Source organism: Gluconobacter sp. OJA, assembly GCF_039638325.1.
GTDB classification, from domain to species: domain Bacteria; phylum Pseudomonadota; class Alphaproteobacteria; order Acetobacterales; family Acetobacteraceae; genus Gluconobacter; species Gluconobacter cerinus.
On the sequence record NZ_JBDIWI010000001.1, the window covers coordinates 1 to 113,052 of the forward strand.

Annotated in this window: 113 protein-coding genes, 4 tRNA genes, 2 pseudogenes and 1 riboswitch (1 of these 120 only partly in view); of the genes and pseudogenes, 58 read left to right on the forward strand and 61 right to left on the reverse strand. The window is 55.8% G+C overall.

Annotation, left to right across the window (positions count from 1 at the left end):
- Positions 1-110: 110 nt before the first annotated feature.
- Genes ABDK75_RS00005 through ABDK75_RS00015 form a run of 3 tightly spaced genes read right to left on the reverse strand, consistent with a single transcriptional unit; the run spans position 111 to position 2,259 of the window.
- Positions 111-1,088 carry an NAD-dependent epimerase/dehydratase family protein gene (locus tag ABDK75_RS00005; RefSeq protein WP_346004629.1) on the reverse strand — a complete coding sequence of 326 codons (978 nt, stop codon included), beginning with the start codon at positions 1,086-1,088 and terminating at the stop codon, positions 111-113.
- Positions 1,089-1,091: 3 nt separating this feature from the next.
- Complete coding sequence (locus ABDK75_RS00010; protein WP_046900316.1) at positions 1,092-1,583, reverse strand: DUF192 domain-containing protein; 492 nt, start codon at positions 1,581-1,583, stop codon at positions 1,092-1,094.
- A gap of 19 nt (positions 1,584-1,602) precedes the next feature.
- Complete coding sequence (locus ABDK75_RS00015; protein ID WP_232309341.1) at positions 1,603-2,259, reverse strand: MBL fold metallo-hydrolase; 657 nt, start codon at positions 2,257-2,259, stop codon at positions 1,603-1,605.
- Between the two features lie 148 nt (positions 2,260-2,407).
- Here ABDK75_RS00015 and ABDK75_RS00020 point away from each other — a divergent pair, with 148 nt between their 5' ends.
- Both ABDK75_RS00020 and ABDK75_RS00025 read left to right on the forward strand, forming a co-directional pair.
- The gene (locus ABDK75_RS00020; protein ID WP_046900317.1) at positions 2,408-2,758 is read left to right on the forward strand and encodes a RidA family protein; all 351 of its coding nucleotides are present in this window, start codon (positions 2,408-2,410) and stop codon (positions 2,756-2,758) included.
- A gap of 171 nt (positions 2,759-2,929) precedes the next feature.
- Positions 2,930-3,655 carry a CHAP domain-containing protein gene (locus tag ABDK75_RS00025; protein WP_346004630.1) on the forward strand — a complete coding sequence of 242 codons (726 nt, stop codon included), beginning with the start codon at positions 2,930-2,932 and terminating at the stop codon, positions 3,653-3,655.
- 69 nt (positions 3,656-3,724) lie between these two features.
- Here ABDK75_RS00025 and ABDK75_RS00030 read toward each other — a convergent pair whose 3' ends face one another.
- From ABDK75_RS00030 to ABDK75_RS00060, 7 genes are all read right to left on the reverse strand, one after another.
- Positions 3,725-4,183, reverse strand: coding sequence for a 23S rRNA (pseudouridine(1915)-N(3))-methyltransferase RlmH (locus ABDK75_RS00030; protein WP_346004631.1), 459 nt, complete (start codon positions 4,181-4,183; stop codon positions 3,725-3,727).
- Positions 4,184-4,636, reverse strand: coding sequence for a ribosome silencing factor (rsfS, locus tag ABDK75_RS00035; RefSeq protein ID WP_203549192.1), 453 nt, complete (start codon positions 4,634-4,636; stop codon positions 4,184-4,186).
- Between the two features lie 95 nt (positions 4,637-4,731).
- A complete protein-coding gene (locus ABDK75_RS00040) occupies positions 4,732-5,319 on the reverse strand; it encodes a nicotinate-nucleotide adenylyltransferase (protein ID WP_244591078.1) in 588 nt (195 codons plus the stop codon).
- 32 nt (positions 5,320-5,351) lie between these two features.
- A complete protein-coding gene (locus ABDK75_RS00045) occupies positions 5,352-6,608 on the reverse strand; it encodes a glutamate-5-semialdehyde dehydrogenase (protein WP_339406879.1) in 1,257 nt (418 codons plus the stop codon).
- Positions 6,601-7,695: a redox-regulated ATPase YchF gene (gene ychF / locus ABDK75_RS00050; RefSeq protein WP_099211167.1), complete on the reverse strand. Its 1,095-nt coding sequence runs from the start codon at positions 7,693-7,695 to the stop codon at positions 6,601-6,603. The genes ABDK75_RS00045 and ychF overlap by 8 nt, the downstream gene beginning before the upstream one ends.
- A gap of 215 nt (positions 7,696-7,910) precedes the next feature.
- Positions 7,911-8,480: an aminoacyl-tRNA hydrolase gene (pth, locus tag ABDK75_RS00055; RefSeq protein ID WP_339406876.1), complete on the reverse strand. Its 570-nt coding sequence runs from the start codon at positions 8,478-8,480 to the stop codon at positions 7,911-7,913.
- A gap of 3 nt (positions 8,481-8,483) precedes the next feature.
- Positions 8,484-9,143 carry a 50S ribosomal protein L25/general stress protein Ctc gene (locus ABDK75_RS00060; RefSeq protein WP_099211173.1) on the reverse strand — a complete coding sequence of 220 codons (660 nt, stop codon included), beginning with the start codon at positions 9,141-9,143 and terminating at the stop codon, positions 8,484-8,486.
- A 209-nt stretch (positions 9,144-9,352) separates the two neighbouring features.
- Here ABDK75_RS00060 and ABDK75_RS00065 point away from each other — a divergent pair.
- Positions 9,353-10,677, forward strand: a pseudogene (locus tag ABDK75_RS00065) (MFS transporter).
- A gap of 21 nt (positions 10,678-10,698) precedes the next feature.
- On the opposite strand, the gene ABDK75_RS00070 reads toward ABDK75_RS00065, so the two are convergent.
- Positions 10,699-11,574, reverse strand: coding sequence for an SDR family oxidoreductase (locus ABDK75_RS00070; protein WP_339406866.1), 876 nt, complete (start codon positions 11,572-11,574; stop codon positions 10,699-10,701).
- 227 nt (positions 11,575-11,801) lie between these two features.
- On the opposite strand from ABDK75_RS00070, the gene ABDK75_RS00075 reads away from it, so the two are divergent.
- Positions 11,802-13,910 (forward strand): catalase, encoded by a 2,109-nt coding sequence (locus ABDK75_RS00075; RefSeq protein ID WP_346004633.1) that lies wholly within the window; start codon positions 11,802-11,804, stop codon positions 13,908-13,910.
- 40 nt (positions 13,911-13,950) lie between these two features.
- On the opposite strand, the gene ABDK75_RS00080 is transcribed toward ABDK75_RS00075, so the two are convergent.
- The 4 genes from ABDK75_RS00080 to rfaD are packed head-to-tail and all read right to left on the reverse strand — an operon-like array spanning position 13,951 to position 17,971.
- Positions 13,951-15,351: an amidohydrolase family protein gene (locus ABDK75_RS00080; RefSeq protein ID WP_346004634.1), complete on the reverse strand. Its 1,401-nt coding sequence runs from the start codon at positions 15,349-15,351 to the stop codon at positions 13,951-13,953.
- A 55-nt stretch (positions 15,352-15,406) separates the two neighbouring features.
- Entirely contained in the window at positions 15,407-16,180 is a 774-nt protein-coding gene (gene pgeF, locus ABDK75_RS00085; RefSeq protein ID WP_346004635.1) for a peptidoglycan editing factor PgeF, read from the reverse strand.
- On the reverse strand, positions 16,173-16,979 hold the full coding sequence (gene lgt / locus ABDK75_RS00090) for a prolipoprotein diacylglyceryl transferase (protein ID WP_346005808.1): 807 nt from the start codon (positions 16,977-16,979) through the stop codon (positions 16,173-16,175). Before lgt ends, pgeF begins: the two co-directional genes overlap by 8 nt.
- 11 nt (positions 16,980-16,990) lie before the next feature.
- Positions 16,991-17,971: an ADP-glyceromanno-heptose 6-epimerase gene (gene rfaD, locus ABDK75_RS00095; RefSeq protein WP_346004636.1), complete on the reverse strand. Its 981-nt coding sequence runs from the start codon at positions 17,969-17,971 to the stop codon at positions 16,991-16,993.
- 82 nt (positions 17,972-18,053) lie between these two features.
- Here rfaD and ABDK75_RS00100 point away from each other — a divergent pair, with 82 nt between their 5' ends.
- The 5 genes from ABDK75_RS00100 to ABDK75_RS00120 all read left to right on the forward strand — a co-directional run bounded on the left by ABDK75_RS00100 (position 18,054) and on the right by ABDK75_RS00120 (position 20,790).
- Complete coding sequence (locus tag ABDK75_RS00100) at positions 18,054-18,344, forward strand: accessory factor UbiK family protein (protein WP_099211189.1); 291 nt, start codon at positions 18,054-18,056, stop codon at positions 18,342-18,344.
- Positions 18,345-18,545: 201 nt separating this feature from the next.
- Positions 18,546-19,052: a YbjN domain-containing protein gene (locus ABDK75_RS00105; protein WP_086634776.1), complete on the forward strand. Its 507-nt coding sequence runs from the start codon at positions 18,546-18,548 to the stop codon at positions 19,050-19,052.
- Entirely contained in the window at positions 19,049-19,876 is an 828-nt protein-coding gene (gene proC / locus ABDK75_RS00110; RefSeq protein WP_167386114.1) for a pyrroline-5-carboxylate reductase, read from the forward strand. Before ABDK75_RS00105 ends, proC begins: the two co-directional genes overlap by 4 nt.
- An 80-nt stretch (positions 19,877-19,956) precedes the next feature.
- Positions 19,957-20,646: a hypothetical protein gene (locus ABDK75_RS00115; protein ID WP_046900333.1), complete on the forward strand. Its 690-nt coding sequence runs from the start codon at positions 19,957-19,959 to the stop codon at positions 20,644-20,646.
- A gap of 69 nt (positions 20,647-20,715) precedes the next feature.
- Positions 20,716-20,790: transfer RNA gene (locus ABDK75_RS00120), tRNA-Gln, on the forward strand.
- Positions 20,791-20,795: 5 nt separating this feature from the next.
- On the opposite strand, the gene ABDK75_RS00125 is transcribed toward ABDK75_RS00120, so the two are convergent.
- Positions 20,796-21,065 carry an HU family DNA-binding protein gene (locus ABDK75_RS00125; RefSeq protein ID WP_046900345.1) on the reverse strand — a complete coding sequence of 90 codons (270 nt, stop codon included), beginning with the start codon at positions 21,063-21,065 and terminating at the stop codon, positions 20,796-20,798.
- Positions 21,066-21,227: 162 nt separating this feature from the next.
- Here ABDK75_RS00125 and ABDK75_RS00130 point away from each other — a divergent pair, with 162 nt between their 5' ends.
- Positions 21,228-22,127, forward strand: a complete 900-nt coding sequence (locus ABDK75_RS00130; protein ID WP_346004637.1) for a rhamnan synthesis F family protein — start codon at positions 21,228-21,230, stop codon at positions 22,125-22,127.
- Here the strand turns inward: ABDK75_RS00130 and ABDK75_RS00135 are convergent.
- A complete protein-coding gene (locus ABDK75_RS00135) occupies positions 22,113-24,878 on the reverse strand; it encodes a glycosyltransferase (RefSeq protein WP_346004638.1) in 2,766 nt (921 codons plus the stop codon). The two genes, ABDK75_RS00130 and ABDK75_RS00135, sit on opposite strands and share 15 nt — an antisense overlap.
- A 108-nt stretch (positions 24,879-24,986) precedes the next feature.
- Positions 24,987-26,360 (reverse strand): calcium-binding protein, encoded by a 1,374-nt coding sequence (locus tag ABDK75_RS00140; protein ID WP_211508013.1) that lies wholly within the window; start codon positions 26,358-26,360, stop codon positions 24,987-24,989.
- A 1,120-nt stretch (positions 26,361-27,480) separates the two neighbouring features.
- On the opposite strand from ABDK75_RS00140, the gene ABDK75_RS00145 reads away from it, so the two are divergent.
- On the forward strand, positions 27,481-29,760 hold the full coding sequence (locus ABDK75_RS00145; RefSeq protein ID WP_346004639.1) for a glycosyltransferase: 2,280 nt from the start codon (positions 27,481-27,483) through the stop codon (positions 29,758-29,760).
- A gap of 101 nt (positions 29,761-29,861) precedes the next feature.
- Here the strand turns inward: ABDK75_RS00145 and ABDK75_RS00150 are convergent, their stop codons facing one another.
- Positions 29,862-31,253: an NAD-dependent succinate-semialdehyde dehydrogenase gene (locus ABDK75_RS00150; RefSeq protein WP_046900348.1), complete on the reverse strand. Its 1,392-nt coding sequence runs from the start codon at positions 31,251-31,253 to the stop codon at positions 29,862-29,864.
- Positions 31,254-31,344: 91 nt separating this feature from the next.
- The gene (locus ABDK75_RS00155) at positions 31,345-33,363 is read right to left on the reverse strand and encodes an NAD(+) synthase (RefSeq protein WP_346004640.1); all 2,019 of its coding nucleotides are present in this window, start codon (positions 33,361-33,363) and stop codon (positions 31,345-31,347) included.
- Between the two features lie 162 nt (positions 33,364-33,525).
- Here ABDK75_RS00155 and ABDK75_RS00160 point away from each other — a divergent pair, with 162 nt between their 5' ends.
- Complete coding sequence (locus ABDK75_RS00160) at positions 33,526-33,699, forward strand: DUF1328 domain-containing protein (protein ID WP_046900350.1); 174 nt, start codon at positions 33,526-33,528, stop codon at positions 33,697-33,699.
- Positions 33,700-33,705: 6 nt separating this feature from the next.
- On the opposite strand, the gene ABDK75_RS00165 is transcribed toward ABDK75_RS00160, so the two are convergent.
- From ABDK75_RS00165 to mlaD, 6 genes are read right to left on the reverse strand one after another with little or no spacing between them, the layout of a single operon-like run.
- Entirely contained in the window at positions 33,706-34,221 is a 516-nt protein-coding gene (locus tag ABDK75_RS00165) for a disulfide bond formation protein B (RefSeq protein ID WP_099211199.1), read from the reverse strand.
- The gene (locus ABDK75_RS00170) at positions 34,218-35,555 is read right to left on the reverse strand and encodes a trehalose-6-phosphate synthase (protein WP_346004641.1); all 1,338 of its coding nucleotides are present in this window, start codon (positions 35,553-35,555) and stop codon (positions 34,218-34,220) included. The genes ABDK75_RS00165 and ABDK75_RS00170 overlap by 4 nt, the downstream gene beginning before the upstream one ends.
- Positions 35,543-36,265: a trehalose-phosphatase gene (otsB, locus tag ABDK75_RS00175; RefSeq protein WP_346004642.1), complete on the reverse strand. Its 723-nt coding sequence runs from the start codon at positions 36,263-36,265 to the stop codon at positions 35,543-35,545. Before otsB ends, ABDK75_RS00170 begins: the two co-directional genes overlap by 13 nt.
- Before the next feature lie 50 nt (positions 36,266-36,315).
- Positions 36,316-36,990, reverse strand: coding sequence for a DUF2155 domain-containing protein (locus tag ABDK75_RS00180; protein ID WP_346004643.1), 675 nt, complete (start codon positions 36,988-36,990; stop codon positions 36,316-36,318).
- Positions 36,991-36,992: 2 nt separating this feature from the next.
- A complete protein-coding gene (locus ABDK75_RS00185; protein WP_346004644.1) occupies positions 36,993-37,214 on the reverse strand; it encodes a hypothetical protein in 222 nt (73 codons plus the stop codon).
- On the reverse strand, positions 37,211-37,744 hold the full coding sequence (gene mlaD, locus ABDK75_RS00190; protein WP_207204216.1) for an outer membrane lipid asymmetry maintenance protein MlaD: 534 nt from the start codon (positions 37,742-37,744) through the stop codon (positions 37,211-37,213). The genes ABDK75_RS00185 and mlaD overlap by 4 nt, the downstream gene beginning before the upstream one ends.
- A gap of 194 nt (positions 37,745-37,938) precedes the next feature.
- On the opposite strand from mlaD, the gene ABDK75_RS00195 reads away from it, so the two are divergent.
- The 8 genes from ABDK75_RS00195 to ABDK75_RS00230 all read left to right on the forward strand — a co-directional run bounded on the left by ABDK75_RS00195 (position 37,939) and on the right by ABDK75_RS00230 (position 44,531).
- A complete protein-coding gene (locus ABDK75_RS00195) occupies positions 37,939-39,453 on the forward strand; it encodes a vitamin B12-dependent ribonucleotide reductase (protein WP_346004645.1) in 1,515 nt (504 codons plus the stop codon).
- Positions 39,454-39,598: 145 nt separating this feature from the next.
- Positions 39,599-39,967, forward strand: coding sequence for an AtpZ/AtpI family protein (locus ABDK75_RS00200; RefSeq protein ID WP_086634744.1), 369 nt, complete (start codon positions 39,599-39,601; stop codon positions 39,965-39,967).
- Positions 39,945-40,694 carry a F0F1 ATP synthase subunit A gene (locus ABDK75_RS00205; protein WP_046900946.1) on the forward strand — a complete coding sequence of 250 codons (750 nt, stop codon included), beginning with the start codon at positions 39,945-39,947 and terminating at the stop codon, positions 40,692-40,694. Before ABDK75_RS00200 ends, ABDK75_RS00205 begins: the two co-directional genes overlap by 23 nt.
- 46 nt (positions 40,695-40,740) lie before the next feature.
- Positions 40,741-40,965: an ATP synthase subunit C family protein gene (locus ABDK75_RS00210; RefSeq protein ID WP_007284348.1), complete on the forward strand. Its 225-nt coding sequence runs from the start codon at positions 40,741-40,743 to the stop codon at positions 40,963-40,965.
- Between the two features lie 8 nt (positions 40,966-40,973).
- Positions 40,974-41,534, forward strand: a complete 561-nt coding sequence (locus tag ABDK75_RS00215) for an ATP synthase F0 subunit B' (RefSeq protein WP_046900359.1) — start codon at positions 40,974-40,976, stop codon at positions 41,532-41,534.
- Between the two features lie 10 nt (positions 41,535-41,544).
- Positions 41,545-42,045: a F0F1 ATP synthase subunit B gene (locus ABDK75_RS00220; RefSeq protein ID WP_346004646.1), complete on the forward strand. Its 501-nt coding sequence runs from the start codon at positions 41,545-41,547 to the stop codon at positions 42,043-42,045.
- A gap of 4 nt (positions 42,046-42,049) precedes the next feature.
- On the forward strand, positions 42,050-42,802 hold the full coding sequence (locus ABDK75_RS00225) for a glycosyltransferase family 2 protein (protein ID WP_346004647.1): 753 nt from the start codon (positions 42,050-42,052) through the stop codon (positions 42,800-42,802).
- 76 nt (positions 42,803-42,878) lie between these two features.
- A complete protein-coding gene (locus ABDK75_RS00230; RefSeq protein WP_346004648.1) occupies positions 42,879-44,531 on the forward strand; it encodes a glycosyltransferase family 39 protein in 1,653 nt (550 codons plus the stop codon).
- 17 nt (positions 44,532-44,548) lie between these two features.
- Here the strand turns inward: ABDK75_RS00230 and ABDK75_RS00235 are convergent.
- Positions 44,549-44,624: transfer RNA gene (locus tag ABDK75_RS00235), tRNA-Ala, on the reverse strand.
- Positions 44,625-44,674: 50 nt separating this feature from the next.
- On the opposite strand from ABDK75_RS00235, the gene ABDK75_RS00240 reads away from it, so the two are divergent.
- Positions 44,675-45,073 carry a YggT family protein gene (locus ABDK75_RS00240; protein ID WP_235271739.1) on the forward strand — a complete coding sequence of 133 codons (399 nt, stop codon included), beginning with the start codon at positions 44,675-44,677 and terminating at the stop codon, positions 45,071-45,073.
- A gap of 3 nt (positions 45,074-45,076) precedes the next feature.
- Here ABDK75_RS00240 and ABDK75_RS00245 read toward each other — a convergent pair whose 3' ends face one another.
- The 3 genes from ABDK75_RS00245 to ABDK75_RS00255 all read right to left on the reverse strand — a co-directional run bounded on the left by ABDK75_RS00245 (position 45,077) and on the right by ABDK75_RS00255 (position 48,175).
- A complete protein-coding gene (locus ABDK75_RS00245) occupies positions 45,077-45,289 on the reverse strand; it encodes a hypothetical protein (RefSeq protein WP_346004649.1) in 213 nt (70 codons plus the stop codon).
- 182 nt (positions 45,290-45,471) lie between these two features.
- Positions 45,472-46,935 carry a metalloprotease TldD gene (gene tldD / locus ABDK75_RS00250; RefSeq protein ID WP_346004650.1) on the reverse strand — a complete coding sequence of 488 codons (1,464 nt, stop codon included), beginning with the start codon at positions 46,933-46,935 and terminating at the stop codon, positions 45,472-45,474.
- A 76-nt stretch (positions 46,936-47,011) separates the two neighbouring features.
- Complete coding sequence (locus ABDK75_RS00255; protein ID WP_346004651.1) at positions 47,012-48,175, reverse strand: aminotransferase; 1,164 nt, start codon at positions 48,173-48,175, stop codon at positions 47,012-47,014.
- Positions 48,176-48,704: 529 nt separating this feature from the next.
- Between ABDK75_RS00255 and glnA the strand changes: the two genes are divergently transcribed.
- From glnA to ABDK75_RS00270, 3 genes are all read left to right on the forward strand, one after another.
- Positions 48,705-50,087 (forward strand): type I glutamate--ammonia ligase, encoded by a 1,383-nt coding sequence (glnA, locus tag ABDK75_RS00260; protein WP_046900948.1) that lies wholly within the window; start codon positions 48,705-48,707, stop codon positions 50,085-50,087.
- An 84-nt stretch (positions 50,088-50,171) separates the two neighbouring features.
- A complete protein-coding gene (locus tag ABDK75_RS00265) occupies positions 50,172-50,801 on the forward strand; it encodes a trimeric intracellular cation channel family protein (protein WP_064275503.1) in 630 nt (209 codons plus the stop codon).
- A 28-nt stretch (positions 50,802-50,829) separates the two neighbouring features.
- Positions 50,830-51,822, forward strand: a complete 993-nt coding sequence (locus ABDK75_RS00270) for a 3',5'-cyclic-nucleotide phosphodiesterase (RefSeq protein ID WP_346004653.1) — start codon at positions 50,830-50,832, stop codon at positions 51,820-51,822.
- A 21-nt stretch (positions 51,823-51,843) separates the two neighbouring features.
- On the opposite strand, the gene ABDK75_RS00275 is transcribed toward ABDK75_RS00270, so the two are convergent.
- Both ABDK75_RS00275 and ABDK75_RS00280 read right to left on the reverse strand, forming a co-directional pair.
- Entirely contained in the window at positions 51,844-52,056 is a 213-nt protein-coding gene (locus ABDK75_RS00275) for a heavy-metal-associated domain-containing protein (RefSeq protein ID WP_046900368.1), read from the reverse strand.
- An 84-nt stretch (positions 52,057-52,140) separates the two neighbouring features.
- Complete coding sequence (locus tag ABDK75_RS00280; protein WP_346004654.1) at positions 52,141-52,452, reverse strand: putative quinol monooxygenase; 312 nt, start codon at positions 52,450-52,452, stop codon at positions 52,141-52,143.
- A 158-nt stretch (positions 52,453-52,610) separates the two neighbouring features.
- Here ABDK75_RS00280 and ABDK75_RS00285 point away from each other — a divergent pair, with 158 nt between their 5' ends.
- Positions 52,611-53,081, forward strand: a complete 471-nt coding sequence (locus tag ABDK75_RS00285; RefSeq protein ID WP_346004655.1) for a YbaK/EbsC family protein — start codon at positions 52,611-52,613, stop codon at positions 53,079-53,081.
- 63 nt (positions 53,082-53,144) lie between these two features.
- Here the strand turns inward: ABDK75_RS00285 and gcvP are convergent, their stop codons facing one another.
- The 3 genes from gcvP to gcvT form a co-directional block, all read right to left on the reverse strand.
- The gene (gene gcvP, locus ABDK75_RS00290) at positions 53,145-55,982 is read right to left on the reverse strand and encodes an aminomethyl-transferring glycine dehydrogenase (RefSeq protein WP_346004656.1); all 2,838 of its coding nucleotides are present in this window, start codon (positions 55,980-55,982) and stop codon (positions 53,145-53,147) included.
- A gap of 76 nt (positions 55,983-56,058) precedes the next feature.
- A complete protein-coding gene (gcvH, locus tag ABDK75_RS00295; protein ID WP_048842819.1) occupies positions 56,059-56,418 on the reverse strand; it encodes a glycine cleavage system protein GcvH in 360 nt (119 codons plus the stop codon).
- Positions 56,419-56,435: 17 nt separating this feature from the next.
- Complete coding sequence (gcvT, locus tag ABDK75_RS00300) at positions 56,436-57,569, reverse strand: glycine cleavage system aminomethyltransferase GcvT (protein ID WP_346004657.1); 1,134 nt, start codon at positions 57,567-57,569, stop codon at positions 56,436-56,438.
- 139 nt (positions 57,570-57,708) lie between these two features.
- Positions 57,709-57,799: riboswitch (glycine riboswitch) on the reverse strand.
- 98 nt (positions 57,800-57,897) lie between these two features.
- Here gcvT and ABDK75_RS00305 point away from each other — a divergent pair.
- The 3 genes from ABDK75_RS00305 (at position 57,898) to ABDK75_RS00315 (ending at position 59,040) form a co-directional block, all read left to right on the forward strand.
- The gene (locus ABDK75_RS00305; protein ID WP_211495723.1) at positions 57,898-58,200 is read left to right on the forward strand and encodes a putative quinol monooxygenase; all 303 of its coding nucleotides are present in this window, start codon (positions 57,898-57,900) and stop codon (positions 58,198-58,200) included.
- Between the two features lies 1 nt (position 58,201).
- Positions 58,202-58,471 carry a DUF333 domain-containing protein gene (locus ABDK75_RS00310; protein ID WP_203548116.1) on the forward strand — a complete coding sequence of 90 codons (270 nt, stop codon included), beginning with the start codon at positions 58,202-58,204 and terminating at the stop codon, positions 58,469-58,471.
- Between the two features lie 230 nt (positions 58,472-58,701).
- A complete protein-coding gene (locus ABDK75_RS00315) occupies positions 58,702-59,040 on the forward strand; it encodes a MarR family winged helix-turn-helix transcriptional regulator (RefSeq protein WP_232309318.1) in 339 nt (112 codons plus the stop codon).
- A 35-nt stretch (positions 59,041-59,075) separates the two neighbouring features.
- Here the strand turns inward: ABDK75_RS00315 and speE are convergent, their stop codons facing one another.
- The 6 genes from speE to miaA form a co-directional block, all read right to left on the reverse strand.
- Positions 59,076-59,948, reverse strand: coding sequence for a polyamine aminopropyltransferase (speE, locus tag ABDK75_RS00320; RefSeq protein ID WP_046900377.1), 873 nt, complete (start codon positions 59,946-59,948; stop codon positions 59,076-59,078).
- A 72-nt stretch (positions 59,949-60,020) separates the two neighbouring features.
- The gene (speD, locus tag ABDK75_RS00325) at positions 60,021-60,500 is read right to left on the reverse strand and encodes an adenosylmethionine decarboxylase (protein ID WP_346004658.1); all 480 of its coding nucleotides are present in this window, start codon (positions 60,498-60,500) and stop codon (positions 60,021-60,023) included.
- Positions 60,501-60,971: 471 nt separating this feature from the next.
- Positions 60,972-61,991: a ketol-acid reductoisomerase gene (gene ilvC, locus ABDK75_RS00330; RefSeq protein ID WP_046900379.1), complete on the reverse strand. Its 1,020-nt coding sequence runs from the start codon at positions 61,989-61,991 to the stop codon at positions 60,972-60,974.
- Positions 61,991-62,518 (reverse strand): acetolactate synthase small subunit, encoded by a 528-nt coding sequence (gene ilvN / locus ABDK75_RS00335; RefSeq protein WP_064275493.1) that lies wholly within the window; start codon positions 62,516-62,518, stop codon positions 61,991-61,993. Before ilvN ends, ilvC begins: the two co-directional genes overlap by 1 nt.
- Positions 62,518-64,314, reverse strand: coding sequence for a biosynthetic-type acetolactate synthase large subunit (ilvB, locus tag ABDK75_RS00340; RefSeq protein WP_346004659.1), 1,797 nt, complete (start codon positions 64,312-64,314; stop codon positions 62,518-62,520). The genes ilvN and ilvB overlap by 1 nt, the downstream gene beginning before the upstream one ends.
- A gap of 9 nt (positions 64,315-64,323) precedes the next feature.
- Entirely contained in the window at positions 64,324-65,331 is a 1,008-nt protein-coding gene (gene miaA, locus ABDK75_RS00345; protein ID WP_346004660.1) for a tRNA (adenosine(37)-N6)-dimethylallyltransferase MiaA, read from the reverse strand.
- Between the two features lie 42 nt (positions 65,332-65,373).
- Here miaA and serB point away from each other — a divergent pair, with 42 nt between their 5' ends.
- Positions 65,374-66,267, forward strand: coding sequence for a phosphoserine phosphatase SerB (gene serB / locus ABDK75_RS00350; RefSeq protein ID WP_346004661.1), 894 nt, complete (start codon positions 65,374-65,376; stop codon positions 66,265-66,267).
- 29 nt (positions 66,268-66,296) lie between these two features.
- On the opposite strand, the gene ABDK75_RS00355 is transcribed toward serB, so the two are convergent.
- Together ABDK75_RS00355 and ABDK75_RS00360 are read right to left on the reverse strand one after the other, a co-directional pair.
- Positions 66,297-66,944, reverse strand: a complete 648-nt coding sequence (locus ABDK75_RS00355; RefSeq protein WP_346004662.1) for a hypothetical protein — start codon at positions 66,942-66,944, stop codon at positions 66,297-66,299.
- Between the two features lie 114 nt (positions 66,945-67,058).
- Positions 67,059-67,577: a DciA family protein gene (locus ABDK75_RS00360; RefSeq protein WP_346004663.1), complete on the reverse strand. Its 519-nt coding sequence runs from the start codon at positions 67,575-67,577 to the stop codon at positions 67,059-67,061.
- 10 nt (positions 67,578-67,587) lie between these two features.
- On the opposite strand from ABDK75_RS00360, the gene mutY reads away from it, so the two are divergent.
- The 5 genes and pseudogenes from mutY to ABDK75_RS00385 form a co-directional block, all read left to right on the forward strand.
- Complete coding sequence (mutY, locus tag ABDK75_RS00365; protein WP_346004664.1) at positions 67,588-68,649, forward strand: A/G-specific adenine glycosylase; 1,062 nt, start codon at positions 67,588-67,590, stop codon at positions 68,647-68,649.
- Complete coding sequence (locus ABDK75_RS00370; RefSeq protein ID WP_346004665.1) at positions 68,646-69,269, forward strand: hypothetical protein; 624 nt, start codon at positions 68,646-68,648, stop codon at positions 69,267-69,269. Before mutY ends, ABDK75_RS00370 begins: the two co-directional genes overlap by 4 nt.
- 110 nt (positions 69,270-69,379) lie before the next feature.
- Positions 69,380-70,561, forward strand: a complete 1,182-nt coding sequence (locus tag ABDK75_RS00375) for a Gfo/Idh/MocA family oxidoreductase (protein ID WP_346004666.1) — start codon at positions 69,380-69,382, stop codon at positions 70,559-70,561.
- A gap of 83 nt (positions 70,562-70,644) precedes the next feature.
- Complete coding sequence (locus tag ABDK75_RS00380; RefSeq protein ID WP_264648867.1) at positions 70,645-71,028, forward strand: hypothetical protein; 384 nt, start codon at positions 70,645-70,647, stop codon at positions 71,026-71,028.
- 28 nt (positions 71,029-71,056) lie between these two features.
- Positions 71,057-71,581 (forward strand): annotated as a pseudogene (locus tag ABDK75_RS00385) (thiamine pyrophosphate-binding protein); the annotation flags it as partial.
- Between the two features lie 296 nt (positions 71,582-71,877).
- On the opposite strand, the gene ABDK75_RS00390 reads toward ABDK75_RS00385, so the two are convergent.
- Positions 71,878-72,318 (reverse strand): hypothetical protein, encoded by a 441-nt coding sequence (locus ABDK75_RS00390; RefSeq protein WP_346004667.1) that lies wholly within the window; start codon positions 72,316-72,318, stop codon positions 71,878-71,880.
- A gap of 132 nt (positions 72,319-72,450) precedes the next feature.
- Positions 72,451-73,515, reverse strand: a complete 1,065-nt coding sequence (locus ABDK75_RS00395; protein ID WP_086634723.1) for a transporter — start codon at positions 73,513-73,515, stop codon at positions 72,451-72,453.
- A 195-nt stretch (positions 73,516-73,710) separates the two neighbouring features.
- Here ABDK75_RS00395 and ABDK75_RS00400 point away from each other — a divergent pair, with 195 nt between their 5' ends.
- The 3 genes from ABDK75_RS00400 to ABDK75_RS00410 all read left to right on the forward strand — a co-directional run bounded on the left by ABDK75_RS00400 (position 73,711) and on the right by ABDK75_RS00410 (position 75,923).
- Positions 73,711-74,064, forward strand: coding sequence for a hypothetical protein (locus ABDK75_RS00400; RefSeq protein ID WP_099211936.1), 354 nt, complete (start codon positions 73,711-73,713; stop codon positions 74,062-74,064).
- Positions 74,065-74,154: 90 nt separating this feature from the next.
- On the forward strand, positions 74,155-75,450 hold the full coding sequence (ahcY, locus tag ABDK75_RS00405; protein ID WP_086634722.1) for an adenosylhomocysteinase: 1,296 nt from the start codon (positions 74,155-74,157) through the stop codon (positions 75,448-75,450).
- A gap of 71 nt (positions 75,451-75,521) precedes the next feature.
- Positions 75,522-75,923, forward strand: a complete 402-nt coding sequence (locus ABDK75_RS00410) for a DUF3597 domain-containing protein (protein ID WP_346004668.1) — start codon at positions 75,522-75,524, stop codon at positions 75,921-75,923.
- A gap of 62 nt (positions 75,924-75,985) precedes the next feature.
- Here the strand turns inward: ABDK75_RS00410 and ABDK75_RS00415 are convergent, their stop codons facing one another.
- From ABDK75_RS00415 to sucB, 4 genes are all read right to left on the reverse strand, one after another.
- A complete protein-coding gene (locus ABDK75_RS00415; RefSeq protein ID WP_346004669.1) occupies positions 75,986-77,173 on the reverse strand; it encodes a phosphoanhydride phosphohydrolase in 1,188 nt (395 codons plus the stop codon).
- A complete protein-coding gene (locus ABDK75_RS00420; RefSeq protein WP_346004670.1) occupies positions 77,170-79,416 on the reverse strand; it encodes a TonB-dependent receptor domain-containing protein in 2,247 nt (748 codons plus the stop codon). The genes ABDK75_RS00415 and ABDK75_RS00420 overlap by 4 nt, the downstream gene beginning before the upstream one ends.
- Before the next feature lie 149 nt (positions 79,417-79,565).
- Positions 79,566-80,546 (reverse strand): L,D-transpeptidase, encoded by a 981-nt coding sequence (locus tag ABDK75_RS00425; protein WP_346004671.1) that lies wholly within the window; start codon positions 80,544-80,546, stop codon positions 79,566-79,568.
- Between the two features lie 110 nt (positions 80,547-80,656).
- Entirely contained in the window at positions 80,657-81,754 is a 1,098-nt protein-coding gene (sucB, locus tag ABDK75_RS00430; protein ID WP_346004672.1) for a dihydrolipoyllysine-residue succinyltransferase, read from the reverse strand.
- Positions 81,755-81,928: 174 nt separating this feature from the next.
- Here sucB and ABDK75_RS00435 point away from each other — a divergent pair, with 174 nt between their 5' ends.
- From ABDK75_RS00435 to rho, 3 genes are all read left to right on the forward strand, one after another.
- Positions 81,929-82,561: a gluconate 2-dehydrogenase subunit 3 family protein gene (locus ABDK75_RS00435; RefSeq protein ID WP_346004673.1), complete on the forward strand. Its 633-nt coding sequence runs from the start codon at positions 81,929-81,931 to the stop codon at positions 82,559-82,561.
- Positions 82,562-82,575: 14 nt separating this feature from the next.
- Positions 82,576-84,105: a GMC family oxidoreductase gene (locus ABDK75_RS00440; protein WP_346004674.1), complete on the forward strand. Its 1,530-nt coding sequence runs from the start codon at positions 82,576-82,578 to the stop codon at positions 84,103-84,105.
- 254 nt (positions 84,106-84,359) lie between these two features.
- Positions 84,360-85,661, forward strand: a complete 1,302-nt coding sequence (rho, locus tag ABDK75_RS00445) for a transcription termination factor Rho (RefSeq protein WP_046900397.1) — start codon at positions 84,360-84,362, stop codon at positions 85,659-85,661.
- A gap of 60 nt (positions 85,662-85,721) precedes the next feature.
- On the opposite strand, the gene ABDK75_RS00450 is transcribed toward rho, so the two are convergent.
- Entirely contained in the window at positions 85,722-86,207 is a 486-nt protein-coding gene (locus ABDK75_RS00450; protein ID WP_046900398.1) for a methylated-DNA--[protein]-cysteine S-methyltransferase, read from the reverse strand.
- A 423-nt stretch (positions 86,208-86,630) separates the two neighbouring features.
- Here ABDK75_RS00450 and ABDK75_RS00455 point away from each other — a divergent pair, with 423 nt between their 5' ends.
- From ABDK75_RS00455 to ABDK75_RS00495, 9 genes are all read left to right on the forward strand, one after another.
- Positions 86,631-88,895, forward strand: a complete 2,265-nt coding sequence (locus ABDK75_RS00455) for a PQQ-dependent dehydrogenase, methanol/ethanol family (RefSeq protein WP_099211272.1) — start codon at positions 86,631-86,633, stop codon at positions 88,893-88,895.
- Between the two features lie 34 nt (positions 88,896-88,929).
- Complete coding sequence (locus ABDK75_RS00460; RefSeq protein ID WP_046900400.1) at positions 88,930-90,366, forward strand: cytochrome c; 1,437 nt, start codon at positions 88,930-88,932, stop codon at positions 90,364-90,366.
- 113 nt (positions 90,367-90,479) lie between these two features.
- A complete protein-coding gene (gene mnmE, locus ABDK75_RS00465) occupies positions 90,480-91,775 on the forward strand; it encodes a tRNA uridine-5-carboxymethylaminomethyl(34) synthesis GTPase MnmE (RefSeq protein ID WP_346004675.1) in 1,296 nt (431 codons plus the stop codon).
- A 3-nt stretch (positions 91,776-91,778) separates the two neighbouring features.
- Positions 91,779-93,635: a tRNA uridine-5-carboxymethylaminomethyl(34) synthesis enzyme MnmG gene (gene mnmG / locus ABDK75_RS00470; RefSeq protein ID WP_346004676.1), complete on the forward strand. Its 1,857-nt coding sequence runs from the start codon at positions 91,779-91,781 to the stop codon at positions 93,633-93,635.
- Positions 93,632-94,213, forward strand: a complete 582-nt coding sequence (rsmG, locus tag ABDK75_RS00475) for a 16S rRNA (guanine(527)-N(7))-methyltransferase RsmG (protein ID WP_046900403.1) — start codon at positions 93,632-93,634, stop codon at positions 94,211-94,213. The genes mnmG and rsmG overlap by 4 nt, the downstream gene beginning before the upstream one ends.
- On the forward strand, positions 94,203-95,003 hold the full coding sequence (locus tag ABDK75_RS00480; protein WP_099211280.1) for a ParA family protein: 801 nt from the start codon (positions 94,203-94,205) through the stop codon (positions 95,001-95,003). Before rsmG ends, ABDK75_RS00480 begins: the two co-directional genes overlap by 11 nt.
- A 6-nt stretch (positions 95,004-95,009) precedes the next feature.
- Entirely contained in the window at positions 95,010-95,888 is an 879-nt protein-coding gene (locus ABDK75_RS00485) for a ParB/RepB/Spo0J family partition protein (protein ID WP_346004677.1), read from the forward strand.
- Positions 95,889-96,007: 119 nt separating this feature from the next.
- Positions 96,008-96,083: transfer RNA gene (locus tag ABDK75_RS00490), tRNA-Lys, on the forward strand.
- A 177-nt stretch (positions 96,084-96,260) separates the two neighbouring features.
- Entirely contained in the window at positions 96,261-96,428 is a 168-nt protein-coding gene (locus ABDK75_RS00495) for a hypothetical protein (protein WP_339406772.1), read from the forward strand.
- A 28-nt stretch (positions 96,429-96,456) separates the two neighbouring features.
- Here the strand turns inward: ABDK75_RS00495 and ABDK75_RS00500 are convergent, their stop codons facing one another.
- Positions 96,457-97,146: a histidine phosphatase family protein gene (locus ABDK75_RS00500; RefSeq protein ID WP_086634871.1), complete on the reverse strand. Its 690-nt coding sequence runs from the start codon at positions 97,144-97,146 to the stop codon at positions 96,457-96,459.
- Positions 97,143-99,191, reverse strand: a complete 2,049-nt coding sequence (locus tag ABDK75_RS00505; protein ID WP_346004678.1) for a hypothetical protein — start codon at positions 99,189-99,191, stop codon at positions 97,143-97,145. Before ABDK75_RS00505 ends, ABDK75_RS00500 begins: the two co-directional genes overlap by 4 nt.
- 188 nt (positions 99,192-99,379) lie before the next feature.
- Between ABDK75_RS00505 and rfbB the strand changes: the two genes are divergently transcribed.
- The 5 genes from rfbB (at position 99,380) to ABDK75_RS00530 (ending at position 103,983) form a co-directional block, all read left to right on the forward strand.
- On the forward strand, positions 99,380-100,435 hold the full coding sequence (gene rfbB / locus ABDK75_RS00510; protein ID WP_099211286.1) for a dTDP-glucose 4,6-dehydratase: 1,056 nt from the start codon (positions 99,380-99,382) through the stop codon (positions 100,433-100,435).
- A gap of 20 nt (positions 100,436-100,455) precedes the next feature.
- The gene (gene rfbA, locus ABDK75_RS00515) at positions 100,456-101,328 is read left to right on the forward strand and encodes a glucose-1-phosphate thymidylyltransferase RfbA (RefSeq protein ID WP_174694806.1); all 873 of its coding nucleotides are present in this window, start codon (positions 100,456-100,458) and stop codon (positions 101,326-101,328) included.
- Between the two features lie 105 nt (positions 101,329-101,433).
- Complete coding sequence (rfbC, locus tag ABDK75_RS00520) at positions 101,434-101,997, forward strand: dTDP-4-dehydrorhamnose 3,5-epimerase (protein WP_064275177.1); 564 nt, start codon at positions 101,434-101,436, stop codon at positions 101,995-101,997.
- 8 nt (positions 101,998-102,005) lie between these two features.
- A complete protein-coding gene (rfbD, locus tag ABDK75_RS00525; RefSeq protein WP_346004679.1) occupies positions 102,006-102,896 on the forward strand; it encodes a dTDP-4-dehydrorhamnose reductase in 891 nt (296 codons plus the stop codon).
- Positions 102,897-102,972: 76 nt separating this feature from the next.
- Positions 102,973-103,983: a glycosyltransferase family 2 protein gene (locus tag ABDK75_RS00530; RefSeq protein WP_339406764.1), complete on the forward strand. Its 1,011-nt coding sequence runs from the start codon at positions 102,973-102,975 to the stop codon at positions 103,981-103,983.
- Here the strand turns inward: ABDK75_RS00530 and ABDK75_RS00535 are convergent.
- The 6 genes from ABDK75_RS00535 to ABDK75_RS00560 form a co-directional block, all read right to left on the reverse strand.
- On the reverse strand, positions 103,974-104,417 hold the full coding sequence (locus tag ABDK75_RS00535; RefSeq protein ID WP_346004680.1) for a hypothetical protein: 444 nt from the start codon (positions 104,415-104,417) through the stop codon (positions 103,974-103,976). The two genes, ABDK75_RS00530 and ABDK75_RS00535, sit on opposite strands and share 10 nt — an antisense overlap.
- A gap of 29 nt (positions 104,418-104,446) precedes the next feature.
- Positions 104,447-105,934 (reverse strand): sugar porter family MFS transporter, encoded by a 1,488-nt coding sequence (locus ABDK75_RS00540; protein ID WP_346004681.1) that lies wholly within the window; start codon positions 105,932-105,934, stop codon positions 104,447-104,449.
- A gap of 258 nt (positions 105,935-106,192) precedes the next feature.
- On the reverse strand, positions 106,193-106,999 hold the full coding sequence (locus tag ABDK75_RS00545) for a metal ABC transporter permease (protein ID WP_099211294.1): 807 nt from the start codon (positions 106,997-106,999) through the stop codon (positions 106,193-106,195).
- Positions 106,986-107,651, reverse strand: a complete 666-nt coding sequence (locus ABDK75_RS00550; RefSeq protein WP_346004682.1) for an ATP-binding cassette domain-containing protein — start codon at positions 107,649-107,651, stop codon at positions 106,986-106,988. Before ABDK75_RS00550 ends, ABDK75_RS00545 begins: the two co-directional genes overlap by 14 nt.
- Complete coding sequence (locus ABDK75_RS00555; RefSeq protein WP_211498281.1) at positions 107,635-108,489, reverse strand: metal ABC transporter solute-binding protein, Zn/Mn family; 855 nt, start codon at positions 108,487-108,489, stop codon at positions 107,635-107,637. Before ABDK75_RS00555 ends, ABDK75_RS00550 begins: the two co-directional genes overlap by 17 nt.
- Before the next feature lie 57 nt (positions 108,490-108,546).
- Complete coding sequence (locus ABDK75_RS00560) at positions 108,547-108,963, reverse strand: lytic transglycosylase domain-containing protein (protein ID WP_086633305.1); 417 nt, start codon at positions 108,961-108,963, stop codon at positions 108,547-108,549.
- Positions 108,964-109,062: 99 nt separating this feature from the next.
- On the opposite strand from ABDK75_RS00560, the gene ABDK75_RS00565 reads away from it, so the two are divergent.
- Positions 109,063-109,548, forward strand: coding sequence for an aminoacyl-tRNA deacylase (locus ABDK75_RS00565; RefSeq protein ID WP_099211300.1), 486 nt, complete (start codon positions 109,063-109,065; stop codon positions 109,546-109,548).
- Between the two features lie 119 nt (positions 109,549-109,667).
- On the opposite strand, the gene ABDK75_RS00570 is transcribed toward ABDK75_RS00565, so the two are convergent.
- Positions 109,668-109,743 (reverse strand) — tRNA-Ala (locus ABDK75_RS00570).
- A 91-nt stretch (positions 109,744-109,834) separates the two neighbouring features.
- Positions 109,835-110,446, reverse strand: coding sequence for a Maf family protein (locus tag ABDK75_RS00575; RefSeq protein WP_346004683.1), 612 nt, complete (start codon positions 110,444-110,446; stop codon positions 109,835-109,837).
- A 353-nt stretch (positions 110,447-110,799) separates the two neighbouring features.
- Here ABDK75_RS00575 and hemE point away from each other — a divergent pair, with 353 nt between their 5' ends.
- From hemE to hemJ, 3 genes are read left to right on the forward strand one after another with little or no spacing between them, the layout of a single operon-like run.
- Entirely contained in the window at positions 110,800-111,849 is a 1,050-nt protein-coding gene (hemE, locus tag ABDK75_RS00580; RefSeq protein ID WP_203548072.1) for a uroporphyrinogen decarboxylase, read from the forward strand.
- Entirely contained in the window at positions 111,846-112,550 is a 705-nt protein-coding gene (locus ABDK75_RS00585) for an HAD family phosphatase (protein WP_211498284.1), read from the forward strand. Before hemE ends, ABDK75_RS00585 begins: the two co-directional genes overlap by 4 nt.
- Positions 112,550-112,993 carry a protoporphyrinogen oxidase HemJ gene (hemJ, locus tag ABDK75_RS00590; RefSeq protein WP_369826506.1) on the forward strand — a complete coding sequence of 148 codons (444 nt, stop codon included), beginning with the start codon at positions 112,550-112,552 and terminating at the stop codon, positions 112,991-112,993. The genes ABDK75_RS00585 and hemJ overlap by 1 nt, the downstream gene beginning before the upstream one ends.
- A gap of 25 nt (positions 112,994-113,018) precedes the next feature.
- Here hemJ and ABDK75_RS00595 read toward each other — a convergent pair whose 3' ends face one another.
- A protein-coding gene (locus tag ABDK75_RS00595) for an SDR family oxidoreductase (protein WP_346004684.1) crosses the window boundary here: on the reverse strand, positions 113,019-113,052 show its final stretch. Its footprint extends 938 nt past the window's final position; 34 of the gene's 972 nt are visible here — the last part of the coding sequence; its start codon lies beyond the right edge, outside the window; it ends in the stop codon at positions 113,019-113,021.

Genomic DNA, 113,052 nt, shown 5'->3' on the forward strand with positions numbered 1-113,052 from the left:
ATCATCATCTCAACCGCCCCGGCCAGACCCTCGAAGAAGGCCCCGCCGCGTCGGTGAACGGGCTTATACGGCCACCTACACACACCGTCAATCAAAAAATCATATAAAAATCAAAAAACTGACTTTTTATGAAAATCCTTGAACCACTGGGCAAATTTCATAACCCCATCCTCAAGCGAGACGCTCGGAGTCCAGCCACATAATGCTTTCACATCCTCCAGGCTCGCCCAGGTTCTCTCCATATCCGCCACGGGACGAGCTTGATGTTCTATGCATGCAGATCGCCCGAGATGTTTTTCCAGCAGAGCAATCAGTGTCGTCACTTTTTCCGGGCGATCTCCACCCAGATTCAAGATGCGCGCCTCACCCACTTGAGGAGGAACGTCCATGATCGAAAGAACACCCGATGTGATGTCAGCTATATAGGTGAAATCCCGAGACAGTCCTTTTCCCTCATAAAGGGTGACCGGACGCCCCTCGCAGATAGCTTTCGCGAAACCGTAATAAGCCATGTCTGGCCGACCCCACGGCCCATAGACGGTAAAGAACCGCAAGCCTGTCTGTGGAATACCGTGAAGATAAGCATATGCGGAGGCCGTGAGCTCACCTGCGCGCTTTGTAACCGCATAAAGTGAACCCGGCTCATCCACGCGATCACTCTCTTTGAAAGGCAACGACTGGTTGCGACCATAGACTGAGGACGAAGACGCATAGACAAAATGCTTCAACCTTTTCAGGCTTCTGGATGCCTCCAGCAAAACAACCTGCCCCATGACATTCGCTTGTACATAGGAATACGGGTCTATGAGTGAGTATCGAACTCCCGCCTGAGCTGCCAGATGAATGATGACTTCAATATCAGAATGACCATCAATGACTGATCGCATAGCCTCGCGGTCAGACACGTCCTTCTGCTCGAACACAAACCCTTTTTGACACGTCAGTCTGTTCAGGCGCGCCGTTTTCAAGAGCGGGTCATAATAATCATTCAGCGTATCAACGCCGACTACCTCCATGCCTCGCGCCAGCAAGGCATGCGAGACGTGAAAACCGATAAATCCCGCTGCCCCGGTAACTAAAACCTTCACGTATCAGTGCTTCAGTGCCGGGCTACTTACAGTATCCCCCACGCGGATACCCAACTCTTCCGTAACCCCTCCAGCAAGCTCAAGCGTGTTGGCCACAACCCCGTCACTGCTCAGGATTGCCTCACTCAGCGGCACCGCCTTCTCCGCAATGGCATGAACATGATTGGTGGAATCAATGAAAACGATATCGAGGGATACCAGTGTGTTCCTCATCCACATGTCGGAAACCTGCGGTTGCGGCCAAAGGAAAAGCATTCCCTTGTTTTTGGGCAGCTCCTTGCGGAACATTTCGCCGACTTCCTGCTCCCTGTAGGTTTTGGCCAACTCCACCGTAAACGAGTGCTTAACTCCGTCTTGCGTCGTGATTGTCAAAGGTGCTGTCGGAAGAACAGGCTGTGCCTGACGAATAGGTTCTTCTGCAGCATAGGCGGAAGCCGTCATACCGCTCGCGAGAACACCTATCGCACCTAATATGGAACAAGCCATCACACGCATGGGAAACCCTCTTTGAAATTTATCGTTCAGAAACAAGAAATGGATTGGACCGGCGTTCTTCCCCAATGGTCGTGGGCATTCCATGACCACACAGCACCACAGTCTCATCCGGCAAACTCATGAGATGTTGGCGAATACCTGCAATCAGCGCAGGAGCATCCCCATAAGCAAAATCGGTTCGGCCTACCGTCCTGCGGAACAATGTATCGCCAACAATGGCACGACGACTGCCATGATCCACAAACACGATATGCCCTGGCGTATGTCCGGGAATATGACGCACCTCGATATCATGGCCCAGAAGCTGGAGTGTCTCACCACTTTCCAGAAAGCGGTCCGGAACAACACTCACCATCCCTGTCATACCAAAATGCGCAGCCTGTTTCTCAATACTACTCAGCAGGAACGCATCACGCCGATCTGGCCCGAGAACAGGCACAGGATCTGATTGAATCTTATTTAGGCGTTCCCGCAGTTCATCAGCGCCACCAGCATGATCAAGATGTCCATGCGTAAGAAGAATAGCCTCAACCGTCAGTCCACGGAGCTGGGAGAGTAGTTCATCCACATCCCCCCCTGGATCGACCACCACGGCATGGTTCCGTTCGTCCCAGAGGATCGTGCAATTCTGCCGGATCGGCGTCACAGGCACTCTTTTGACATTCAAAGGGACCACGGTTTTTTCTCCCGCACGGCCAGTTTAGCGATACCTCCCGGCGATACCGCGTCCCACCCCCTACGACAAGGGAGCCAAGAGGTGATTGACCGCTTCTTAAAGCCGCCTCACTCTGGGGCTTTCCAATCTCGGGATCAGGATACCCCCCATGAGCCGCATCATTCGCACAGAACCCAACGCCATTCTTTCCAAGGCTGTGGAATATCATGGCTTTGTTTTCACCCAAGGCGTTGTTGCCTCAGACCTGTCACAAGATATCGATGGCCAGACCAAAGACGTCCTGGCTCAACTCGACGCCATTCTTGAAGAACACGGCACAGACAATACCCGCATTCTTCAGGCACAGATCTGGCTTAAAGACATCGCAGACCGCAATGCTCTCAACACGCACTGGTCCGCATGGCTCCCGGAAGGACTAGCTCCTGCACGCGCCTGCGTTCAGGCTGTCATGGCTGACCCACGCATCCTCGTGGAAATCATGCTGACAACCACGAAATAAGCCACCCAACCAAATACGGCACAATTAAGGCAGAATGCGACACGAGAAAGATTTTCATTAGAAATGAAAATTTAACCCTCAGTGATGCATTCTGCCCTTGTCAGGGTTGCATGAAGATTGTTAGCTCCCTGTAACCCGAACGACACAAGCCTATTCAGGATCAAAAAGATCGTGACGCATAAAAGTTGCCGGAAAACATTTTTCTCTGCCCTGGCGCTCTCCGCTGTCATGTTCTTTGCGAGTCATGCACAGGCCAAACACCTCCGTAGTTCACACGGTGGTCATGGTGTCTTCCGCTCCCATCGCGCATCTCATGCGTACCATCATCACACCTTTTCAACTGCGCACGTCATTCAGTGCGTAGCCTATGCAAAGGAAGCATCTGCCGTCGTGTTGCACGGCAATGCACGGGATTGGTGGTACAACGCTGCAGGCCGATACGCCCGTGGTAACGCTCCGGAAGCGGGATCGGTTCTAAATTTCCGTGGCATCCGTCGTATGCCTCTGGGTCACGTCGCTGTGGTACGGGCTGTCGAGAACAACCGTACGATCTATATTGACCAGTCTCACTGGGCATCCAATGGCATTGCGCACAACGTGCGCGTCGTTGACGTATCACCCAACAATGACTGGAGCGCCGTTCGCGTTGCCCTTAACGACCGTAGCGGCCGCCTTGGTAGCATCTACCCGACATACGGCTTCATCTATGGCCGCGCAGACGATGGTCGCCAAGCTCCGCAGGTCCTGGTCGCTCGCGAAAGCCATGCAACCACCTTCCGTCATCGTGCGATCTTCAGAGGATCGAATGCTCTGAGTCATCCGATGAGCAACACGGAAGTTGCAGAAGCCCCAGACGATGCATTCACATCTGACGCTCCGAACCGGTCCATCCGATAAGAAGACTTCAGATGCAAAAAGCGGGGCTTAAAGCCCCGCTTTTTTTATGTCCAATCGTTCAGAGACGGCTTAATCCGGCCGACTGTCTTTATGATAAGGATGGTTCGAATTGATAGCCTGAGCCCGAAAGACCTGCTCGGCAATCATCACACGCACAAGCATATGCGGCCAAGTCATAGCCCCTAGAGCAATAACGGCATCAGCTCTCTGGATCACTGATCCATCCAGCCCTTCTGCTCCCCCAATCAAAAAATGTAACGGACGGCCAGTTTCCTGCCACCGAGCAAACGTGGCTGCAAACTGCAGGCTGCTAAACGTCTTTCCCCCCTCATCAAGGGCAATGACAAAAGCATTCTCAGGACAGGCTCCCAAAAGCCCCACAGCATCCTTGCGCTTCTGCTCCATAACGGAGCCTTTGGACGGCGCAATCTCTGTCACCGTCAGCACAGGACGAATCCGGGCAGCGTAACGGTCAAACAGTTCCCGTTCAGGCCCGGACTTCAATCGCCCAATAGCAACGAGCTTCATTCAGCCCTGCTCTTCGTCCTTACCGACAGTCACTTCGGATTCGCTAGAATCCAGATCAGAGCCCCACATTTTCTCAAGGGCATAGAGCTCACGGCTCTCTGGCTTGAAGAGATGAACAACAACATCCCCTGCATCCAGAAGGACCCAGTCACTGCCATTCGCGCCTTCAACCAGAACCCGGTTGAAGCCATCTTCCCCCAGCTTTTTCTCAATATGGTGGGCCATGGCTGCAATCTGACGATCTGCCAGACCCGTTGCCACAACCATACGGTCTGCAAAGTTGGCGCGGCCAACCAGATCCAGAACCACGATGTCCTCTGCCTTGTCTTCCTCAAGGCTGGCCGTGATGATGGACAGCATTTTTGTCAGAACATCAGGCTGCACAGGCTCGCGCTTGACGGCAGTCTTCTTGGGGCCAGCAGCAGCAGCCTTCTTGCGAGGCGTTCCAGGCACCTTGGCAGCCTCGGCCAGTGCCGCATCAGGGGTGCTGGTTTTCCGACGCGTGGTCTTGGCCTTCGGGTCGGTTGAGGTCGTCTTGGTGATGGCTTTTACTCCTGATCCGGTTCCAGACAGATTTGCCCGGACTCTCGCAACGCTGTAGCCGATATATCGTTCTGCGGCGCAGAAAGGAACGTCCATGCGCATCCTTTTCTTTGCGCCAGTATAGCAGCCTCCCTCGAAGGCCGTCGATTTCGCCGTAAAGCAGACGCCGCAGCGCCGTGCAAAGCAGGCGTTACACTCCCTGGCCGAGGCAGAATCGCTATAGGCACCATACGGGCCAGCATCCTCCAGTTTTTCCAGCGAGAAAATTGCGCCAGCCCATCTGCTCCCATCAACCAGACAAACTGAACATGAGGAAAGCGCTTCTGAAGCAATGCCACAGTCTTCACTGTAAAACGCTGTTTCAGCCTTGCTTCGATATCCGTAGCACAGATTCGACGGCCATCAGCGATCTTCCGGGCTGACGCAAGGCGCGCCCTGAACGATCCCATGCCCTTTCGAGGCTTGAGAGGATTCCCAGGTGAGACCATCAGCCACACCTGATCCAATCGCAGAGAGCGCAACGCCTGCTGAGCCACCTTCAGATGACCATAATGCGCCGGATTGAAAGAGCCACCCAGCAGCCCAATCCGCATACGTCGGCCATCGCCAAACGTCGGGATCGTATTCAGCCCCGCACCTGTCCGTTGCCAAGCACTTCGTAGCGATAACACGTCAACTGTTCGAGCCCCACCGGGCCTCGCGCATGCATCCGTCCCGTGGCAATGCCGATTTCAGCCCCAAAGCCAAATTCACCCCCATCACAGAACTGAGTCGATGCATTCCACAGCACAACTGCACTATCGGTCCCATTCATGAACGCCGCAGCAATCTCAGGATCTTCAGCGATAATCGCTTCCGTATGAGCACTGCCATGGCGCGCGATATGGTCGAGAGCCTCTTCAACGCCATCAACAACAGCGATGGAGAGAATCGAATCCAGCCACTCCGTATCGAAATCGGCGGCACTGGCAGGAGGCAAGGTTGAAACTATAGATCTGGCAGTTTCATCCGCCCGGAATGTGCAGCCCTTGGCAGCCAGATCATCCACAATGTGCGGCAGGAGCGACGGAGCAATCGCCCGATCAATCAGAAGCGTTTCTGTGGCCCCACAGATTCCCGTACGGCGCATCTTGGCATCCAGTAGAACCCGACGCGCCATTTCAGGATCAGCACTGGCATGAACATAGGTGTGATTCAGTCCATCGGCATGGGCCAGAACAGGCACCCGCGCCTCACGCTGAACGCGTTCCACCAAAGTTTTTCCACCACGTGGAATAATGAGGTCCACGCCCTCAGCAGCCTGAAGGAGCGCACCCACAAGAGTACGATCGGCAGACGGCAAAATCTGTACACAAGCCGGATCAAGACCCGCAGCCGTCAGCCCTTCAACCATCGCCGCATGAATTGCGCGCGCCGAATTCAGGCTTTCGCCTCCACCACGTAAAATGACAGCATTGCCAGACTTGATGCAAAGAGCCGCAGCATCAGCCCCAACATTCGGCCGGCTTTCGTAAATCATGCCGATGACACCGAGCGGCACAGCAACACGACGGAACAGCAACCCGTTAGGGCGCTCCCATTCTGCGAGAATGCGTCCAAGCGGATCAGGGAGCTTTGCGACGTCTTCCAGACCCTTTGCCATGGCCTCAACGCGCCCAGGCGTTAAAGTTAGGCGGTCCCGGAATGCAGCCGTCCGATCATCAGAAAGCCCGGCCAGATCCTGCTCGTTTGCCGCAACGATTGCTACGCTGTTGGCACGAAGTGCCTGAGCAGCAGCATTCAGTGCCAGATTACGCGTCGCCTCGTCTGCTCGCGCCAATCCACGAGCAGCCTGACGGGCCTTATCCGTCAGCCCTTTCAGAATAGCCGCAGCATCAGACATTGAATCGGAACAGGAGAATATCTCCGTCCTGCACAACATATTCCTTGCCTTCGATCCGCAACTTCCCAGCCTCCTTAGCGCCTGCTTCACCATTGCAGGCCACATAGTCGTCAAAAGCAACTGTTTCGCAGGCAATGAAGCCACGCTCGAAATCATTGTGAATGACAGCAGCAGCCTGAGGCGCCTTCACACCTGCCGTAATAGTCCAGGCACGAGCTTCCTTCGGGCCAACCGTGAAGTATGTCCGCAGACCCAGCAGGCGATAGCCCGCTGCAATCACACGATCCAGACCACTGTCGCTCAGACCAAGCCCCTCAAGGAACTCCGTGCGATCTTCCTGCGGCAACTGGCTAACCTCAGCCTCAATCGCAGCAGACACGATCACAACGCCAGCGCCCTCTTCCTCAGCCCGCTTCCGAACTGCCTCAGAGTGAGCATTGCCGGTCGCCGCAGCAGCTTCCTCGACGTTACAGACATACAGAACCGGCTTCGTCGTCAGAAGCTGAAGACGCGCAGCCTCACCTTCCTGACCTTTCGGCACGGCGGTGCGGGCAGGCTTGCCATCACGCAGAGCCACAATCAGCGGCTCCATAAGCTCAAGCTGCGCCTGTGCTTCGCGATCATTTCCACGCGCACGCTTCTGAAGATTGATCTGGCGCTTCTCAAGACTTTCCAGATCAGAAAGCATCAGCTCGGTCTCAATGATGTCCGCATCCCGAACCGGATCGACCCCACCTTCAACGTGGGTGATGTCATCGTCTTCAAAGCAGCGCAGAACATGAATGATCGCATCCGTCTCGCGGATATTTGCCAGAAACTGGTTTCCCAGCCCTTCACCCTTGGACGCGCCACGGACCAGACCCGCAATATCAACAAACTCAAGGCTGGTCGGAATCTCTTTCTGGGACTTACCAATCTTCACCAGAATATCCAGCCGAGGGTCCGGCACGGCAACACGGCCCGTATTCGGTTCAATGGTGCAGAATGGGTAGTTCGCTGCCTGCGCTGCGGCTGTTTCCGTCAGAGCATTGAACAACGTGGACTTGCCAACATTGGGCAGACCAACGATGCCGCAATTGAAACCCATTGTGCTCTCCATCTTTCAGGCCGCCACATCGGTCAGCCCAGTCTCAGAATTCAGTTGCCCTGTGTTCGCAGAATCCACGCCCACGGACAACACCTGCACCCTGCAAAACAGGCAGCAGAGTACGATTCCCGCCCTAGATCTCTCTCCGGCAACGATACCCGCACGTTATAACAGTGAAAAAAGCTGACCATAAGAGACCTGAAGTCTCGCGGCACTCAGGCCGTAAGCAGCGCCACTTTCGTCATGAACGCTTCATTCTCGCCCTTGGCCAGAATAGGCGCAGCATCCGCAACCGCCTCAAGCCACCGCTCAAGCTCCGGCTCTTCCGCCTTGGCGAAATTCCCCAGAACATGCCCGTGCACCCGGTCCTTGTGCCCCGGATGGCCAATGCCCATCCGCACACGCCAGTAATCCGGCCCGGAAAGACAGCGATCCATTGAGCGCAGGCCATTATGTCCTGCCGCACCACCGCCGCGTTTGATACGCAGCTTGCCGAAAGCAAGGTCGAGTTCATCATGAAAAACGGTAATGTCGGCCTGCGCGATCTTGAAGAACTGCGCGGCCTGCTGAACGCTGTCACCCGACAGGTTCATGTAGGTCATCGGCTTGAGGAGCAGAATTTTCTGCCCCCCAAGAACGCCTTCGGAAGTCTCCCCCCGAAAGCGCTTGCGCCACGGGGAAAACCCGTGACGCCTAGCGATTTCATCAACCGCCATGAAGCCGATGTTATGTCGATGACGGCTCATCCCCGGCTCGGGATTGCCGAGACCGATCCAGAGCCTCATGACTTACTTCTTCTTTGCGCCTGGCTTTGCAGTAGCAGCTGCAGCAGCGGCAGCAGCCTTGGCAGCAGCTTCAGCTTCCATTTCCGCATCGATGGTCGGCGGAGCGATAGAAGCGATCACGAGATCAGAAGCCTGATGACCCGTCAGCTTCACGCCTTCCGTACCCTTCAGGTCGGACCAGCGAACGCTGTCATGAATGTCGAGGACACTCAGATCAACAGTGAAGCTTTCCGGAATGCTGGCTGCATCAGCAGCAACGTCCACGGAATGACGGACAACGTTCAGAACCCCACCGCGCTTGATGCCAGGAGCCTTCTCTTCGCCAACGAAGATGATGGAAACCTGAACGTGCACCTTCGTGCCCGCTGCAACGCGCTGGAAGTCGATGTGAATCGGAGCATCCGTCACCGGGTGCAGCTGCACGTCACGGATCAGGGCTGCAACCGGCTCTGCGCCTTCTGCTGCCAGGTTGTACACGCGGGAGGACCAGCCACCACGGTGCAGTTCCTTCATGATCACGCGCGGATCAAGAGCAATGATGGAAGGCTCCTGCTTGCCACCATAGATTACTGCCGGAACCAGCCCGGCACGTCTCGTTGCGCGCGCTGCCCCCTTACCAGCCTTCGCGCGCGTCGAGACAGCAAGTGTCGTCAAATTAGCCACTGTTACGCTCCTGCGTATTGAATTTTGTCATCACACAGACCTCCAGGGGTGCCTGTGCGAGCGGCGAAATAGCGGAAAACTGCGCCACACACAACCTTTTTCCCAGATTCTACCTTCCTGATGCCCTACCCCAACCATGGCTGGACCCACGCCCAAACCGCCAGATAGTCTGTCACAGCCCCCATAGTCGCCTGCGTCACAGAGAATCCATGAGCATCGCCCAGCGCCTCGAACACCTACCCTTCACCCCCTTCCACCGTCGGCTCCTGATCCTTGGCGCTGTGGATACATGTTCGACGGCCTAGACTCCGCCATCGTTGCCTTCACCCTCCCGGTTCTGAAAACGCAATGGCACCTGTCCGGCCCGTCTCTCGGTATTTTGGGAAGCGCCACTTATCTGGGATACGGTCTCGGCTCCCTGCTGGCGGGTTGGTGGGCCGACAGGTCTGGCCGCCGTTCCGTCATGATGAGCGCCCTCGCGCTCTACGCCATCGGCTCTCTTCTCTCAGCAGTCTCCCACACATTCGGCGGCTTCTTCAGCGCCCGTCTTCTCGCTGGACTGGGCGCCGGCGCAGAAGCCACGATCATCGCCCCCTATCTGAGCGAGTTCGTCTCATCCCGTTATCGCGGCGCCTTCACGGCCAGCCTCACGGGCTTCTATTCTTTCGGTTATGTCGCCGCAGCCATTCTCGGATTCATGATTGTCCCCTCATCACCGGATGGCTGGCGATGGGCCTTGGTTGCCACAGCCCTACCCGTCCTGATGCTCCTCTGGTGGCGGCGTACCCTTCCCGAGTCCCCAAGATGGCTCGATCAGCAGGGGCGAACGCACGAAGCTTGTCGAATTGTCGGAGCCATCGAACAAAGCGCCGGACTGGCCGCCGGTCTTTCGACAACCCCCGATACAGCCGGACAAACAAACCGCCCCCTCAGCGATCTTTTCGCCCCCAGCCTCAGACGTTCCACTTTCATGAGCTGGGCCATGTGGCTGAGCATCACTTTCTGCTTCTACGCGTTCTTCACATGGATCCCGACCCTCATGATCGAGCGCGGCATGACTGTGACCCGCAGCTTCGCCTACGCCATCTCGATCTACGCCGCACAGCTCCCCGGATACCTGGCCTCAGCCTTCTGCACGGAACGTCTGGGCCGACGCGCCACCGTCGCCACCTTCATGATCGGCGGCGGGATCAGTGCCATCGGCATGGCCGCAAGCCAGACACCCACACAGGTCCTGCTTTTCGGAATTATGCTGTCCATGTTCATGAATGGAACCTACGGCGGCATCTATGCCTACACCCCCGAACTCTTCCCGACATCCCTGCGCGGAAGAGGCATGGGACTGGCCTCCGCAATCGCTCGTCTGGGCGCAATCTCATCGCCCGTCCTGATTGGCTGGATCTACCCGAAAGCCGGTTTCCCCGGCGTCTTCGGCCTCACAACCTGCGTCCTCCTCATAGGGGCTAGCATCACCCTTCTCTTCGGCCCCAAAACAGAAAAACGCCCGCTCGATCAGGAGCAGGCGTTCCACTGAGATCCAGAATATCCGGCCCGATCAGAGCATCGGCATCCCACCATTCACAGGTAACAGAGCGCCCGTCGTGTAACTGTTCAGCGGGTCCGCAAAATACACATAAGCCCCAGCCAGTTCCGCTGGCTGACCTGGGCGACCCAGTGGGACATCAGACCCAATGCTCTTCTGCGCTTCTTCCGGCATTCCCGTCGCAATGAACGGCGTCCAGATCGGGCCCGGCATAACCCCGTTCACCCGAATACCTCGTGACGCAAGCTGCTGCGCCATACTCACCGTAAAGTTCGCAATGGCCGCCTTCGTCATGGAATACGGCACAAGGATCTGAGGCGGCGTCTTCAGATTGACTGAAGACGTATTGATGATGGACGCCCCCGGCTTCAGATGAGGCAGAGCAGCCTTCGTCAGATAAAACAGCGCATGCGTGTTGGTATCAAAATGGCGCTTCCAATCGTCGTCACTGATATCCTCCAGATGCTCCGCCCAGTTCTGAAACGCAGCATTATTCACAAGAATATCGAGACGACCGAATTCTTCCAGAATGCGCCCAACCAGCAACTTGCAATGCGTCGCCTCACGAATATCCCCCGGCAGCAGAAGGCAGCGACGCCCCTCTGCTTCGATCTGTCCTGAAATATCCTTTGCATCCTGACTTTCGGTTTCGAGATAGGAAATCGCAACCTCCGCCCCCTCCCGAGCAAAAGCCAGTGCTACAGCGCGCCCAATTCCGGAATCGCCACCTGTAATCAGAGCCACCTGCCCCTTGAGTTTTCCAGAGCCCTGATAGGTCTTTTCCCCGTAATCAGGCTGCGGCGTCATTTTTGATGACAGCCCCGGAAAAGGCTGGCTTTGCCCCTCAAAAGGAGGCTGAGGATAACGATTGCGAGGATCAACAGGCATTCAAGCCTCCTAAACTGCATGAGAGATGCAAGTAAGGATCCGTAACGACCCACTCTTTCATTCAGTTCAGAACATTTCATCAAATTATTTTCCGGAACATTTACCGGGGACTCAGACTTCTAAAGTGAAGGATTTCCCAAACCGGAAATCGACTTACCGAATTCGAAACGACGTGTCCGGCATTCTTCAATCCGGACATTCGCGACGACAGCAGATCGGACCGAACCATGAGCGACACGGCAGATAAACGCACCACCGTGACCATCGGTGACCAGACCTTCGAGCGCGGCCCCCAGGGTGCAACCCACCAGACCGCAGGCGGCGACATCCCAACCTTGACCACCCAGCAGGGTGTTCCCGTCGCGGATGACCAGAATTCCCTGAAAGCTGGCCCGCGCGGCGGAACACTTCTGGAAGACTTCCATTTCCGGGAGAAGATCTTCCACTTCGATCACGAACGCATTCCAGAACGCGTTGTTCATGCCCGCGGCTACGGCGCTCATGGCTTCTTTGAACTCACAGACTCCCTCTCCGACTACACAACTGCAAGCGTCCTCGGAAAAACCGGCACCCGCGTCCCGGCATTCGTCCGCTTCTCAACCGTCGCAGGTGGCAAGGGCTCATTCGATCTCGCCCGCGACGTCCGCGGTTTCGCCGTGAAGCTCTACACCGAGGAAGGCAACTGGGATCTCGTGGGCAACAACATGCCCGTGTTTTTCATCCAGGACGCCATCAAGTTCCCGGACATGGTACACGCTGTAAAGGAAGAGCCCGATCGCGGCTTCCCGCAGGCGCAGTCCGCCCATGACAACTTCTGGGACTTCGCATCCCTCTCGCCCGAAACCGTTCACATGCTCCTCTGGATCATGTCAGACCGGGCCATCCCCCGCTCTTTCCGCTTCATGGAAGGCTTCGGCGTCCATACCTTCCGGCTCATAAACGCCGAAGGAAAATCCACCTACGTAAAGTTCCACTGGAAGCCGAAGCAAGGCCTTCAGTCAGTTGTCTGGAACGAGGCCGTCAAGATCAACGGCGCCGACCCTGACTTCCACCGCCGCGACCTCTGGCAAGCCATCGAGTCCGGCGACTACCCGGAATGGGAACTGGGCGTACAGCTCTTTGACGACGCCTTCGCCGACAAATTCGACTTCGATATTCTGGATGCGACCAAACTCATCCCGGAAGAACTCATCCCCGTTCGACGGATCGGTCGCCTCGTGCTGGACCGTATGGTGGACAACTTCTTCGCCGAAACCGAACAGGTCGCCTTCTGCACCCAGAACGTCGTCCCCGGTATCGGCTTCACCAACGATCCGCTCCTGCAAGGCCGGAACTTCTCGTATCTGGACACACAGACAAAGCGTCTCGGTGGCCCGAACTTCACGCATATCCCCATTAACGCGCCCAAATGCCCGTTCCACAACTTCCAGCAGGACGGCCACGCCGCCATGCACAACCCGAAGGGTCGTGTAAACTACGAACCCAACTCCTGGGGTGCAGGTCCGCGTGAAAACCCCAAGACCGGCTACAGGCACTTCCCCGATGACAACGGTCGCACGACCCGCGAGCGCGGTGAACTCTTCGCCGATCACTACAGCCAGGCACGCCAGTTCTACATCAGCCAGACAAAGCCCGAACAAACGCACATCAAGAACGCGTTTGTCTTCGAGCTCAGCAAGGTTGAAACTCCAAACATTCGTTCCCGCGTTATCGCCCATCTTCTGAATGTGGATGAAACGCTGGCCAAGGGCGTGGCCGAAGGTCTGGGCCTGAAAGAGCTCCCCGCCCCAGCTCCAGCCGCCCGTACACCCATCACGGATCTGGCCGCCTCAACAGCGCTCAGCATCCTCAAGAACGGCCCTGACTCTTTCGCAGGCCGCAAACTGGGTGTCGTGATTACAGAGGGTACGGATGCAGCCCTGCTGGACGCTCTCCAGAAAGCCGCAAAGGCGGAAGGGACATTGATTGAACTGGTCGCCCCCGTTGTGGGCGGCGTAACGCTAACCGATGGCAAAACCATCCCGGCAGGCCAGAAAATCGTCGGCGCCCCATCCGTGCTTTACGACGCCGTCGTGCTGCTCACTTCTGCGGAAGGGACAAAGCTTCTGAGCAGGGAAGCAACAGCCCGTGACTTCGTGGCAGATGCCTTCGCCCACGCCAAGTTCATCGCCTACGGCCCGGACGCTGCCCCCCTTCTAGCAAAAGGCGGCATCACGCCCGACGAGATGGACGATGGTGTAATCGCCATCAAAAACGATGGCGATTTTAAACCCTTCATCGCAACCTGCCGGAAGCTCCGCTTCTGGGATCGTGAAGCCAAAACCCACAGCGTCTGACACACGCACAAAAAAAGCCGGGGATCATACCCCGGCTTTTTTAATGCTGAACAGAGGCCGCAACCCGCCGATCAGCTTCCTGCCGAACATGCGCAAAATCCTGCTTCAGCGGCTTGCCATGCTCCACCATCAGCACGCCGCCCACATACACCTGCTCCAGATTTTCCTGAGCCGCCGCAAAAACCAGCGTGGCATACGGGTCAAACACATACCCAAGATTGGTCGGATCAATCACAAGAAAATCCGCAAATTTCCCAGCTTCCAGGCTTCCAAGCCGATCCCCGACTTCCAGAACATCCGCACTCCCCCGCGTGTGCAGGCGCACCACATCATACGGGCTCATGATTGCAGCACTTTGGTACTTGTCCCGGATGGCATAAAGCCCGGTCCGCATGTTCTCGAAAGGATCTGCCAGATCCGCACTGGCTTCCCCATCCTCTCCCATCCCAACCCGCAGACCCGCTTTCAGGTAAGCCGGAATATCGGCCGTTCCCGATGCCAGACGACCATTGGACAGCGGATTCCAGACCATAGACGCCCCAGCCTTTACGGATCGGGCAATAATCTCAGGCGTCGTATGAATGAAATGACCGAAAATCAGATGCGGCCCGAGAATGCCTTCATCCTCAAACCAGTGGAACCGGGCCTGCTGAGCTGAAACGTTCTCAGGTGGCTCCAGATAATGACTCTGGTTGGACAGATGATACTCCCGCATCAACGCCCCTTCGATCTTCGCAACGTCTCCGGTGTCGTGAAATCCCGTCCCACCATTGATCATCACGGACAGGAACGTGGATCCCACATGCTGCCCGGCAGACCACGCCAGAAAATCCCCGACATGCTGACGAGCCTTTGCCAGTGACACATCGGCTTTACCGGGCAATGGCTCAAGACCATGTACAAATCGAATGCCGGAGACTGTTTCAGCCTGAAACTGCAACCGATCCGTTTGCGCGACCATCTTAGGGCTCGCCCCGCCATAATTAAAATTATAGGTAGCCGTGACGCCATGAGCGAGATGATCCAGCGCACCATCGAGAGTGAACCAATAAATATCCTCAGGTCGCGCCACACTCGCTTTCCCGGAATATAAAGCCGTAATCCATCCCATCAACGTTTGATCCGCCGCGAGGCCACGATACGCAGCCTGCCAGAGGTGGCTATGAGCGGAAATGAATCCCGGCATGACCCAATGCCCGTGCAGATCCATGTCCTGATCCGCTTGAATATCCTTGGGTGGAGCACCGGGGCCAATATGATCGATCACGCCATCTGAACGAACAGAAAAATACCCTTTAAAAGGCGCTTTCTGCCCATCGGCCATTGAAAAGATCAGGGCGTTACGAACCAGAAGATGAGAAGGTTCGGCGTAGGCTACACCCCCGGCACAGGCGGCCACCAGCATGGAACAGAGAATCTGAGCAGGACGAAGCATTTTCATGCCGGAACGATAACAGTCCCAGCGATCCGCACAAGCGCTGCGGCACTCTGCAATACTATGATGAAACGCGAGGCCGGATTGCAGAAATCTGATGACCAATATGGCCACCGCCTGCGAGTGTCCGTCGGCGGTGGCTGAAGAACCTCTGGTCCGTCAATGTATCCACACCCAGAACTTCAACCTGCTGAACACCAGCAGCTTTCAGCCGAGCCGAGCAGTATTTTGGCAAATCGAACATGAAATGCCCTGCCCGCTCTGCCACACGGAAAAACAGACCTGCGTTCCCGTCCTTAACCAGAACGGCATCCCGCATATCCGGGCCAACTTCATAACTCTCAGGCCCAATGCAAGGTCCGACTACTCCCCGGATATTCGTGGCACCCAGAGCTTTCATTTGCGTCACAACAGACTCGAGAACGCCGCCTACCGCTCCACGCCATCCAGCATGCGCGGCTCCCACAATCCGTCCATCCTCGGAAGCCAGAAGAACAGGCCCGCAGTCTGCCGTAATCACCCCAACACCGACGTCAGGGCGATCCGTCACCAGCGCATCGCCATCCTGCCCATGCCCCATAGCCCAGAGAACCGTCTCCCTGGTCACTGGAACCGTAATGTCACTATGCGTCTGCTTCAGACCCAGAAGCTTTTCTGGCTCAACCCCGATCTGCAGCGCAACACGCGCACGGTTTTCGCTCACGTTCGCCAGATCATCAGGAGACGACAGAGAGCAGTTCAGGCTGTCATAAGGTTTCGGGGACACACCGCCGAGGCGCGTAAAAAAGCCATGTGGCACGCCAAGACCATCACTTCTGAGAATAGCCTCAGACATGTGCGCTCTCCTGCGCCGGACGACGAAGGGCATACGTCATCAGGCCCAGCCCGGCGAGCGCCATCGGAATACACAGGATCTGCCCCATCGTGACCCCGCCGGCCAGAAAGCCGATATTCGCATCCGGCTCCCGAAAAAACTCACAGAAGCTCCGCGCGCAGGCATATCCAAAGAGGAACAACCCTGACAGAAATCCGAAATGTGCCCGCAATCTTGGACGGGTTGCCGCAAACAGCATGACGCACAACAGGAGAACGCCTTCCGTCAACGCCTCATAAAGCTCGGAAGGGTGCCGTGCCACGGGCCCACCTGTGGGGAATACCATGGCCCACGGCAGATCAGGCGATGCTGGACGGCCCCACAGTTCCCCGTTCACAAAGTTGGCGCAACGACCTAGCGCCAGCCCAATCGGAACCACCGGCACGATCCGGTCCGCAAAAGCCAGAAAGCTCAGACGGTTCTTCCAAGAGAAGAACGCCAGAGCCAGAATGACGCCCAAGGCCCCACCATGAAACGACATCCCGCCGTCCCATGTCTTGATGATGTCCACGGGGTGCGCGAGATAATCCAGAGGTCGGTAGAACAACACGTACCCAAAACGACCACCCAGCAGAACACCCAAAATAGCGTAAAACAGGAAATCATCGACCTGTTCACTGGTCGCTACTTCTGGTGCAAGTCTGTTCAATCGTCTCGCAATTGGCAACGCGATGATGAACGAGACCATATACGCCAACGCATACCAGCGCACCGGCAGCGGGCCGACATGAAACGCAACGGGGTCAAACCCAGGGAACATCAAGGGCTGGCTCAAAGGTTTGACTCCGCTCGGGAAAGATAATCACGCACATACTGCCGTATTCCGTCTTCAAGAGACGTAAACGGCGCATCATATCCTGCCTGACGCAAACGGCTCATGTCCGCACAGGTGAAGGACTGATACTGCCCGCGAAGCTTCTCGGGCATCTCGACGAACTCCACGTCCCGCGCCCGATGCGCAGCGTCACAGACTGCATGCGCCAGATCCAGATAGCTCCGCGCAACACCGGTTCCGCAGTTGAAAAGACCACTGACACCCGGATGGTCAAAAAGCCATAGCATGACGTTCACAACATCCCCGACCCAGATGAAATCACGCTTCTGCTGGCCATCGGCCATTCCTGGAACGTCAGATTTGAACAGTCGTGCCGCAGCCCCACGCTGAAGATCATCATACTTGACCTTCACGACGGAGATCATGGACCCTTTGTGATACTCATTCGGGCCATAAACATTGAAAAATTTCAGTCCAGCCCATTGCGGTGGGGCCGGATGCCCAGCTTCCAGTTCACGCTTTACCCACAGATCAAAAACCTGCTTTGACCATCCATAAAGGTTCAACGGTTTGAGATGATCAATCGCATCCAGCCCGTCACGGAACATCTCAGGCTGGTCCGCAGCGCCATATGTCGCCGCAGACGAAGCGTAAATCATCCGGACATCGTTCTGGGCGCACCAACGCCAGAGAAACTGCGACAACGCCACATTAGTCGACCAGACAAGGTCTCCGTCTCGTGCAGTCGTTGCGCTGATCGCGCCCATATGAAAGACCGCTTCGATCTTTGGCGCTGTCTCGAGGAAACTCGGGAGCGCCTCAGGCGTGATGATCTGATCCGGCGCATGAGACGCGAGGTTGCGCCATTTTACGCCCTCACGAAGCCGGTCCACAACAACCGTCCGCAGCCCGCGCTGACGCAGGGCGGCATGAAGGCACGATCCAATGAATCCGGCTCCGCCGGTGACGATAATCATCCTTCCTGTATAGTCTGCCCCCGAAAACGATCCAAGCGACGCGCCACACACGACACGCCGCCTCTCTGCAGGAGTTTCTCCCATGTCTGACAGACCCCGCTTCTTTGATGACCTCGCAGGTCTTGCCGGCAATGCTTTTTCGGCTGTTACCGGCGCACGCGAAGAACTTCACTCCATCATCCGCACCCGCGTTGACGAAGTCCTGAACTCGCTGGAACTGGTTCGTCGCGATGAGTTCGATGCCGTTCAGGAAATGGCGACGCGCGCGCGCATGGCACAGGACGAGGCAGAAGCACGCCTTGCTGCCATCGAATCGCGCCTGACAGCACTCGAAGACCTCGCAACTGAAGAAAAGGGTGGCCCTCAGGGCTGAAACGGTCGCTTTCGTTGCGATCCGGATGCAACACATCTTCGTACGAACTGATTGAAGCTGTGCGTGATACTTGCACACTTCACCAAGGCCACATAACGTGATCAACGTCAGGAGAGGTCATTCCCCTCCTGGCCGCAGACATCTGGAGCGCCGTACCGGTGCATGACCGGTTCCGGCCTCCACGGCCTTGGGAGATCCGACATGCCTGCCCTGAGCACCTCACTCACCACAGAAACAGAATCCCATCCGCTTGACCTCATGGAACAGGTCATGGGCCTCTACGAATGGGAATTCGAGCGCCTTGGCCAGTCCGAAATGGCGGCTCAGGCCCCAGGTCAATGGTGTGACTACTCTCTCTATTTCACCTGGTCAGACGAGCTTTCAGCCCTGCATCTGAACTGCACGCTGGATCTACGGTCCCCCACAGCACGTCGATCGGACGTGCATGAACTGGTCTCCCTCGCCAACAACAAGCTGTGGGTTGGTCATTTCATTATTGATCCGGAAACCGGTGTTCCCTCCTTTCGCCATACGCTCCTGATGCGTGGTGTCTCAACCCCTCCAGGTGAAAGCATGGAAGACCTGATCGATATCGCAATGTCAGAATGTGAGCGCTTTTACCCCGCCTTCCAGTTCACTCTCTGGGGCGGAAAATCTCCTCAGGATGCACTGGACGCTGCCATGCTTGATTGTGTCGGAGACGCATGACCTTGCCATCAACACCTTCAATTCTGCTGGTTGGTTGTGGGAAACTGGGAGGCGCGCTTCTCGACGGGTGGCTCGCCTCTCCCACACCTCCCCATATCATTGTCGTGGATCGACACAGATCCAGTTCGGACGATACCTTTTCAGTCGTTCGGGCCGCGTCTGACATTCCATCGACTTTTACGCCGGATATTATCGTTCTGGCCGTAAAACCTGCGACAGCGGAAGACGCGATCAGCGCCCTAGGAGAGTCCTTGGGCTCTCGCATGAAGAAGGCTGCTCTGCTTTCTGTCATGGCCGGCCGAACCTGTGCCGCCCTGTCAGATGCGACATCTAAAAGCGGCGCCACTCTCCCCATTCTTCGCGCCATGCCGAACACCCCTTCAGCAATCGGCGCAGGTATCAGCGGTTTTTATGCGTCTCCTCAGGCGACAGAAGAACAGACAAGCCTCTGCCACGAACTGCTATTCGCTGTTGGCGATGTTGTCCGCGTCGATAGTGAGGAAGACCTTTTGGCAGTAACAGCCGTCTCCGGCTCGGGTCCTGCTTATGTGTTTCTTCTTGCTGAACTGCTCGAAAAAGCTGGAGAGGCGCACGGCCTGTCCCAAACGACAGCACGCCGTCTGGCACGGGGAACAATTTACGGCGCCGGGCGGATGTTGGATGACATGCCCGACGATGCTGCCGACCTGCGCAAAGCTGTCACCAGCCCAAACGGAACAACTGCTGCCGCCCTGAATGTTCTCATGGCACCAGACGCATGGCCGTCAAATATTTCAAAAGCCATTGACGCGGCCACAAAACGGGCCGACGAACTCGCCGGTTGATCGTTTCTCTCTGGTGGGAACTTGCTGACACTGGCAAACGCTCCCACCATTAAGAAACAAGATTTCTACAGGAGACCGGCATGGAAGAGCGGCAGGACCCATTTGATACCGATGAGCTGGCATCAGACAGCACACCGGAACTGGACAGGGAAGCCTTCGATATTGCTCTCCTCCAGTCTGCCCTGAGCCTCGCCGGTTCAGACGGCTGGCACCGGTTTTCTCTAGTTGATGCAGCGCGCGAGGCAGGCCTGCCTGTTGATGCTGTGCGTTCCCGCTATCCAGTCAAAGCACTGTTGCTGCTGCGTCTGGGGCGTCTGGCCGATGAAAGCGCGCTCCGTGACGAAGGAAATGGCGGGACACTTCGCGAATATCTTTTCGACCTGATGATGCGCCGATTCGATATTTTCGAAGAATATCGAACAGGCGTCAGGGCTGTCCTTCACGCCGTTCCCTATGATCCCGCCCTGGCAGCGCTTTTAGCCGGTGCAACTGTGGACTCCATGCGCTGGCTCGCTGATGCAGCAGGCATGGACTGTTCTGGTCTCGGCGGCCTCTGGCGCATTAATGCCCTGACCGCCGTCTGGGGACACGCGCTCCGGGCCTGGGAAAAAGACGAAAGCCAGGATCTTGGAAGCACCATGGCTGCCTTGGATCAGGCGCTCAACAAAGCCGAGCGTCTCGGTATCCTGAAGGCTTCAGCCCGCCGCAAAATGGACGAAGCCATGCGCACTACAGGGCTGCCAGATCACGAACTGGAACTTGAATTCTGATATTGGGCTTTACGAGACGCATTGGTTCGGATTAAAAGCCGATCCATCGCGTTCGTAAACGCGATCTACTGGGGCGTAGCCAAGCGGTAAGGCAGCGGATTTTGATTCCGCCATGCGGAGGTTCGAATCCTCCCGCCCCAGCCAAATCTTTATAAATTCTGCTTCAGTCCAGGGCTTGCCTTGAACCGGACTGTCCGTCCCGGAGGAACTTCCACCGGTTCTCCTGTCCGCGGGTTTATCGCTTGGCGCGCTTTTGTTTCGCACACGGTAAACGTACCAAAGGAGGAGATAGTAAACCCTCCTTCACGTCTCAGTTCATCAATAATAGCATCTACAAGATCGTTAGCTGCTCGCTGTGCAGCAACGCCTGTACAGTCTATGGAGTCCTGAAGAACAGCTGCGAGAAATGCCTTACTCATAGATGCATTTTTCTCCTCTTGTGCGTCCCTGTCTCAGGATGCAGCTCCAACACCTGAACATTCACCATCTTTTACAGCATTCCTAAGTATTTCTTACAATACCATTAGGCAACGATGATATAATCGCTTCAGCAGCCCAAGCGTTCCATCGTCAGGAATTTCATGTCGCGTTCCATCTGCCTTTTTGCCTATCACGCGCCTGCACCAACACTGGCCCCACACACCCGCCATCTCCTCGATCAGATTGTGAGATGTGGGTTTGAACTGCATGTCGCCGTCTCCGGCCTGGACCCAAAAGATACGGAAGGATTAACAGTCCTTCAGAACAGTTTTACTTCTGGCCCCACACCAATCGCAGCGACCCTTTATCCCAGAGAAAACTCCGGTCTTGATTTTGGTGCCTGGCAGGACCTGCTCACCAGGAACTGCGATGCAGAAGCGACTGAAATTCTCTTTGCGAATGACAGCATTTTTGGGCCTATGACGCCCTTGCAGCCCATTGTGGACAACATGCGAGCCCATCATTCCCCTGTCTGGGGCATGGTGCGGTCAGAGGCTATTACAGCCCATCTCCAGTCATGGTTTCTCGTCATGACACGGGAAACCCTCGATCATCCCGCCATAAGGCGCGTGTTTGAGCAGCCATTCAACAGCATGAGCAAGCCGGAAATTGTCTTGCATGGTGAGTTAGGCCTTGGCTTGGCGATACAGGCAGCCGAACTGGAGATGACAGCCTCCTGGAGCAGCAAACGGGGGCTGGCACGCCTTCTTTCGTTGAACCCAATGCATACAGACTGGCGCACCGTGCTTCACTCAGGGCAAGCACCATTCATCAAGACAGAGCTTCTCCGCGACAACCCAAGTGGAGTAGCGTCAGTCCATCTCTGGCGAAGCGAAATTCCTGACAAAACCTTTTTCGACCCCGACTGGATCGCACTCTACCTGGCCAACAACCCGCCGCGCGTTCAGCACAAAAAGGCCGGTTTCCGAGCGCGACTGGTTCAGGCCTTGGCCAGTGAAGACAGACTACGTGCTTTACCAGCGCTTTTAATGGGCCACTAAATTGACTTTACGCTTCGCCACGCGCTCCAGAAAGCCAAGAAGCTCTTCTGTTTGCGCTTCGTACGTGGCCAGACTGCTCTTGAATGGATTGACGTATCCATCGAATTTTTCGGCCTGACCCAGCAAGGATTCGACGGCCGCAGCCAGTGTCTCAGGACGTCCATCAAGAGGGAGATGCGTTCCATTCACCCCGTCCACAACGTCCTCTGATTGTCCGCCGGGAGCAGTCGCAACAACCCAAACGTCACGCGCCAAAGCTTCACGAACTGTCAGGCCGTAACTCTCTTTCCACTGGGACGGAAACAGCAAGACATCAATCTGGTCATAGAAATCATCGAGTCCGGCCTGTGTGAAGGCAGGAACAATTTTCAACTCCCCTTTCACTGACCAGTCTTCAGCATGAATGGACCTGAAACCAAGATTAATCTTGTTATCGACCAGAACCAGTTCCCAGTCAGATCGCTCCAGAGACTCCATACATTTTTTGAGTTGTGGATATCCCTTTACGGCCTCTGTCCCACCGACGAATCCAAAACGGATGCGAGAACCAGGCGTTCGCTGACGACGAGATCGTTCAGGCCACCGAAAGCCATTCCGGTTCACAACAATCCGCTCAGGCTCAACACCATTGGCAAGATAAAGCTGACGATGTGCCTCAGACGGGCTTATCAATAAAGCCGCTTCAGCCAGAGCCTGATGCATGATCGTCACACGATCTCGCAAATGTCGGGCATGAGGTTGGCACATCTGGCAAACCTGCTGGTCAATACGGGTCTGGAAGCAGTAACGCCCATCCTCCCGAACCATAAACTGCCTGTCGCATAGCCACCACGCATCATGCAGTGTCAGAACATAAGGAACTCCCCGTTCCTGACAAACCCGTAGCATGGCAGTACCAAGCCCCTGAGCGGCATGCACATGCACCACATCAGGCTGGTAAGCATCGAGCCAACCGGCAAACACCTCAGCCATCTGCGGGTTGTCCAGAGCACCAATAAGGTCCGTTCCCTCCGGGATAACCGCAGACAACACGTCCGTGCCGTTGATGACGTAGCGAATACTTCCTGACAAATTCTCGTCCAGGCGTGGACGGGATGTCATGATTCCAACTTCAACACCGCGCTGCGTGAGCCGGGTTGCCAGTTCCTCCGCGACGATCGTCGCACCCCCGAATGAGCGGGGAGCGTAATAGACATTCGCCATCAGGACTCGCAGAGCTTTCCGCTCTGGTATCACGGGCGTACCAAAAACAGCCTGCCCCTTCGTGACAGCCATTGCTTCAGGCGCGTATCGCTCCATCACATCCTGACGGGCCTGAATCGCTAAACGCTGACGCAATGGCATATCTCGTGCCAAGGTCAGAAAACTCCGCTTCCAGTCATCATCGGTAACGGCCAGCAGGCCATTTTCGCCATGTCGCATAACTGAAAGAAAAGCATTCCGAGGGGAACAGATGGCAGCAACCCGAACGACTGCCGCCTCTAGAAATTTGATATTGCTCTTGCAGTCATTGAAAAGCGTGGGCTCAAGAGGCGCAATCGCAATATCCGTTCGGGAGAGTGCCGCGAGATAGTCGCGATAAGAGAGTTCTGTCAGGCGCTCCACACGGTCTCCGAACCTGTGAAAGTCATCCGAAAGTTTAAGCTGACCAATGACCCGCAGACATAACCGCGGCTCATCTTCCATCGCAGCAATTAGCCCAGCCTGAGCCTGCCGAAAATCTTCATCATGCGTATTGGTTCCTGATCCATACGAAACCCACACACGCTCCACGTCCGTACCTTCATGGGTCGGAAGCGACGCCGCGATCTCAAGCGTCTCATGATCAAGCGCATTTTCCAGCACTGAGACGTCAGGCAGTCCTGCATCCAACATGGCCTGCGCCAATGCCTGGGTCGAAGCGATACCTCGGCCACAAGCCAGCATGCAGCGCCTGAATAAGGTAACACCCGACATGAGCAGATCCTGCTCTGCCTGCGGCAAACTGCTGATGTTCCCATTTTGAAGATACTCTTCAGCATCAAAAATAAGATCATCCACTTCCCACCACGGCTCAAGACGCAGGCGGTGGGCCTCGGCGACCAGCTTCATGACAGTCTCGAAGCCAGGAACCCTGTAGAAAATCACCCGCGTACAAAGCTGCAACCCGGACATGGCAACACCAATGTCCCGCCAGTCCACAACCTGAACAGACCATCCAAGACGCTCCAGCAGATCCCGCTTTTGCCACACACGATACTTCGCGCACTGCCGCAAAGAGACTTCTGCGATGATCAGAATTTTCGGAGCAAGAGATGCTGCGGCCTCATCAAGCAGATCACTGTAAACGGAGTGGCCAGCCACAACTTCGTCAGACGTAACTTGCCGGGTAGCCTTTGAAAGAACGGAGTTTCTCTTCTTGCCAGAGCGAGGAAGAGCTTGGCGCGCCAGTGCCCCCCCTACTGCCCGAAGGCCGCCTTTGCTCCAAAGCTCAGTAACGCGATCAGGAAGTTCTTTAAGGGGCCGGCCCGAGGGAAGCCGCCCAAGAGACAAGCCTCTTACCAGCCGCAGTGGAGCGGTGACCCGCCACGACAGAGAACTCTGAACAAGCGCCATCTGATCCCGCAGATGCGTGTTTTCAATTTGTAGCCCATCGGCTCTCATTCCGTTCAAACGTGCTGAGCTGCGGTAACTCTCAAGCAAAACCGTCTGCGAATCTTCTTCAGCTGTACCTGGAAGGAGGGTCACGTTGGAGCCGGGCTGCACTGTCATCAGAGAAAAGGCCAAAGTCTATGAAGGGGTGGGCACAAACAAAAAAAGCTGGGTTCTTTCGAACCCAGCTTTCTTCATGAATGCTGGCAAGCCAGCAAACAGGGTAGATTAGCTCAGATTGAAGCTGGAAGCCTTCAGATCTGTAACGCCGAGGAACGTGATCTTGGAACCGTCGGAGAGTGCAATGGTCGTGTTGCCACCGGCAACAGTTGCATTGGACAGAACGTTCTCAAGTCCACCGTTGTTCTGAAGGCCGTACTGGTACAGAGCCATCAGGTTACCAGCTGCGCTGCCAAAGTCACTGATGGTGTAGTTGCCACCAGCAGCACCCTTGTTCAGAGCAAACAGGTTAGCAGAGCCGGAACCACCCTCAAGGGTAGCATTGCCCGTTCCACCAACCAGCGTATCGGCACCGGTTCCGCCAATGACGGTCGTGTTGCCGGTACCTGCGAAAGCCTGCAGGACACCGTGGGAAGACGCAGCAGAAATTGCTTCGTCACCATCGTTACCTACGAACAGGCTGTAACCGGACACACCATCGAACTGAGCGTTCAGGCCGGATGCACCGAACATGGTAGCATTGCCAGCCGTGATGGTGGTGTTGCCCGTACCGTTCAGGAAGGACAGGGAACCATCGACACTGATGCTGTTGCCCGTACCACGGATCTGCTGGAAGTCACCTGCAGCAGAAATGGTATCGTTCAGACCACCAGCGACCGTAGCAGTCGTTCCAGTCGCGAAGTACGTGCTGGAGCTACCACCCGTGATGAAGCCGTTGCTACCAACCGATACGGTGTTTGCGTACGTCGTGTCGTAAACCGTGGCGTTGGCGCCAAGAGTTACGACCGAGCTGCCACCCAGCAGGGTAACAGTGTCGGTGCCAGCGGAACCATCGATCGTGTCCTGGCCCTCGGAACGAACAACGTTCGTACCTGAACCCAGGGTGATCAGGTTGTTGCCTGTTCCGCCATCGATGGTGTTGTTGCCATCGGTGCCATGAATTGTGTCGTTCCCGGAACCGGTAGCGATGTTCCAGTTACCAGTCTTGCCTGTGCCTGCGAAGGTGTTGTTGCCAACGCCACCGACAAACACGCCGTTCTGGTTTCCAGCCTGAACCGAAACGCCCGCCCAGCTACCAGTCAGCAACTGGATATTCGACGCTGTATTGCCCGTAAGGTCAATCGAAACAGATCCATTGAGCGTATCTGTAGGATTAGCCGAACCTGCCGGATTGTATGAACCAGCCGAAATGTAAGCTACATCACCGATGATGCTATAGCTTCCACCTTGAGTAATAGCGCCATGAGAAACGCTTGCATTACTTGGGCTACTGTTACTGCCTGGCACCAGATCGTAGTTCACCAGACCGCTGATACCAGCGATAGCTGACGAATATTGACTGGCCAGAGCGTGGGCCTGCGCACCGTCGACCGTGACCGCAAGGGTCTGGCCGGAGGCGCCAACCACGGTAGTGATTGCCATTACCATGCACTCCTAAAAAAGGTTGCCTCGCACTGGCGGCCCTCAGACCACCCAAATGATCGAGTGACGAGTCTTGCATATATCAAAGCCTCATCACCAAAAGCAATAAGGATCTGACGCACCTACACAAGAACCACCCCAACATCGGAGCAATATAAAGGTCCACTCACAGTGCAATACCCAACTGTGCTTAAAAAGACACAGACAGGCAGGGGCAGGAATGCCCCATCACAGAAGGGAGCATTTTACGAAGAGTTGCAATGACAGGTTAAACTTTACAGCAGGCAATCAATAAAAAATTAAAATACTTCACAAAAAACAAACAGAAGGAGGGATTGTGTCTCTACAATGCCTTAAGATGCTCTTCACACCATAATCCTATACGAATCTGTAAATTGCACCTGTGACAAACATATTCCCAACCTCCCTCTCCCCCGCTCTGCAGGATCAGTATCTGGCTGACTTAGCCATTTTGCTTACCCAGAGGCCAACAACCGAGGCAATCTTCTGCCAGCAAGAAGATTGGGGTGACCACGCCGTCAGAACAATTACGTGGCTGGTGAACGGCTTGCAGGATAAATCTCAGCAAGCAGCCACGATCCTGCTTTCTGCAACTCTTGACGATGAGCTTGGCTCCCAGCTCAGGACCCATCTGGAGCTTGAAGGCAATCTTCCGGAAACAAGATTCACTAGCGTCTTCCAGAACACTGACGCAGGGCTAATCCTCTGTCGGCAGGCACATGAAAAACAGAATACAGTCTCCAGCATTCCAGTGGTTCTGGTTGGAAAAAACTCCCGGCCACATTCAGAAGAAATACGCCTTTCGGATTATATTTCGCTCTGCCCAGCAGGAACTCACCCCCTTATAGAACTCCTTAGGGGTCAGTCAGACACTTCTCGCAGCTTCCGTCACAGGGTTCGCCAACTCCTTGCCCATGACCTGACCATGCGTCGGGCTAACACAGAGCTTCAGCGATATAGAAAAGCCGCCGAGCAAGCCGAGCGCACGGTCCATACTCTTCGGATTGAAAGCCGATCTCTTTCAAGAGATCTTCGCAGTCGGAACGAGAAGGTCACATCCCTAACGCACATTCTTGACCCCATCCGTCAGGAACGTGACGTGTTCCGCACAAAAATGATGGAAGAGAGCCAGAAGCGGGCAGAGCTTGAACATCACTACACGGAAAATCGTGCTGGTCTGGAGTCTCTGGAAGCCTTCCTCTCGCAACCTGCCCCTCTGTGGCGCCGAGTCCTACGATCATTTCGAAAGCCGTTCATTCCCTATATTCCAACGCTTCCAGAACTGCAGCCTCAGTCGAACAAGGAAGATCTTTCGTCCAGTGCCGCTTCTGTCCCGAGCGAGACCACCGACAGCCCCGACACTCACGGGTCTTCACCCGATGGCATACAGCGCGTTCTTTTCATCGCAGGAGAACCCAACACTCCGGGTGTGGCTTATCGATGCGCCCGGAACGCTGAAGCTGCCCAAAATGCCGGATATGAAGCGCGCATCCAGCCGTGCGCCGCAGTAGGCTACGAGGATATCCGCTGGGCCGACGTCCTGATCTTCTGGCGCGTAGAATACAGCGGGCATGTCAGCACCATCCTTGATCTCGCCCAGCAGGAAGGCGTCAAAACCATTTTTGACGCTGATGATATTGTCTTCGTTCCACATTACGCCCGCGTCGACTTCATAGATGGCATCCGCTCTGTCGGGGCGACAGAAGAACGTATCGAGCGTTGCTTTGCAGACATGCGCCGAACTCTTGTCCGCTGTGATCAGGGATCGACCACGACACGCGAGCTGGCCCTTGCGATGCATGAGCTACGACCCGTCGTTCACCTTCTCCCGAATGTCTATGATCATGAAACACTGCGTCGATCGCGTCTCGGCTATCGCCTCCGCGGAGAACCTGGCCGTGCGACGTCCGAAGACGGCCTGATCCGCATTGGATACGCCACAGGCTCGCGAACCCACCAGCGTGACTTTGCAATTGCCTATCCCGCTTTGACACATGTGCTGAAGACCCACCCCAATGCACGGCTGGTTCTATTCAGAGAGAAGGACAATCATCGACCCGTTCTCCTGATGGAAGAGTTTCCCGCACTTAAAGCCGTGGAAAACCAGATCGAATGGCGAGACATGGTCCCGCTGTCCGAACTTGGAGAAGAGTTCGCCAGATTCGATATTTCCATTGCTCCGCTGGAAGTTGGAAACGTCTTCTGCGAAGCCAAAAGCGAAATCAAATTCCTTGAAGCTTCTCTGGCCGGGAATGCCTCGATCGTTTCCCCAACAGGCCCCTTCCGGCGCATTGTAAGAGATCACGAAACCGGCCTGCTCGCTGAAACGCCCGAAGACTGGACCCGTGCCCTTCTGAAACTGGTCGACAACCCCGATCTACGCCGCACGCTGGCGCGCAACGCCTACCATGACGTTCTCTGGCCCTTCAGCCCGGAAGCTCAGGCCCGGCGCATGTCACTGGCACTCTCTTCTCTCAATGGTGATGTGGAAGCAGCTCAAGCCGCAGAGACCCTTCTCGCCCGGAGCCGCCTGAAGTCCCCGGCGCTCCCGGTCATTCCGGGAAGTGAGACCCTCTTCCACCATGATATTCTGGGGGAAGCGGAGGTCACCGTCATTGTGACATCCTACAATTACGCCAATCACGTTCTGGATGCTCTGGACTCCGTCGCAGCCCAGACACTTCCCATTCTGGACCTTATCGTGGTGGACGATGGGTCAACGGATGAATCTCTTGACCTCATCAGGATCTGGATGGAACGACACACCAGTCGCTTCAACCGCCTGATCTTCAGGCGGTCCATCCGCAATGCGGGGCTGGGTGGCGCACGAAACATCGGCATGGACGCAGCAGAAACCCCCCACACCCTGCAACTGGACGCGGACAACATCCTGCGTCCGGATGCCTGTGAAACCCTGCTGGCTGCCATGACATTTGGCATCGCCTACGCCTATCCACTGATCCAGTGCTTCGACGAAAACGGGCCAATCGTTACGAAGAAGACCCCTGATCCGACGACACCGCCCGGCGCACCCGTTCTACTGGGGGATCTACCCTCCAATCCCCTGACACTGGTTTCAGGCAATCGCATTGATGCCATGGCCATGGTCGCCAAATGGGCGTGGGCAGCAGCCGGCGGCTACTATGTTTCACGTGAAGCAATGGGCTGGGAAGACTATGATCTCTGGTGCACTTTTGCTGAACTCGGACTACCAGGACGGCAGGTTCCAGCCGTTCTGGCAGATTACAGGCAACACAGCAGTTCCATGACCAACGCATCGACAGAGCGTGCTGCCCATAAAGCGCGCGTCGTCGCATATGTGCAGGACAGACACCCCTGGATCAATCTGACAGCAGAGAAGGCCCATCAGAGAGTCTAACCTCTCCGAGATACATCTCTCAGACGAAAAAAACCCCGGACAGTTTCCTGTCCGGGGTTTTTCATGAAAAGGCCGGATCGCAAGATCCAGCCAACTCATAATCAGAACGGTGCGTCGATATCCACGACATCAATCAGCTTGTGATTCACAAACTCCTTGATGCCCAGACCAATCAGTTCGCGGCCATAACCGGAACGAGCCACACCACCGAACGGCAGATCAGCCTTCACCATCGTCGGATGGTTCACATAGACCATGCCCGTGTGGATCTTCTCGGCAACCTTCACGCCACGCGCCGTATCCTTGGTAAAGACGGAACCGCCCAGACCAAACGGCGAGTCATTGGCAACGCGAATTGCCTCAGCCTCATCCTTCACACGATAAAGCTGCGTGACAGGGCCAAAGAATTCCCAGTGACGGGCTTCGTTGTCGCCATGCAGGTTCGTCATCAGAAGCGGTTGGAAGAACGCGCCCTTCTCTGGAACCGGTGCGCCGATCACTTCAACAACAGCGCCATGCTTCTTGGCTTCTTCAACCTGAGCCTTCAGATCATCAGCAGCCTTCTGTGAAGACAGCGGCGCAAGCGTCGTAGCCGGATCCATCGGATCACCCGCCTTGAACTTGAGAACCTCAGCCTTATAGATCTCAAGGAACTTGTCGTAGATCGCGTCTACAACGATCAGGCGCTTGGAAGACACGCAGACCTGGCCGGCATTCCAATGACGCCCGAAAGCAGCCCACTTGGCAGCCTTTTCAACATCGGCATCTTCAAGCACGACGAATGCATCGGCACCGCCGAGTTCCATCGTTGCCTTCTTGAGCGCCTGACCAGCCGTGCTGGCAACAATGGCGCCCGCACCTTCAGAGCCGGTCAGCGCCACACCACAGACGCGCGGATCATTCAGGATCACGGCCGTATGATGACGGGCAGCATAAAGGTTGTGGAATGCGCCCTTTGGCAGGCCAGCCTCGATCATCAGATCATCGAAGATAGCAGCACACTGCGGCACATTGGATGCATGCTTCAGCAGAACCGTATTACCGGCAGAGAGCTGCGGCGCGATGATACGAGCGATCTGATAATACGGGAAATTCCAAGGCTCAATCGCAAAGACAATACCCTGCGGCTGATGGATCAGGATGGCTTCGCCTTCTTTCGGATCAGCAACCGGAAGCTTTTCCGGCTTCAGAAGCTCTTCTGCGTTCTTGGCGTAATATTCAAAGATCTCAGCGGAGAGAATGGTCTCCAGCTTTGCTTCTTCATAAAGCTTGCCCATCTCAAGGGTGAGAAGCTTCGCATATTTATCGATGTCACGGCGAAGGATTGCGCCTGCAGCAGCCATAACCTTGGCGCGGTCTGCAAAGGAAACGTCGCGCCAGCTCTTAAATGCCTCATACGCGTCGGTGATCGCCTGCTGAACTTCCTGGTCAGTTGCTTCCGGGAAGGTTTTAAGCGTTTCACCCGTATATGGATTGGTCGTAGCGTAAGCCATGACGGAAAATCTCCGTTGAATAAAATGGTACCCTGCATATTGGCATGAAAGCCATGGTACGGAACCCCCAACCCCTCAAAAGTTTGAAAGTTCACATAGCCGTGTTCTGTTTAAGCTCTTCCAGCCATGCTCGTGCGTTACCATCGGACGGTGCCCTCCAGTCTCCGCGCGGAGAAAGAGAGCCGCCAGCAACGATTTTTGGCCCATTTGGCATGGCAGAGCGCTTGAACTGACTGGTGGCAAAAAACCTGTGGATAAAAATCCTTAACCAGTGACAGATTTCTTCCAGATCATAGGATTTTCGCCGGTCTTCAGGGAAATGCATCGGCCACGAACCTGTTGTAACACGTCCCCATGCCTTTTCAGCCAAAAAGGCGATACGTGACGGGCGAAATCCATACCTGAGCACATAGAAAAGCGTGAAATCCTGCAAGGCATACGGGCCAATCATCTGCTCCGTACTCTGAATTCCCTGCCCTACATCCGGAACAAGCTCAGGGGAGATTTCAGCATTGACGATCTTCTCCAGAACGTCTGGTGCACCACCTTCCAGTCCACCTTCCCGGACCAACCAGCGAATGACATGCTGGATCAGCGTCTTCGGCATTCCAGCGTTCACATTGTAGTGAGACATCTGATCCCCGACGCCATAGGTGCACCACCCCAGCGCCAACTCGGAAAGGTCACCCGTCCCGATGACAATGCCGTTTCGATGATTGGCCAGACGGAAGAGAAAGTCCGTTCTCAGTCCTGCCTGCACATTCTCGAAGGTAATGTCATGAACCGGCTTGCCCTCTGCATAAGGATGACCAATGCCCGCCAGCATCGTCTCGGCCGCAGGCCGAATATCGAGCTCATTGGTTTCTACACCCAGCGCTGACATGAGCGCATGCGCAAACCCACGGCTTTCACTCCCGGTGGCAAATCCGGGCATCGTGTAGGCAAGGACATGCGTTCGGGGCCAGCCAAGCTCATCAGCAGCTCTGACAGCGACCAGCAGCGCCAGCGTACTATCAAGTCCTCCGGAAACACCAATGACAGCACGCTGGGCACCACTCGCCTGCAACCGCTGACGCAGCGCGCTCACCTGAATGGTCCAAGCTTCGTAGCAATCCCGAGCCAACGTCTTCGGATCAGAGGGAACAAAAGGGAATCTTGCAACGTCGCGCTTTAACCCAAGGTCTTCCAGTGGGGCAGACAAGGCGAAGCCAATGGTTCTGAAACGGTCACGCCCGACACCAAACTGACCCGTCCGCAAGCGCTCCTGCCGGAGAAGATCAAGATCAACATCCGCCACCACCAGCCGCTCTCCCTGAGGAAAGCGATCTGACTGCGCGAGAAGACGGCCATTCTCGTGAATGGAAACCTGACCATCCCATGCCAGATCAGTGGTGGATTCCCCTTCCCCAGCCGCTGCATAAGCATACGCTGTCAAAGTCCGCATGGATTGCGCCTGGCACAGCAGAGAACGGTCATCTGTACGGCCAATTGTAACTGGCGACGCAGAAGGATTGAGAACAACACTCGCCCCCGCCTGAGCCAGCATTCCGCTCGGAGGGTTGGCCACCCACAAATCCTCACAGATCTCGACGCCCAGCGTTAGACCCGACAGATCATGTGCTTCAAACAGAAGGTCCGCGCCAAACGGAACCTCAGCGCTTCCAATCCGCACCAGTCCGGACGTTCCCAAGCCAGATGTGAACTGTCTGGGCTCATAGAATTCCCGGTATCGTGGAAGATAGGATTTGGGAACCACACCCAGAATACGCCCACGATGAATGACTGCTGCACAATTATAGAGCAGCTCCCCCCGGCAAAGCGGCAGCCCGACAACAGCAACACTCATCAGGTCAGCCGTCTGCCTGGCGAGCCACTCAAGGGCAGTTCGGGCACCATCCAGCACCACATCCTGGAACCGCAAATCATCAAGCGTGTAGCCGGTCAGTCCCAGTTCCGGAAAAACAACCGTAGCAACACGCTGGCGGTCGCATTCCTTCAGGACCTCAAGAACCCTTTCCGCATTCGCGTACGGTTCAGCCAGCGAAACGGGAAGCGTACAGGCTGCAATCCGGGCAAAACCCTGATGATAAAGTGAGCGGAATCTGGTCATGGTGCCTCTCTCAGACCCAGGCGACGCAGAAGCGGGCGCCACGTTTCAATATGTTCAGCGATACAGCCATTACGAAATTGAACCGGAGAGGCTCTGTGCCGTTCTGGCTTGCTCACCCCGTTTCTCCAACCGGAGGAACATTATGACCCAGGAGACTTACCAATGGATCTGCTTCGCTGGACGGTTGTCTTCCTCATTCTTGCCCTGTGCGCCGCCGTGCTTGGGTTCGGTGGGATTTCGGCAGATTTCGCCTATATCGGCAAGATCCTGTTCTTCATCTTCCTCGTACTGCTGATCATCAGCCTGATCTTCGGTCGCGGTCGCCCGAGACTCTGACAGGTTTCAGCCTCGGGAGCGCAGCATGCGCACGCTTCCGAGGCTGGCCACTACAAATACGACTACAGCATACAAACCGCCCATTTCCGTCATGGAAATCGGAAGGCCGAATAGATAATCGGGCGAATCACAGGGCTTGTTCGGCCGGGCCGGCATCGCTGCCATCCAGTCCTTGAAGCTACCGCCATGAAAAACCGGCGCACGGCACTCGGGAGCGGGACTTGGCCAGAACTTGTGTTCAACGCCAGCGTGCAGAACTGCCAACCCGATACTGACCGCCAGGCACAGCAGACCCGCAAAGACGGGATATCGTGCGTAACGTCGCGGCAAAAGCAACGTCAGAGCGCCAATCCCGATCAGAACGCGCCAAGGCCTCCGCTCCCACAGACACAGTTCACACGGCGCCAGCAGAAGCCGGTGCTCCGCAAACCATGCCGTCCCGAGCGCCAAAACCCCGGCCAGAACGAACAGCCCTCCCAGTATTCTGGTCATATCGGGCTGCTTCGTTCCGGTCAGTGTCATGTGCGAGAGGCCTCCAGGCTATCTAGAAACTGCTTGGCCCAGCTTCCCGCTGTGTTGCGAGAGACTTCGCCGTAAAGTGCGGACCATGCCTCATGACGGGTCTGCACGTCCATGGTGAGTGCCGCATGAAGTGCATCGGCCATCCCTTCAGCATCCAGCGGATTGACCTGAAGCGCCTCTGGCATCTCAGGTGCTGCACCAGCGAACCGCGACAGAACCAACACGCCCGGATCCTTGGAATCCTGAGCCGCGATAAACTCTTTGGCCACCAAATTCATGCCATCGCGCAACGGGGTGATGTAGCCGACATCGGACACCCGATAGAGCCCCGCCAGAACATTCCGGGAAATTGACCAGGTCGTATAACGGATCGGCACCCAGTCCGGCGTGCCATATGCCCCGTTGATCGTTCCCACCAGGCCATCAAGCTCTTCCTTTAGAAGACGATAGCTTTCCACACCCGTCCGGGAGACAGGCGTGATCTGTAAGAACGTCACCTTGCCGCGATATTCCGGATAGTTTTTCAGGAGCATTTCATACCCCCGCATCCGCTCAGGCAGACCTTTGGAATAATCCAGCCGATCCACACCAATAATCAGGCGCTTTCCAACCAGACTGTCCACAATCTGCTCCACGTCTTCCGTGGATGCACTTTCAATGGCCTGCTGCCTGAAACGGATCGGGTCAATCCCGATCGGAACTGCCTCTACTTCTGCCTTGAGGCCATACTCCGCGAAACATCCCCGAAGGTTCTGGGCATCTTCCGGTGTCTGCACGCCAATTCGGTCACAACCTGCAAGCCCTTTCAGAAGGCGCTGCAATTGCGGCAGGAGACGGGCCACACTCCAGGGTGGAAAAGGAATATGCAGGAAAAAGCCAATCCGGCCCTTGACCCCTCTGTCCCGAAGCATCTCAGCCAGCGGGAACAGATGATAATCATGAATCCAGATCGTATCGTCCTCTTTCAGAAGAGGAACCAGACGATCGGCAAAGACGGCATTGGCTTCGTAGTAAGCCTCGCAATCTTCACGCGTGTAACGGATCAGCTGCGTTCTGTAGTGGCATAACGGCCAGAGAACGCCATTGGAAAAGTTCAGATAGAACCTGTCATATTGCCGGGGCGTCATATCAAATGTGGCATACGTCACATTCCCAGCACGGTCCTCCATAACAGGCCGGTCCAGTGCGTCTTCGCACTGTTCCCCGGACCAGCCGAACCAGAGGCTGTCCCGTGTCTGAACAGCATCATACAACCCAACAGTCAGACCACCCGCAGGCTGCGTCCGTTCTCCGGGCGCTGGTGTACGATTGGAAACAACTATCAGGCGCCCCATCCATGCCCCTCCGATAAATCGTGCAGCCACCGGCGGAACGTGACTGCATCAGGAAAATCATCCGGAATGAGCCAGCCAGCACCACCCATCTGGCGCGCAGCCCTCACTCCGTCCATGTCTGTAACGTCATCCCCGACAAAGAGTGGCAAGCGACCGCGAAAAGGATTTTCAGACATCAACTCCCGCACGGCTCCCCCCTTGTCCACGCCCAACGGACGAAGCTCGATAGCCATGTGAGCGTCCTGCAAACGGAAACCCCCAGCTTCCGGTGCCCATTGCTCCGTCAACGCCCGAAATGCCGTTTCAGCCTCCGGCGCCTGACGATAGTGCAGGACCATTCCAGCCTTCTTGCGTTCCACGCTCGCACCGGGATGCAAAGAGACAATATCTTCCGCCTTCTGCAGCCAGTCAGCTGGCACAGAGGGGAGAGCAGGATGGGTGATGTCTTTTTCAGGTGAGTTCCGCACGGCTACTCCATGCTCCCCCGCTACAGCATGAGGAATGCCGGGCAAAAAATGGTCGATCTGGGCGATCGGTCGGCCAGTCACAATAGCCAGCGCTCCGCCGAGCATATCTTTCAGGCGGAGGAGATCGTCTGCCAGTCCCGGGGGGACAACCACACTTTCAGGAGTAGGAGCGATATCGACCAGTGTTCCGTCGAAATCCAGCAGGATTGCAGCTTTTGAAGGCGGAAAAGGAATCTGGATCATGAGTAGGCTTCTCTTTCCAGTTTCAGGGGTACCCCCGCTCCGCCCACTCCTTATTCCAGGCCGGGATCGGCTGCGGGAGGAAGCAAGGACGGTCCGGCTGATGCCGGTGGGGCGGGAGGCACAAGAGACTGTGCACCACCAGAAGGTGGCGCGAGAGGAATCGGTGCGTGGCTGTCTGGCGCCAGCGGAACCGCTCCTCCTTCAGATGATGATGAAGAGCCGGACTGATCGGTCCCCCCTTCATCTTCCGTTGCTGTCGTACCGGCCAGTTGAGGCGCTTTTATGACGGGCAGCGGTCCAGCGTCCGGCGCAACACGATCTCCCGTGCACGCCACAACACGCACATCATAAAGCGAGCTACCATAAGTCCCGAGAGATGGCTCATTCTGCAACATCCATCCGTCGAAGGGTGGTCGAGCCGAATCTCCCGAATCACGCAGGTGCAGCAACGCACCAGAGTCAGCCGGCAATGTTTCCGGACGACTGACACACGCCTCAACAGCAACCGAAAGCGTTCGGTAGGAGGCATTTGCACCCACTGGAATCGTCAGCGTCTCAATATGGGCATCCAGCCGATCCAGAACACGAATGACAGCCTGTGTCCGTCCCTGCCAGGTATTAGCGGGGTACATCGCCGGGGGAGCAACCCCTACAGCAGCAAACGCCGATGACGTTACAGACAGAGCCAGAAGCGCCGCACCGGCAAACAGGAACCGATTGGTCATGATCAGGCGTTTCCTTGGGATTTCGGGTCCACGAGATCGGCAAGTATGGCGATGAAGGACTGGCGCATGGCATCTGAGGAAACACCCATCAGAATACCGTCCTCAAACGCATCCTGCAGGGTCTGACGCAATTCGGCATCATTTTCTCTCAGCACGCGCACTTTCTCGACGCAAGCCACTGGCTGCCCATCACGATCCAGCCAGGGAAAATCCTCGGAACTCACGGCTCGTCTGACAGGCCACCAGCAGGCTTCTGGGGCTTTTGAGCCTTCTGAAGCGTATCCGTGACCGAAAAGATGAATTTGCTCAGAAGCTGCTCAAGACTGATAGATCCCTGCGTCTCCGTCAGCGCCCCGCCAGCCTTGATAAGAGCGTCAGCGCCACCCGGTGACAGCGCAATGTACTTTCCGCCCAACAGACTGTCAGACGTGACAATAGCGGCAGAATCCGTTGGCAGCTTCACGTCCGGCGACAGTGTGAACGTCACCTGCGCCTGAAAAGTCTTCGGATCCACGACCTCAGACATCACATGGCCGACGGTAATTCCAGCCAGACGCACATCTGATCCGACATTCAGACCATCAATCTGGCTGAAAGACGCATGAACCTGGTAGCCACCATCATCATGACGATGATGACCCAGCATCGCCAGAACCAGCATCCCGACCAGAAAGACCAGCACCAGAAACCCAGCCAGAAGCTCAAGCCGATCGTGGCGAGCTGCGGCAGGCGCTGTTCCCGTGGCTGCGCTCATGACATCACCTTCGAAAAAATCATTTTCCTGCACTAGCGGACTCCATCGCCGCAGTCCAACCCTCCCTTTGGAAACAGAGATTATCAACCTGGGAAAATGTTATCCCCCATATCCCCATGTTCCCACCCATTAACCCGGCCAAAAGGCACGTTTTCCCGCTTCCGGGCCACCGGAACGCAGCGTAGATTCGTAGCATGACAGCCCGTCTTCATTGGACCGGCGTTCGCATGAGAACGCTTCGGGTCACCACCGATCCGGACGACAGCGCCACGCGCTCCGTCACCCTTCCGGCCGCCTGGGAGGATGATGCCGCGCAGGCGCTGGCCCAGATCACGCAAAATGGTGGCCCCATCCGCCTTTCGACGGAAGCGGCGCGTTGGGTTGACACAATTGATGCGTGTCCGCCTCTCCCCGGAACGCCAGCCAATGCCCCCTCTCCTGCCCGGAGCCTGTCTTATCTTCTGCTGATGCGTCAGCTCGCCCCCAACATTGCCCTGTGGGAACGTCACCCTGACGAAATTCCAGGTTTTGTTGTGCGACTGTCTGGCTTTGTTCAGGAGGACGGTTTCGCACCAGAGCATTTCGTAGCCTGCCTGAAGCTGGCCTGCGATTCCCTGCGTCGACTTCACGCTACAACACGCGTGGAGCGCACAGGCGAACTGCCGCTCTTTGATGTGCCTGCTGATCCGTCAGAAGAACCCGCAGGCATTATCCTGCTAACGGACCTGGATGCTTGCCTCGCATCCATGGGGCTCGACTATGACAGTGATGCAGGACGAGAAGCCGCCAGAGCCATTGCCGCACTAGCCACAAGCATCGCGCATGCAGGCACAAATCTCTCGCTCCCGACCATTCCCGCCTGCGCATCTCTACCGGGGCTACGTGCTCTCGCGGCAGAGGCCTGCGCGGCCATGGAAGGCCAGCACCTTTCCCCTGTGGAAACGGGATTTTCCGGACCCGGGCCTGTCGATGCACTTCTAGGTGTTGAATCCTGCGGGTTGGCGCCGGTCTTTTCGCCCTTGCGTAGCGACGGACACCTCCGCGCCTCGACCCTTGCCAGACTGGCTTACAGAGGCCTGACGCCCGAATCCGCCCTTGCCATGGCTCTTGCTGGTGAAGCTCCCCTTCCTCCGACAAGGCCGGAAGCCCATGCCGCCATGCATAAGGCCATGGAACGCTCCGTCGATTTTCTTCCGGAGTTGCCAGAACCCGAACTGGCGAATCTGCGTGTCAAACTGGAACGGGGTGCTCGCCGTCAGCTTCCAATGCGTCAAACCGGCTTCACTCAGCGCACTGCTGTCGGCGGTCACAGTCTTTTCATGCGCACGAGCGAGTTTGAAGACGGCACTCTGGGTGAAGTCAGCATCATCCCGACCCGAGAAACGCCAATGGCACGGGGTTTAATGGATTGTCTCGGGCAGGCCGTCAGCATCGGGCTTCAGTTTGGTGCCCCGCTGGACGCTTTTGTCGAACGATTCGCTTATACCCGCTTCGGGCCTGCGGGCACGGTCGAAGGTGATCCGGGCGCGGCCTATGCATCGTCGATGCTCGATTACGCCTTCCGAACACTTTCGGAGGCTTATCTCGGGCAACACATGCCAGACGCACCACAGATCGAACCCAACGCAGAAGATACATCTCCTATGTTGCCGTTCGATCATTCGTCGGGCGATACACCCCGCGGTCGACGCCTCAGACTGGTGAGTTGATGAAAATATGGCGTCTTCCGACGTCTGCGCTGCTGGAATACATTGACAGCCTGCGGACACGTCGGTAGCTAGCGCCTGCGCTGAGAAGGAATCCGGTCATTGTGCCCGGTGGACAGGATGCGCACAGGGTAAGGGATCAGACAGCGTGGGACACGCCCCTTCCGACGAGGATGACAGCTTTGATGTGCGCCTGAAGCGCGCAAGCAAAAAGCTTGATCCCCACGCGGAAGAGTTTTCCACGAAGTCCTCCGATGGAGATGCGGGTTCTATCGCATCTTTCGGTGTTGCGATCCGGGTCGGAACGGAGCTGGTAGCCGGTCTGGCGGTTGGTGTGGCATTAGGCTACGCTCTTGACCGCTGGCTGGGTTACAGAGTTCTTTTCCTTCTGATTTTTGCCCTGCTAGGTTTTGGTGCCGGCATGATGAATGTCTGGCGGGTTTTGAATGGGCCGGGCATGGTGCCCGAGCTGAAAGATGACGGGAGAAGCCAGCGTGGCAGCCGGATCGACGATTGACGCGCTCGGACAGTTCGAGCTCCATCCGGTTCTCGGATCTCTGGGCGAAGCTCTGCGGTTCTCACAGTCTCCACTGTTCATGCTGATCGCCGTTGTGCTGGTGCTCGCATTCCTCTTTATCGGAATGCGCCCAGCCTCCGTCGTTCCTGGCCGTCTTCAGGCCGCAGCCGAAATTGGTTACGACTTCATTCATGACCTTGCCATCGGCACGATGGGTGAAGAAGGCGCTGCTTTCTTCCCGTTCGTGTTCGCTCTGTTCTTCTTTATTCTCGCCGGCAACTACCTCGGCCTGCTTCCCTTCTCCTTCACCTATACAAGCCATATCGCAGTGACACTTGCGCTGGCCGTAACGGTGTTCGTGATCTCGATCCTGGCTTCCCTGCGCTTTCAGGGTCTGGGTTTCTTCAAGCACTTCATGCCAGCTGGCGCCCCTGTGTGGCTGTCGCCGCTGCTCGTGCCGATCGAGATCCTTTCTTTTCTTTCTCGCCCCGTCAGCCTGTCGATCCGTCTGTTCGCCAATATGGTGGCCGGTCACGTTCTGCTCGAGGTGTTTGCCGGCTTCACAATCATGCTCGCCGGTCTGGGCTTCTTCGGCCATATCCTGGCCGTTGCCCCGATCGCGATCAACATTGCGCTGACGGCTCTGGAATTGCTGGTGGGTGTGCTTCAGGCATACGTTTTCGCCATTCTCACCTGCATCTATCTGCGCGAGGCCGTCGCTCACTGAGCGCGGTTTTGCACAACCCCTGTATCGACCCTAAAGGAACCTGACCATGGACGTTCAAGCCGCTCGTGACATCGGCGCCGGTATTGCAGTAATCGCCCTCGCAGGCGTCGGCATCGGCCTCGGCAACATTTTCTCGACGCTCGTGAGTTCCATCGCTCGCAACCCGGCTTCCCGCCCGCACGTTTTCGGCCTCGGCATGCTCGGCTTCGCGCTGACGGAAGCCGTTGCTCTGTTCGCGCTGCTGATCGCCTTCCTGATCCTGTTCGCCTGAGGTCGAACATGCACCGCACGCCACGTCTTTTCCTGTTCGCTGCTCCGCTGGCGGCTGTGCCGGGCCGAGCTGTGGCTGCGGGCATGCCGCAGCTGAACGTCCATGATCCGCTGCTGATCGGACAGGTCGCCTGGGGAGCCGTCATTTTTGCCGGCTTCTATGTCGTCCTTAGCCGTTCCGCTCTGCCGCGGATCGAGCGGGTGCTGTCGAACCGACGCACCCGCATCCAGAACGACCTCGATATTGCCCGCCGTGCGAAAGCCGAGTCCGACCGCGCAAGCGCCGAACTCCTGAGCACCCGCCATGAAGCGGCCGCACAGGCTCGGGCCAATGTAGAGCGCATCCAGAACGAGGCTCGCCTCAGCGCTGAAACGCATGCACGGGAAACCGCAAAGCGTCTCGAAGCTGAAGTCGCAAACGCCGAAGCCCGGATTGCCCAGTCCCGCGAGCAGGCTCTTTCCAGCCTCCCCGCGATTGCTACTGGTACCGCTCAGAACCTGGTCTCCCGTCTGATCGGGGAACAGGATGAACAGACTGTCGCCAGCGCCGTGAAACGCGTCAGCGCCTAAGGAGACGACGATGTTCCAAGAACCCCGTTTCTGGACTGCCCTGGCATTTGTCCTCTTCTTCGTGATCTTTGGTCGCAAGCTCTGGGCCGTCATCACGAGCCATCTTGATGCCCGTGCAGAAGGCGTTCGCCGAGATCTGGACGAGGCAGCCCGTCTCCGCCGTGAGGCAGAGCAGATGCTCGAAGATGCGACCCGCGAGCGTGAGAAGACGCTGGCAGAAACGCAGGCCATGATTGCCCGCTCAGAGACGGAAGCTGCTGCTCTGGCAGAACGCGCCCGTCACGAAGCAGAAGCAGCAGCCGGCCGTTACGAGAAGATGGCGCACGACCGGATTGAAGCCGCAGAGCGCGCTGCAATCCGTGAAGTTCAAGAGCGCGCAACAGCCATTGCCATCTCGGCAGCTCGCGATGTTGTAGCCTCCCGTCTTTCCGAAAGCCCGGACGTTGCTGCTCAGCTGATTGAGCAGAGCATTCAGAGCCTTCCTGAAGCGCTGCGCCGTTCTGCGGCCTGAGTTTATGACATCCGTCCGCCCGTCCCAGACTCCTATGACACTTTCCATTGTCATGGCAGTCCTGAATGAGGCGGACAATATTCTACCTGTCTGTCAGGAACTCGCCGGAGTTCTTGATGGCTTCCCGGAAAATACTGAAATTCTCGCCATCGACGATGGCAGTACAGATGCCACTGTCGAGAAGCTGCTTGAAGCACGACGTCAGTATCTTCCAAATCTCAGAATTCTTAGCCACCCACGGCGCCTTGGCAAATCTGCTGCTCTGAGAACGGGAGCAACCGCCGCTCATGGCGAATGGATGGCGACCATTGATGGCGATGGTCAGGACGATCCTTCTTCCATCATCCGGATGCTTGAACTGGCGCGTTCAGCCAATTCCAAGCCGCCGCTGGTGGTCGGGGTCCGTCGAAAAAGGAATGACCGTCTCTCCCGGCGCATTGCGACAAAGCTGGCCAACGGCTTGCGCCGTCGCCTTCTGAATGATGGTTGCCCGGACACCGGAGCGCCCCTCAAACTTTTCTCTCGTGAGATGTTTCTGCGTATTCCGCAGTTTGAGGGTGTACACCGCTTTCTACCGGCCCTCCTTGGACACTATGGCGCCCCGCTGATCTGCCATGAAGTTCAGCACCGTGCTCGTCTGCACGGCTCATCAAAATACACCAATTTCAATCGGGCTCTTGTCGGCATCCGTGATCTTCTGGGTGTCATGTGGCTGCAAAACCGAACCCACCTGCCCGATCGTCTGACCGAACACTGATCCATCCTTTAACGAGGATGGCCTTTCAGACACTTTCCGGCCACCATTCTCTGATGGACCGGAACGGAGCCTCTGCATGAAACTGACATTCCGGCATTATGCCCTCCTCGGGCTAGTGACCTTTCTGCTTGCCTTGCCGGGACGCATGACATTGCCCCCGCTGGATCGTGACGAGCCACGTTATATGGAAGCGTCAGAGCAGATGCTCACATCCGGAAATTTCGTAGACGTCCGCTTTCAGGACAAGCCACGCTATTTGCAGCCGGCTGGCATCTACTGGCTTGAAGCCTCTTCTGCAAAAATTGCGGAAAAACTCTTTGGCTCAGACGTCCTTCGCAAAACCTGGCCCTATCGCATTCCAAGCCTCATAGCCGCCGCCCTTATCATCCCTCTGACAGCCTGGATGGGAAGCGCACTCTTCGGAGCCGTCACCGGTCTGATGGCTGCAGGCCTCCTGATGGTTTCGACGCTCTTTGTTGCCGAAAGCCATATGGCGACAATCGATACAGTCCTACTCCTGGATATCCTGTGCTTTGAAGCAATGCTTCTGAAGGCATTTCTCGATCGTCAGAAGAACAGTCCGACATCTGTTTGGGTTGCGTGCGGTTACTGGCTGGCGTTGGGCGTCGGCCTAATGCTCAAGGGCCCTGTTGTTCTCATTCCAGGCTTTTGTACCCCACTGGCCTTATGGGCTGTCGAACGTGATCGAGAATGGTGGTCCAGACTGCGTCCGCGCTGGGGTTGGCTGCTCATGCTTGCCGTAGTTGTTCCGTGGTGTGTCGCGATTGATGTTGTCAGTCATGGGGATTTCTTTTCACGCGCCATTGGCCGTAACTTTCTGGGGAAAGTGGCACATGGCCAGGAAGCTCACGGCCTACCACCAGGGTTCCATCTTATTGTTTTTGCGCTGGCATTCTGGCCTGGATCTTTTTTTGCTGCTTTGGCAATTCCTTCAGTCTGGAAAAATCGCAAACTGCCTCAGGTCCGGTTTTTGCTGAGCTGGATTATCCCGCACTGGCTGGTCTTTGAACTAATCGCCACGAAGCTTCCGCATTATGTGCTCCCCACATATCCGGCCATTGCAATCCTGACTGCCGCGGCTCTAACGATTTGGGGTCGTCCAGCTCTTTCCAAATGGAGCAAAATCGCTCTCGGATTCTACGGCGTAATATGGGCCGCAGTTGGCTTGGCCTTCTGTTTCGCTGGCACGGTCGTGCTGTATAAAATGCAGCATATGCTTTCGATCCGCGAATGCCTGGCGCTCTGCGGAGCACTCCCTCTCATGGGAGGAGCAATTCTTCTTTTAATCCGCAATCATCGGCAGCAGGCAGCTTTTTGCGCGATGGGTGCCGCTGTCATTGCACAAGCCGGCCTCTTCCTGGCTGTAATCCCCAATCTGCAAACCATTCGCCTGGCTCCCCGAGTGGCTGCACTCTTTGAAGACGTGAAGCCATGCGCTCAAACTGTGCTCGTCTCGACATCCTATTCCGAGCCAAGCCTGGTCTTCCTAGTGGGCGAACACACGCAGTTGATTGGCCGAGAAGCCGCGGCAGCTTATCTCCAGCAGAATCCTCGTTGCACCCTCGCTCTGGTAGACCGAAAGGATGAAAAGACCTTTCGGGATGCATTGAACCGAACCAACCTCAGCATCGTAGAATATGGCCGTATCCAAGGCCTGAACTACTCAAACGGTCATCATCTTGACCTGGGCATGTTCGCCCCAGACTAAATTTCTGGAAATTGCCATGGTGGAGCTGAGGGGAATCGAACCCCTGACCTCCTCATTGCGAACGAGGCGCTCTCCCAACTGAGCTACAGCCCCATGGCACTTTTGATAGTTCCCATCGGCCCGGTTTCTGTCAAGCAATCCGGATGAGGTTGTCCTGTCTCGCCGAGGCAGATACAAAACCTGTTCCTGGCTGGCCGCTTACCCGGTCTTCCGCGTTTTCCGACGAGGTTTTCAGCATGCTTGCCCTGCACGCCATTATCCTGATGATCATTCAGGCATTCGTATGGGCTCTTCTGGCTTACTGTATTCTGTCCATGCTGCTGGGCTTTGGCGTGCTGGATATTCGTAACCGGTTTTTCTACTCGCTCTTCAACACCCTCGCGCGCGTCGTCGAACCGATTCTGGCCCCTATTCGGAATATCCTTCCCAGCACAGGCGGCATGGACTTCGCGCCGATGGTCCTGCTGCTGGCAATCCAGTTTCTGGTCTATCCCTTGGTCAACCGTGTATTCGCCATGCTGATTTACCACCCGGCTTTCTAAGACTTACCGGACTGCGCGCCACACTTCCTCCAGCGCATCAGCCAAGTCATTGTGCGGCTCACTCCACTGGCCTGAGTGCGTCGGCGGTTGCATCCAGGCGCGCCACCCTTTTCCCGGCTCACGTTCAATACGAACAGACCAGTCTTCAGGCAAGCGGCTTACCACACGCTCCATCCGGACCTGACTGGTCAGTGGCTTGGCGTAATTATGCCCCATGGTGGAGCTCCTTTCACAACGTGAACTCCTGAGCTGCAATAACCACGGCAAAAACAAAAAAACCGGACATCACAGCTCAAAACATCTTATGCCTTTTAAATAGGCACGATGCTGCCAGCTGCAATATCCGGAAATGAGTTACGGCTACTTTAAGAGCCGGGAAGCCGGAGAGTTTTACCCCGTCAGGCTGTGCCACCTACCGTCAGGCCAGACAATTTCAGCGTCGGTTGCCCCACTCCGACAGGAACGCCCTGACCAGCTTTGCCGCATGTTCCAATTCCTGGATCAAGCGCCACATCTGATCCGATCATCGAAATCTGGTTCATGGCATCTGCACCGTTTCCAATGAGCGTTGCACCCTTCACCGGGCGCGTCACTTTTCCATCTTCAATCAGATAAGCTTCAGACGCCGCGAAAACGAACTTCCCGGACGTAATATCAACCTGACCACCGCCAAAATTGACGGCATACAGTCCACGCTTTGTAGAGCGGATCATCTCGTCGGTCGTTGCTGTTCCTTCAAGCATCACCGTATTCGTCATACGTGGCATAGGAGCATGAGCGTAAGATTCCCGACGCCCATTTCCCGTGGAAGACACCCCCATCAGACGGGCATTCAGGCGATCCTGCAAATAGCCCGTCAGAATGCCGTCTTCGATCAGAACAGTCCGTCCTGTTGGCGTTCCTTCATCGTCGATGCTCAAAGATCCTCGACGCTCCGGCAGGGTGCCATCATCAATAACCGTCACCCCAGGAGCAGCCACACGCTTCCCAACCATACCGGTGAAGGAGGATGTTCCTTTCCGATTGAAGTCCCCTTCCAGCCCATGGCCAACAGCTTCATGGAGCAGAATACCTGGCCATCCTGGTCCAAGCACCACATCCATTTCTCCTGCAGGTGCCGGCGCTGCATCGAGGTTCAGCAGAGCCTGCCTCAGAGCTTCATCAACTGCTGCTTTCCATGTTGCGCCATCCAGAAGACGGTCCAGTTCATACCGTCCCCCCTGTCCATGACTGCCACTCTCGCGACGACCGTCCTTTTCAACCACGACCGATACATTCAGACGGACCAGCGGACGAAGATCCGCAACGCGATCTCCAGCATCCGAACGCCGCATGATCTGCACGGCCTGCCACTCGGAACTCATACTGGCACTGACCTGAACGACGCGGGTATCCACACCACGGGCATAGGCATCTATTTCGCCTAGAACGGCCGCACGCGCTGCAAAGTCAGTTCCCTCCAGCGGTCGGGAATCAGAATAGAGACGCTGATTGGTTGATCGCGGGCCCGGCGCCATCACGCCACTTCGTCCCTGTCGCACGGCACCGACTGTGCTAACCGCACGTGCCAAAGCGTCTTCGCTCATTTCATCAGAATGGGCGAAAGCCGTTTCCGTTCCCAGGACTGCGCGCAGACCAAAACCTGAAGAGGTTGTGAAACTCGCTGATCGGATTGTCCCGTCATCCAGCGAGATCCCCTCATTTTCGCGGTATTCGAGAAACAGTTCTCCATCATCTACCCCTGCCAATCCCTGTGCAACCAGTGCTTCGGCACCCTCCCGCGTCAATCGGGAACCGGGGCGGTCAAAAAACAGGGCATCAGTTGTGGCAAGGGCTCCCAGCGCATCTGCGGCAATGGACATCGGGGTAATCTCCTGGCTGAGAGGATGGTGAAGAACTAGAAATGGGTCATAGCACGCGAATTGAAAGAGGCCGCCTTCAGGTGAGTGCTTTTTCGAGGCGACGCAGGGCTTCGTGAAGAATTTCCGGCTTCTTGCAGAATGCAAAGCGGATCATGTTGCGTGGCGGTTCAGCGCCCTCCGGATCATAAAAGGCAGAGACCGGAATTGTTGCCACGCCTGCATGCTCAACCAGCCATTCGGCAAATTCCACATCCGTTCGCCCGTGAGCATGACGTGACGTATCCGCCACGACAAAATAACTTCCATCTGCGGGAAGTGTCTCAAAACCGAGGCGATGCAATCCTTCCACAAGAATGTCTCGGCGCAATTCCAAGTCAGAGGACAAACTTTTGTAGTAGCTGTCGTCTTTATTCAGACCATGCGCCACAGCGCGCTGAAGATTAGGAGCCGTGGCAAACACCAGCACCTGATGAGCCTTGGCAACCACAGACGCCAGAGCCGAAGGAGCCGTGACATACCCGACTTTCCATCCCGTCAGAGAGAAGCTCTTGCCTGCGCTCCCAATGCGCATGCAGCGCTCCCGCATGTCAGGAAGCGTCATGAGGGGAATGTGTTTCACGTGAAACGTCAGGTGTTCGTAAACTTCGTCACAGATCACATATGCATCATGTTCCTTCACCAATCCTGCAATCAGCTCAAGTTCAGTCTGTGAAAAGACCTTGCCCGCAGGGTTCATCGGAGAGTTCAGAATCATGGCTTTTGTTTTGCGGCCAAAGGCTGCACGAAGTTCTTCTTCGGGAAGCTTCCAGTGTGGCGGCTGAAGACGGACACACTTGGGAACTGCGCCGATCATCTTGAGCATGGGAAGATAGGTGTCATAGAGAGGTTCGATCAGAACCACTTCATCACCAGCTTCCACAACAGCCATCAAGCAGGCTGCCAGAGCCTCCGTTGCTCCAGACGTCACAACAACTTCTGTCGCCGGATCAATCTCAAGCCCATAAAAACGCCGGTTTGATTCAGCGACAGCCTGCCGCAACTCCGGCAACCCCGTTAGCGGCGCGTACTGGTTTCTATTATCCTTCAGCGCCTCGGCCGCGACGTTGATAATATCCGCCGGGCCTTCAGTGTCCGGAAAGCCCTGCCCCAGATTGATTGCATCATACCTGGCAGCAAGCTGAGACATAATCGTGAAAACGGTCGTGGGCAGCGAGGACAGATAGGTATTGGGCGTTTTCATGGACCAGCGCTTTTAAGACATGGAACGGAAGGGAGACTTCACCATTGCAGGACCCGCACGTCCTGAAAAGCCATTCCCTGCGCTTTGGTCCTCACCTCACGATCTCAGTTGAACAAACGTCTTTTTGGAATCAGTACCCGCACAGTAACTATGGAATTCCCGATCAATAAAATTTTCCCGATCGGACAACACCCCGGCAAGTCAGAGCTTCCCCATCCCTGATCGGCCAGAAAAACGCGTCCAATCAGGCCAAGTGCCATTTTGAGACACTTTCTTTCTTCAATTGATGATGAAATGAAGGTGTATGTCGTACTCGACAGATGGGAAATTGTCCCGTAATCGTTTTGAAGCCGTTCACACGATGCAAGGCGACAGATCGATGGCCAGAAAAGCCCCTACTTCCTCCACCGCCAAACCGAAAGCTGCAGCTCCACGCCGCGCTTCCGCCAAGGCTGCTTCCCCCAAGACAACCGCCGCAGCTGGCAAGCCACCAGCACCGAAGCCCGAGGCCGTTGCCCGCGTTTTCGAGATGATCCAGGAACATGCGGCTGAGTTCGTCGATCTGCGTTTCACCGATCCCAAGGGCAAGTGGCACCACACGACCCAGACGGTCTCCACCATTGAAGACGACACGTTCGTTGAAGGCTTCATGTTCGATGGCTCGTCCATCCAGGGCTGGAAAGCGATCAACGAGTCCGACATGGTTCTGCTGCCAGATCCAGAAACGGCCGTCATGGACCCGTTCTCCGCAAAGCCGCAGTTGATCCTGTTCTGTGACATTATTGATCCCAAGACAGGCAACTTCTACAATCGTGATCCCCGCTCCACGGCCAAGCTTGCAGAAGCCTATCTGAAGGAAGCCGGCTTCGGCGATACCGCTTTCTTCGGCCCGGAAGCTGAGTTCTTCATCTTCGACAACGTCCAGTTCGGCACTGGTCCGAACTTCGGCACGTACCAGCTCGACAGCATCGAAGGCCCAGGCGCCTCTCTGAAGGCCTACCCGGAAGGCAACATGGGCCATCGCCCTGTCGTCAAGGGTGGTTACTTCCCGGTCCCGCCAGTGGACAGCGAGCATGACCTCCGCGCCGAAATGCTCTCCACGATGGGCGAAATGGGTCTTCCGATCGAGAAGCACCATCACGAAGTTGCACAGTCCCAGCACGAACTTGGCACGAAGTTCGACACGCTCGTGAAGTCTGCTGACTTCATGCAGATCTACAAGTACTGCGTGCACAACGTCGCCCACTCCTACGGCAAAACGGCCACGTTCATGCCGAAGCCGATCTCGGGCGACAACGGTTCCGGCATGCACGTTCACCAGTCCATCTGGAAAGACGGCAAGCCAACCTTCGCTGGCGACAAGTATGCGGACCTGTCCGAAGACGCACTGTTCTACATTGGCGGCATCATCAAACACGCCAAGGCTCTGAACGCGTTCACGAACCCGTCCACCAACTCCTACAAGCGCCTGATCCCGGGCTTTGAAGCGCCCGTGCTGCTGGCTTATTCCGCTGCCAACCGTTCAGCTTCGTGTCGTATCCCGCACGCCACGAACCCGAAGGCAAAGCGCGTTGAAGTCCGCTTCCCGGACCCGATGGCGAACCCATATCTGGCGTTTGCAGCCATGCTGATGGCTGGTCTTGATGGCATCCGCAACAAGATCCACCCTGGCGACGCCATGGACAAGGATCTGTACGAACTGCCGAAGGAAGAGCTTGCTCAGATCCCGACGGTCTGCGGTTCGCTCCGTGAGGCCCTCGAAGCCCTCCAGGAAGATCACGCATTCCTTCTCGAAGGCGGCGTTTTCACCAAGGATCAGATCGAGAGCTACATCGACATCAAGTGGCCTGAAGTCTACAAGTTCGAACACACACCCCACCCGGTCGAGTTCGAGATGTACTACTCGGTCTAATCCGAGCAGACTTCTGCAAAACGGAGAAGCCCGGCCTTTGCGCCGGGCTTTTTCGTACCCGCTTTCCCTGTTACGGCACCCGTCATGATGCATCCCGCTTTCGAGGCTTTTTCAACTTCCGTCCTGCCCATTCTGGATATTGCCGGAACGGCCGTCTTTGCCGTTTCAGGAGCCCTCGCCGCTGCACGGGAACGCCTGACAATCCTGACTTTCATGTTCTTCGCCGCCATTACAGGTGTCGGCGGTGGAACCGTGCGCGATCTGTTGATCGGTGCCCCTGTCTCTTGGATGCACAACTCCACTGGCATCACTGTCTGCATGGTCTGCGCCCTGCTCGTCTGGTTCACGCCAGGTCGCCTCTGGTCCGAGCGCGCCGTAGACTGGTTCGACGGAATGGGGATTGCAGCTTATGGCGTGTATGGCGCAGCCAAAGCCATTGCTTATGGCATCCCACCTGTTCCAGCCGCTCTGATGGGAATTGTCAGTGCATGCATGGGGGGCATTTTTCGCGATGTCCTGGCTGGCGTCCCATCCATCATCATTCGTCCAGAGCTGTATGTTACTGCTGTTGCCCTCTCATCGTGCAGCTATGTGCTCCTGACAAAAGCAGGGTGTGACACCACACTGGCAGCTGCCATCGCCATTTTCGCAGGGTTTGCCCTTCGCGCACTTGCTCTTCTCAAGGGACTGTCGCTGCCGCATTATCGAAAATAGCCCTCCTCACGGAAAAGAACGTCCGCTCATGCGCATCGCCCCCGTCCTGAAGGGACTTCTAGCAGCTCTCCCTCTGCTTCTTTGTGCTTCTATAGCGCAGGCCTCAGACTTTGATATCGTCGTACTGGGAGCCGCCGGAGGCTTGGATGACGGAACGTTAAGCGCCTACTTAATCCGGCCTGAAGGTTCTGACAAAGGCGTTCTCTGCGATGCGGGAACAGTTCTGCATGGCCTGAAAGACGCCGTAAAAGCAGGTGCATTCAAAACCCTCTCCCTCAAATCCGCAGCAATGACTCCGGAAGGGGAAATCCTTCACACGACTATTGCTGCCTATCTGATCAGCCATGCTCACCTGGATCATACTGCCGGTCTGGTCGCCATCTCCCCGGATGACACACCCAAACCGATCATGGCTCTTGCGTCCGTCAACGCCATTCTCGCCGAACATATCTTCAACTGGCAGATTTGGCCCAACATGGGCGACCAAGGCGTCAAACCCTGGCTCGGCATATACCGCTATGACGATCTAACACCCGAGAAGCCAACACCTATTAGCGGAACATCTTTGCAGGTTCAGGCCTATCCATTGAACCATGGCGGTGTGGAATCAACAGCATTCCTGCTAACAAGCGGCCCAGATGCCCTGCTCTATCTCGGAGATACCGGGCCAGACGCCCCCCAGCACTCAGATCACCTGCATCGTCTCTGGCAGGCTATCGCGCCCCTTGTGCGTCAGAAACATCTCCATGCCATCATGATAGAGTGCTCTTATGACAACTCCATTTCCGATAGCCACCTGTACGGGCATCTGACGCCGCACTGGGTAGAGGCAGAACTGGAAGACCTTCAGCAGATCGCAGGCGTTTCGCTCAAAAATCTGCCCGTCGTAATCACGCACGTCAAACCGACACTCAGACGCCAGCAAGATCCCGTTCTGCGCATTCATGAAGAACTGGAAACGGGCAATACAACAGGCGTCCACTTCATTATGGCAGCCCAGAGCCTGCACCTCAGGCTCTGACCGCCAAAGGCAATCTCTCAGTCAGCCAACGACGTCAAAGCCAACGTCTTCCACTGTCTCTTTCAACGCCGCCGTAGAAACCTTGGCATCATCATACTGAATGACAGCCTGTGCTGGCTCCAGGGTCACATCCGCAGCAGAAACGCCAGGAACAGCTTCAAGGGCTTTCTGGAGCTTGCCTGAACACCCTGTGCAGGACATGCCTTCGACCTGAAATGTTACGGTTGCTGTCATGGGTGTCTCTCCTTCGTGCATGGTTTGCCGCCCTAACAGCGACACATCAGAAGAGACATATTCCCACTGGAATTGAAACAGCTTTCAGATCGCGGCACTGATTTCATCAAGCGGCGTCACCTTCATCAACTGCACAGAAGCATCCAGACGATCCAGCAACGCGGCAAGAGACCTAAAATGTGGCGTCTCCAGATGCTGCTCGAAAGCCTCAGTCGAAGCCCAGCGCTCCTCGGCCGTGAAGCGTCCTGCATGGTCCTGATCGCGGCTGATTACGTACCGCTGGCAGCCTTCTTCCGCACGTGATGCAACAATGCAGCGTACCAGTTCCAGCTCCAGTTCTCGTGCCTGGTCAGACGATACAGTTAGAATGGCGACAACACAGGCAGCATGACTCACGATGTTTTCCTCACAACAAGAGATACAGGATCTGGTTCCCATCGGTAAACTGATGGCCCTCGCCCCTGTGCGCTGCCATTTCTACAAGATACGTTTTCTGAAATCTCCCCCATGTTTCACATGAAACATCTTCCTGAAATTTCCGGAGGCACCTATTCATGAGCCTTAAAAGCGTTAGGACTGATCTCGCCCAGCGCGCGCCTGATCTCTCCATCATCGTGACGGAGCGTTCCACGGCTACCGTTGAAGAGGCTGCTGCCACACACAATGTCGAGCCCGATCAGATTGCCAAAACACTCGGTGTGAAGGTCGGGTCAGGGCCACAGGCTAAAATTATCCTGATCGTTATGGCAGGAACCAAACGCCTGGATAATCGTCTGACAAAAGACGCTCTGGGAGGGCGTCCCCGCTTCCTTAACGGAGACGAGGTACTGGCACTTACAAGCCACCCGCCCGGCGGCGTTTGCCCCTTTGGACTATCAGAGCCACTTCCCGTTTATTGCGATGAGTCTCTTCGCGCATTTAACATCGTGATTCCTGCAGCAGGTGCCACCAATGCCTCCGTCATGCTCACCCCGGCGCGTCTGGCAGAACTGACGTCTGCACAGTGGGTCACTGTCACATCCTGATGGACAATAAAAAAAGGCGCCCCTTTTGAGGGCGCCCTTTTCTACTCACAAAACAGATTAATATTACGCGTCTGCGTAAGTCGAAATATCCGGGCAGGAACACACCAGATTCCGGTCGCCCCACGCGTTATCCAGCCGTCCGACAGGCGACCAGTACTTGGACGTGTTAACTCCACCCGGGAAGCAGCCCTTCTCCCGCGCATAGGGGCGACCCCACTCACCGGCCAAGTCAGCCGTCGTATGAGGCGCAAACCGTAGCGGACTATCCTCTACGGCAACTGCCCCTGCTTCCACATCTGCAATTTCTGCCCGAATGGCAATCATCGCATCGCAGAACCGATCCAGCTCGACCTTCCCCTCAGATTCTGTCGGCTCGATCATGAATGTCCCCGCCACCGGGAAACTGACCGTCGGGGCATGGAACCCATGGTCAATCAGACGCTTGGCAATGTCGTCCACCGTCACACCAACTGCATCCTTGATTGGCCGCAGATCAACAATGCACTCATGCGCCGTAAAGCCATTGCTACCCCGATATAGCACCGGGTAATGTGCTTCCAAACGCGTCGCGATGTAGTTCGCATTCAGAATGGCCACTTCCGTTGCACGGCGTAGCCCCTCATCGCCCATCATCATGATGTACGCCGCAGAGATTGGCAGAATGGACGCTGACCCATACGGCGCAGCAGAAACGGCAATCCCGTTCTGGCCCGGCAGATACGGCGCCAGATGGCTGCCCACACCAATCGGCCCCATGCCCGGTCCACCACCGCCATGCGGAATGCAGAACGTCTTGTGCAGATTGAAATGCGAAACATCAGCCCCGTACAGACCCGGCCGCGCCAGACCGACCTGCGCATTCAGGTTCGCACCATCCAGATAAACCTGCCCACCAGCCGCATGAACAAGATCACAGATCTCGACAATCCGTTCCTCAAACACACCATGCGTGGACGGATAGGTAATCATGATGGCCGCCACACGTCCGTCATGCTGCGCGATCTTTGCCTTCAGATCCTCAACATCAACGTTGCCATTGCTGTCACAGGCCACAACAACAACACGCATTCCCACCATGTGGGCAGACGCCGGGTTTGTCCCATGGGCAGACGCCGGAATCAGGCACACATCCCGATCCATATCCCCACGCGCCTGATGATACCCACGGATCGCCAGAAGGCCCGCAAACTCACCCTGCGCACCAGAATTCGGCTGAAGCGACACAGCATCGTAGCCAGAAATCGCGCACAGCGTCCGTTCCAGATACGCAAACAGTTCCGCATACCCAGTCTGCTGATCCTTCGGCGCAAACGGATGAATCCGCCCGAATTCAGGCCAGGTGATGGGAATCATTTCTGCGGTTGCATTAAGCTTCATTGTGCAGGAGCCCAGCGGAATCATCGTCCGATCCAGCGCCAGATCCTTGTCAGACAGAGACCGCATATACCGCAGCAGATCCGTCTCCGAACGATGAACCTGAAACACCGGATGCGTCAGCAAAGCCGCCTGACGGGACAGCGCCTGCGGTAGAGCGTCTTCAACAGAAAGCTCCCGCTCCAGAACCGCAACGCGCGCCTCATCCGCCCCAAAACACTGCCACAGCGCCCGGATGGTCTCAGGCGTCGTCGTCTCATCACAGGACAGACCAATCCGTCCTTCGCCCGCATCACGCAGATTGATCCCGGCATCCAGAGCCTTGGCAAGAATGCCCTGCGCATCGGAACCAGCATGAACTGTCAGCGTGTCGAAGAACGTTTCCGTCTCAACCGTCACGCCAAGAGCCTTCAGACCCGCAGCCAGAATAGTCGCCAGACGATGCGTACGACCCGCAATCTCCTTCAGCCCTTCCGGCCCATGATACACAGCATACATGGACGCAATAACGGCCAACAGAACCTGCGCCGTGCAGATGTTGGACGTCGCCTTCTCCCGGCGGATATGCTGCTCACGGGTCTGCAACGCCAGTCGGTAAGCGGGGCGCCCGGCGCTATCACGTGAAACACCGACCAGACGCCCCGGCATGTGCCGCTTGTAAGCATCCTTCGTCGCCATGAACCCGGCGTGCGGGCCACCACCGCCCATCGGCACGCCATAACGCTGCATGGACCCGATGGCGATGTCCGCGCCCAGAGCCCCCGGGCTTTCCAGCATCACAAGAGCCAGCGGATCACAGGTCACGGCAACAATACCGCCCTGAGCATGAACCGCCTCAATCACCCTACGCGGATCACGCACCGCTCCGGACGATCCCGGATAGGACAACAGCGCACCAAACACGGACGCCGCATCCAGATCCGTCGCAGGATCACCCACCACGATGTCCCAGCCCAGCGGCTCGGCCCGCGTCTTCAAAACAGCCAGCGTCTGCGGGTGCGTGTCGGCATCTACGAAGAAGCAGTCGGACTTGGACTTGCAGACACGCTTGGCGAGCGCCATCGCCTCCGCACAGGCCGTGCCCTCATCCAGCAGAGACGCATTGGCAATATCGAGCCCCGTCAGGTCCGCCACAAGCGTCTGGAAGTTCAGCAGCGCCTCAAGGCGTCCTTGGCTGATTTCCGGCTGATACGGCGTGTAGGCCGTGTACCAGGCCGGATTTTCCAGAATATTGCGCTGAATGACCGGCGGAAGAACCGTGTCGTAATATCCCTGCCCGATCATGGACGTCAGAACACGGTTCCGGGACGCAATCTCCCGCAGACGCGCCAGAGCCTGCTGCTCCGTCAGCGCCGCGCCAATCCCGTGATCGCCACGATCAAGAATGGCTTTCGGAACCGTCCGGTCAATCAGATCTTCAAGGCTGGACGCCCCGATCGTCTGCAACATCTCCGCAATTTCAGAGGAGCGTGGGCCAATATGGCGGGAGCTGAAGTCTTCGGTCTGTTCAGGCCACAGGATCGTCACGGTATCGTTCTCTGGAAGTCTTGATGGGCAGGGAAAGAAAAATGGGCCCGGCAAAAGCCAGACCCATCACAGAACGTCAGAGGCTCTTGTACTGCTCTGCCGTCAGAAGAGACGTCACGTCATCCGGGTTGGAAACCTTCATCTTGAAGATCCAGCCCTCACCTTCCGGGTCATTACCAACCAGCGTCGGCTCGTCGGACAGCTTCGTATTGAAGCCCGACAGCACACCGGCAACCGGAGCATAGATGTCAGACGCCGCCTTGACGGATTCCACAACCGCAGCAGCATCGCCAGCCGCCACATCCGTGCCCTCGTCCTTGGCTTCCACGAACACCAGTTCGCCCAGCTCTTCAGAAGCATGAGCCGTAATGCCCACAGTTGCTTCTTCCCCGTCCAGACGGATCCATTCATGCGATTTGGTATAATAAGTCGTCATCGCTGCTTTTCCTTGGCTTAACGCTTGAAACCGGGCGCCACGAACGGCATCGCCCGAACATGAACCGGAACGAATTTCCCACGCAGTTCGGCAAACAGCGCCGTGTCATTCCCCGCGTAGTCTGTTGCGACATATCCCATCGCCACCGGCGCCTGAACCGTCGGGCCAAACGCCCCTGACGTCACCAGACCGATCTCTTTCTGGCCTTCCGCATCCGCAAAAAGCTTCGCACCCGCACGAACAGGCGCACGCCCCTCCGCCATCAGGCCGACACGCTTGCGGCTGACACCTTCACGAGCCTGACGCAGAACGATTTCAGCGCCCGGATAGCCCCCTTCACGAGAGCCCCCTTCGCGCCGGGCTTTCTGAATAGCCCAGGCCAGAGACGCTTCAATCGGCGTGGTCGTCGTATCGATATCATTGCCATACAGGCAAAGCCCCGCTTCCAGACGAAGCGAATCCCGGGCTCCAAGCCCAATGGGAAGAACCTGTGGCTGAGCCAGCAACGCCCGTGCAACAGTCTCCGCATCAGCGGCTACACACCCAATCTCGTACCCGTCTTCACCCGTGTAACCCGAACGCGACAGCGTAACCGTAACACCAGCAAGCTCCGTCTCGATCACATCCATAAAACGCATATCGACCGCTGCCGGACAAAGAGGTGCGATAGCCTCCTGAGCCTGCGGCCCCTGCAACGCCATCAGCGCGCGATCAAACTGCCGCGTCACAACACAACGGTCAGAAAGAGCCGCTTCAATCAGCGCCGCATCCTGCTCCTTGCAAGACGCATTCACCACAACGAACAGATCATCGCCCATATTGGCGACCATCAGATCATCAAGAATGCCTGCGGTATCATTGGTCAGAAATCCGTAGCGCTGCCGCCCCTTCGCAAGCCCCGCATAATCGGCCGGGATCAGGCTTTCGAGCGCCAGAGCGGCATCACGCACATCGCCACTGCGGGCAGAAATCCGGATCTGTCCCATATGGGAGACGTCAAAAAGCCCAGCCTGGCTACGCGTGTGCAAATGCTCGGCCATCAGCCCTGCGGGATACTGAAGCGGCATCTCATAACCCGCAAACGGCACCATTTTGGCGCCAAGTTCCAGATTGAGAGCATGAAGAGGGGTACGCTGGAGGGAGTCGGTCATGGGGTAGGTCCGGCCCGGTCAGAACGTGAAGGTGCAGACGCACCCGGAATCTTCCGGAAAACGCCGCCCCTTCTGTCCTTTTGCCTGAGATCGCTATCCCGTCGGCGGGTACGTCAGGCGTACCTCTCTCCAGAATTTACCGACCAACTCGGTCCTTTGGCCTGAGAGTTTCCGGGGCGGTTGCTCCTTCGGCGCCAGCCCTGAAGGCCAGTCTCTCCCGTATTGGTCGGACTCGATCCTGCCAGTTTCCTGATCTCTTCGCAATCGTTACGGTTAGTTCTGCGTTACGATTGCCGCATACCTTTGTAACCAGAACGGGAGAACTTTCATGGCTGGCGAACTGACTGTCATTGCAGAATTGTCCATTCCCCCAGAAAATCGGGAAAAATTCCTTAAAATGTGTGCTTATGACAGCAAGCATTCCAACGCGGACGAGCCCGACTGCCATAGCTTTGACGTGATGACATCCAATGAAGATCCGAATCTCATTGTGCTTGTCGAAACCTATCGCGATCAGGCCGCCTTTGATGTGCACCTCAAAACGCCGCACTTCCAGAAATTCGCAGAGGCTGTAAAAACCCTTGGTGCCAAGGAAAACAACGTCCGCTTCTTTACAAGGACGGCACCCTGATATGCGCTTCTCGCTCAAAAACAGCGTCTGTGGCGCCACTCTTCTCCTATTGGCTGCATGCAGCGCGGAGCAACCGCAGAAGCCGCATCTCATAGGTCTGGCAAACCCGGCCAGCGTCTCCTGCACACAGCAGGGAGGAACTCTGGAAATTGTTAGTCAACCGGCTGGACAGGTTGGTATGTGCCACCTCCCCTCCGGCCAGACCTGTGAAGAATGGAGCCTGTACCGCGACCATCAGTGCAAATCGTTGCCACCCACCTCCAAACCGTAAGTGCTTCCTCTCGTTTTCCTGATTTCCAAAGAGATCAGGAAAACCGCTTTACGATGTGAGCAGTCTTCTTAAAATAAATACATAACATGTTATGTATGTTATCCACACTATCCACCTGAAGGCAGTTCCCCATGCAGAATCAGGCCCCTTGCCTCTCCATAGGCTCATTAACAAGTAAGACCGGGCGCCTTTTCACGCGCTTGATGGAACAGAAACTGAAACCCGCCGGAATGCGCGCAGGACAGATTCCGGTTTTCCTTGCCCTCGGAAAAGGCGAAGTCCGCACTCAAAAGGTGCTTGCTGAACTCGCAGGGATTGAGCAACCAGGCATGGCAACACTGCTGGCCCGCATGGAGCGGGACGGCCTGATCGAACGCGAACCCGACCCGGACGACAAACGCGTCAGTCAGATCCGACTTTCGCCAGTTGGCCTCACTAAAAGCCAGCAGGTTATTCCAATTATGGAAGGGGCCAGCGAGGAAGCCTTCAAAGGCTTCACTCCACTGGAAAGAGACATTCTCATTACGCTTCTAGAACGTATGAGCAGCAGCCTCGAAAGCTGTCTTTAAAATCCTTCACTCCTAAAAGAGCGAAGGATCAGGCCTTACTTCTCCGTCTTAGGAAGATGCTCGGCAATATACGGCGGCAGATTGAAAGAGCCGACGTGAATTTCAGGCGTCCAATAGCGTGTCGTGCCAAGGATCTTGGCAGCGTCTGCACGTCCGCGAATCTGCTCCAGCGTCTGCGTGTTCGGAGCCTGGCCTTTGGAAGCCATACCCAGCGTCATGAAACCGCCGACATAAGTCGGGACAGCGGCAACATAAGCTGAAACATGCGGGAAGAATTTCGCACGACGCAGGCTCGTCTCATACAGTTCATCAGACTGCATGAATGGAACACCGCACTGATTCACGATCAGACCTTCATCCGACAGGATACGTGCGCAGTTGCTGTAAAATTCGTCCGTAAACAGAACTTCACCAACGCCGATCGGGTCCGTGCTGTCCACGATGATGACGTCAAAAGAACCGTCAGCAGCCTTGGCAACATAGTCGATACCATCACCGACAATCACTTCAGCGCGCGGGTCATTCCAGGCATCGCCCGCAATGTTCGGCAGATGCTGCTTGGAGAGTTCAATTACCGCACCATCGATTTCCACCATGACGGCTTTTTCGACGGTCTTGTGCTCAAGAACGCGACGCAGAACGCCACCGTCACCCGCACCAATGATCAGAACGCGCTTCGCACACGGATGCGCCAGCATCGGAACATGCGTCAGCATTTCCTGATAAACGAACTCATCGCGTTCCGTGATCTGAATGACGCCATCCAGAACCAGCACACGGCCATGGCTGGAGCTTTCAAAGACAACAATGTCCTGGAAATCAGATTTTACGCGCGCGAGCTCACGCGTTACGAGAAAACGCTGTCCCCAGTCCGGGTACAGGGTCTCGTTGATCCATGTTTCAGCCATGGTCATCGGTTCCTTGTCGGGATTTAATAGCAGAGTAAAGACCAGCCGGTTCGGCTGGCCCCTATCCGAGAATCAGGCCGCGCTAGCGTTCCTGTCCTGCACGCGTCCACGGCGTAAGGCATCAACTTCGATGCGGCCAGCCTGGAACAAGCGCTGCATGACCGGAATCGAAAGATTCGGATCACAGGCGCCGCACATGAACACATCTACCGCAGCGTAATTACGCTCTGGCCATGTGTGGATCGAGATGTGACTTTCTGCCAGCACCAGAACACCAGACACACCACCATTCGGCGTGAAGTGGTGGAAATGGCTGTGCAGAATCGTTGCACCGGCTGCAATAGCACCCTCGCGCAGCGTCTCATCAATCCGTGCTGGATCATCTAGATTCCGGGCATCCCAGAAATCGATCAGCAAATGATTACCGGCATAGCGTTCGCCATCCCGTTCAATAAAATAGTCTTTGCGCTCCTCTTCAACAGAGTGAGCAGCGCTGTTCTGGATATCTCTCGGGAGTTCCGATACCATCCCCAGTTGAGCAAGTGCGTTCATCACGTACCCCCAAACCAGTAGACAGCCTGTTGGGCGAAATCGCCCCCTTGGGCCAAGAAGCGCGGTAGTTAGAGCCCCCTTCCTGCGGATGCAAGGGTTTTCTGGCCTGATTCGCTAATATGTCACATTCCCTGAAGAAGCCGGGCCGACATTACAGATCATCCCACTGCCGTTAGACGCTCCCAATAAGAACAACCGTTTGGGAATTCAGAGTAAAACACCCTCTAAAAACTCAAAAAACCGGCAATTTTTTGGGATCACCCTTCACTTCAGGGTCTTTCTGACTCAGCAACCGATACACTCCGTCATAACCAACGATTCGTCCTATGCGTCATCTGCGGCGTAGATAGGCAGGCTCCTGCACAGCGCATAAAAAAACACGCACTCCAAGGCTGAAATATCTCAGCCTCGCAATGCGTGCTCTTCATACCCCCTAGCCTATAGCGACTAAGGGGCCCTAATCCGTAAAGATCAGTTCTTGGCCTTGTCGACCAGCTTGCCCTTGGCAATCCACGGCATCATCGCACGCAGCTTCTCACCGGTCTTCTCGATCTGATGAGCGTCATTGCGAGCGCGGATAGCCTTGAAGCCAACGCCACCAGACTGGTTCTCAAGGATGAAGTTACGAACGAACGTCCCATCCTGAATGTCCGTCAGAACGCGCTTCATCTCAGCCTTCGTTTCCGGCGTAATGATGCGCGGACCCGTCACGTACTCACCATACTCCGCAGTGTTGGAGATGGAGTAGTTCATGTTGGAAATGCCGCCTTCGTAGATCAGATCCACGATCAGCTTCATTTCATGCAGGCACTCGAAGTAAGCCATTTCCGGGGCATAGCCACCTTCAACCAGCGTCTCGAAGCCAGCGCGGATCAGGTCAACGACACCGCCACACAGAACAGCCTGCTCACCGAACAGATCGGTTTCGACTTCTTCCTTGAAGCTCGTCTCGATGATGCCTGCACGGCCGCCGCCATTTGCGGAAGCGTAGGACAGAGCGATGTCCAGAGCCTTGCCAGAAGCATTCTGAGCCACAGCAACGAGGGACGGCACGCCACCGCCACGCTGGTATTCGGAACGCACCGTGTGGCCCGGGCCCTTCGGCGCAATCAGGAACACGTCCAGATCCGGACGGGCTTCAATGATGCGGAAGTGGATGGACAGACCGTGTGCGAATGCAAGAGCTGCACCCTGCTTCAGGTTCTTCTCAAGGCTGTCCTTGTACAGGGCGCCCTGGCCTTCATCCGGCGTCAGAACCATGACCACGTCGGCCCAGGCAGCAGCCTCGTCCGGGGACATGACCTTGAAGCCAGCCTCTTCTGCCTTCTTGACGGCAGAGGACGTCGGACGCAGACCAATGACGATGTCGGTCAGGCCGCTGTCACGCAGGTTGTTGGCATGAGCGTGACCCTGGCTGCCGTAGCCAATGATCGCGACTTTCTTGCTCTTGATCAGATTCAGATCGGCATCGCGATCGTAATACACCCGCATCAGACATGTTCCTCGTTAACGTGAAAGACAGAGGGGCCACGACCAATGGCCGCAATCCCCGTGCGCGAAACCTCAGCCAGGCCAAGGGGGCGCATCAACTCGATAAAAGCGTCGATCTTGGAGGGAGACCCCGTCAGTTCGAACACAAAACTGGTGGCCGTCGTATCAACCGGGCGGGCTCGGAAGGAATCTGCAATCCGCAAACCTTCCGTGCGGTTCTCGCCACGGGAAACGACTTTTACCAAAGCAAGCTCACGGCCCACATACGGGCCTTCTTCCGTCAGATCACAAACCGCATGAACCGGAATCAAACGCTTCAGCTGCGCCTTGATCTGCTCAATAACCTGCGGCGTCCCCGACGTCAGAACCGTAATGCGTGACAGACTGCGCTCGGCATCCACCAGCGCCACAGTCAGGCTCTCAATGTTGTAGCCCCGGCCTGAAAACAGACCCACCACGCGGGCCAATGCGCCACTCTCGTCTTCAATAAGAACCGAGATGACCGAATGTTGGATTGTCTCCGTCATCAGACCAGCATCATCCCTTCTTCGGTCAGACCTGCGGCTGCGGAATCCTGATCCGGGCCAAGCAGCATCTGGTTGTGAGCCGCACCCGATGGAATCATCGGATAGCAGTTTTCATTTTCCGCCACGCAGATATCCGCGATGACAGGGCCGTCATGCTCCAGCATCCGGCGGATGACATCGTCCAGCTCACCCACGCAGGTCGCACGCATCCCGGTTGCCTGGAACGCTTCCGCCAACTTTACGAAGTCTGGCAGCGCCTCGCTGTAAGACTGGGAGTAGCGTGACCCATGCAGCAGCTCCTGCCACTGACGCACCATGCCCATATACTGGTTGTTCAGGATGAAGATCTTCACCGGCAGACGATATTGCGCGATCGTCCCCAGTTCCTGAATGTTCATCAGGGTCGAGGCTTCACCCGCAATATCAATCACCAGAGCATCCGGATGCGCAACCTGCGCGCCCACAGCGGCTGGCAAACCATAACCCATCGTACCCAGACCACCAGACGTCAGCCAGCGGTTCGGCTTGGCGAACTGGAAGTGCTGCGCCGCCCACATCTGATGCTGGCCGACCTCGGTGGACACAAACGTGTCACGCCCCGTTTCCATCGCCATTTCGTACAGGCGACGAACGGCATGCTGCGGACGGATCACCGCAGACGGCGTCATGTCCTGCGTGAAGCCGAAGCCATCCACGCTGCGCCAGGACGCAATCTGGTTCCACCATGTGCTCAGGTCAGGTGCCGACGTATCGTCCCATGCGTCCAGCAGCGCCTGAAGCGTATCGCGAACATCACCTTCCAGACGCACATCCACACGGATGATCTTGTTGATCTGGCTCGGATCAATATCCGCATGAACTTTGAACGAATTCGGCGAAAACGCGTCCACACGGCCCGTCACGCGATCATCAAAACGCGCACCCAGAGCGATCAGCAGATCACAGCCATGCGTGGCCATGTTCGCCTCAACAGACCCGTGCATGCCGAGCATACCAAGGAACTGCGGATCAGGAGACGGAAACGCCCCCAGCCCCATCAGCGTAGACGTGACCGGGAAACCCGTCTTGCGCGCCAGACGACGCAGAAGCTCAGACGCTTCCGGACCGGAATTGATGATACCACCGCCCGTATAGAACAGCGGACGCTTGGCCGTCTTCATGGCCTCGACCGTGCGGGCAATTGCTTCGGCATCCGGGCCACCCTGACGGCGGAACCGCTTCAGCCGCGACAGCGCTGGCTCCGTCAGCGGAGCCTGACCCACCGTGATGTCCTTGGGCAGATCAACCAGCACAGGCCCCGGACGACCGGAACGCGCCACTTCGAAAGCTTCACGCACCGTCTGGGCCAGAGCGCCCGGCGTCCGCACCAGATAGTTGTGCTTTGTAGCCGGACGGGTAATGCCCGTCGTGTCCGCTTCCTGGAACGCATCATTGCCGATCAGCTTCGTCGGCACCTGACCGGTCAGGCAGACCAGCGGGATCGAATCCATCAACGCATCGACAAGGCCGGTCACGGCATTGGTCGCACCCGGACCGGACGTCACCAGAACAACGCCAACCTTGCCGGTCGAACGCGCATAAGCCTCAGCTGCATGAACAGCAGCCTGCTCATGACGGACAAGAATATGGCGGATACGGTCCTGCTTGAAGAGCGCATCGTAGATTGGAAGGACAGCGCCCCCCGGATAGCCAAAGACTACCTCTACGCCCTGTTCATCGAGAACGCGCAGAAGCACCTCCGCGCCATTCAGCGCCTCGTTGCCTGTTGTTGCGTCTCTTTCAGCAGAAGCCGTCACCGTATCCTCCTAAGGGGTATGAGGCGCGGGATTTAGGACAGTTCTGTAGGATTCGTCAACTCGCTCAGATATAAAATTCTCAATTTTTTCGTGTTCTGTTTTCGATTCTTGCGCAAATGGGGTGTATCTACGAAACGAAACCATCGAATTGCCATCTGATCCCAAGGCATGATGCCGAAACCACGTCGCCTGTCGGCGCGTATATCGGCCTGTCGCCAGAACAGCAGCCTGTCGCGCAGCCTCGATCGTCACCTCACCCTGCAACACCGCAGCAAGCTCAGGAACCCCATGCGCGCGCATGGCTGGCAATACAGAATCCAGACCCCGTGCAACAAGTTGACGCACTTCATCCAGCGCCCCAGCCTCCAACATCTGGCTAAAGCGGGCATCAAGAGACGCCCGCAATTCCTCCCGAGGTGGATCAAGAAGAACGGAAACAAATCGGCAGGGAGCCGCTGGCAGACCGGGTTGAGCCCGCCACCAGACAAGACCATGCCCCGTCCCACGCCAGACTTCCCATGCTCTGGAAATACGCTGCGTATCATTCGGGCGCAGCGTGGAGGCAGTTTCCGGGTCTACCTCCAACAGCTTCTCATGCAGAGCTGCCGGGCCAATGTCCTGCGCCAGCGTTCGGGCTTCCTGTCGCGCGCTATCCCCCGGGTCAGGCACTTCCACCAGACCATCTGTAAGAGCGCGGAGATACATGCCCGTACCACCGCACAGAATTGGCAGACGCCCAGCCCTCCAGGCCGCGTCCATTTCGGTCAGAGCCTGCTCGCGCCACCAGGCCACACTTCCCGGCGTCGCTGCATCCAGAACACCATACAGCCGGTGCGGAACAACCGCCTCATCCGAGGCATCGGGGCGCGCTGTGAGAATATGAAGATCGCGGTAAACCTGCATGGAATCAGCATTGATCACTGTTCCATTGAAGGTCCGCGCAAGATCAAGAGCCAGAGCAGACTTGCCGGAGCACGTCGGGCCAGCCACAATGATTGCTATCTTTGGGGCGTTCATTCCCCTGTTCCTGCCACACGCGCTGGATCGTTACGAGAGCTTATGTCCCTTCCTTCCGTTCTGACACTCATTGCCGACCGCAAGGCTGGCCCCCTCAAACCAGAAGCCATCGACGTCGCCCGCTCTCTGGTGAAAGGCAAAGCCCCTATCGTTCTGTCTGAAGGGGAAGCCGTCGATATTCCATGCCCTACACCGGGGCCCGGCGCCGCAAGCGCAGCAACAATCCGCGCAACGCTGGCCCCGTATCAGGTCGACACACTGCTGCTAAAAACCCGCGGTCGTCGCAAAGCTGTTCTCGTCGCTGACATGGACAGCACTATCGTGACGGGAGAAACGCTGGATGAAATGGCGGCAGCTCTTGGTGTAGGCGAGCAGGTTGCAGCCATCACCCGAGCCTCCATGAATGGAGAGATCGACTTCGAAACGTCCATTGAACAACGCGTTGCTCTGCTCGCAGGAAAATCAGCATCTGTTCTGGAAGATGTCTGGCAGAATGTAACCCTGACGGACGGCGCGAAAGAGCTCGTGCAGACCATGCGCAAGCACAATGCTCGGACGGCTCTGGTGTCAGGTGGCTTCACATGGTTCACACAACGGGTGGCAGAGCTATGTGGCTTCGACGAAAATCACGGAAACATTCTTGAAATCGTCGATGGCAAGATGACTGGAAAGCTAGGCGGCTCGGTACTGGGGCCAGATGCAAAGCTGACTCATCTGGAAGCCCTGACAACTGAGCGGGGTGTTCAGCTTCGTGCTGCGCTCACAACTGGGGACGGTGCAAACGATATTCCAATGCTGGCCAGCGCCGGGCTGGGTCTGGCCTTCCACGCAAAACCGAACGTGAAGAAGGTGATTGGCACGCAGATCAATTTTTCAGGTCTGCGCGCGCATCTGTTCGCTCAGGGATACCGCGCCGCCGATTTCGTCACTGACTGACGAAAAGGCCGCGCTTTTAAACTCCCGCCTTAATACCCCCAGGTATAAGGCGGGACACCACCGTAATAGGCTGGCGCTCCATAATATCCCTGCGGAACGGCATACCCGCCAGCAGGAACACCCCCCTGATATCCACCAGGGTAGTATCCGCCGGGATAGGAATTGGCAGCACCTTCAATCGCCATGCCGGCTGCGACACCAAGGGCAGCACCAACGCCCCAGCCGCCCCAGCCCCAGCCGCCGCCCCAGCCTGGCGTACCCCAGCCGTAACCGAACCAGCCCGGCCCGCCCCAGCCATTCCATCCACCCCAACCGGGCGTGCCCCAACCGACGAAGCGCGGACCACCCCATCCACCGCCCCAGCCACCATAGCCGGGACGGAAGCCCCAACCGGGGCCTCCACGATAGCCGTAACCACCGCCTGGACCACCCCGGAATCCACCCATGCCAGGGCCGCCACGAAAGCCACCTCCCGGGCCACCACCGTAACCGCCACCACCACGAAATCCGCCCATCCCGCCACCTCCGGGACCACCGCGGCCTCCACCTCCACCATGGAAGCCACCACCGCCGCCGCCGCCCGGACCGCCGCCACGCTGCGCCATGGCCGAGAACGGTGCAGCACCAATCAATGCGGCCAGCACCAAGGCTCCAGCAGATTTTTTCGTGATGTTCATGGCTTGTCTCCTTGGAAATAGCCGCTTTTCAACTTTCCATATCGTCAGAACTCTGGTCCCTGAAAAGGGCTCTTTCAGGGCATGAAACAAGTCGTTTCACGTGAAACACTTCTGTCACCGACGCCTGCGGCCACCCCGCGCTCCGATATGGCCACCAAGGCGTTGCAGGGCATCCCGCAACTCGTCATCCTCAATCTCAGGAACATCAACCTGAACGGGCTTGGGCCTTGGAGGCTTGGGCCTCTCAAATGCTGTCATGTCCTGAACAATCTTCAACCGAAGAATGAGATGCTCTCCCCGCAGACCACAGGCTGTATTGATCCGTTCAATGATCTGAGGTGCGAGATGCTGCAATTCCATGGCAATCGGCCCCGAACACGCCAGCGTCAGAGACCCTGCCGACAGTCGGCGCGGCTCGGTCACACGAGATAGACGTGGACCAATAAAATCTTCCCAGTCCATGGAAAGCCGAACCAGAAGCGGAGACTTTTTCTTGAACGCCGACTTGGTAATTCCCGGCACCAGAGCACCGATCTGCCGGGCTCCTCCCCGCTTGGGAATCCATGCAGCCTTTTGGTCCGTTCCCGCTGCCCGACCACGAAGGTTCTTGTCCGGACCGTGATCCTTCGTCATATCCCTCTCCGTGACACCTGATGCTTCCAACCTGCTCCGCTGGTACGACACTCACCGCCGCACCCTTCCCTGGCGTAGCCTCCCGGGGCAGCGGCCTAACCCCTATGCCGTCTGGCTGAGCGAAATCATGCTTCAGCAGACGACTGTAAAGGCTGTCATAGCCTATTACGAACGCTTTCTCACGCATTACCCAACCGTGCAGGATCTGGCCGCAGCCCCACAGGAAGACGTTCTCTATCTTTGGGCCGGGCTCGGCTACTACGCCCGCGCTCGTAATCTCCACGCCTGCGCCAAACGCGTTGCAGAACTCGGGCAATTCCCGGACACAGTCGAAGACCTCCTGAAGCTTCCAGGCATCGGCGCTTATACCGCACGCGCCATCGCCGCGATTGCCTTCGGCCGCCCCGTCGTACCGGTCGATGGGAATGTCGAGCGCGTGACATCACGCCTTTTCGCCATAGAAAACCCTCTCCCCGCCTCGCGCCCGCTTCTGGCCAAACAGGCAGCGCTCCTTAACCAGTCAGCAGAAGCACAAGATCGTCCATCAGACTTTGCCCAAGCCCTTTTCGATCTTGGGGCCACAATCTGCACACCCCGCGACCCATCTTGTCTGACATGCCCCTGGCGTCCATCCTGCCTTGGTCATGCCAGAGGAATAGCGTCCACACTTCCTCGCAAAGCGCCCAAACAGGCACGTCCGACGCGTTACGGCGTGCACTTTGTCCTTCTGGATACAAGTGGGCAGGTTTTGATGAGAACCCGGCCTGAAAAAGGTCTTCTCGGCGGCATGGACGAATTTCCGGGAACGGAGTGGCGCGAGGCCCCCTGGACTGAAGCTGATGCCATGCACCATGCCCCAACACTTGGGCCGTGGGCTCTACGGGGAGAGGTCACTCATGTCTTTACCCATTTCACACTTAAGCTCATGGTTTACGCAAAGACCCTCCCTGCGGGACATAATGCAGGGATCGACCCATCCTTTGGCGCGTTTCGGTCAACAACACGCGCAGCATTGCCGGGCGTTATGAAGAAATGCCTTGCCCTTGCAGTTACTGATATGGAGAAAAAATGAGCCAGACTTTTCCCAAAACCCAGTTGTGGTTCATGGACTGGCACAGCCGCGTTCTGGATCATGACCCCATCAGCGATTATTTTTCTCCGACGCCCTTCCAGCCTGGCGTCTATCCCGGCATGTCGGCCCTGATCGCGCTTCCCCTCAACCTTCCTTGTGACATTACGTTTACCAAGCGCGTTTCAATGCCCCGCCCGCTGCCCGTATTTGAGGCCCATGATGCTGAAAAAGGGCTGCTGTTTTTTCAGTTAAAAGGGCACGACAAATTTCTGAAAAGCGCCCCCGTACCAGGAAAGGGCGAGATCACCACCGACGCCTCCATTCCAAAAAACTGGGAACGCTTTCTCCCCATGACGGAAGACGTCATGCGTGGCCTGTCCACTCTTCTAACCCCTCAATCCGCCAGCCTGATTGATGTAACCACCGGGAAAGTACTTCCGCCCATCAAACCCGGTGCAGGGTTTCTGTGGTCCTTGGGAGAAACGCCTCTTCCCCTCGTTGCCAACATTCAGAATATTGAACAGATCGGACGGCTCCCCGCACGGCACGAAGCCGAAATCTCGTTTATTCGAAACGATGATCAGCCTCCTTTCCGAGTTCACGTCAGGCGACCCAGTTGACACATCAGGACACGAAATTCACGATTGTCGTGAGGGCAGGTGATTTCCAGACCTTTCATGGTTGAACCTGCGTTGCTTTTCCTGAAAACCTCTCAGGGAAAGCTGCGACAATGCCTCAAACACCGTCCTCTGACCTCAAACATCTTCTCCCGTCCGAATTGGATACGGGAACAGTCAAACAGGGTCAGATTACTTTTGGAAACTGGCGCGGAGACGCTGACGTTCCTGAAGCGCAGCCTCCACACGCCCTTCCACCATCCGAGCGTATCGGGTTCGCAGTCATGGGACTGGGACGGCTGACCCTCGGGGAAATTCTTCCTGCCTTCCTCCAATGTCGGCTGGCCGAACCCGTAGCGCTCATTTCCGGTCGCAGGGAAAAAGCCAGATCTGCAGGACATGCTTACGGGATCGGGGAAGATTCACTTTTCACCTATGATGAAATTCACAAACTGGCAGACAGGCCCGACATTCAGGCCGTGTATGTCGTAACCCCCAACGCATTGCATGCCAGTCAAGTGGAAGCACTTGCCGCCGCGGGCAAACACGTCCTGTGCGAGAAGCCCATGGCCAATTCAAGCGCAGACGCCAAACGCATGATTGAAGCCTGCCATGCTGCAGGTGTTAAGCTCATGGTTGCCTATCGCTGCCATTATGAACCTTTCAATCAGCTTGTCAGAAAACTGGTTCAAAGCGGCGAACTGGGACGCCCCAAACTTGTAGAAGCCATCAATACCCAGATGCAGGGAAACGCAGATCAATGGCGCCTCAAACCCGAACTGGCTGGCGGAGGAGCCCTTCCGGATATCGGTCTCTATTGTCTCAACGGGACACGCTCTGTGCTTGGAGAGGAGCCTGAAAGTCTGTTCGCACAGATGGTCAGCCCTCCTGATGATCCACGCTACAAAAATCTGGACGAAACATTTTCATTCATGCTCCGCTTTCCGTCCGGTGTAATTGCCAACTGCGCCACCAGCTACGGCGCACATGAAAGCAAAGACCTGCGCATCCACTTGGAAAAAGGATGGATCTCTTTGGAAAACGCATTTGCCTATACTGGGCATCGCCTGCGCATTGGACGACGGCAGGGTGACCACAAAATAGTCAGCGAATGGCACATCCCGGCCGAGAACCAGTTTACTCTGGAAATCGACCATTTTGCCGAATGCATTCTCCAGAACCAGCCTCCCCGAACGTCTGGCGAAGAGGGGCTGCGAGATCAGAAACTGATGGAAGCGCTCTATCAGTCCGCCAGAACAGGTCAGATGATCCATCTGCCTAAAGACGCGTTGTAAACGCCCTCCTCAACCTATCTCGTGCAAGCCACACTTCGCATGCAATGGAACCCCATGCCGCCCAGACAGTTAGGATCTTTGCTATGCTTAAACTCTCTTCTCCCCTCTCCGTACCAGCCGCCCTGTTCCTCGCAGCGTTCAGCCTTGCAGGCTGCGTGTCCGAACCTCTGAGCCCGCAGGAGCAGCAACTCGCTTCAGCAGGGTTTGTCAGGCATCCGGCCAATTCCCCGTCCCGCCGGGCCGAACTTCAACTCATGCCCCAGCATGTCTTCCTGACCCGCACCACACCAGAAGGCCTGCGCTATATCTACGCAGACCGTGACATCTGCGACTGCGCCTATATCGGCACGCAGGAAGCCTTCGAAAAATATGCGGCACAGCAACCCCATGGCGTACCAACCCTCGGTAAAGCTACCCCGCCGACGGTAAACCCACCGGCACCAAACCTGCCCGCAACAGGCAAATAACTGACCTCGCCCCCGAGGCGCGTGCACCATGACCTTCACCGTCGGGCACTATCTTGCTGAACGCCTTACCCAGATTGGGCTGAAGCACCATTTCGCAGTGACGGGCGACGACAATCTCGTTTTGCTGGATCAAATGCTGGCTCATGGCGGCATGAAGCAAATCTACAGCTGCAATGAGCTGAATTGCAGCTTGTCCGCAGAAGGCTATGCCCGTGTTAATGGTGCAGCTGCAGTGATCATGACGCTCGGGGCTGGAGCAACCTCGGCCCTGAACGTCATACGCGAAGCCTACGCTGAAAGCCTGCCTGTCATCCTGATTTCAGGAATATCAAACACAGATGACGAAGGGGCAGATCGAACTTTAGCCAGTCAGATTGACATAGTCGGCCGCATCACCGTAGCCGCAGAGAAAATTATCTCTGCTGAAACCGCCCCGGGGCAAATAGATCAGGTTCTCCGAGCTGCTCTACGCGAGAAAAAACCAGCCTATCTGGAAATTCCGTGCCATATCGCAGGCCAACCCTGCGTGAGACCCAGTCCGGTTTCCGCCGTGACATTAGATAGTTATCAATCTGAAATACCTGAATGCGGCAAAAGAGGAACGTCTCTGACGTCTTAGAGCGCGCCTGAAAATTATCATTCGTGTTGGCAGCAAGCTTCAAACAAGCGAAGGGCTCCAAAAAAAGTCGACAGCGCGAACGAAGACATGTTGTTTCTGGGCCGAGCATCGCACCAAACCGGGTCTCAGCGCGTGAGTAACCCTTGAGCCCATCGGGAAGAGCTAATCTGCCTCCCCTTTCAAAACGACGCCGAATAGAGCTGTTTTCAGAGCGTCCGGGCATTCGGTATTTAATCTGAAGGCAGGATCTTTATGTCTTCAACGCCACCAATAAACACCTGTGTCTGGTAGTAAGTACTACCAATCGTGCCATCTACCTTAAGCCGGGCGATTAAAACTCTTTTGGCCAGACCTGAAGCCTGAACGTGATGATGCATGAAATATTGCTCTGCGGTCTGGGATGTTCCCTGTAGCAAGTCGTTTACCGTGCTTTCGTGAATGGCGATGATAAGCGTCTTCGGATCCCGATAGTTATCAGCGGAATCCAGATAGACCATATTATTCTGCCGCCCGACGCGCTGGACAGTCATCTCGAATTTTCCAACAACGCCCGTCGGGTCTGCCGCTGCCGCTGCGATCGCTTTTTCGGGCGTATACGCTTCGGGTGAACATGCAGCCAGACTGATACCCACGATACCAAGAGCAATGCTCTTTTGAAAAAGCGCTATCACTGTCCACTCTCCATCATCAGGCACAGTCAAAATAACCGTATCTTTTCGTAACAGAACGTAGACTAACCGCTCCGGCGATTAGGCCAAGACCTTGTCCAACGAAATTTCTACGGCTTCTAACCTGCCAAGCTTTTAGAGAAGACGTGCGAATTTCATGAACAGAAACGTCACACTCATGAAAACGAAGCAGACAAAACCAGCTTCAATGGTCCCCCAGGCTCCCTGAGCCAGAAACATTCCGCCGGTATTCATTCCGAAGAATCCCGTTACGAACGTAGCAGGAAGCATCAAGGTTGTGCCGACCGATACGATATAGAGCCGCCGGTTGGTTTCTTCCGCCTGATTGGACCCCAGTTCATCCTGCAAAGACCGGGCACGGTCCTGAAGCGCGATAAGATCGTCCAGAGCTGCATGCACTTGGCGCTCCGCCCGATCCCGCAGTTCGTCCTCTGCCCAATCCGGAAGATCCAGATCTTCGTCTTTCAGAACGCGATCAATTGGCGTCACAACACGACGCAGTTCCGTCGCCCGACGCCGCACCTTACCAACAATGCCACCCAGATGACCCAGATCAGAACGATGCTCGATCAGTAGAAGAGCATCTTCCGCGCGATCCAGGTCGTCATCAAGCTGGCCAAGCTGACGCCGCACTGTCCCTGTGAACTCCCGAAGGGCACGATCAATAATTCCTGCCGGCGTCGGCGGAATATGGTCGGCTTTCAAAGACCGGTAAGCGGCTCCGAGAACCGGGATCGGATTGCGCCGTGTCGTAATCAGAAGATCGGGTCGCATTGCAAAGCGCCATGCACAGATCTCCCGATCATCTTCAGACAAAGCATCATCAAAAGCAGGTAGGGCGCCCCAGATCAGGTCATCGGCCGCTTCAAGTGCGATCCCGTATTCCGTTTCTGCCAGCATCCCGCACACATCTTCAGGCAGATCGGGTAAATGCGCGACGAAAGACCGTGCGGAGCTGTGGACCGTATCAAAATGAAGCCAGAACCAACCCTGCGACGTCAGCTCGTGCCCCGGTGTCAGAAGGTCTTCAACCTCTTCCTGGCCCAAAGGTCGCAGGTCTTGTCCGGGTACAGCATGAACAGCCCAGACCAGCCCGTTCGCGAACGCAGGCTTCCCCGTCTCCTGATACGCAGGATCGATCACCGTGAAAGGAAAGTTGTAGGTGGAGTTCTCTGACACGGCATCCTCCTGTTCTTCAGGGGGTATTCTGGACCTTTGTCGGCACTCAACAGCACGACAGAGGGTAATCTGCCGTTCTCTGACATGGCCGCACAGCAGACGCAATATGCTCTTTATGGCAACTGTTACGCTGGCCGGGAGTTAACAGATTATTCCTGGAAGAGCCAGCTCTTCACCATCAAAGGAAATATAATCATGTCCATTCGCCTCAAAGCTTCCCTGCTTGCCACCGCTGTTCTGATGGCTGCCCCGGCCGTCTCGTCAACAGCATTCGCGCAGGCCATCAGCAGCCCCAGCAACGACCAGACGCAAACGGCCAACACTGCCGCGCAGAAGGCCCAGAACTCCACCATTGATCAGCCGGCGAACCATCTTCCGACCAATCCGCGGACCATTACGGAACAGCCGGACCAGCCAGCCCCTGCGGCCCCACACGCCATGTCCAACACGTCCAAGCAGGGCAAGACAGAATACAAGAGCCATCTGAAGCGGACAAAGCAGTCTCACCTGACGGTCAAGACGAAGCCTGACACCGCACAGCCGAACTGACACAGACCAGATGCGACGGAGCCACACTTTGCGTGGCTCCGCCAAATCTCTATACCTGCTGCCATCCAAGACGGGCAGTAAGGGCCAATCATGACCACGCAGGACTACAAGGTACACGACATCTCCCTGGCAGACTGGGGCCGCAAGGAAATTTCCATCGCTGAAGGCGAAATGCCCGGCCTGATGGCACTCCGCGAAGAGTACAAGGACTCCCAGCCGCTTAAGGGCGCCCGTATCGCTGGCTGCCTCCACATGACCATCCAGACCGCCGTGCTGATCGAGACGCTAACGGCTCTCGGCGCAACGGTCCGCTGGTCGTCCTGCAACATCTTCTCCACGCAGGATCACGCCGCAGCAGCCATCGCCGCCGCTGGCATTCCGGTTTTTGCCTGGAAGGGCCTGACGGAAGAAGAATTCAACTGGTGCATCGAGCAGACCATCACGGGTCCGGACGGCTGGACGCCGAACATGATCCTTGATGACGGCGGCGACCTTACGGTCATGATGCACGACCAGTTTCCGGAACTCCTGAAGGACGTCCGCGGCCTGTCCGAAGAAACGACGACAGGTGTGCATCGCCTCTGGCAGATGGCAAAGGCTGGCACGTTGAAGGTTCCGGCCATCAACGTGAACGACAGCGTCACGAAGTCCAAGTTCGACAACCTGTATGGCTGCCGTGAGAGCCTGGTGGACGCGATCCGCCGTGGCACAGACGTCATGATGGCTGGCAAGGTTGCCGTCGTTGCTGGTTATGGCGACGTGGGCAAGGGCTCCGCTGCTTCCCTGCGCAACGCAGGCTGCCGTGTTCTCGTGACCGAAGTCGACCCGATCTGCGCTCTTCAGGCCGCCATGGAAGGCTATGAAGTCGTCACCATGGAAAACGCAGCTCCGCGCGGCGACATTTTCGTCACCTGCACGGGCAATGTGGACATCATCACGATCGACCACATGCGCGAAATGAAGGACCGTGCGATCGTCTGCAACATCGGTCACTTCGACAGCGAAATCCAGGTTGAAGCCCTGCGCAACTATCGCTGGAACAACATCAAGCCGCAGGTTGACGAAGTCGAGCTGGCCGAAGGCCGCCGTATCATCCTGCTCTCCGAAGGCCGTCTCGTGAACCTTGGCAACGCCACGGGTCACCCGTCCTTCGTGATGTCCGCTTCCTTCACCAACCAGACGCTGGCCCAGATCGAACTCTGGACCGCCAAGCCGGGCCAGTACGAGGTGAAGGTTTACACCCTGCCAAAGGCTCTGGACGAAAAGGTCGCTGCCCTGCACCTCGCAAAGGTCGGCGCCGAACTCTCCAAGATGTCCACGAAGCAGGCTGACTACATTGGCGTTCCGGTTGCCGGTCCGTTCAAGCACGAAGAATATCGTTACTGAGCGGAACAGGTGACACGGGGTAGGCGTTGTCTACCCCGACACCATTTTTCAAACCGTCAGGAGTATTTCCTATGGGTCTTTTCAGCACGATCATGTCCAAGATTTTCGGACATGCAGAAGCAGCCACGCCGACAACTTCCGGCACGGCTGATGCACAGGCTTCCGCTGGCGCTCCGGCTGCCGCAGGCCCAGCGACGCCTGCAACTCCAGCCGCACCAGTAGATGTGGATGCCGTTCTTTCGGATCTGGCATCCAAGGCTGGCCAGCCGCTGAATTACAAGACCTCCATTGTGGATCTTCTGAAGCTGCTCGGCCTCGACAGTTCCCTGGAATCACGCAAGCAGCTTGCAGGCGAACTGCACTACACGGGCAGCACGGATGACTCAGCAACGATGAACGTCTGGCTCATCAAGCAGGTCTATGCCGAGCTGGCCAAGAACGGTGGTAAGGTTCCTGAAGGCTGGGCTCACTAAGCCTTTCCAAAGGATCTGTTATGAAAAAGCCCGGATGTTCTCATCCGGGCTTTTTTTATTTTTCACTGCGTAGAAAAAAGAATGGGCCGCGAAGGGGACAGTGTTAAGGCAGACGTCTCAATATCAGGCGCCCTCCCCTGACGCAGCTCTGCCAGAGACTGGTGGAAAACCCTGATCCTGACATCCCGTGAGCCATCTGCGTGGCGCCAGCGTTCGAATGCCAGAACGGTATTCGGGGCCGTAGAATCCGGTTGATCGGGGAAAGACCAGTCGAGCCCGAACAGGGCCATCATCGCAGCCAGATTGGTATCGTGGCCGGCCAGAACAAGCACCTTCGTGGAAGAAGATATCCCGGGGATAGACCGAACCGGGCGATCAGACAAAAACGCACGAATACTCTCCGCCATCACCCCGTTTCTGGCGCGGGCATATTCGGGCAGACGCCTCAGAAGATGATTTTCCGCTTCATGGGCGGGCATAACAGCTTCCAGAACGTGCGGCGCATCTTTGTCAGCCACCTCGAAGTCAGCCAGAGACAAACCTTCTGCATAAGTCAGCAACAGACTTTCTGCAGCCATGCCTGCCGTTACGAAGCCGCCCTGAAGATGTGGCGTTCCTTTTTTCCACTCAATCTTCGTCGCGCCTAAAAAGCATTGAGGCGACGAATTACTCTCCGAGCATGCATCCGGCGCCATGAGCGACTGAACGGCTTTCAGAGCGTTATGAGAGGCCGGTTCGGGCAATGTCTTCGTGGCGGCTGCAAATTCTTGCTCCAAAACTCCACGATCAATCTGGCCTGCCTGAGTGCCAAGCGCATTAAAAACCGGATCGACGCCTGTCGTCGCCCAATGGGCCTTTATGGCGCATCCTGAGGCTATTTCTTTGGCCCAGACGTCCCCCGTCTGTCGCGTCCGATGATCAGCCGTGTCAGCCCAGACAACAGTCTCCTGCTCCAGGATCTGACACGTCTCGGCGCCCTGAAACAGAGCGCTTGCGCTATAGTTTCTCTGAACAGCCTGCACCATCGCTGCCAACGCTGCGGCACCGTGCTGTGTCATTTCTCCAGGCGCTACAGACCATGCCTGCCAGGTATGACCCGTCCGATGCTGCATTTTCTGCGGTGAGAGCGTTGGACTGCGGATCCCGTGTCGGCCGAGAAAAACGATTTTTTCGAGAACATCTGGCTGCGCCTGAGAGGCACAGCCCCCCAAAGCAAACAAAATAGCAAGCGAAGACAGTCGCCGCATCATGGCATCGTTGCCGTCATGTTGAAGAACACGCTCCGGCCAGCAATACGCCAGAACAGTGGGGCATCGCTATAAGACTGATTACCCGCAAAGTCGCTGATGGCGCGGTTGTTGAACAGGTTGGCAATTTTGATGCTTGGGGTCACGTTACTGAAAAATGAGCCAATATGATGAATGCGCCAGCCCATGGCGAGATCCGCCGTCACAGTGCTTCCAATTTTGTACTGATTTTTGAAGACCGTATTGTCTGCATCATCAGTCGTGCTGTCCAAGCCCCAATGCGTTCCGGCATATTTTCCCATGATTGAGAAATAGGGCCCGTGCTCACTCTCATAGAGCAGCCCGAAAGACGCCAAAGCGTTTGGACTTTTGGCAACGCGAACATTGCTGTGCTTATATTTTGCATCATTGACGCTGTAGTTCCCATAAAGGGAAAAACCGTAACCAATGACATATTGCCCTTCGAGTTCAATTCCTCGGTAAACTGCACCACCGCTGTTCACATATGTCGATGTCGTACCGATATTGGGAACCTGAATCTGCGCAGAGGCAATATAATTCGAGAAATTGATGTAATATCCATCCAGAGAAAGCATCCAGTTGCGGCCATGATATACCGATCCCACCTGATAATTCATGGTGGTTTCAGGCTTTACATTTCCAACGGAACTAACCTGAAAAACAGACAGTGGTGGCGCAAGAAAGCCGCGCGCAACCTGAGCATAAGCGCTCCAGTTTTTCATAATACGTTGATTAATCGCAATGGACGGCTGCCATGATCCATAGCTTTGTGTGTCTTTCAGTGGAAGCTTTGTCCCCTTATTAATGCCCGCGTCATAATCTCTTTTGAAAATGGAATATTTTACACCCGGCTTAATCGTTGCCCCTGCCCACGGATGAAAATTCAGTTCCAGATAAGGTTGAATTGTCGTGTTCAGGTCTGAAATATCATAGCTATATGCTGAACCATTTTTACCAAGAACCGGAACGGAATTCTGACTCAGATCAATGGCATATGTGTAGCGGCGATCTTTTTGAACATCAGCCCAAACCCCCAGAAGAATATCACCGTAAGACGTATGCCCCTTCAGACGAAGGGTATCGCCATATGTCCGGTAAGCTGCATCTGCATATTTTCCAGGAATATCGTTTTTATAAGTCGCCACCTTTTTCCCAGCAGCACTATAAAATGTCACACCGTTTGCTGCGGCATCACCCTGACTTGCGTCTGTGCTTTCAGAATAATCATGCTCAAAGCCACTGGTGTAAATCTGATTTTCTAATGTGAGCCAGGACAGAAGCTTTGTTTTAAGGGAGATATAATCAAAATCAGATGTATAAACGCTTGGCTGATACCCGTAATAACACTGCTTCGATGGGTCATTGCATAACCCGTAGTTCTTTCCATATTTTTTATAATCGTCCAGCGTGGCGCCCTGGGTCGTGTACTGCCATTCCTTGTTATACGTCGTTTCAATCGTAAGCGTTGTTTCTGGTGCCAGATCGATAACATCCTTGAACATCAGGTTACTGCGACGCTCAGAAGAATTGGTCAGATAACCATTGGTTTCCTCGTGCTGCATATCGATAAAAGCACGGCCCATTCTGGTTTTTCCTGTATCGAATTCAATACCACCTGCGCGAGTATTGAAACTACCGTATGTCCCGTAAAGCGTTGTCCCCATCCGCGCCGCTGGGTTTTTAGACGTAAATCCCATGGTTCCGCCGAACGTCGCATTTCCTATCGTTGACGCTGTGCCAGGACCACGATCAATCTGCGCCTCCCCCAGAAAGTGAGAGATAAACAGTGAGGACGTCGTATGACCCATATCCGAAGCATTTCCGAAAGGAATGCCGTCGAATGTCATATTATATTGGCCGTCCTGAAAACCACGCAGACTCATGGTTTCAGCTTTTCCCATTCCCGGACCATTCGGGTTCTGAGAAAATACGCTTGGCTGAAATTGAATAATGTCATCAACACTGGCGAGCGGAATAATATTGTTTGCCAAAAACCCCGACTGAATTTTTGATGTCGGTTGCGTAATGTCCAGCGAAACTGTTGCGGGAGCGATACGTGCGGCATGCCCAAGAACTGTGAGCTTTTCGACCTTCGGCTTTTCTTTCGAAGCATCCTTTTCGGTGTCAGCCTGCTTGAGCTCAGCCGCGTTGGTCGTTGAACCAAAAAATATCGCCGCAGCCATAACGCCTGTCTGCAGGACGAATTTTTTTCTGGTACTGATCATTGGAATTGCGCGCTCCCGTGGAATAGAGAACGCTCATTACTGTTACTACCCAGCGCTGAGAACAGGAATTACCATCCTGTAATATAAACTTCATACGGAATACCAAAATCTGTCATAAATATTATGAAACATTTTGGTATTGGAATGTATCAGGGTAACGGCCGCTTGTCCGCGATGGGATCAATCTTCGGCTCCGTCAATGGGCCGGAATCCACTACAACAACCAGATCTCCTGCGATCGGGGTCGCCTCCCGGTCCTTGGGCAGGAGTGCCGCAAAGCGTGGATCATAGCTGGCCGCCTGTTCGTAAAGCGCATCTATCAGACCATAATGATCCATGAAGCGGTTCATCGTCGCTGGAATGCGGATACACCCTTCAGACGCAGAGTGACCAAGTCTCCACTCGAGAAACTGTGGGTCCGTAGCGTGAATTTCCAGCCGGATCTGCCCGGTTTCATGTTTCGGGAGCCAGCCCTTCATTGCCGTCTGCCATCCCATATCCCAAACACGAGATCCTTTGGCACCAATCCCGCGGATACCATATTTGTTTTTTGTGCCTTCAGCGCGATAGCCCAAGCGGTCGGCTGAATTTTGGAAAACGCCTGTCGGAGTAATGTAATAGTATTTCCGGCCTGTTGTTCCTGTTGAAACAGGAGTGCCTCCCAGCGACACCCAAGGCTCGTCTGGTAATGCCAGAACAAAATCAAGATGCTGAATACGCTCATTACGATCCACAACCATAATCAGTTGAGGACGTGATACAGGCCGATTGGCCTTTGCAACTTCAGCCTGAGCGAGAGAGACAAAAGCGTCCCGACGGTCCTGCTTATAGGTCGTAAAACCCTTCACGGTCTTTGCCATCATTTTCACGAGGCGCGCAGCTTCCTTGTGGGCCTCAGCATTGCTGACAACAGGAAGAGGCGGAATCTGAACCGCAGGAACCACTGGCGTAGCATCTGTCACAGGATTACTGGCAGGCGGAGGAACAGAAACGTCTCCACCTGGTGCGCTCGATGCAGGAGGAGTTGGATCCGCATGTGCACACGCTGACAACAAAGGACCGCCACCACATAATGCGGTTGTCACGACAAGAAGTCTGGCAGAGCGATACAATGTGGAAACAGGCCGCATGGACAGGATTACCCTCGGTTCATAATGGTTCAATGAACGCGGGGGATCGGCAGAACCGTCCAGCGTTCAGCGGGAGACGCCACGCCTTAACGCGCCATCTCCCCAAAAAGTCACAGGTCGAGCAAGAGGCGTCTTGGATCTTCAACAAGCTGCTTCACTCTAACAAGAAAACTGACTGCTTCCCGACCATCGACAATTCGATGATCGTAGGAAAGTGCGACATACATCATCGGTCTAACAACAATCTGACCATCCCGCACAACGGGTCGATCCTGAATGGCATGCATCCCCAGAATACCCGATTGCGGAGTATTCAGAATCGGCGTGGACAGAAGTGAGCCGAAAATGCCTCCGTTCGTTATGGAAAACGTTCCAGAAGAAAGCTCATCAAGCTTGAGAGACCCAACTCTCGCACGCTTTCCATAATCAGCAATCCGACGCTCCAATTCGGCGAAGCTCATCTGATCGGCTTCATGCAGAACCGGGACAACAAGCCCCCGTTCCGTGCCAACAGCAATGCCTAGATTAACGAAATCGCGATAAACAATCTCATCGCCTTCGATCTGTGCATTAAGTGCCGGATAATCCTTCAACGCTCCAACAACAGCCCGGGCGAAAAATGACATAAAGCCCAACCGGGCACCGTCATGCTTTTTTTCAAACTCTTCACGATATTCTGCCCGCAAGGCTTTTGCCGCTGACATATCAATTTCATTGAACGTCGTGAGAATGGCAGCCGTATTCTGAGCCGCTTTCAGATTCCGTGCGATAGTCTGACGAAGGCGTGACATGGGAACACGACGCTCGCGACCATCATCTGCCCTTGGCGCGGAAGGAATTGGTGCTTTGGCCGGTGCAGCAACGGGTTCCGGCTTCGGAGCAGCAGCAGGCACAGGTTCGGGGGCAGGCGTGGAAACAGGCTCAGGCTTTACTGCTTCGACAGGAGCAACGGGAGCGACAGTCGGCGCTTCAGCCGTTTCGTCCACTTCTCCCAGAAGACCCCCTATTTCCACCTCTGTGCCAACCGCGATGCAATTCTCAAGACGCCCGGCGGACGGAGCCGTCACCTCAACGCTGACCTTGTCTGTCTCAAGTTCGAGAATGGTTTCATCGTGCTGAACATAGTCGCCAGACTGCTTCAGCCACCGCGCGACGATTGCGGTCGTCAGGCTTTCCCCTAGCGCCGGTACCCGGATTTCGACCGCCATCGTCACTCCTTACTTGCACAAACATCCCGATCAAGGGATGGATCTCTATAAAATTCCCGTTCCGTCGGACATACGACAGGATCACAAAAACAGGATAGTGCATCTTGCGGTCAAACGGGAGCCAGGAACTATCCCTATGCCGGGACTTTGAAAAGAAGAGCAAAGGACACCGTCATGCCCCTTCCCTCGGATTATCCCGAATTTCTTGCATCCGATCATCTTTCTGGAAGGACGCGCGACATTCTCGTCACGCGCCTTGAGGACGACCTGTTACAGGCGCCACGCGTCCTTTCCCCAAAAGCCTTTGCGGTTCTTGAGGCCATCCTGCCGGTTCTGCTTCCTCAGGAAGATATTCTGGGAAACAGTCCCCTTAATCTGGCCGTCCGCATAGATACCGCTCTTGCCGGACCACGCGACGGCTGGCGGTTTGCCGAACTTCCTCCCGACGTCACAGCGTGGGAGCAGGCATTACTAACTCTGGATGATCTCGCCAAAGCTCAGCACAGCATGCCGTTCCCGGCGCTTAATGCTTCAGCGATTGGTCAGACGCTCGATGAACTCGCGGAAGGACGCCACGGCATAAATGCGGCGAACCGCCTGACGCCTGAGCAGATGCAAAAGTGGTCATTCGATCTCCGGGCAGACGCGATTGAATGCTTCCTTGCCGATGCTCGTGTTCAGGATGCACTGGGAATTTCCGCCAACCTCAACGGTGGGGATGGTGTGTTCCAAGGGTTTCAGACTGTTGATGCCAATGAGCGGGAATCCTTCGAACCCTCACCCAAAATCCCTTCAGCCAAACCGTGAGACAAGACCCTTCCATGAAGACCTATGCCGAAACAGAGATTCTGGACGTCATTGTCATCGGGAGTGGCGCAGGCGGCGCTCCTCTTGCCGCTCGTCTGGCCCAGGCCGGAAAGAGTGTCCTGGTCGTTGAAGCTGGCCCGAACTTTTCACCCTCCCGTTATACATCTGACGAGATCGAGGCGCGCGAAATCTACTGGCTGCATGAACGTCTGTCTGGTGGCCGCAATCCTCAACCTTTCGGTGGAAATAATAGTGGCACTGGCGTGGGCGGCTCCCTGCTGCATTATGGTGCTTTTCTACCCCGCCCTCATGCTGGCGATTTTCGGCTTCATACTGAAACCGGCCGCAGTGTGGATTGGCCCTTTTCTTATGAAGAACTCCTCCCCTACATAGAAGAGGTTGAAGCCTTCATTGGTGTCTCGGGTCCATCCAACTATCCATGGGATCCTACCCGGCGTTATGCCTACGCCCCTCCACTAGCCAATCCGGCTGCGATGAAGATGCGGGAAGCCTGCGACGCCGTTGGCATTCGTCATGCTGATGGGCCAACGGCTCTCATTACACGCGATTTCAACCAGCCTCATTTTGGAACTCGTAAAGCGTGTGCAAATTGCGGCGCATGTCATCAGGGCTGCCGCAACGGGGCCAAGTCAGGCGCAGACAATACGTGGCTTCCGCTTGCTGTCGCGCATGGTGCTGAAATTCGCTCCGGGTGCCACGTCCATACAATCGAGACGAACCAGGCCGGACGCGCCACCGGCGTCGTCTACACCCGAAACGGTGAAAACGTCCGTCAACGCTGTGAGCGCCTTGTTCTGTCTGCTGGTGCTGTCGAAACGGCAAGACTGCTGTTGCACAATGAACTGGCAAACAGCTCCGGACAGGTCGGTGAAAACTACATGACCCATATCTCGACGCAGATCTGGGGAGAAATTGATGAGGATGTACGCCCGAACCGGGGTTATCCGTCCCTCACAATCACAGAAGACATGATGCGCCCCAAAGATGCCGATTTTGCGGGGGGCTATCTGATTCAGTCTCTCGGAATGATGCCGATCACCTGGGCCTCCAACATTGCACGTGGGTCAAAGCGTCGTGGAGCAGATCTCGTAAGAACATTGGCCGGGTACAACCGCAGTATCGGCATGGGGATTCACGGCGACTGCATGCCCAGCCCTGAAAACCGGGTTGTTCTGTCAGATGAAAAGGATGCTCTGGGTCTGCCAAAGCCACTCATTACCCACAGCTACGGCCCGAACGAACTGGCAATGCACGCTCATGCATCGCGTCTGTTAACGCGCATGTGGGAAGCCATCGGAGCCAAGGATCTACGTCTTCTTGATCGGGCAGCCCATATGATGGGAACGGCACGGATGGGGACGGAGTCCGGCTCTGCTGTCGTCACCCCATACGGCCAGAGTTTTGATATCGACAACCTCTGGATCAGCGATCATTCAACCTTTCCCAGTGCCACGGCAGCCAATCCGGCCCTGACCATTATGGCCCTGTCCTTGCGCACCGCAGATGCCATGTTGAAAAACTGATTTATATCAAAGTGCCACCCCGGAGCGCACGAGGCTTGACACCCCTTTGTGCGCTCCGGTAATTCGAGCGTGACTTCTTGGTGGCTATCAGCTGCCCGGTCTCCTTTCCTAACCGGATGATGCCCGTTTGCGATGCCCGGCCCTTCATGGGTGCCAGACATCCCGAACCACTGCTTCCGATCCAGTTCTTGCATCAGGCAGGCACATCCTCCCCCATTAAGGTCTGCCCAAAGGGCACATAAGGCGCGTCTTTCATGCATCTCGCCGAACTCAAGAAAAAATCTCCGGCCGATCTGCTGGCTTATGCAGAGGAACTGGAGATCGAGAACGTCTCGTCCATGCGCAAGCAGGACATCATGTTTGCCATCCTCAAGACCCTTGCCGAGCGCGATCAGGCGATCTACGGCGAAGGGACGCTGGAAATCCTGCCAGACGGTTTTGGATTCCTGCGCAGCCCGGAAGCAAATTACCTTCCTGGCCCTGACGACATCTATATTTCCCCAACTCAGGTTCGTCGCTTCGGCCTCCGCCCGGGCGATACCGTCGAAGGCCAGATCCGTGCGCCTCGCGACGGAGAGCGTTACTTCGCTCTGCTGAAGGTCAACACCATCAACTTCGAAGACCCGGACGTTGTCCGGACTCGTATCAACTTCGACAATCTGACGCCGCTCTACCCTGAGCGCCGCCTGAAGATGGAAGTTGAGCAGTCCGAGCCAGCCGCCAGCGAGTCTTCTCCGCGTAGCAAGGGCAAAAAGGACCAGCGCGACTACACCCCGCGTGTAATCGATCTGGTGACGCCAATCGGTATGGGCCAGCGCGCCCTGATCGTTGCTCCGCCCCGTACGGGTAAGACCGTGATGCTCCAGAGCATCGCTGCGTCCATTTCAGCCAACCATCCTGAAGTCTTCCTGATCGTTCTTCTGATTGATGAGCGTCCGGAAGAAGTGACGGACATGGCGCGCTCGGTGCGTGGTGAAGTCGTGTCTTCCACCTTCGACGAACCGGCAACACGCCACGTTCAGGTGACGGAAATGGTTCTCGAAAAGGCCAAGCGCCTTGTCGAGCACAAGCGCGACGTGGTCATCCTGCTGGATTCCATTACGCGTCTTGCCCGCGCCTACAACACCGTCGTTCCTTCATCGGGCAAGGTGCTGACAGGTGGTGTGGATGCAAACGCCCTGCAGCGCCCCAAGCGCTTCTTCGGTGCGGCCCGTAACATTGAAGAAGGTGGCTCACTCACCATCATCGCAACGGCCCTGATCGATACGGGCTCGCGCATGGACGAAGTGATCTTCGAAGAGTTCAAGGGCACCGGTAACGCCGAACTCATCCTGGATCGCAAGCTTGCAGACAAGCGTACCTTCCCGGCCATCGACATCACCAAGTCTGGCACACGTAAGGAAGAGCTTCTTGTTGAGCGCGGTGAGCTTTCCAAGATGTGGGTCCTGCGTCGTATCCTGGCCCCGATGGGCACGATGGATGCCATGGACTTCCTGCTGGACAAGCTCAAGTACAGCAAGTCCAATCAGGACTTCTTCGACGCGATGAACAACTGATCCTGTTGTTTGCATCACAAAAAAAGGGGAGCCATGGCTCCCCTTTTTTATTGGGCTTTCTCACTCACCCTTTTCGAGATTGAGGAGAATTCTCTTGTCTACAACACCATTCAGGCCCGAATAGCCTCCGAGACCGTTTGTTCCCACAACCCGATGACAGGGGATCAAAACAGGGATCGGATTCGCGCCCATTGCTCCGCCTATGGACCGGGCTGATCCACCCGCCTGAGCCGCAATCTGGGCGTATGTCCGGGTCTCTCCGTAAGGGATTTCAAGGATTGCCTGCCAGACCTTCTGGCGATACGGCGTGCCATACGGAGAAAATGGCAGACTGGAAAAATCTACCTTTTCGCCATCAAAATACTGTTCGAGCAGATCCCGAACTTTTACGAGGAGCGGAGTTTCCTCCTGATCGCGTCCCCATCCCCAGTCGAGAGCGACAATACGCCCTTCGTCTTCACTGATGGTGAGGGCTCCAAGAGGAGAATAACAGGATAGCTGTGGCATACAGCTAGGCTGCCTGATGCCTTGGAAAGCGTCAATCATGCTTCCCTAAAAGAGTCCCGATCAAAAAAACGTATGCATGCTCTGCATATTCCGGGAAGCCGATATTCTCAAATAACATATGGAACTATTTTCGTATTCTTTCCTGAAATACTCTGCAATCTGTTGGGAAATAGCCATTCGTGTGTCAAAACTGCGACAGGATTGCTCAGATACAGGTCATTAGTTTTTGAGAACAATTCTCATCTAGTTGTTTTTCGATTTTTGTCAGCATAACGCTCACGGAAACGTCAGAAGCTCAGTTTTCTATAAACAATAAGATAAGGAGTAGTAAGTTCTCGTGATGCTGGTTTTCCAGGCAACTTCAAAAACTGATGATTCCTTACCTGTAAGGCATCCATCAGGACTTGAGCGGTCCGGAATATCAGCAGTAAGAACAGTCTTTGCAAAAAGGACAGTCGGATCATGGTTTCTGGTCTACTGACGCCGATCAACGTTACGAAGAAGCGCCTTCTGGGCTGCGCGGCCGCACTGGCATTCTGCGCAGCTTCCCCTCTTGCCCTCGCTGAGGACACCGGTACCGCCATCACCAACGCCGACCAGCATCCAGGAGACTGGATGAGCTATGGTCGGACCTACTCCGAGCAGCGCTATAGCCCCCTGGACCAGATCACCAAGGACAATGCCGGCAATCTGAAACTGGCATGGCACTATGACCTGGATACCAACCGTGGGCAGGAAGGTACGCCGCTGATCATCGATGGCGTCATGTATGCCACGACCAACTGGAGCAAGATGAAAGCTCTGGATGCAGCAACAGGCAAGCTGCTCTGGTCCTATGACCCAAAAGTTCCCGGCAACATTGCTGACCGTGGCTGCTGCGATACAGTCAATCGTGGCGCGGCTTACTGGAACGGCAAGGTCTATTTCGGAACGTTCGACGGTCGTCTGATCGCTCTGGACGCCAAGACCGGCAAGCTGGTCTGGAGCGTTTACACCGTTCCCAAGGAAGCACAGCTCGGTCATCAGCGCTCTTACACGCTTGATGGCGCTCCGCGTATTGCCAAGGGCAAGGTCATCGTCGGTAACGGTGGTGCAGAATTTGGCGCCCGCGGCTTCGTGACAGCTTATGACGCTGAAACGGGTAAAGTGGACTGGCGCTTCTTCACTGTTCCAAACCCCGACAATAAGCCGGACGGCGCAGCTTCTGACGATGTGCTGATGTCCAAGGCTTACCCGACATGGGGCAAGGGCGGCGCATGGAAGCAGCAGGGCGGCGGCGGTACCGTCTGGGATTCGCTGATCTATGACCCGGTCACAGATCTCGTTTACCTGGGCGTCGGTAACGGCTCACCATGGAACTACAAGTTCCGGTCTGAAGGAAAAGGAAACAACCTCTTCCTCGGCAGCATCGTGGCCATCAATCCTGATACCGGCAAATACGTCTGGCATTTCCAGGAAACGCCGATGGACCAGTGGGATTACACCTCGGTTCAGCAGATCATGGCGCTCGACATGCCGATCAATGGCGAAATGCGCCATGTGCTCGTTCATGCGCCAAAGAACGGCTTTTTCTATATCCTCGATGCCAAGACCGGTAAGTTCATTTCCGGCAAGCCCTACACCTACGAGAACTGGGCCAATGGTCTGGACCCTGTAACGGGCCGTCCGAACTATAACCCCGATGCTCTGTGGACGCTGAACGGCAAGCCCTGGTACGGCATTCCGGGCGATCTGGGTGGCCATAACTTTGCTGCCATGGCTTACAGCCCGCAGACGAAGCTGGTTTACATCCCAGCCCAGCAGGTTCCATTCGTCTATGACCCGCAGAAGGGTGGCTTCAAAGCTCACCACGACAGCTGGAACCTTGGTCTGGACATGAACAAGATCGGCCTGCTGGATGACAACGATCCGCAGCACAAGGCTGACAAAGCCCAGTTCCTGAAAGATCTGAAGGGCTGGATCGTGGCCTGGGATCCGCAGAAGCAGCAGGCAGCATTCACGGTTGACCACAAGGGTCCGTGGAATGGTGGCCTTCTTGCGACGGCTGGCGGCGTTCTGTTCCAGGGGCTCGCGACCGGTGAATTCCATGCTTACGACGCTACGACAGGCAAGGATCTGTTCAAGTTCCCAGCCCAGAGCGCCATCATTGCTCCTCCTGTGACCTATACGGCTCACGGCAAGCAGTATGTTGCGGTTGAAGTGGGTTGGGGCGGTATCTATCCGTTCTTCCTCGGTGGCGTAGCTCGGACATCCGGCTGGACCGTCAACCACTCACGGATCATCGCCTTCGCTCTTGATGGCAACGACAAGCTGCCTGCCAAGAACGAGCTTGGATTTGTTCCGGTGAAACCGCCTGAGAAGTGGGATGAAGCCAAGACCAAGGACGGCTACTTCCAGTTCCAGACCTATTGCGCAGCCTGCCACGGCGACAACAGCATCTCTGGCGGCGTTCTGCCTGACCTGCGTTGGTCCGGTGCGATCCGCGGGCCTGAGAAGTTCTACAAGCTCGTCGGTAAGGGTGCTCTGACGGCCTACGGTATGGATCGTTTCGACACGTCCATGTCTCCGGCTGAAATCGAAGACATCCGCAACTTCATCGTAAAGCGCGCCAACGAGTCCTACGCAGACGAAGTCAAGGCCCGAGAGAATGAGGCAGGCGTCCCGAACGGCGAATTCCTCAACGTCCCTCAGGGTCCGGTTGCGCCTGCAACGCCGGACCATCCGTGACGGGAAACCGTCACGCTGAAAGGAATGACGTGACATGCTCAAGGCATTAACTCGGGACAGACTGGTATCTGAGATGAAACAGGGATGGAAATTCGCGGCCGCAGTCGGCCTTATGGCAGTGTCTTTTGGCGCTGCCCAAGCCCAGGACGCTGATGACGCCCTGATTCAGCGCGGTGCCTACGTGGCCCGCCTGTCTGACTGCGTTGCCTGTCATACAAGTCTGCACGGTCAGCCTTTTGCTGGTGGTCTGGAGATCAAGAGCCCGATCGGCACGATCTACTCCACCAACATCACGCCTGACCCGACATACGGTATTGGCAGCTACACACTGGAAGACTTCACCAAGGCGATCCGCAAGGGTATCCGCAAGGACGGCGCGACGGTTTATCCGGCCATGCCGTATCCTGAGTTTGCCCGCCTGTCTGACGACGACATCAAAGCCATGTATGCCTTCTTCATGCATGGCGTGAAGCCGGTCGCCCTTCAGAACAAGCAGCCGGACATCTCCTGGCCGATGAACATGCGCTGGCCGCTGGCCATCTGGCGCGCCATGTTCGTTCCAACCGTTACACCGGGTCTGGACAAGAGCATCTCCGATCCGGAAGTGGCTCGCGGCGAATATCTGGTGAACGGCCCGGGCCATTGCGGCGAGTGTCATACACCTCGTGGCATGGCCATGCAGGTCAAGGGTTACACGGCCAAGGACGGCAATGCTTACCTGTCCGGTGGTGCCCCCATCGACAACTGGATTGCACCAAGCCTGCGCAGCAACAGCGACACAGGTCTGGGCCGCTGGTCTGAAGACGATATTGCTGAATTCCTCAAGAGCGGCCGTATCGACCATTCTGCCGTCTTCGGTGGCATGGCTGACGTGGTTGCCTACAGCACGCAGCATTGGACTGATGACGATCTGCACGCCACAGCCAAGTACCTGAAGAGCATGCCTGCCGTGCCGGAAGGCAAGAACCTTGGTCAGGACGATGGCAAGGCAACAGCCCTGCTGGAAGCTGGCGGCAAGGGTGATGCGGGCGCAGAGGTTTATCTGCATAACTGCGCCATCTGCCACATGAATGACGGTACAGGCGTCAACCGTATGTTCCCGCCTCTGGCTGGCAATCCGGTTGTCATCACCGACAATGCAACGTCGATGGCCAACATCGTGACCTTCGGCGGCATTCTGCCTCCGACGAACACAGCACCATCTGCTGTTGCCATGCCGGGCTTCCGCGATCATCTGTCTGATCAGCAGATCGCTGATGCCGTTAACTTCATGCGCAAGAGCTGGGGCAACCAGGCTCCAGGCACACTGTCTGCCGCAGATATCCGCAAGCTCCGTACAACAGGTGCTCCGGTTTCCACAGCAGGCTGGAACGTGTCATCCAGAGGCTGGATGGCTTACATGCCACAGCCTTACGGCGAAGGCTGGACCTTCTCCCCGCAGACGCATACGGGTGTGGACGAGGCTCAATAAACCTCTTCTGACCCTGTCGGTCTGACAGGAACGGGCGGTCCGGAAACGGGCCGCCCGTTTTCTTTTGTGCAGGCCGATTTCACATGACGACGTCCTGCATTACATAAAGGGGCATGAACCCCTTTTCCTCCTCGGACCCCCAGGTCATTTTTGCTCTGGCCACAGGCGCAGGCCGCGCAGCGATCGCCATCATGCGCGCCAGCGGACCGGGAAGCGCCTCTGTTCTCCAAAGCCTGTGCGGGTCCCTGCCCGAACCTCGGCGTGCCAGCCTCCGGAGCCTTCGCCATCAGGGCGAGGTGATGGATCATGCTGTGGTGCTGTGGCTGCCAGGGCCAAAATCGTACACCGGAGAAGATGGGTTCGAGCTACACCTGCATGCAGGTCCGGCCGTTATTGCGTGTGTCGCGGACGCCCTGACGGATCTGGGCGCCCGTCCTGCAGAGCCGGGAGAATTCACAAAGCGCGCCGTGCAGAAGGGCCGACTGGATCTCCTGCAAGCAGAAGCCATCGCAGACCTCGTCGATTCCGAGACTGAAAGCCAGCGCAAACAGGCCCTACAACAGGCCGATGGAGCGCTAAGCCGCCTTTATGACGGATGGGCTCAACGATTAAGGCTTGTTCTGGCCCATCAGGAAGCTCTGATCGACTTTCCTGATGAAGACCTTCCCCCCGAGGTGGAACACACTCTTCTGGCCGAGATGTCAGCTCTACATAACGAGATGTCCGCTCATCTTCAGGACAACCGTGGAGAACTGATGCGACAAGGGCTGACGGTCGTGATCGCAGGCTCGCCAAACGTTGGAAAATCAAGCCTTCTCAATGCGTTATCCGGATATGACGCAGCTATTGTCACTCACCGCGCAGGAACAACACGGGATGCTATTGCAGTAGACTGGGTTCTGGATGGCGTTCGTCTTCGTCTGATCGACACTGCCGGGCTGCGGGAAACTGAAGATGAGATTGAGGCGGAAGGTATTCGCCGGGCACTGTTTCACGTGAAACAGGCGGACGTTATTCTGCACCTCATTGGGACAGATGAAGCAGTCGATGCTTTGTCTTCCGATGAAATTGCAGTCCGAACAAAAATCGACATCGCACCAGCGCCCCCGAACATGCTAGGCATCAGCACCCAGACGGGTGAAGGTCTGTCAGAACTGCGAGCCTTCCTGACCCAACGGGTCTCAGGGATGACGGCCAATGCCGGAGCGCCGCCTTTGACCCGTGCTCGCCACCGTGCAGGCATTCAGGAAGCTGTTACGCACCTGGATCTCGCCCGAGGTGCCATGTGGCCCGAGTTGCGCGGAGAAGAATTACGCCTGTCCATGCAGGCTCTGGGACGTCTGACAGGACGTGTTGATGTTGAATCCCTGCTCGATGCAATTTTCGGGCAGTTCTGTATCGGGAAGTAAGTTTTGAGCGATTTCGATGTCATCGTGATCGGCGGCGGCCATGCTGGTTGTGAAGCAGCGGCAGCGGCAGCGCGCTTTGGGGCCAAGACGCTCCTGCTGACACACAAGCTCGAAACCATCGGGGCTATGTCTTGCAACCCTGCCATTGGCGGCATCGGCAAAGGACATCTCGTGCGTGAGATTGACGCGCTGGATGGTCTGATGGGCAAAGCCGCTGATCGCGCTGGCATCCATTTCAAGCTGCTCAATCGCTCCAAGGGACCGGCTGTCCATGGCCCGCGCGCGCAGGCAGATCGCTCCCTTTACAGAACAGCCATTCAAACCCTTCTGGCAGAAACACCCAACCTGACCATCATAGCAGGTGCGGTTGGAGATCTGATTGAAGAAAACGGACATATTCGTGGTGTAATCTGCGAAGATGGTCGGTCCTTCCGCTGTGGAGCCGTGGTGCTCACGACAGGCACGTTTCTGCGCGGTGTCATCCATGTCGGCCACGAACAACAGCTTGCGGGGCGCATCGGTGAAGCGCCAGCTACCAAGCTGGGAGAACGACTGGAAGCTCTGAAGCTTCGTATGGGCCGCCTCAAGACTGGCACACCACCACGCATTGCGCGCGACAGCATTGACTGGGAGAACCTGCCTGAAGATCGGGGTGATGAAATTCCAGAGCCGTTCAGCCCTCTGACGAGCAGCATCACCAATGCCCAGGTCTCGTGCCGGATCAGCCAAACCACACCGGAGACGCACCGGATCATCAACGAAAACCTGCACCGTTCAGCCATGTATGGTGGCGCGATTGCAGGCCGTGGGCCACGATATTGCCCATCGATTGAGGACAAGGTTGTCCGTTTCGCAGAGCGGTCTTCCCATCAGGTTTTTCTTGAGCCCGAAGCGCTCCCTGGAAATCCCGGGGGTGACCTTGTTTACCCGAACGGGATCAGCACCAGCCTTCCCGCTGATGTTCAGGCCCTCATGATCGCTTCGATGCCGGGGCTGGAAAAAGCGCGGATCGTCACAGCCGGATACGCTGTGGAGTATGATTACGTCGATCCGCGGGAGCTGATGCCTTCACTTCAGTTGCGCAGCCTGCCTGGCCTTTACCTTGCGGGGCAGATCAACGGCACGACAGGCTATGAAGAAGCCGGCGCTCAGGGCCTTCTTGCTGGCCTGAATGCCGCCCGCGCAACCGCCGGAAACGATCCGCTCATTCTGGATCGGAGCGATGCTTATCTGGGTGTCATGATCGACGACCTGACATTGCACGGCATCAGCGAGCCCTACCGCATGTTCACGTCACGGGCCGAGTATCGCCTGAGCCTCCGGGCTGACAATGCAGACCTAAGACTTACGCCAAAAGGCATGGACGCTGGCTGCATTCTCTCTGAACGCGCTGAAGCCTTTACCAACATGAAAACCCAGATTGACGCAGCCATGGCACTGGCAGCATCGACGACCTTCCTGCCCCAAGCCCTCAAAGACGTCGGGTTTGAGGTCTCTCTAGATGGACGACGTCGGAGCGTTCTGGATGTTCTTGCCAGCAACGGCGACCATTCGAAGGTGTTGGATCTGGCGCCATGGTTTGGCGCTCTGCCTCTCCGTATCCGCCGTCATGTGGAAACGGAAGCCCGCTACGGCGGCTATCTCCAGCGGCAGGATCGCGAGATCAAGCAGCTCGCATCCGAAAGCGCCATCGCTCTTCCGGACAATCTGGATTACAACGCTATCGGCGGCCTGAGCAGTGAGATGCGTGAGCGTTTTACTCAGGCACGACCAACCAGCTTTGCAGCTGCGCAACGTGTGCGAGGTGTAACCCCCGCTGCGCTGGTTGCCCTGCTGGCCCATGTAAGGACCCTGTCATGACCACCGTTTCACGTGAAACGCAGGAGAGACTGGAACGCTTCGCAGACCTACTCGTGCAATGGAATGCGAAGATCAATCTGGTCAGCCCAAAAGATCTAGGCCAATTGTGGCCACGCCATATTCAGGACAGCCTGCAACTCGCAGACATGATTCCTGCCGGTGCAACCATTACTGATCTGGGCTCAGGCGGAGGCTTTCCTGGCCTTATTCTGGCAATCGCAACAGATAATCCTGTGACGTTGATTGAGTCCGATCAGCGGAAATGTGCCTTCCTCCGAGAAGCTGGACGCATCTGCGGAGCCAAAGTCACGGTCATTCCAAAGCGCATTGAAGCCGCAACCCCGCCAGAAGCCGACATCATTACAGCCCGCGCGCTGGCCCCGCTGGTCAAACTGCTCGGATGGGCGCGTCCTTTGCTGAAAGAAAACGGATTTTGTCTGTTTCTCAAAGGCATAAAGGCGCAGGATGAGTTGACCGAGGCAAGCCGTGACTGGCACATGACATCTACCATTCTTCCCAGCCGCACCGACCCCGGCGGAGCCATTATCAAGGTCAGTGATTTCAAGCGTGTCGTCTAATTCCGTATCCCCCACCACCCGCATCATTGCCGTCACCAACCAGAAGGGCGGTGTTGGCAAAACCACGACCACAATCAACCTAGCTGCTGCGCTGGCACGGAAACAGCGCGTCCTGCTCGTTGATCTGGACCCTCAAGGCAATGCCTCTACCGGGTTGGGCATTGAGTATGATCAGCGGAATATTGGCACGTATGCCGCCCTGATGCAGGAAGCGGAGCCTCAGGCTCTCGCACAGCCGACAGAATTCGAAAATCTTTCGATTATCACCGCCAATAATGAGCTGGCTGGTGCTGAACTTGAGATGATCGCAGATGAGCGTCGCGAATATCGTCTAAGGGATGCTCTGCGCTCCCTTGAAGGCGACTACGATACCATCCTGATCGATTGCCCGCCCAGCCTTGGCCTTCTCACACTTAATGCCCTCGTCGCTGCAGACAGCGTTCTCGTGCCGCTACAGTGTGAGTTCTTTGCGCTGGAAGGGATCAGTCAGCTTGTGCGCACCATTGACCGTGTGCGGCGCGCTTTCAATGCAGATCTGCATCTCGAAGGCATTGTGCTGACAATGTACGATCGGCGAAACAACCTTTCAGAACTCGTGGCACAGGATGCACGAGGTTTCTTTGGTGAGCAGGTTCTTGAAACGCTGATTCCCAGAAATATTCGTATTTCCGAAGCTCAGAGCCATGGCAGCCCCGTGCTGAATTATGATGCGCGCTCCACAGGCGCAGTCGCCTATGTGGCACTGGCGGACGAACTTCTGAAGCGAACCGAGAACAGGACAAAGGCGTAAGCTGCGATGGCCAAAAAGGACACTTCTCCGCGCCTAGGTCGTGGTCTTGCCGCCCTTCTGGGCGATCAGGCTCCCCAGCTGGCCCGTGCTACGCGCGCCAATGCGCCTGTTCAGCAGCATACGTCCCTGCCCGTTGACGTGCTGGAGCCCAGCCCCTTTCAGCCACGCCAGGACATGAACCCTGAGCGGCTGGAAGAACTGGCCAATTCCATTCGGTCCCGCGGCGTTCTGCAGCCCCTCCTCGTCCGACCAGACCCGGCCAACCCTGAGCGATACCAGATTATCGCTGGCGAGCGGCGGTGGCGCGCCTCTCAGCTTGCTGGGCTGCATAGTGTCCCCGTGCATGTGCGCCAGCTGGATGACACGGATGCCATGGCAGCCGCGCTTGTAGAAAACCTTCAGCGCGCCGACCTGAACCCGATTGAAGAAGCTGAAGGCCTTCAGCGGCTCATCACAGATTATACCCTAACGCAGGAAGAACTGGCCGGCGCCGTCGGAAAATCCCGACCTCACATCACCAATACCATGCGCTTGCTGAACCTGCCGCCAGAGATCCGGGCCCATGTTCGCCGCGGGGAACTCTCAGCCGGACATGCCCGTGCCCTTCTGAGCCATCCAGACCCGATAACTGCGGCCAAAACTGTTTTGGAAAAAGGGCTGAATGTCCGCCAGACAGAAGCTCTTGTTGCTGAAAAATCAGAGAAGAAAGCCGTTCAGAAAAAGCGCCGGGACGCAGAAATTGTCCAGATTGAAGAAGATCTGGCTCTTCGGCTGGGACTTAAAGTCCACATCGCTTACGATGGAAAAAAGGGCGGCTCGCTAAAGATCGATTACCGATCTCTTGAACAGTTTGAGAGCCTCATGCGCCTTCTCAACCGGGAATAAGAGGCGGTTATCAAAGGGAGCCATCATTTTTTTGGATTTTATTCATTATAATCTGAAAAAACCCCTTGCAAGCATTCCCGCTTCCCCTTTATAAGGCGCCTCACCGGAAACGGAGCGACGGGCACATAGCTCAGTTGGTAGAGCAGCTGACTCTTAATCAGCGGGTCCAAGGTTCGAGCCCTTGTGTGCCCACCAAGCTCCGTTTCCGGTCTTACCCCTGAAAAATATGAATTTCTAAATTCGGTTGCTTTCGCTTTTAAAAAGCATTTGCTTGAATATTTTCAAAAAAATTAAAAACAATAGCCCCTAGAAGAGCTTTCTTTAGTGCTAATGAAATCTTCCTATCGCCATTTTTGACGACAAAAAGATCTCATGGAAAAAGCTTTAAAGAATTTTTGCCCGGCGCTGTTCGCAGTTCTGACATACAAGCTTCTGCAAGATTACCATCACGCATCTTATATTCTGGCTGCACTCGGCGGTTGCCTGATGCAATGGATTGTTGATGCGACAAGCGCTCGCTTAAAGAAAAAGAATACCTGACCAAGACCTCCTCAGAGGCATCCCCGGTTTATCCCCGAAAATCTGGCAGTTCGTTAACAGCCACAACACGCCACAGCCCATTGATACGCTCGATAATCGAAATCGACAGATTTTGAATAGTGAAGCGCAGAGCAATGTCAGGGTGAATGGCCAGAGCATGTGAAAGTGCGGCCCGGATCGCGCCACCGTGGCTCACAACAACCATATCCTGACCAGCATTTGCATTCGCAAGATCTTCCAGCCCATGGGAGACACGCGCACAAACATCCAGCATGCTTTCTCCGCCCGGCGGAAGCTCACTGGCTGACAAAGACCAGAATGGATTGGGCGGCAGCCTCAGCAGAGAGAGAAACTGATCGTGCGGCGTTCCGTGCCACTCTCCGATAGATTGCTCAATAAATCTTGGATCAACCGTGACGTCAGCGTGTGTAAATGCTCCTGCGCAGCGTATCTGCGCGGCAGTGTCGCGTGCCCTTTGCAGCGGTGAGGTATACCAGACAGCATCGGACGGCAGACGTCGAGCCAAAGCAGCGTATCCACCCTGCTGGCTCGCCATCGCATCCCTGCAAAGCGGAACGTCCATCGCGCCATACATGGTCTTACGCGCGCTCGCCTCTACAACGGCATGTCTGATCAGCCAGAAGCGGGTAATACCGCGTGGCAGTTCAGGCGTATCAAGAAAGTGTCCATGAGGGACGGCTTGGTCTGTCTGTGTCATGAGAGAGGCGCGTAACGGGGAACAGGGTTGGCGTCCAGAAGAACGTCCCAGTTTTCCAAAATGAGCTCAAGTTTGGCAAGCACCCGCTTCGCGTCTGCGCACTCCCGCTGCAAGCGCTGCTTTTCGTCCAGGCCTTCGTGCGATGGCTCTCCTGAGACCAGACGCGCGCCGCCGCACAGTCTTAAAGCCCCGGCATGGCCAGCTACCAAGGGATGAGGAACCGGAACGGGCTGGCCAAGAACGCAGAGAAGTGCTGGCTCCCCCTCCCCTATCCATGGTGAAAGATCTGCATTGAGCCACCGGTGCAACTTACGGGCATCTTCCAGTCCGAGAGGCGCATCCGGATTTTTGGGGTCTTCCACCAGAAATGACAGAATGGTCGGCACAGCGTCCCACCGACCGTCATCAATAGGCTTCCCGACGGGCAGTAACGTGCAGGTAGGACTGGCCTCTACCAGCTTAACAGCCTCGGTCATGAAATCATTGAGTCTCTGGCGGATCAGGGAATCAGGAAGCGAAAAGAGCGCATCCATTTCAGCGAGAGCCGCATGCCAGCGTAGGGCCAGACCAATATTGTGACCATTATTCAACGCGTGCCTGTCAGCCTGCTCAGGCCACTCGTCCCGATTTCCATAAGACTTCAAGCCTTTGGGGAGAGAAAGCGATGGCATTTTTTCCAGGATCACATTCGGCAGCAGAAGAGCCCCGCAGAACGGCGGTCCCGTAAAGAATTTGGACCCTGTGATCATAACCAGCAGACCGTCGCGGACCCATTCCGAAACACGCGACGGGCTGAGGCGAGCCTGACAGGCATCTACCACCACACTCAGATGCCCCCCAAGCTCAGCCTGCAACTCTGCAACCGTTTCCATATCAGGCGCAGCAAGACCCGTTTTTGACTGGTCCAGACGATGCAGCAAAACATGTCGGCCAGCTTTCACTTCTCGTCGGGCCAGCTCTCTGCATTCGGCATTGATGTCTTCAAGCGGACGCGAAGTTCCATCCTCATTCCGGATGGTAACCCCGAACAGTTGTGTGTCTTCAGGAAATCCCTCAATCAGTTCTCCCTTCCCGACTGTCGTGGAGCATGCGCTGTCACCCGCGAAATGACGGCCACGCGCAGCAAGGGGCACGCCGCTTCCTGTCTCGTCGGGCGCCAGAAGAATGGAACTGACGGGTCGATCTGTTCCAGCAGCGACAAGAGCAAGAACAGCAAGTTCGCAATCCGTGCCAGACGCAGACAGAAGAACGGCATCTTCCGGCAAACTGTAATAGCGCCCAATACCTGCGCGCGCGCTTCTGACGATGCCTTCCTGCACAAGATCCGGGTCCTGCTTGGACAGAAGCGCGTTCATCATCATGCAACGCGCGAACTCTGCTCCCCCGAACCCCCGCTCTGACAAAGAGGAGGCTGTGGAAGAACCGAACGTCACAGCCCAGGGGCGTGGACGATGAGAGCAGGAATACTTGTTCAGGCCCGTTTCGGGATCAACGGCCAGTCGGGAATCCCCGCCACTACTCATCAGTGTTTCTGCAGGCGCCATAACGTGCCACAGACGCACCAGAACGGGTCTGAGGCGCTTTGCGTCATCTTCGGTGAACTCAGGCGTATTCGACAGGTGTTTCTTCAGAGTTCCCCAAAGAGACAGAAGCGTTGTGCTGTCCGGAACATCCCCCGCACAGAGAGCCAGTTCCTGCGGAAGGGGATTGACCGCGTTCGTATCAAGCGCATGAAAGAGAGCGGCAACACGAGCAGCCGCAAAACTCGCAAGCCGGGCGTCAGCTCCATTGTGAAGAAGCCGGAAAAGCTCAACAGCCTGACGAAGGAATGTCGGAGCCAGACCCGGCATTCGCAAACAGGGTTCACCCAGCTTCAGACATGCGCGGCCTGTAACCGAATGCGGTTCAGACAGAAGATTCTCACCGAGTTGAAAAGACTGCTCCAGCGAAATATCAAGCTCGGGCATCAGCCCTGCAGCAACGACCCTCAGATCCGGACGCTCCAAAACGTCTACAAGCGATCGGGTCAGTATATCAGCCAGCATGCCTCTAATCTCCTGCCTAACAGGAATGTCTGGGTAGCTCATTAAGGAACTCGGGGCGAGGCCTTAATGGTTACGGGAATTGGTTTCATTAATATCACCATGATCAAAGTTTGCGCCTCTTGTACAACACTGTAAGATACTTCTTCGTGACGGGGCTGGAGCTCCTACCGTGATGTTAAGAGGTTGAAATGCGGATATTGTTGACAGGCGGTTGCGGCTTCATAGGTTCAGCCGTGGTGCGTCATATTATCAGAAACACCGAACACAGCGTGCTGAATGTAGACTGCATGACGTATGCAGCTTCTGAAGATACCGTAGCCGAAGTCGCTTCTGATCCGCGTTATTCCCATGCACGGGCGAATATCGTAAACGGCGTTGAAATGCAGCGCCTCTTTGAGGAATATCGCCCGGATGCCGTCATGCATCTGGCTGCTGAAAGCCACGTAGACCGTTCGATTGATGGTCCTGGCGTTTTCATCCAGACAAATATTGTTGGCACTTATTCTCTTCTTGAAGCTGCCCGGAAATACTGGAGCAGCCTTGGGAATGATGAGAAAGCGGCTTTCCGTTTCCACCACATTTCAACGGATGAAGTGTTTGGCCACCTTGAGCCAAATGATCCGCCATTTACTGAAACAACCCCTTACGACCCTCGCAGCCCTTACTCCGCTTCAAAAGCCTCTTCCGATCATCTGGTTCGCGCCTGGTATCACACCTATGGCCTGCCAACTTTCGTCACCAACACAACCAACAACTATGGCATCTGGCACTTCCCGGAAAAGCTCATTCCGCTCGTAACCATCAACGCCATTGAAGGTCGCGAATTGCCGGTTTACGGCAAAGGTGAAAACATCCGCGACTGGCTGTTTGTTGAAGACCATGCCGAAGCCCTTGTCCGCGCTGTCGAAATCGGCGAGCCGGGAGAGACTTACGCTATTGGTGCCCGTCAGCCCCGGACGAACCTGGAAGTCGTCAAGAAAATCTGCGCTGTTCTGGACGAACTTCTTCCTGACCCGGAAGGCCCGCGTGAACGTCTGATCCGCTATGTGACAGATCGTCCCGGCCATGACTTCCGTTATGAGATTGATCCGTCCCACGCCGAGAAAGAGCTGGACTGGAAAGCCAAGAACGACTTCGAAACCGGCATCCGCAAAACGGTTCAGTGGTATCTCGACAACCGTGACTGGTGGGAAGGAATCCGCTCCAAGCGTTACACGGGACAGCGACTGGGAACACGCTCATGAGCACGATCGAGACGAAGCCCATGAAGGGCATTATTCTGGCTGGTGGTTCAGGCACACGCCTGTATCCCATGACGCTTGCTTCCTCAAAGCAGCTCCTGCCGGTCTATGACAAGCCGATGATCTATTATCCTCTTTCCACGCTGATGCTGGCGGGAATCCGGGATATCATGATCATTACGACCCCGCATGACATGCCACAGTTTCAGCGCCTTCTGGGCGATGGTTCACAGTTCGGCGTCAACTTTGAATACCGCATCCAGCCTTCCCCGGACGGTCTGGCCCAGGCATTCCTGATCGCGGAAGACTGGATCCAGGGAGCGCCTTGCGCACTCGCCCTTGGCGACAATCTGATTTTCTCCGAACATCTCGGCGTTCTGCTCCGTGCGGCATCGAACCGTCCGGAAGGGGCAACCGTGTTCGCCTATCAGGTCCGCGATCCAGAACGTTATGGCGTGGTGTCGTTTGATGAAAGCGGTCGGGCCCTGAAGGTTGAGGAAAAGCCGTCCGAGCCAGAGTCTCACTGGGCCATCACAGGTCTTTATTTCTATGATCACCGCGTGGTGGATTTTGCCAAAAAGGTAAAGCCGAGCCCTCGTGGGGAACTGGAAATCACTGACCTTAATCGGATGTATCTTGAAGAGGGAACGTTGCAGGTCGATCGGCTTGGGCGCGGCTGTGCCTGGCTTGACGCCGGCATGCCGGACAGCCTGATGCAGGCTGGAACCTTCGTTCAGACCATTCAGTCCCGTCAGGGTATGCTGGTTGGCTCACCTGCTGAAGTCGCGTTCCGCAACAAGTTCATCAACGCTGACCAGCTTCGTGCCCATGCGAAGAAAATGGGCAAGACAGAGCTTGGGCGCCTTCTGCTTGAACTCGCGGACCACGCTTCCTGAAATAAAAACCCCAAACGCTGTCTGATTTTTCAGACAGCGTTTTTTCGGAGGCAATCTCTATTTGGCCTCCAGTGCTCAAACGTCATTTATAAAAAGGAATTTGTTATGAAGGTTGAACGTCTCGCCATTCCCGACGTCATTCTTGTTACGCCGCCACGTTTTAGTGACAACCGGGGTTTCTTTTCAGAAACTTACAATTTCGATCGTATGACGGAAGCGGGCATCAACCTTCCTTTTGTTCAGGACAATCAGAGCCTGTCCTGCGAGAAAGGCGTTGTGCGCGGGCTTCACTGCCAGCTTGCCCCCTATGAGCAGGGAAAGCTGGTTCGTGTAACGCGCGGCGCAATCTGGGATGTTGCTGTAGATGCCCGCACAGGCTCCCCGACCTACGGTCAGTGGGTAGCTGCAGAGCTGTCTGCTGAAAATTGGTCTCAGCTCTGGGTTCCGCCGGGCTTTCTGCATGGTTTCGTGACTCTCGAAGAGAACACGGAAGTTCAGTACAAATGCACATCGCTTTACAGCAAGGTTTCCGAGCGCGCCGTCATCTGGAACTGCCCGGACCTGAACATCGATTGGCCCATCGCCGAAGAAGAGGCTATCCTTTCCGACAAGGATAAGATCGCTCCGCACTTCTCCGCAGCCAAGGGCTGGTTCTCTTACGAAAAGTGAGTCGCATTATGTCCAGCACAGGTCCTATCCTCGTCACGGGCGGCAATGGCCAGCTTGCGACGTCTCTTGCGAACATCGGGGGTGATCAGATCATCCGTGTTGGGCGCCCTGAATTCGACTTCGACAAGCCGGAAACCATTTCCGCAGCTATCGAAAAATACCGCCCTGAAGCTGTCGTGAATGCAGCTGCCTGGACGGCCGTTGATCTGGCAGAAACGGAAAAAGCTGGAGCCGAACGCGCCAACTGCTCCGGCCCCAAGGCGCTCGCGGAAGCCTGCGCAAAGGCCGACATTCCGTTCATCCACGTTTCAACGGACTATGTTTTCTCAGGTGACAAGGGATCTCCTTACACGGAAGAGGATCCTACCAGCCCTGAAACAGTCTATGGCAGCACAAAGGCTGACGGCGAACAGGCTGTTCTGGCGGCAAACCCAGAGAGCATCATCCTTCGGACCTCTTGGGTTTACTCCGCGCACGGCAAAAATTTCGTCAAGACCATGATCAATGCTGGCGCCAAAAATCCGGCGCTCAAGGTTGTTGGCGACCAAAGCGGCAACCCCACCAGTTCTGACGATCTGGCTGACGCTATTCTCGCTATTCTGGCCCTCATCGAGAAAGATGGCTGGAAGCCGGAATTTGCTGGCATCTATCATGCCAGCGGCACAGGCGAGACGACGTGGCACGGTCTGGCTGTCGCTGCACTGGAAGAAGCAGAAAAGCATGGTCAATCCATGCCAACAGTCAGTGCAATCCGGACTGAAGACTGGCCGACCCCGGCCAAGCGTCCACAGGATTCACGGCTGGACTGTTCAAAACTTCATCGTGTGTTTGGCGTTCGGTTGCCTGAATGGCGTGAAAGCGTCGCACGGACAGTCCACCGCCTTTTCGCTGCGATCTGAAAAAATGGGTCATCCAGCAATTACGCAGGATGACCCTCCTGCCCTGCTTCCCTGACCCGTCTTAACCAAGGATATTATGTCTTCTCCCCACTCCGGCATTCGCCGCTGGAACCCACAAATGATACGGGGAGGAGCAAGCCAGACCGCCGACAGGACAGACCGTGTCGCCATTCTACTGTCCTTGCATAACGGCGAAACCTATCTCAACGCACAACTCGACAGCATTCTCGCCCAGACCCATACCGATTGGGTCCTTTACTGGCGTGATGACGGATCAACTGATGCATCCCGTGTGATCATGCTCTCATTTGAAGAGCATCGCGGACACGGGCGTTGCGTCGAAATTACATCCGTCATGGGCAATATGGGCGTGACGGGGTCTTATCTGCATCTTCTGGATTCCATTCCTCCAACGCCATTCGTAGCGTTCGCGGACCAGGATGATGTCTGGCAGCCTCAAAAGCTGGAATGGGCGCTAGAATGGCTCCAGAAACAGCCGCTCGATGTGCCCGCTTTATATTGTGCCCGTCAGTATCTGACAGATTCTTCGCTCACCGTGTTCAGTAAGTCGGCGTCCCTCAGCAGAACCCCTGACTTTGCATCCGCTCTGACGCAAAACATCGCAACCGGGCACACAGTTGTTATCAACGCAGCGACATATGAGCTTTTATATGAGCGACTGCCTCCCCCTTTCATCCTACATGACTGGTGGGCCTATCTCGTTACGATGGCCTCTGGCGGCAAAGTCTTTTTTGATGAGCGGTGTGTCAGCTATTACCGCCAGCACGCGCGCAACACCGTCGGAGCCAAACGCTCGCTTCTCAGCCGCGGCTTAAGTGCTCTCAGACGCGGACCCGGCGTCTTCATGACAATTTTTGAGTCCAATGTTCAGCATCTGCTCCAGGAACCGGATATCCTGACAGAAGACGCACAGACCCTTCTGTCAGAACTGGCCGGAGCCCGGACGTTAAGAGCCAGAATCAAAATCCTCTGGAAGCGAAGAGAGCTTCAACGCCAGACACGTTGTGAGACCGCTATTTTCCGTCTCTGGTTTCTTCTTGCAGTCCGGCAGCCTTCTCAGGGCTGAATATGTAGCTCACGTCGCATGGCGTTCATGAAGGCCCCGTCATGCTCAAGACTGAATGGACGCGCAGACGCATAATCATAAGCGATACTGGCTGCCTTAATGCGTAGGTCCTCAGGTTCTGAGGCATACCGCGGAACAATATGCGTATGAAGAGACGGTGCCAGATTGCACCATGTTTCGTAATTGATGCGGTTTGAAGCGGTAAGAGTCAGAAGAGCATCCCCGACGGCAGCAACATCCAGAAGATATTGAATCCGTTCCTCACCTTTCAGGTCATTCAGGGAAGACACAACAGGATCGGCGAGGAGTTGGCAATATCCTGCAAGAGGCTGCGTCTCACCAATAACAAGCCAGCCTGATTTCATACGCCCAATGACAAACGGGTTGCTGCCACTTCGCGCGGCAACAACCCGTTTTGCAATAACATCCAACATGCATGTTTCCCTTCAAAAAGGGAAAGCTATCATGCAGCGGAACGTGCGTCCTCTTCATCCTCTTCCGGCACAATGCGCTTGTTATCACGAGTGGGCCGGAAACGGTTTTCCACCAAGGCGTCTTCAATATCTTCGAGAGAAGCACCGGATGTTTCCGGGACGAAGAAAAAGACAAAGATAACCGAAGCCAGATTGACGAGGGCGTAAAACCACATCGTCCATGTCAGACCAATGCCCTCTGCCATCGTAAGAGCCGTGCTGGTGACGAGCAGATCAGCCCCCCACAGGGTAGCGGCATGCAGGGAGGTCGCCTGTCCGCGCATGGACAGCGGGAACATTTCAGCACCCAGCAGCCAGCCACAGACCTGAATGCCACCCGAGTTGAACATCATGAACAGCAGCAGGAACGCTACGATCAGATATGATCCTGCACTACCTGCGGCAGGGTGCAGCATGAACATGATACCCAGACCAACCAGCGAGAGTGCTGCCCCTGGCCCCATGATCAACATCAAACGACGTCGGCCAATCTTGTCCACAAAGAGACAGCCCAGAATGGTCATGATGCAATAAACGATCGCAACACCCAGCGATGCCCAGAGCGCTGACGAAGCTCCGAAACCAGCATCATTCAGAAAGGTTGGGGCGTAGTAGATCATCATCTCCAGGCCACCACACTGGGTAAAGAATGCTACACCCAGTGCTGCGACGAGAGCCGGTCGAACCCAAGGCTGGAAAAGACCATGCCACCCCCGGTTCTCCTGCTTGATGCCCTCTGCATTTTCACGAATGGCCTCAACTTCTTTGCGAACTGCCCTTTTCGTGGTGCGGATACGGCTAAGGTGAAGAATGGCATTCTTCATGCCTTCATTCTCAGCAGACCAGCGCGGGCTTTTTGGCATGAAGAACATGGATACAAAGACAAGGAAAGCCGGTATGGCGGCAATCCCCACCATAGGGCGCCAGCCCCAGTTCGTGCGCTGTGTAAGACCGATGATATTGGCAATCAGAATACCGAGGCCGATCGCCACGTTGAACATCGTCACAAGGCTTCCCCGCCGTTCCTGGGGGGCCAGCTCCGAAATATACATCGGCACAACCTGTGTGGAACCGCCTACGGCAAGTCCAAGCACAAATCGTGCAGCAATGAGGCTCCATACATCCGGCGAGAAAGCGCACGCTGTCGCGCCAAGAACAAAGACACCACTCACGAGACACGTTGTGGTGCGCCGTCCGAATTTTTCTGAGAGAGACCCGGCCACGAAGGCGCCGAATACTGCTCCAAGAAGAATAGCCGAAGCGACGCTTTCTTTCATTGTAGAGTTCAGATGAAAATCATCGCCAATCAAAGGCAATGTGCCGGAGATGATGCCTGTGTCGTAGCCGTAGAGGCCACCGCAGATTGCAGCAACCATGGCTGCAAGCATCAGGATCAATTTCGCGTTCGGTGAGACCTCAACCTGTGAGAGGTCTATCTTTTCACGAGCAGGTCGAGATGTTTTTGTATCATTTGGCATAATGACATTAACATATCGCAATCTATTCAGTTTTTCCGCATTTTTCTATTTTTTTGAAAATTAAGTGAGCTTCCACTTATTGTGGCCACGAAAATCAGAATTCTATATGAATATCAGGACTGCTCCGGAGACCTTCTATGCTGACGCCCACACCCGATACCACCCGTGATGTGCCCTATATTTCTGGTAGAATCCTGATCATCATGCACATCTGTATCGTTGCTTTCATCGTTTTCGTGCACTGGTTCGCCGGATCCCTTAATTAGTCCGCAGCCTCGTCCAGAGGTTCGCCAATCCATAAAAAATACCTGCTCCCAACCCAATCCAGAATGGAATGGGGATATCCGTTATCCAGGACAGCATCAGACCACCCCAGGACAGGACAAGAGCGAGCAATACCGAAACCAGTAGTCCCATCGCCGGGCATAGCCCTAGCCTCAATGCCGTAGCCGCCGGGCCAATCATGAGACTGAAGGCCAGCAATGCGCCGGAGACTTCAGCACATGCTGAACAGGCCAAAGCTGCTACAGCCATAAATCCAAGGGACGTCAGGCGCACAGGAACGCCACGTGCACGCGCAACTTCTGGCGTCAGGCTCGAAAACAGAAGCGGCCGTCCAAGAAAAACCAGCCCCAACAAACAAAGAGCCGTCACTCCAGCCAGAATGAACAGCGTCGGAGTGTCAATTCCGAGCACATCCCCAAATAGCAGTGTCGTCGCCATGCTGGAGGCTCCGTTGGCCTCATGCAGGAACCAGGTGCCCAAGCCAAGGCTGGCAGCAAGCACAAGGCCAATCGTGCTGTCTCTCTGAGGGGGAATTTTACCGCGTCCCTCACCTTCGCTTCCTATGGCAAGGCCTGCCAGAAGGCTGAAAGCAATCATTCCAAAGAGAGGCGAAACGCCAAGCCAGACTGCCCCTGCGGCTCCACTGAAGCCAATGTGGGACAGTGCATGGGCTGCAAAAGCCTGTCGCCGCAGGCTCAGAAACCATCCCACAGTTCCTGCGAGAACAGAGACGAGCGTGCATCCCAGAAATGCATGCCGCATGAATTCAAATTCGAACATGCAACTCGCCATTTTCTAAAGCCAGAACGCGCGTTACTTTTCCTTCCAGCGCGGCAGTTTCATGAGATGTCATAAGGATTGAAACGCCAAGGGTCTGGGTGAGTGATACCAGCAGGGCAACAATCTGCTGCTGCGCGTCGTGATCCAGAGCGGCAAGGGGTTCGTCCAGAAGGAGCAGACCCGGTTGACCGGCAAGTGCCTGTGCCAGACAGACACGCTGTCGCTCTCCCCCTGACAGATGTCCCAGAGGCCGTTTTGAAAAAGAGAGTGCTCCAGTCAGGGCAAGAAGCCTCTCGGCCTCCTTTTTTCTTTGACCAAAACGAACAGGCACACCCCAGCGCGCACCGTCCATGGCAGCCATCACATGACTGATCGCCGGGATCATGAGAGCCGCATCGCTCAAACCCTGCGGCATATATCCAATGCGTTCACAGGCCATTCCGGGTGGGAGACCGTCAATCAGGATCTGTCCTTTCGCAGGCCTTACAAGATCCAGACAAGCCCGCAGAACAGTCGATTTTCCTGCACCATTTCGTCCTGACAAAAGCGTAATGCCTTCAAGAGGCACGGTCAGGGAAACCTGATTTAAAACACGTGTCTGGCCTGCACAGAGGGTAACATTCTCAAGAACAAGGTTATCGGGACTGGCCATCAAGTGCCTGCTGAACGGACTGAAGGATTGACGAGACCCAGTCTTGCCATTGCTGGCTGACAGGGAGCGTCTCTCCTATCATAACCAGCGGCAGACCGCTGCCCCTGGCCCGCTCTACCATACGGTCAATCTGTGGAGACCTGACGGCAGGATTGACGATCAGAAATCTGATCTGTCTGCTGTCTATTGCAGTTTCCAGTTGGGCCACATCACGCGGAGACGGTTCGCTATGATGCATGACTGACAGGGCAAACCCGGGGTCAATGATCCTGAGTCCCATCGTCTGGATCAGATCAGCTCCCACCGGTTCCATGACACCGATGATAGTCCCGTCGTGTTTCTGCCTGATGGCTGCTGTCTGGCCAGACAGAGCATCAACCTGTGTCAGAAAGCTCGTTAGGCGACTATGAATATCCGTCTGATCCAGGCCCCGCGCTATAAACGCGTCCGCCACGGCTGAAGCCACTTTACGCACGGCGTTCAGATCGAGGAACAGATGCGGATTATCCCCTGCGCGCCATCCCGCTTCTTCTGCTGCAATAATCCGTGTTGCTGATGAAGGAGAAAAATGAACTGCCCAGTCATCGTAGGTCGCGCCATTCAGAACGATGACGCTGGCATGAGCCATGTTCCGCGCCATGGATGGCGTTGGCGTCAATTCATGGGGATCGATGCCGGGAGTTGAAATTAAAGACTGTGTCTGGACGGCCGGTCCACCAATCTGCGCTGCAATATTACACCAGGCTGCCTCAACGCAGACCACAGGCAGCGGAGCAGCATACGCAAAAGGCGCAGTCAGAAGCGAACCAGCCAGAAACAGGGTTCGGACACAGCGCATGAGTTTCCCCGGACGGATGGAAAGGAAAAACGTTATAAGATAACATTCTTCCTTTGGCTATCCTCGGGACGGCGGCCTTACGTAAAGTTCGGTTGCTGCGGCAAGAACCTTACGCTGATACGCCATATTCAATGGCACGGTCCGTGAATGGTAATCTCCAATGGCGCGCATGAGATTCCCGTGTTCATTATCCAGAGCGGTGCGAAGAATCATCGCAGCGGCAGCAACATTGAAACAAGGCTCAAGGGCCAGTCGCGTTGCAATCTGGGCAGGGCTTTGGTGCAGCATGGATGAAATAGGAAGGATCCACCGCGAATTGATCTGCATGAGACCAATATCCACTGATCCATCCTTATTCTGGCTAACCTTGCCCATCACTCCACCTTCAACCCGCTGAATGGCAGGAAGAACACGGGGAGGAATACGATAATGCAAAGCCGAAGCAAGCATACAGGCTAGGAAACCAGCGGCCATGAAACCCTGTCATCTTTATTAAAGAAGCTCATAGTCTAGCATCCCCTGACCCTACCTGCCATCCTGACACAACAAGCCAAGAGAATAAGAGCAACAGGAATGAATACACAGGACACTTCCGCAACCCTGACCTTGGATGCTCTGTCCATTCCCTACCAGCGTCGCATTTATGACTATGATCCATCCGCTGGGAAATTAGGCATCGCCGCCGCCAAAGCTCTGGGTCTTTCCCCGGATCATGTTCTCAAGACCCTGATGGTGCAGATTGACGGGCGCCCTGCCTGCGTTGTCCTGCCTGCAGATCGCGAGTTGGATTTCACACGGGTCGCAGCGGCCTTTGGGGGGAGAAAAGCCAAAATGCTCTCTCGCCCGGAGGCAGAACAGCGGACAGGGTACAAGATTGGCGGTGTAAGCCCATTCGGCCAGCGCAGTATTGTACCAACAGCGTTTGATCAGAGTGCAATGGATGGCCCTCCTGTCGTCATCAATGGTGGAGACCGAGGCCTTCTTCTGGAACTTGGACCTCAGGATGCTCTCATAGCGACGAACGGTCTGGTCGCAGACCTCGTTCGCCCACTGCCCTGAATTTGGACACAGACCTGACCCTTCATATTGAAAGGACAAGGTCTGGGCCGGCGACACGGGCTTCGTGTGTAAAAACACAAAAATCGTAGAGCAGAAGTTTCAGATTTTTTGGGAGAAACTGGTGGAGCCAATCGGGATCGAACCGACGACCTCCTGAATGCCATTCAGGCGCTCTCCCAACTGAGCTATGGCCCCACGTGTTTCATCTACAGCCCCTTTGGGGTGGAGCCGGATGAGCGCGGTATATAAGGATGTTTTCATCGTGACAAGCCATAAAAACACTTTTTCAGGCTAGAATCACGTTCTCCTGACGCAGCTTCTCAAGAAGCGAAAGCCGTGGAAGCCCAAGGATAGCATCCTGATCGCCCGAAATTTTGGAAAAGAGCTGAATACCCAAGCCCTCCAGCCGATAAGCCCCTACGCAGGACAGTATCCTATCTCCCTCTTCTCTTAGATAAAACGCCAGAAATTCATCGGAAAAGGGGCGCATCGTCATTTGAGGAGTAGCGAGTGTCTCCCAGATTTTCTGTGTCCCCCGATACAAAACAACAGCCGTCTGAAGAGTATGCGTGCGGTTTCGAAGGCATTTAAGATGCGTCTTCGCCTCATTGAGATCCTGCGGCTTTGCAAAGGCTGTTCCGTCCAGATCGAGGATCTGGTCAGCCGCGATAATCAGACTGGTGTCCGGCGATACGTCGGCCGCAAGCCTCGCTTTGGCATCCGCGAGAGCCAAAGCCGTGTCTCCCAGAGATTTTCCTTCACTTTCACACTGCTGGCGCAAGGCCTCTTCATCCAGATCTACCGGTCGAACCTGAATGATCAGACCACTCTCTTCCAGAAGTACTCGCCGGGCACTCGAGCCACTTGCGAGGATTATGGAATTATTGAGCAAGGTCATAAGATGCGACTCCAAACTATCGACGGCGAGCACGAGTACCAGTACTGCGTATGACCCGGTGAAAAGATTGTGTCAGTACTGGGGTACATGGGGACAGTAATTGAAATTTGCGGGAAGGTACCGAGTACCGTGGATTGTTGGGTACGCCCCCAAATTTTGGGGGTTGTACACAGGGGGTCTGTGAGCAAATCGGGATAGAATCCTGCACCCCCTTGTCCGCTGCGGGTTTTGCAGTTGTACACAGTGTGAGTAAGACGGGGTACATTTTTAGAGAGCCGGGTACCCCGGTATCCACAGGGATCATCCTATCCTCCAGGATTTCTTTCTTATTTCTTTCATGGTTAGTGAGCGGCATGAATTCGGAAAACGCACCCCTCTCCCCATCCTCGAAACCGCTCCTGAGAGCTCTCAAGGGTGAAGCTGTCTGGCCCCCGCCGGTCTGGCTCATGCGGCAGGCAGGGCGTTACCTTCCCGAATTTCGTGCCATGCGTGACAAGGCTGACTTCCTGACGCGCTGCATGACTCCGGACATGGCTGAAGAACTCACCCTTCAGCCGATCCGCAGGTATGGAATGGACGGAGCAATCCTGTTCTCGGACATTCTCATTTTGCCCTGGGCAATGGGTCAGTCCCTTGAATTCATTGATGGTCGGGGCCCGGTTCTTGGCGCCATCCGTTCTCAGGCAGATCTGGAAAAACTTGATCCCAAGCGTGTACAGGACGCCACGGCACCTGTTCGGGAAACACTCTCGCGACTGAGTAAATCACTCCCAGATGTCACGACATTGCTCGGCTTTGCTGGTAGCCCATTTACGGTCGCCTGTTACATGGTTGAAGGCGGCGGATCGCGGGATTTCGCCAATACCCGCAAAATGATGCAAACTGATCCAGCGCTGTTTGATCGTCTGATTGAAACCCTGACGATCAGCACGGCAGAGATGCTTTGCGGTCAGATTGAAGCAGGCGCTGAAGCTGTCATGCTCTTTGATTCCTGGGCAGGAATTCTCCCTCCCAACGCGTTTCGTCGCTATGTGATTGAACCTACCCGGCAGATCGTGCGTCATATCCGGGAGAAGCATCCGAATACGCCGATTATCGGTTTCCCGCGCCTCGGAGGGATCATGATACGCGAATACGCAGAAAAGACCGGGATCAATACGCTGGCGCTCGATACAGTGGCTGATCCGGCGCAGATTGCGGAGCTGGTACCAAACGTGACGCTGCAAGGGAATATGGACCCGATGGTCCTGTTTTCTGGCGGTGAGGCTATGGTGCGTGAAGCTCAGGGGATCCGGGACGCGCTTCGTGGGCGTTCGCATGTTTTCAACCTGGGACACGGTGTTATGCAGCACACGCCGCCTGAAAATGTCGGTGCCCTCGTTGAGGCGGTGCGCGCGATATGACCACGGCTCTGGATGCAGCAGGCCAGCTGAAACTGGTCATCTTCGACTGTGACGGTGTACTCGTGGACAGTGAGCGTGCGTCCTGCCGGGCCACAGCAGAGTTCGCTCGATCCCTGGGTCTTAAGATTTCAGACGATGAGGCTCATGACCGGTTTTCAGGTAAGGCACTCTCTCAGGTCGTGAAGGAACTGGAGCACGAAACAGGACGTGCTCTGCCTGAAAATACGGCACTCAAAATGAGGGAAAATCTTGTACGTCTGATGCAGAAAATGGCAGAACCTGTAGAGGGTGCTCCAGAAATGCTGCATGGAATACGTGGTTTGCAACTGCCGTTTCGTGTTGGTTCGAACTCGTCTGTCGTTGAGATGGATGCCAAGTTTGAACGGACACAGATGACCATGTTTTTCCCGGAAAACCGGGTCCATTCAGCAAATGACATGGATGAACCGAAGCCATCTCCTGAGGTTTATCTGTACGCTGCAAAAGCAGAAGGTGTTCTGCCAGAAAACTGTGTTGTGATTGAGGATAGTGACACGGGTGCTGAAGCCGCCCGGCGTGCTGGTATGAGTTGTGTGCTTCTTCGTTCGGAAGACCTTCCTCTTCCGGCATTTTGGCCAACGCCAGGCTTCGTCAGGATCGGTCATCTCTCCGAACTGGTACCGCTGCTTCGCAAGACACTTCAAAGCCAGAAAGACAACTGATGGACTTTGTTGTTGATCACCTGAGCTGGTTTCTGTCCCTCCATATCATGGCCTTCACGGCCTGGATGGCAGGGACATTCTATCTGCCACGCCTCTACGTGTACCATACCCAGACAACGCCTGGTACTGCGGAGAGCGAACGTTTCAAAATCATGGAACGCAAGCTTCTCCGTCAGATCATGACGCCTGCGATGATTGTTACCGTGCTTGTGGGAGGGATGATGTCGTCGGTGCCGGGCCTGGTGGACTGGAACAGCGGCTGGTGGTGGACAAAAGTGATTTGTGTTCTCGGCCTCATGGGGTTTCATGGGGCATGCAGCAAATGGCGTCGTCTGTTCGCAGAAGACCGTAATCCGCATTCCGAGAAATATTACCGGATCGCAAACGAGGTACCGACCATTCTCATGGTGATCATTGTCATCATGATCATGGTTCGGCCCTGAGGACGTCGCCTGTAAAAATACGGCCTTAGAGAAGGCCGTATTTGACGCCAGTCATTTCT

Excerpts from the sequence above, each read along its gene's own strand:
- ABDK75_RS00010 (WP_046900316.1), bottom strand. The coding sequence starts at position 1,583 with ATGCGTGTGATGGCTTGTTCCATATTAGGTGCGATAGGTGTTCTCGCG.
- ABDK75_RS00020 (WP_046900317.1), top strand. The coding sequence starts at position 2,408 with ATGAGCCGCATCATTCGCACAGAACCCAACGCCATTCTTTCCAAGGCT.
- ABDK75_RS00030 (WP_346004631.1), bottom strand. The coding sequence starts at position 4,183 with ATGAAGCTCGTTGCTATTGGGCGATTGAAGTCCGGGCCTGAACGGGAA.
- ABDK75_RS00040 (WP_244591078.1), bottom strand. The coding sequence starts at position 5,319 with ATGCGGATTGGGCTGCTGGGTGGCTCTTTCAATCCGGCGCATTATGGT.
- ABDK75_RS00045 (WP_339406879.1), bottom strand. The coding sequence starts at position 6,608 with ATGTCTGATGCTGCGGCTATTCTGAAAGGGCTGACGGATAAGGCCCGT.
- ychF (WP_099211167.1), bottom strand. The coding sequence starts at position 7,695 with ATGGGTTTCAATTGCGGCATCGTTGGTCTGCCCAATGTTGGCAAGTCC.
- pth (WP_339406876.1), bottom strand. The coding sequence starts at position 8,480 with ATGAGGCTCTGGATCGGTCTCGGCAATCCCGAGCCGGGGATGAGCCGT.
- ABDK75_RS00070 (WP_339406866.1), bottom strand. The coding sequence starts at position 11,574 with ATGCCTGTTGATCCTCGCAATCGTTATCCTCAGCCTCCTTTTGAGGGG.
- ABDK75_RS00075 (WP_346004633.1), top strand. The coding sequence starts at position 11,802 with ATGAGCGACACGGCAGATAAACGCACCACCGTGACCATCGGTGACCAG.
- ABDK75_RS00080 (WP_346004634.1), bottom strand. The coding sequence starts at position 15,351 with ATGAAAATGCTTCGTCCTGCTCAGATTCTCTGTTCCATGCTGGTGGCC.
- pgeF (WP_346004635.1), bottom strand. The coding sequence starts at position 16,180 with ATGTCTGAGGCTATTCTCAGAAGTGATGGTCTTGGCGTGCCACATGGC.
- lgt (WP_346005808.1), bottom strand. The coding sequence starts at position 16,979 with ATGTTCCCTGGGTTTGACCCCGTTGCGTTTCATGTCGGCCCGCTGCCG.
- rfaD (WP_346004636.1), bottom strand. The coding sequence starts at position 17,971 with ATGATTATCGTCACCGGCGGAGCCGGATTCATTGGATCGTGCCTTCAT.
- ABDK75_RS00100 (WP_099211189.1), top strand. The coding sequence starts at position 18,054 with ATGTCTGACAGACCCCGCTTCTTTGATGACCTCGCAGGTCTTGCCGGC.
- ABDK75_RS00105 (WP_086634776.1), top strand. The coding sequence starts at position 18,546 with ATGCCTGCCCTGAGCACCTCACTCACCACAGAAACAGAATCCCATCCG.
- proC (WP_167386114.1), top strand. The coding sequence starts at position 19,049 with ATGACCTTGCCATCAACACCTTCAATTCTGCTGGTTGGTTGTGGGAAA.
- ABDK75_RS00115 (WP_046900333.1), top strand. The coding sequence starts at position 19,957 with ATGGAAGAGCGGCAGGACCCATTTGATACCGATGAGCTGGCATCAGAC.
- ABDK75_RS00125 (WP_046900345.1), bottom strand. The coding sequence starts at position 21,065 with ATGAGTAAGGCATTTCTCGCAGCTGTTCTTCAGGACTCCATAGACTGT.
- ABDK75_RS00130 (WP_346004637.1), top strand. The coding sequence starts at position 21,228 with ATGTCGCGTTCCATCTGCCTTTTTGCCTATCACGCGCCTGCACCAACA.
- ABDK75_RS00135 (WP_346004638.1), bottom strand. The coding sequence starts at position 24,878 with ATGACAGTGCAGCCCGGCTCCAACGTGACCCTCCTTCCAGGTACAGCT.
- ABDK75_RS00140 (WP_211508013.1), bottom strand. The coding sequence starts at position 26,360 with ATGGCAATCACTACCGTGGTTGGCGCCTCCGGCCAGACCCTTGCGGTC.
- ABDK75_RS00150 (WP_046900348.1), bottom strand. The coding sequence starts at position 31,253 with ATGGCTTACGCTACGACCAATCCATATACGGGTGAAACGCTTAAAACC.
- ABDK75_RS00155 (WP_346004640.1), bottom strand. The coding sequence starts at position 33,363 with ATGACCAGATTCCGCTCACTTTATCATCAGGGTTTTGCCCGGATTGCA.
- ABDK75_RS00160 (WP_046900350.1), top strand. The coding sequence starts at position 33,526 with ATGGATCTGCTTCGCTGGACGGTTGTCTTCCTCATTCTTGCCCTGTGC.
- ABDK75_RS00165 (WP_099211199.1), bottom strand. The coding sequence starts at position 34,221 with ATGACACTGACCGGAACGAAGCAGCCCGATATGACCAGAATACTGGGA.
- ABDK75_RS00170 (WP_346004641.1), bottom strand. The coding sequence starts at position 35,555 with ATGGGGCGCCTGATAGTTGTTTCCAATCGTACACCAGCGCCCGGAGAA.
- otsB (WP_346004642.1), bottom strand. The coding sequence starts at position 36,265 with ATGATCCAGATTCCTTTTCCGCCTTCAAAAGCTGCAATCCTGCTGGAT.
- ABDK75_RS00180 (WP_346004643.1), bottom strand. The coding sequence starts at position 36,990 with ATGACCAATCGGTTCCTGTTTGCCGGTGCGGCGCTTCTGGCTCTGTCT.
- mlaD (WP_207204216.1), bottom strand. The coding sequence starts at position 37,744 with ATGAGCGCAGCCACGGGAACAGCGCCTGCCGCAGCTCGCCACGATCGG.
- ABDK75_RS00195 (WP_346004645.1), top strand. The coding sequence starts at position 37,939 with ATGACAGCCCGTCTTCATTGGACCGGCGTTCGCATGAGAACGCTTCGG.
- ABDK75_RS00210 (WP_007284348.1), top strand. The coding sequence starts at position 40,741 with ATGGACGTTCAAGCCGCTCGTGACATCGGCGCCGGTATTGCAGTAATC.
- ABDK75_RS00215 (WP_046900359.1), top strand. The coding sequence starts at position 40,974 with ATGCACCGCACGCCACGTCTTTTCCTGTTCGCTGCTCCGCTGGCGGCT.
- ABDK75_RS00220 (WP_346004646.1), top strand. The coding sequence starts at position 41,545 with ATGTTCCAAGAACCCCGTTTCTGGACTGCCCTGGCATTTGTCCTCTTC.
- ABDK75_RS00225 (WP_346004647.1), top strand. The coding sequence starts at position 42,050 with ATGACATCCGTCCGCCCGTCCCAGACTCCTATGACACTTTCCATTGTC.
- ABDK75_RS00230 (WP_346004648.1), top strand. The coding sequence starts at position 42,879 with ATGAAACTGACATTCCGGCATTATGCCCTCCTCGGGCTAGTGACCTTT.
- ABDK75_RS00240 (WP_235271739.1), top strand. The coding sequence starts at position 44,675 with ATGAGGTTGTCCTGTCTCGCCGAGGCAGATACAAAACCTGTTCCTGGC.
- ABDK75_RS00245 (WP_346004649.1), bottom strand. The coding sequence starts at position 45,289 with ATGGGGCATAATTACGCCAAGCCACTGACCAGTCAGGTCCGGATGGAG.
- tldD (WP_346004650.1), bottom strand. The coding sequence starts at position 46,935 with ATGTCCATTGCCGCAGATGCGCTGGGAGCCCTTGCCACAACTGATGCC.
- ABDK75_RS00255 (WP_346004651.1), bottom strand. The coding sequence starts at position 48,175 with ATGAAAACGCCCAATACCTATCTGTCCTCGCTGCCCACGACCGTTTTC.
- glnA (WP_046900948.1), top strand. The coding sequence starts at position 48,705 with ATGATCCAGGAACATGCGGCTGAGTTCGTCGATCTGCGTTTCACCGAT.
- ABDK75_RS00265 (WP_064275503.1), top strand. The coding sequence starts at position 50,172 with ATGATGCATCCCGCTTTCGAGGCTTTTTCAACTTCCGTCCTGCCCATT.
- ABDK75_RS00270 (WP_346004653.1), top strand. The coding sequence starts at position 50,830 with ATGCGCATCGCCCCCGTCCTGAAGGGACTTCTAGCAGCTCTCCCTCTG.
- ABDK75_RS00275 (WP_046900368.1), bottom strand. The coding sequence starts at position 52,056 with ATGACAGCAACCGTAACATTTCAGGTCGAAGGCATGTCCTGCACAGGG.
- ABDK75_RS00285 (WP_346004655.1), top strand. The coding sequence starts at position 52,611 with ATGAGCCTTAAAAGCGTTAGGACTGATCTCGCCCAGCGCGCGCCTGAT.
- gcvH (WP_048842819.1), bottom strand. The coding sequence starts at position 56,418 with ATGACGACTTATTATACCAAATCGCATGAATGGATCCGTCTGGACGGG.
- gcvT (WP_346004657.1), bottom strand. The coding sequence starts at position 57,569 with ATGACCGACTCCCTCCAGCGTACCCCTCTTCATGCTCTCAATCTGGAA.
- ABDK75_RS00305 (WP_211495723.1), top strand. The coding sequence starts at position 57,898 with ATGGCTGGCGAACTGACTGTCATTGCAGAATTGTCCATTCCCCCAGAA.
- ABDK75_RS00310 (WP_203548116.1), top strand. The coding sequence starts at position 58,202 with ATGCGCTTCTCGCTCAAAAACAGCGTCTGTGGCGCCACTCTTCTCCTA.
- ABDK75_RS00315 (WP_232309318.1), top strand. The coding sequence starts at position 58,702 with ATGCGCGCAGGACAGATTCCGGTTTTCCTTGCCCTCGGAAAAGGCGAA.
- speE (WP_046900377.1), bottom strand. The coding sequence starts at position 59,948 with ATGGCTGAAACATGGATCAACGAGACCCTGTACCCGGACTGGGGACAG.
- speD (WP_346004658.1), bottom strand. The coding sequence starts at position 60,500 with ATGAACGCACTTGCTCAACTGGGGATGGTATCGGAACTCCCGAGAGAT.
- ilvC (WP_046900379.1), bottom strand. The coding sequence starts at position 61,991 with ATGCGGGTGTATTACGATCGCGATGCCGATCTGAATCTGATCAAGAGC.
- ilvN (WP_064275493.1), bottom strand. The coding sequence starts at position 62,518 with ATGACGGAGACAATCCAACATTCGGTCATCTCGGTTCTTATTGAAGAC.
- miaA (WP_346004660.1), bottom strand. The coding sequence starts at position 65,331 with ATGAACGCCCCAAAGATAGCAATCATTGTGGCTGGCCCGACGTGCTCC.
- serB (WP_346004661.1), top strand. The coding sequence starts at position 65,374 with ATGTCCCTTCCTTCCGTTCTGACACTCATTGCCGACCGCAAGGCTGGC.
- ABDK75_RS00355 (WP_346004662.1), bottom strand. The coding sequence starts at position 66,944 with ATGAACATCACGAAAAAATCTGCTGGAGCCTTGGTGCTGGCCGCATTG.
- ABDK75_RS00360 (WP_346004663.1), bottom strand. The coding sequence starts at position 67,577 with ATGACGAAGGATCACGGTCCGGACAAGAACCTTCGTGGTCGGGCAGCG.
- ABDK75_RS00370 (WP_346004665.1), top strand. The coding sequence starts at position 68,646 with ATGAGCCAGACTTTTCCCAAAACCCAGTTGTGGTTCATGGACTGGCAC.
- ABDK75_RS00375 (WP_346004666.1), top strand. The coding sequence starts at position 69,380 with ATGCCTCAAACACCGTCCTCTGACCTCAAACATCTTCTCCCGTCCGAA.
- ABDK75_RS00380 (WP_264648867.1), top strand. The coding sequence starts at position 70,645 with ATGCTTAAACTCTCTTCTCCCCTCTCCGTACCAGCCGCCCTGTTCCTC.
- ABDK75_RS00400 (WP_099211936.1), top strand. The coding sequence starts at position 73,711 with ATGTCCATTCGCCTCAAAGCTTCCCTGCTTGCCACCGCTGTTCTGATG.
- ahcY (WP_086634722.1), top strand. The coding sequence starts at position 74,155 with ATGACCACGCAGGACTACAAGGTACACGACATCTCCCTGGCAGACTGG.
- ABDK75_RS00410 (WP_346004668.1), top strand. The coding sequence starts at position 75,522 with ATGGGTCTTTTCAGCACGATCATGTCCAAGATTTTCGGACATGCAGAA.
- ABDK75_RS00415 (WP_346004669.1), bottom strand. The coding sequence starts at position 77,173 with ATGATGCGGCGACTGTCTTCGCTTGCTATTTTGTTTGCTTTGGGGGGC.
- ABDK75_RS00420 (WP_346004670.1), bottom strand. The coding sequence starts at position 79,416 with ATGATCAGTACCAGAAAAAAATTCGTCCTGCAGACAGGCGTTATGGCT.
- ABDK75_RS00425 (WP_346004671.1), bottom strand. The coding sequence starts at position 80,546 with ATGCGGCCTGTTTCCACATTGTATCGCTCTGCCAGACTTCTTGTCGTG.
- sucB (WP_346004672.1), bottom strand. The coding sequence starts at position 81,754 with ATGGCGGTCGAAATCCGGGTACCGGCGCTAGGGGAAAGCCTGACGACC.
- ABDK75_RS00435 (WP_346004673.1), top strand. The coding sequence starts at position 81,929 with ATGCCCCTTCCCTCGGATTATCCCGAATTTCTTGCATCCGATCATCTT.
- ABDK75_RS00440 (WP_346004674.1), top strand. The coding sequence starts at position 82,576 with ATGAAGACCTATGCCGAAACAGAGATTCTGGACGTCATTGTCATCGGG.
- rho (WP_046900397.1), top strand. The coding sequence starts at position 84,360 with ATGCATCTCGCCGAACTCAAGAAAAAATCTCCGGCCGATCTGCTGGCT.
- ABDK75_RS00450 (WP_046900398.1), bottom strand. The coding sequence starts at position 86,207 with ATGATTGACGCTTTCCAAGGCATCAGGCAGCCTAGCTGTATGCCACAG.
- ABDK75_RS00455 (WP_099211272.1), top strand. The coding sequence starts at position 86,631 with ATGGTTTCTGGTCTACTGACGCCGATCAACGTTACGAAGAAGCGCCTT.
- ABDK75_RS00460 (WP_046900400.1), top strand. The coding sequence starts at position 88,930 with ATGCTCAAGGCATTAACTCGGGACAGACTGGTATCTGAGATGAAACAG.
- mnmE (WP_346004675.1), top strand. The coding sequence starts at position 90,480 with ATGAACCCCTTTTCCTCCTCGGACCCCCAGGTCATTTTTGCTCTGGCC.
- rsmG (WP_046900403.1), top strand. The coding sequence starts at position 93,632 with ATGACCACCGTTTCACGTGAAACGCAGGAGAGACTGGAACGCTTCGCA.
- ABDK75_RS00485 (WP_346004677.1), top strand. The coding sequence starts at position 95,010 with ATGGCCAAAAAGGACACTTCTCCGCGCCTAGGTCGTGGTCTTGCCGCC.
- ABDK75_RS00495 (WP_339406772.1), top strand. The coding sequence starts at position 96,261 with ATGGAAAAAGCTTTAAAGAATTTTTGCCCGGCGCTGTTCGCAGTTCTG.
- ABDK75_RS00500 (WP_086634871.1), bottom strand. The coding sequence starts at position 97,146 with ATGACACAGACAGACCAAGCCGTCCCTCATGGACACTTTCTTGATACG.
- ABDK75_RS00505 (WP_346004678.1), bottom strand. The coding sequence starts at position 99,191 with ATGCTGGCTGATATACTGACCCGATCGCTTGTAGACGTTTTGGAGCGT.
- rfbB (WP_099211286.1), top strand. The coding sequence starts at position 99,380 with ATGCGGATATTGTTGACAGGCGGTTGCGGCTTCATAGGTTCAGCCGTG.
- rfbA (WP_174694806.1), top strand. The coding sequence starts at position 100,456 with ATGAAGGGCATTATTCTGGCTGGTGGTTCAGGCACACGCCTGTATCCC.
- rfbC (WP_064275177.1), top strand. The coding sequence starts at position 101,434 with ATGAAGGTTGAACGTCTCGCCATTCCCGACGTCATTCTTGTTACGCCG.
- rfbD (WP_346004679.1), top strand. The coding sequence starts at position 102,006 with ATGTCCAGCACAGGTCCTATCCTCGTCACGGGCGGCAATGGCCAGCTT.
- ABDK75_RS00530 (WP_339406764.1), top strand. The coding sequence starts at position 102,973 with ATGTCTTCTCCCCACTCCGGCATTCGCCGCTGGAACCCACAAATGATA.
- ABDK75_RS00535 (WP_346004680.1), bottom strand. The coding sequence starts at position 104,417 with ATGTTGGATGTTATTGCAAAACGGGTTGTTGCCGCGCGAAGTGGCAGC.
- ABDK75_RS00540 (WP_346004681.1), bottom strand. The coding sequence starts at position 105,934 with ATGCCAAATGATACAAAAACATCTCGACCTGCTCGTGAAAAGATAGAC.
- ABDK75_RS00545 (WP_099211294.1), bottom strand. The coding sequence starts at position 106,999 with ATGTTCGAATTTGAATTCATGCGGCATGCATTTCTGGGATGCACGCTC.
- ABDK75_RS00550 (WP_346004682.1), bottom strand. The coding sequence starts at position 107,651 with ATGGCCAGTCCCGATAACCTTGTTCTTGAGAATGTTACCCTCTGTGCA.
- ABDK75_RS00555 (WP_211498281.1), bottom strand. The coding sequence starts at position 108,489 with ATGCGCTGTGTCCGAACCCTGTTTCTGGCTGGTTCGCTTCTGACTGCG.
- ABDK75_RS00560 (WP_086633305.1), bottom strand. The coding sequence starts at position 108,963 with ATGGCCGCTGGTTTCCTAGCCTGTATGCTTGCTTCGGCTTTGCATTAT.
- ABDK75_RS00565 (WP_099211300.1), top strand. The coding sequence starts at position 109,063 with ATGAATACACAGGACACTTCCGCAACCCTGACCTTGGATGCTCTGTCC.
- ABDK75_RS00575 (WP_346004683.1), bottom strand. The coding sequence starts at position 110,446 with ATGACCTTGCTCAATAATTCCATAATCCTCGCAAGTGGCTCGAGTGCC.
- hemE (WP_203548072.1), top strand. The coding sequence starts at position 110,800 with ATGAATTCGGAAAACGCACCCCTCTCCCCATCCTCGAAACCGCTCCTG.
- ABDK75_RS00585 (WP_211498284.1), top strand. The coding sequence starts at position 111,846 with ATGACCACGGCTCTGGATGCAGCAGGCCAGCTGAAACTGGTCATCTTC.
- hemJ (WP_369826506.1), top strand. The coding sequence starts at position 112,550 with ATGGACTTTGTTGTTGATCACCTGAGCTGGTTTCTGTCCCTCCATATC.